This window comes from Paraburkholderia tagetis, assembly GCF_022213065.1.
GTDB lineage: Bacteria > Pseudomonadota > Gammaproteobacteria > Burkholderiales > Burkholderiaceae > Paraburkholderia > Paraburkholderia tagetis.
Genome location: NZ_JAKLJA010000026.1, coordinates 1 through 114,567, shown reverse-complemented (window position 1 = coordinate 114,567; position 114,567 = coordinate 1). Strand labels below are relative to the sequence as shown.

The window sequence follows — 114,567 nt, the reverse complement described above, 5'->3', positions numbered from 1 at the left end:
CAACCGCTACTTTGCCACGCTCGTCGAAGTGCTCGCGGCCGTCGAGGCTTGTTTCCGACATTGGATCAGGCCAAACGAGGTTCTACGCAGATTATGCTGCATTATTTAAGACGCTGTGTTTAGCTAGGGTAGCTACGACTGTGAACGATTACATAAACGCTCGATGACGTATTCCCATCACGCTGAGACGCTGCTCGACTTCCGGTAGAAGGTACTTTACGAATGCGCGTCGCAACGCTGTTCTGGAATGGTCGGAAATTGAGGGCTGTTGACACGCGGAGACCACGTGTCCTGCAGATGCATTGAGAGTATCCGCCAGGGGATTCGATACGGACGCGCTACGCACCTTTCCGTGCGCGCCGCCCCCCGCCGGATTGTTGCGTGAAAGCGAGCACTGAGCGATTGAGCAGAAGGCGCGTTGCGCGCAGTCCGTGTCTTCCGTCCAACCGGGTGGGGCTCCAGGACGTTTGTGTGACTTGCGCGCCACCGGTGCCCTGATACGATGCGGTCGCGCGCTCACGCCGTCCGGCAATCTTGTTGGCATGCTCCCTTGCGAGCAGACGCTGCGCCTGTTGGTCTCCCTTGCTGGCTTCCCGCGCCGTCTGGACCGACGTCTCTGTGGCCTCAGCGAGCGCGGCACGAGCGGCGCTACTGATCTTGACAGTGTGCGAAGCCGACGATGCCGATTGCTGTGCCGCCGTACCGTTCTGGGATTGGGGCGCGTTGCTTGCGTTGCCCGCTTCAGTTGCCTTCTGGGATTGGCCGCCTGTGTGTGTGGCTGCGCTGGTGGGCTGGGTGGAAACCGATTGAATTGCCATGAGAAAACTCCCGGAAATATTTGCCGAAACACGGCGGATAGCCTAACGGCATCGACGTTGCGATCCTTGAGTATTATCTTTTCGTTAAATCCGGCGGGCTTAAAGATTGCATAAGGTTGAGCATGAATCTCGTTTCCCTCACATCCTTCTATCCCGTATTCGAACGTCGAGCTCGATTCGCGCAATTGCCAACGTCGGCTCACTGACTGGCGAGAGGCGGAAATTGGAACCGAGGTGACTTCTGTTCAATGTCGAGACGGTTGGTCAATCAGACGTTGCGCTTGCCATGCGCGCTTTCGCCGGCGGCGGCACAGCCGGTCTGGTTTGCTTGCTCAGCTTGAGGGTGGAGTCCTAACGACTGAAGATGGTGTATTAAGCGGGAGGCTACTCGCCCCCCAAAAAAAGCGGCCCCGACCTGCTGGCCGGGGCTCCTGAAAGGTGATGTCAGCCGCAGCACCGGATTCCGGCACATGATGGCTCAATGAATCACCTGCGTGAAGCGGGAAAATCTGGCGTCAAGGTGGCGTTCGTCATCAACTTCGCGCTAACTGTAGGATGGCAATACTTAAGGTAGCCTTAATTCGCTCCGGCATTCGTGCGCCCGTTTTCGACGACGCGTCTCAGCAAGAATACCGGAGGCGCCGGTTGCGCCGCAGGTGAGCGCACAGGAAGTTTGCCCCGGGCACGAACCTGGTGTCGGTAGAGGACCTTGTCGACTGGCCGTGATGGTCCTGTCTCCAACAGCACCAGGTTGAGGTCAAACGTGCTCATGAAAAAGCCGAGGAAGGCTAGAGACCGGGCGCTATGCGGAATTTCGTTGCGTCTGGATGTTCTGGTGCCAATGGGCATGCCTTGCGATGGGCGAGTAATGGCCCGCTCCCAGCGCGAAAAGATGGGGCCTCTGCCTGTTGGACTAGACGGTTGCCGTGCCACTGGTTTTATCCTCGTCCACGTTAACAACATGGGGTCTGCCACGCGGAAACCGCAAGGTTACCGTCAAACCGCGATTGTCTTCACCGCCACCGAGCGAGATGCGAGCGTGATGCTGTTCGGCGATGCGCCTGACAATCGACAGCCCCAGCCCGCTGCCCGACGAAGTGTGCCCATCGCCACGGTAAAAGCGTTCCCACACCCGTGCCCGGTCCTCCTCCGGAATCCCTGGGCCGGTGTCGCGGACCTCGAGCATGGCGCAGCTGTCCTCGCGACTCACGATGACGTCAACGCGCGCGTGGGCTCCGGCATAGCGGATCGCATTGTCGACCAGATTGTTGAGCAGGATGCGAAGGCCGTCGGCGTTGCCGCTTGTTGTGACGACGCCTGTGGCTACCAGCCCCAGATCGATTTCATTTGCTTCTGCGTAGCGTACCCGGTCGCCGACAACGCCACGGGCCAGCGCGGTCAGATCCACCGTGCTGAAGACCGGAGCGGGCGATTCCGGGCCGAGTCTCGCCAGTGTCAGCAACTGTTCGGCGAGGTGGGCAAGGCGCGCCGTGCCAGCCCGAATCTGCGCTGTGATAGCGTCGCGTTCATGTGACCCGGTCGCCTTGGGCAGCAGCTCGGCCTGAAGCCCGAGCCCCATAATCGGCGTGCGCAGCTCGTGCGCGGCATCGGCGATGAACTGGCGCTGGGCGGTGAACGCGTGGTCAAGTCGCGACAACAGATCGTTGATTGCATCGACCAGGGGTTTGACCTCCACCGGCATGGCCGCAGTGTCGATCGCCTGCATGTTGTTCGCATCACGTCGTTTCAGGTTGGCCGCGATCTGGCGCAGCGGCCTCAAACCGTAGCCGATGCCAAACCAGACGAAGAGGGCAAGCACCGGCAGCAGCGACAGCACAGGCCAGAAAAGGGCCGTGGCAATCTCCGCCACCGCTTCCCAGCGCGCGCGGCGCGCCTGGGCGATACGGACGAGTAGTTCGCCGTTGCGCTCGACGTACGTATGCCAGAGCTGTCCGTTGACTTCGATGTCCGAGAACCCCGCGGCTTGAGGCGGCGGCATTGACGAATCCCGGTCGGTGCTGAACACACGCGTTGTGCCGCGCCAGACCTGAAGCAGCACCGTGTGGGACTGTTCGCCCGAGAGCCGGTCCTCGTTTGCGCCCTGCATGCCCCTAAGTGACAGATGACCATCGGGTTCGACCACGACGTGCTGTGCGATGCCCTTGAGCTGGTCGTTGAGCACCTCGTTCAGTTCCGAGAGCGCGCCCCAGTAGGTCGCCGCGCTCGCAAGCAGCCCGGTGAGCAACGCGGCGGGCAGCAGCCAGATTAGCAAACGCCGGCGCAGGGACCTCAAACAATCTCTCCGATCTGGTAGCCCACGCCGCGAACATTGCGAATCGCCTTTGTGCCCAGCTTGCGGCGCAAGTTGTGGATATGCACCTGGATGGTGTTGCTCTCGACCTCTTCATTCCAGCCGTAGATACGCTCTTCAAGCTGTTCCCGGGAAACGGTTGTGTCCGGTTTGTGCATCAACTCGTGAAGCAGCGCGAACTCACGCGTGGTGAGCGGTATCTCTTCATCGTGCAGCCAGACCCGATGCTGGGCGGGGTCGAGCCGTAGCGGGCCAGCTCGCAGCGCCGTGCCTGCGCGACCGGCCTGCCGACGATGCACGACACGCATTCTCGCGAGCAGCTCATCGAGTGCAAATGGCTTGACGATATAGTCGTCGGCGCCGCCGTCGAGTCCTGCCACCCGATCCGGAACGGCATCGCGGGCCGTGACGATAATGACGGACGTGTCGTCGTCGCGCTCGCGTAACCGTTTGAGCAAGGTCAGCCCGTCCTGCTTTGGCAGGCCGAGGTCAAGCAGGACGAGCCCGTATGACGTCGTGCGCAAGGCGAGTGAGGCCGCGTTGCCATCGCGGGCCCAGTCCACCGCGAACCCCTCGCCCTGCAGCCCCAGCTGCAAGCCGCTACCGATCAGTTCATCGTCTTCTACCAGAAGTATCCGCATGCTGTCGTTCTGTTCTGCCTGTCGTCAGTGGTGACCGTATTCCTCATTCCACCTGTGATGCGAGATGGTATTGCCGGATTGCGAAGTGCCGGTCGCCGTGCCACCATAACCAGTGCCTGATTGTGCCGCCACGCGAGCCTCGGCCGCTTGAATGTCCTCAGGATACTTCGTCTTGCTTGGCTTGTAACCCGCATGTTCGAGCTGGATCAGTTGACCCTCGACCTGCGCGCGGGTCAATGAATCGTTTGATGCCTGTGCAAACGACACTGCCGGTGTGGCAACGGCAAGCGACAGGGCAAGCGCCTTGATGAGGGTGTTCATGGCAAGTACCTCCGTGATTAGCCCGTCGGGGCGTGCTGGTGCTTTGTATTCCAGCAATTGCAGTTTGCAACGCCAGACTTAAGACACGGTTAACATGGTGCCAGTCGTGAAGCATGCCCGTGAGACCACGCGGGCTCTGAAGTAAGTGTGCCTTGTCACGAAATGGGTGATGGGTATGCGCCGGTCCCGAATACAGAAGAAGGCCTGCGAGATCGTGCGTGCAGTCTTAAGTTGATCTTAAGGCAGCGAGCAGTACAGTCCATATCGAATCCCCGGCGAGGCTGCCGCACCTTTCATATGAAAAGGAATTTGCGTCCCACCGGTGGGTAATCGCATGGATGATTGCTGTCGCACGGGAGGGTAGTCATGAAGAGGAACGCATTACAGGCGGCGATGACTGCAGGTCTCCTCGCGGTCTCGACGGGCGCTTTACCCGCTGAGCCGTCGACAGTGACGGTTCACCTTTCAGACGGGGGAAGCAAAGGGATGTCATTGACTCTGGTGCCATCGACAATCCCGGCTGGTCCGGTCGAGTTTACGATCACGAATGAGTCTCACACGTTGAAGCACGAATTCATGGTCTTGCCATGGTCCGGCGCTGGCACCGCGCTTCCTTATGATCAGAAAACACAGCAGGTAAAGGAGGCGCGCCTGGGCGATCTGCAAGGCGTGGAGGATCTCAATCCCCGGGAGACTGTCACGGCCCGGTTCGTACTCAAACCAGGTCGTTATATCGCATTCTGTAACGAGCCAGGGCACTATCGTGACGCCATGCGAGCCACGCTGGTAGTCGACGCGGCGAAATGATGGTGTCCAGAACAGTGACCTGACGGTCGAGTTACCGGTTTGCACTTCTGACCGGAAACCCAACGCATTTTCGTATCGCCAGGGCAAGCCGCTGATCTTCGCGGGGCAGTATCAATTCGGCCCAGCGATTCGGCGAGTCGTTGATTGAGCCAGCCGGGTCCGGCCTGCGTAATAGCGTCAGGACTTTGGGCATGATCGTTGTCTCGAATGCGATGAGGGGCAACTTGCTGTTCTCTTGAAGTGCTCGCAGCCAATTGATGACTGGACTGTCGTGGATAGTGGCCTCGATGTGGTGAAACTCGTCGATCATGTCGAGGAGTTATTGCGTGTCGTCGGTCGCATGCTTGGGCGAATTCTTTCGTACCGCTTCCTGCTGGGCTCGAAAATCGCAGCGGGCCGAATACTCGACAGGTGTCAAGGTCCTTGGTCTTAAAGCAACAGTCGCCTTGTTCACGCTTTTGACCTGTACGATGCAGTCTTATAAAGATTCAGTCCTTGGTTAGCGATGGCATACAAAAAATAACTCAATGATGCCGGCTTGATACCTTAGGTACTCCAAAAAGAAGATAGTGAGACGAAACGCACGAATTCCATGTTCGATTCGGCACAGATGCAGTCCGGCGGTCTGCACTTTGGAACGCCCGAATCAAATCCGGGACGTACACATGTCACCCCCTCCGGACTCTTCGGCGTGCCATCTCCAAATTGCTGAAGGCGAGCGAGGTGCAACTTTTCTTGAGCATGTAGCACCCCGCACATGGTTGAGTGCTGGTGGTCTTCAGAAAATATTATGGATAACGAAATGTATCGGCTGCACAATGCGTTGCATCTCATCCAGCAACGCGTGCGTGTATCGATTGCTCGGTGAAAGGTTAGAGTCAGTTTGTTTTATATAGCTGTTGAACACGGCAGCCGATTGGCTTTTTACCCGAAGATGTTCGAGTTTTGGAATACCAACCTTAGGAGATCAGCAATGAAAAAGACGATTCTGGCCGTGACTGCCATGGGTGCAATGGGATTCACGTTGACGAGCCACGCCCAGAGTTCTGTGACGCTGTATGGCCTGATAGACGAGGGTTTCAATTTCACGACGAATGCCGCGGGTAACAGGGGCTATCAGATGGTGAGCGGCGATACCGCCGGCAGTCGCTGGGGCTTGAAGGGGGCGGAGGATCTCGGCGGCGGGATGAAGGCGATCTTCCGGCTCGAGAACGGTTTCGACACGAACACCGGCAGGCTGGGGCAGGGGTCGCGCATGTTCGGCCGGCAGGCCTACGTGGGTCTCGCTTCCGATTATTACGGCACGCTGACGATGGGACGGCAGTATGATCCCACGATCGACATGTGGAGCGGATTCACGGCGGCGGGGAACTGGGAAGGCGATCTGGGTGCTCACCCGTACGATACCGACAACGCGGATTACGACTTCCGGATCCAGAACAGCGTCAAATATGTGACGCCGACCTATGCGGGCCTGACCGGCGAACTGTTGTACGGCTTCAGCAATCAGGCTGGAGGCTTCGCGCAGAATCGCGTCTATAGCGCGGCCGTTCAGTACCAGATGGGGCCGCTCGCGGCAGCGGTCGCCTACATGAAGACGAACAACGGCGGCTCGACCTTTGGCGGTGCGATGTCGAGCAACGAAGCCGTGTTCACGGGCACCTCGCAGCAGAACATCGATGCCGGCGTCTCGTACAAGTTCGGTGACAAGGCGACGGTCGCCTTTGCTTACTCGCACGTTGACGTGTACAACCCGACGTCGAATGCCTATTTCGTCAACCAGCCGGCGGCGGGAACCCAGAATTCCTGGAAGTTCGACAACTTCGAAGTCAACGGCCAGTACTTCTTCCAGTCGAACTTCTGGCTCGGTGCCGCGTACACATTCACGCACGCCCATATCTCGACGACGACTGGCAGTGCGTCGCCGAACTGGCACCAGGTCTCGTTGATGCTTGACTATGACCTGAGCAAGCGGACATCCCTCTATGTACAGGGATCGTACCAGCACGCGACCGGGAAGACCGGGACCGACTTCGACAACGCGTACATCTTTGGTTCGGCAGCGCCATCGTCAAGTTGCAACCAGATGGTCTATCGCGTCGCGATGATGCATCGCTTCTGACGCGCGCTTTATGATCGAGAACGGGCGCGAAGGACGGCCGGCGCGCGGTGCCCGCGCCCTTCGCGCACCGTTGGGGCCGCTCGTCAAGCCAGGGCGGGGCGGTGGCGTGTCGTATTGCAGGGACAGCGGCGGATTTCCACCTTTTGCCCTGCGATGAGCACGACCATCTCAACAAGACGTGCATCTGAGCCTTGACATACAGATTCGGAATAAGGCGTCTCGCACCTCTCGCGCAAAAGGTGACGGCTCCGGAAAAGGGTCGGTAGTTCAATGCCTCGATGAGCCGCCGGTTTTACGAAACCGGCGATTCCTTGCTGCATATCTCGTACCCGTCAGGGCCGTAGCCATCCCTGGCTGAGGCAAGCAGGACAGGGACGAACCAGATCGCATTGTTCGCGATGAGCGCGCCCGCGGCGACAAGCGAATGTGGCGCAGACGGCATCGCATTGAGTGCCAGGAAGATGGCTCGATTGACGGATCCGGTTGCGTCTATATAAACGTTCGTTGTAAAGGTGAAACGAGTCATCTGCTGCGCTTTGCGATGCGTGGCGCGAAGCGGCACATCGCCAGCGGGATGAGAGCCAGCGCAGCACCGGCAAAGAACATCGTCGAGGCGCCATGGCGATCCCAGAGCCAACCCGCGACGACGCTCGCGAGCAGCATGCAAACTCCACTCGCGAGATTGAAGACGCCGAACGCGCTGCCGCGCAACGTCTGCGGCGCGGTTTCCGCGACCATAGCGGCGAGGATGCCCTGGGTGAAACCCATGTGAAGACCCCACAGGGCGACGCCAGGAAGCACGGTGATGACCGACGCGCTCGCGCCCAGAACCAGATCCGCGGCGATCAGGAGAACAAGCCCACAGGCAAGCAGAATTCGCCGGTCGAGCCAATCCGACAGTGCACCCGCGGGATACGCGGAGACCGAATAGGTGAGGTTCATGACGACCATGACACCGGGGATCCATGCGATGTTCATCCCTGTTTGCCGGGCGCGCAGGACAAGGAATGCCTCGCTAAAGCGCGTGAGGGTGAATGCGGCGCCGATCGCGACCACGAACCAGTAATGGCGGGAAAATTCACGCAAATCTCGCCAGTGCAGCGGTGACCGGAAACGGCGGGACACGCTGGCGTTGGCTGGCTCCTTGACGCCGGACAGAATCAATGCCACCGCGATAACCGCCGGGACGACTGCGAACCAGAGGACGGTACGGATGTGATCGGAGAACCAGAACATCAGGATGATTGCGGCAAGAGGTCCAGCGAATGCCCCGACTGTATCCATGGACTGGCGCAGTCCGAAGCACGCACCTTGAATCTCCGGTGGCGCGATATCGGCGATGAGGGCGTCACGCGGTGCACCCCGAATACCTTTGCCGACGCGGTCGATGAGGCGTGCGGACGCGACGGTCGCGGGTGTGCTGGCGAGCGGGAAAAGCGGCTTGGAAAGTGCGGCCAGTCCATAGCCGAGCACCAACAGCGGTTTGCGCTTGCCTAGCCAGTCACTCACGGGGCCCGAAAAGATCTTGACAATCATCGCAGTCGCTTCGGCGGCACCCTCGAGCCAACCAGGCGCCGCAACGCTCATGCCCATCGTGGTGACGAGATAGATGGGCAACAAAGCGTGGATCAGCTCGGACGAAAGGTCCATGAAGAGGCTGATGAATCCAAGCGTCAGAACCGCACGGGGAATGGGTGCCCGGCGGCTGGCCAGTCTGTCTGGTAACACGGTTCGCTATCCGAAGTAAAAGGGAATCGCGCAGCACATCGAGCTCGATGCTGAAAGGCCAGGGTTAGTAGCAGGTACATGCGATGGCAGACACGATTATGAATGATACAGGGCTGCTTTGCGCTCGTTCCTGAGATAGTGATATTCGTGCCACGTGAGGGCAAGAATCGCGACGTCCAGTGCGGTGACGAGCAGCAACCAGAATGAGTGAGTAAACGAAAACCGGTAGAGCTGGTAGATAACGAACAGGCCAAAGACGGCCATCGATACTGGGTAGTAACAGAGCCTCTCGCGCAGCAGGCCAGCAATCAGCCATAGTTTGATCACGCCGTGGGCGAGCAGATAGATGGCTGCGAACTTCTGGGCGCCGATCGAAAGATGCTGAACCGAGTGGAGGAGAAACGTGGCTACCAGATCGTGGGGATCTTCGGCGAACTCATCGCGCGTAACCCAGATGACGAGCGTCAGGAGAAATCGTTGCGGAACGAAGTATGTGGCGACACCGGCAACAATTTCTGAAAGCGCGAAAACGGCCTTGAACCACAGGCTCACTTCGAACATGAGGTGGAGCCTTTTTTCGTCGAGCATGCGGTTCAAACCCATCACGCGGACCTCTCCAGTCGTTTTCATCGCAGTTCGCAGTCGTTTTGTGCAATCTCCGGCATGTCTGCATTGGCAGCGGCAACCGCGTCCGGCAGGACCAGCACCGCGTTTCGAATCCAGCCCATGTCGTTTATCGAGCGGACCACACACTGGCCTTGTAGTCCAAGCAGCCTTACGATGATGCCTGTGTCTTCGACGTCTTGCGTGGACGGCAGTGCGATCAGTCCTGCGGGCCGGGAGCGCGTCTCATGGTAAATCGCACCATACCAGAGCGGGTTCGCGCCGTGACCGCCTTCAACCACGTAATGCGATTTCCAGAGGCGGAGCACGAATCTTGTCCCGGTCGTCCCCGGTTCGGGGCGTATGAACGTGAGCTGCGCGTCCTTCCCTTGCTCGTATCTGGGCAAGACGGGCAACTGGTTCGACGGAGTCTGCGGCAGCACCCATCCGGACGTCGAGTGTAACGACCACCCGGGGGCAACCTGCCAGCCCATGCGATTCAGACTTTGTTCAATGAGCCTGCTGCGCGCGGGCCATTGCAGCAATAGCGGCTCTTCCTCTTCACCGCTGATGTCAGTGCGTCGTGGCGGGAGGCGTTGCCAGCCCGTATCGCGCCATTCGCGAGCCGTCAGGGTATGAACAGACTGGGCAGACGTGGCCGGGGACATCACGGTTTCCCGGAGGGCCGCCGGAATTACCCACGATCCCGCGATCAGGAGCGTGCCGGTCGCGACGACGGCCAGGCCTTTCGGATGGACAGGTTCACTGACGTGCCACAACGCATAAGCCCCTCCGAGGATTGCGAGCCATGCCATGCCAAGCGCCCAGCCGCCGAGGAGGCCGCTCAGCCAGGCGTGGCCCAGGAAGAGATCCGCAAGCCCTCCGACGACGATCCAGAGCGCCATGACAATCGCGACGGCGACGCGCCAGGCTGCCTTCTGTCCGCGCGTGCTTACCCAGGCCAGAAATCCATAAAGAAGGAGATTAAACGCTGCCAGCCCGTCTGGCAGGGGCGTATGCGGGCCACCGGCCTGCCAGTCAATGGGCGGTACGCCGCCGGATTCTGGCCAGTGAGCAGGGGACAACACCACGGCGACGCCCAGCGCGGCTATCCACCATGCGGCCGTTTTCCAGCTTTGCTGCAACATGAGCCAACCGAACACCGCAATGGCCATTGCGCAGCCAGCGATGCGCCCGTTCATAGCGGCGACACCCTGCGCCACGGTGCTGACCGGTGTCGGCTGAAGCGATTGCAGGAACGTGTAGAGCGCCGTGTCGACCCGCATCAGCGGATCGTTGGCAATGACGTCCTGCAGGACCCCACCGAAGAGCCAGACGCTGGCGATCAGGAGCAGCGCGAACGCGCAGACGGTCGGAAATTCGGGGTCGTCGATTTTGATGATCCTTTGCACGTGGTTTTCGAACCAGGGAAAGCGGCGTATCAACCCCAGCATCGCCTGTCGCGCGACACGCCTTGCAAGTGGTATGCCGTTGACGACCATCAGGCTCGCCACGCGGGCGACGATGTAAAGCAGTAGCAGAAGAAGAATCAATGCGACCGCCAGACGAGTGCTGACGGCGTCTGCCACGGTGACCGATGCACCGACTACCATTCCGGGCGCAAGACTGACCGGAGCCCAGACCAGCGCAGAGGCAAGGTTGAGCCGATAGAATTGCGGTCGCCCCATGCGCGCGGCACCAAACTGTAGCGGAACGGTCGAACGTACCGGCGCGAAAATGCGGGCGCGCAGGAGGCTCCAGGCCCCGTGTTGCCCAATGAACTGTTCGCCGCGAGCCCAGACGACGTCTTGTCCCGTCGAGTGAGCCCACGACCGGATATCGGCGTGATAGCGCCGGCCCAGTTCGTAGATCAGTGCGTCGCCCACGATCGCACCGAGCACTGCGGACGCAAGCGCCAGCCACATGTTGAGCACTCCCGCGCCAACGAGCATGCCCACGACAAACATGACGGCGCCCGCCGCGACGGTCGCGATGGCACTCGATGCCGGGATCGCCTCCGCACATGTGATGGCCACCACCACGCCGGATACGAGGTAAGGGTGATGGCCGGGCAAAACGAGCCAGGTGTGCATGAACCTTTCTCCCTACCGGCACGTGGTGTGCGTCAGGACTGATTGTGGTGGATCGTTCGCAACGTCGCGGGTAGCGTCGGTGCATAACAGCCAGACACGCCGGTCCCAGGACCGGAAAGCACTACTCCCTGGATCATCCCGGTTCACCCCCTGTGCATCCGGGAACTGGATGGCGAGCACGGCCGCTGGCGCTGTGAAATCCGTATCGGTCGACTGGGTCGAGAACGTCCACGCGAGCGGCGCCTCCGGGTATTCGCGCGTCACCGTGCCGACCCAGAGAGGAATGGTGTCATGCCCTGACCCAGACAGCAGTCGTGCGGAGGCTGGCCAGAGTCGCAGCACGAGCAGCCTGCCCGGCGCTGCGCCGGGATTTCTGGCGAACACCATCGCTGGCGCGGCACCCTGGTGGAACTTCAGCGCGATCACGGGTGTATCCCCTGCGTTGCCGGATTCCTGCGCCACCAGCCAGTCCGGGATACTGCGGACTGCTTTCCAGCCGAGTGCCCGCATTACGTGGTCGACGGTCGTAGCGGTTGTCGCCCACTGGATGCTGAAGGGTTCATCGATTCTGCCGACCACGGCCACGCGTCCATCGGGCAGGGTGCGCCAGCCGCCTGCGCGCCAGCGGGCAACCGGCATCTGTTCGACGACCTCGGCCGGACGGTAAAGCACGACATCCGTCGGCTGCCATCGCTCAACGTGCGACGCGGCGCCCACAAGCAGCGTCAACACAACGAGACCTGTCAGCCTCTTCGCGCCGACAGGCTGGACCGGCTGAAGCGAATATCCGGCGGCGAGCACGATAGCCCAGGCGAGCCCGAAACTCAGGCCCGCGACGACATCGGAAACCCGGTGTACCCCGAGATAAAGGCGAGACGCCGCGATGAGCGAGACGGCAACCGCGGTGACGAGCACGATGGCTGTACGCGCGCGACGCCGTTGCCCCTCGCACAGGACAGGAATGACGTCGGGCGCGCCGAGCACCCAGGTGCCATGCCCGGCGAACGTTGCGCTCGCCCATTTCCTCGCCGAGGAAAACGGCACGACATGGACGGCATGCCATTGTGGCGGGGGCACAGCGCGGTTTGCCGCAATGGCCCGTAACGTTGCGTTCGGCGCTGGGTCGTTCAGCACCAGCGCGGCGAGCGCATCGTCGACATCAGGATCAGCGCCGAGTCGTTCCAGGCGCTCCATGATGGGCGCCCCTTCCGTCAGCGTGCCGGTCTTGTCGAGACAGACCACGTCCACGCGCGCCAGAGTCTCGATGGCAGGCAGTTCCTGCATCAGGGCGCCGCGTTGTGCGAGGCGCATAGCGCCGATGGCGAGCGCCACGCTCATCAGCAGCACAAGCCCTTCGGGCACCATACACGCGACCCCGCCGGCTGAAAATAGCAGCGCCTCACCGAACCGCACGCCCCGCAGGTGCTGGGTCGCCACCATCAGCGCGGCCAGCGGCGCGATCGCCCAGCTGATGTAGCGCAGGATGCGATCGATGCCTGCGCTGAGTTCGGAGAGCGGCGGCGCGAAGCGCCGCACCTGCGTCGCGAGATTTTGAGCCCAGGCTTCGCGGCCGACGTGCGTGGCCCGGTACCATCCCTGTCCGGCAACGACGAAGCTGCCCGACAGCAATCCGGATCCCGGCGCCCTGGCCTGCGGTTCGGATTCGCCCGTCAACAGCGATTCATCGATCTCGGGTCCGTTCGCCGCGCAGACGACGCCATCGACGACAATCTGGTCGCCCCGTTCAACCGCGATCAGATCGTCCTTCACGATGGCGCCTGGGTGAATCTTGATTGTCTGCCCCGCGCGGCGCACGCGCGCGGCTGGTGCAGCAGCGCGAGCCGGTCGAGCTGGTGCTTCGCCCGCCATTCCTGGACGATGCCGATGAGCGAATTCGTGATCAGCACGCCGCCGAAAAGCGCATCCTGCCAGGGGCCCACTGCGAGCACCATGGCGCACAGCGAGCCCAGCAGGGCGCTGAAGCGCGTGAACACATTGGCGCGCACGATCGCGCCGAAGCTGCGGCTCGTGTGCGCCCGGACGTCACCGCGCGCCTGGCGTTCGGCCACCTCGGCCGTGCTCAGGCCGTCGGGAAGGTCCTCCATCGCTGGCTGCCCGGTCACAAACCGGCTCCCGTTTCGCCCTGTGCCGCTGCCGGGCCGGTTTCGGCCAGCTCGTCGCGCGCGAAACGCCCGTAGCGCAGCGCCAGCGTCGGCAGCACGATCAGGTTCAGTGCGGTCGACGTGAGCAGGCCGCCCAGAATGACGATCGCCATCGGCCCCTCGATCTCGTCGCCCGGTGCACCGCTCGTCACGGCGAGCGGCAGCAGGGCGAGCGCGGTCACCAGTGCGGTCATCAGGATCGGTACCAGCCGTTCCGACGCACCGCGCACCGCCGTGTCCATGTTCCAGTCCAGCCGGTCGACGTACACCAGATGCTCGTAGTGGCTGATCAGCATGATCGAATTGCGCAGCGATATGCCAAGCAGTGTGACGAAACCGACCATGCTGCCCAGCGACAGGTTCGCGCCGGTCAGCGCCACGCTCAGGACCCCGCCGACGAGCGCGCAGGGCAGGTTGATCATGACCAGCAGCACCGCGCGCCGGTTCTTCATCGCCAGGAACAGCAGCAGGGCAATGCCGACGAGCGAAATCCCTCCATACGCGATCAGGTCGCGCTGCGATTGTGCGCGTGCTTCGCTCTCTCCGCTGAAAACGGCATACGTGCCGGGCGGCATCCTGATGTCACGGTTCACACGCGCCCGCCCTTCCTTCACGAAGTCGCTGACCGGCCGGCTGCCGAGATTGACCGATACCGTTTGCACCCGCTGGCCACCGTCGTGCGTGATCTGGTAGCGGCCGGCAACCTGACGGATCGTCGCGAGCGTGGAGAGCGGCACGGCAAGGCCGTCGGCATTGCGCACCATGAGCTTGCCAATGTCTCCGACCGTCTGACGCTGGGCCGGATCGAGCACGACCGCGACGTCCCAGGTGCGGCCGCCCTCGTGAATCTGTGATACGGTCACGCCCGCATACGAGGCCTGGATCGCATCGAGCACCTCGACGGGACGGAAGCCCCAGCGGCTCAGGGCGTCGGGATTGAGCCTCACGTCCAGTTCCGGTATCCCGGGCGGCGAATCCACCTTCACGCTGGCAACGCCGTGGATCGTGCCGATCAGCTGCGCGATCTGCTGCGCCGTGCGATCGATGACGTCGAGATTGTTGCCGAACACATTCACGACCACGGGGGCCGTGGTGCCCGAAATGGTTTCGTCGATACGCTCCTCGAGAAACGTGTTGACCGAGGTGGAGAGGCCCGGAAAGCGCGCCAGCGCCTGGCGAATCCGGTAGAGCGCCCAGCTCTGGCCCGATGCGCCCATCGGCTTGAGGTCCACTTCGAACTCGGAGAGCTGCACGCCAGTCGGGTCGACCACGCCGTTGGCGCGGCCGGCACGCTGCGCCACGAGACGCACGCCCGGCACTTGCAGCAGCGCCTTCGAGACCTGCGTGCCGATGCGCATCGATTCGGCGAGCGAGGTGCCCGGTGTGAGCCCCATGTGAACGGTGTAATGCCCTTCTCGCAGTTGCGGAATGAAACTCCCCCTCATGAAGGGCAGCGAGGCGAGCGCCACGGTGCACATCACCGCGACGATTACCACGACCGCCTTCACATGCTGTTCGACTTTCGTCAGCATCGCGATGTAACGCGCCTTGAGGCGCCCGATCAGGCGCGGCTCCCGCTCGGGCAACGAGCCCTTCGCGAGCAGTGCAAGCGCCATCGCGGGCGTGAGCGTCAGGGCGACGCCGAGCGACGCGAGCACGGCGAGAATGTAGGCAATGCCCAGCGGCGCAAAGAGCCGCCCACCGATGCCGGTGAGCGTGAGCACGGGCAGGAAGATCAGCATCACGATGAAGGTGGCGAACACCACGGCGCTGCGGACTTCGAGCGACGCGCGCAGCACGACGCGAAAGGCGGGTAGCGGCTCGCACCGCGTGCGGTTTTCGCGCAGGCGGCGGTAGATGTTCTCGACGTCAATGATGGCGTCATCCACCACCTCGCCCAGCGCGATGGCGAGACCACCCAGGGTCATCGTGTTCAGGCTCACACCGAACGCGCTCAACACGATGATCGCGACCAGTAGCGACAGCGGGATCGCGACCGCGGAGATCACTGCGGTGCGCACATTGAGCAGGAACAGGAACAGCACGGCGATGACGAGCAGGGCGCCGACGATGAGCGCCGTGCGCAGGTGACCGACGGCGGCCTCGATGAAGTTGGCGGGCCTGAAGACGTCGGCGTTCACGTCCAAGCCTTGCCGGACGAGCGCCGGCCCGAGTCCGGCGAGCGTCTTTTCGATGTCGCGCGTCACGGCCATCGTGTTGGTCCCGTACTGGCTTTCCATCACGACCATGACGCCGGGCTCGCCCATGATCGACGCTGCGCCAACAGCCGGTGCATTGCCCCAGGCCACGTTGGCGACGTCGCCGAGCCGCACTGCCGCGCCGTTGCTCGAACGCAGCACGACGCCCGCGAGTTTTTGCGGTGTTGCGATCTGGCCATCGGCGTTGATGGCGATACGCTGATTACTGTTCTCGATGAACCCCGCGCCGCGCACACCGGTGGCCTGACACGCCGCGGCAATCACGTCCTGAATCGACAGACCATGTTGCATCAACTTCGCGGGGTCGACCTGGATCTGCATCTGACGCGTCTGACCGCCGAACACGATCACGTCGGCCACGCCGGGGGTGCTAAGCAATTGAGGCTTGACGGTCCATTGGGCGATATCGTAGAGGTCCGCGAGCGAGCGCGTCTTCGACGTGAGGCCGATGGTGCGCACGACGCTCGTCGTCGTGGTGAGCGGCAGGAGCTGGGGTGTCTTGACGCCCGCCGGTAGCGTGCCCGCGAGAGCGCTGATGCGCTCGGTGACGAGTTGGCGGACCTGCATCACGTTGGCGCGATCATCGAAGACGAGCGTGACCGTGGAGAGGCCCTGCATGGACCGCGAGCGAATCGACTGCAGTCCGGTCATGCCGCCGAGGGAATTTTCGACCGGCTGGGTGACAAGGGACTCCACCTGTTCGCTGGTCATGCCAGGCGCGGCCGTCTGTACGATGCTCATCGGCGGCGCGAACTCGGGAAAGACGTCGAGCTTTGCGCGCGTCAGCGTAAAGAGTCCATAGCCGGCCGCCATGACGGCCAGCGAGAAGATGACGCCACGAAAGCGCAGCGAAAAGCGGATGATCGCGTCAAGCATGGGACGTGAAGTGGCGTTGTTCCGGGCGGGGCATATGGGGCGAAGTCGGCAGCGGATCAGTCGCGGATCAGTCGTCGCACTCGGGCGGGTCCTTGCAGGCCGTGGCAATACCCTGGGGCTTGAGTTCCTCGGAGAGCAGCAGTTGTGCGCCCTGCGTAACGATCTGGTCGCCGGCGTGAAAGCCCGCGCTCACCATGAAGCCGTGGTCGCCCTCGCGGATGCCCTCACTGCCGGCCGGCACGAAGCGCCGCGTAAAGCGGTCCTGCGCCGTGCGCACGTAAGCCCACGTCTGACCGCCGTACCACACCACCGCCCGCGCCGGGATCAGCAGCCCGGATGCGGCCTGGCTTGACGTCGGCACGCGCGCGCTCGTGCGCAGATTGGCTGGCAGCGCGGCGTCGGCGACGTAAAGCCAGGGGCTCCCCTGCACGGTGGGATCGGCGAGCGCTGACGCGGAAAGCTTTTGGGCCGGCACTGCGCAGCCGTCAGCCGTATCGACTGCGATGCGCTCGGGCGGCACCATACCGAAGCTTGCAGGCAACGTGACGCGCAGCACGACCGCCTCGCCCGACAGGAGGCGCTGGAACAGCTTCGAGGCCGGTGCCGCTGCGGCATTCGCGAGTGCGTCGCCGAACTGCTGCCGCATTGCGCCATCAAGCCCGTTGAGCGTGACCCTGGCAGATTGCAGTTTTGCGTCGTCGGCCTGCATCGCCGACTGGGCATCCTGCAGGCTCTTCTGCGAAATATTGCGGTCGTCGGCGTACAGTGCGCGGCTGCGCTGGTACTGCGCACGCGAACTGGCCGCCTGTGCGGTGAATGTGCCCACGTCCGCGTGTGCACTGGCGAGGCGGTTGCGCAGATCGAAGAGCGGCTGCAGGTCGATGACCGTGGCATAGGCGCTGATGCCGGACTGGCTCGTGACCGCTGCGAGCGGCGCCACCTCGATGTGGCTGGCGCGCTGCGCTTCGGGGCCCACGACCACGACCGTTTCGCCGCTGACCGTCTGCACCGCGGGCGGCGGGGACGACGGCGCGTCCGCGGTCGTCGAGGCTCCGGCGTCGTGAACGGCCTGATAGATGTACCAGCCTGCGTCTGAGGCGAGGGTCAGTGAAATGACGGAGAGAAGAATCAGCCGGAGTTTCATCTTATTGTCCCTTCGCTGAGGGTATGGCTCACGGCCTCATGGTCGACGGGAGCGAGCGGTTGCTGCATCGCATCTTCGAGTGCGCCGGCGGCCTGCTGGACCGCGACCTCGGCGTCGAGCCGGGCGGTCTCGCTGGTCTGATAGTCGGCGTTCGCCTGCGTGAAAGTCAGCCGGTCTGTATTGCCGCTGGCGAAGGCCGCCGCCTGGCTGTCGAGTTGCCGGCGGGCACTCGCCAGATGCGCATCGGACAGCTGCAGCGCTTCGAGGCTCGCCTGGTAGCGCGCCAGCGCGTGCGCGAGGTCGCCGAGAATCCTGTCCTGCAGCGCACTGGTACGGATCGCCGCTTCCTTACGCTTCGCCTCGGCTTCCTTGATGCCGCCCTGGTTCTGGTCGAAGATCGGCAACGTGATGCCCGCGAGTCCGAACCCAATCTTGTTGGTGCCCGCGTCGTACGCGTAGCCGGGTCCGAGGTGAATGTCCGGATACTGTTTCGCGACCTCGAGTTGTAGCGCGGATTCGGCCGCGGCGTAATCGGCAAGCGAGGCGAGCAGGTCGGCGCGATGGAAGATCGCCGTGCGCTGCGCGTCCGCACCCGGCGGCGCGGGCGGAACCGTGCCCAACGCGGAGAGGTCGAGCGTCACGCTGTCGAGCGCGGTGACTGGCACGCCGATCGCGGCAGCCAGTTGCGCGCGCGCGTCCTGTTCGGCGCTGCGCGCGGCGGCCAGATCACTCTGAGCCTGGGTGTCGGCAAGGACGGCCGCGTCGACGTCGGGCCGCGAATACTGGCCGACTGCGAGACGGTGCCGGCTCATCACGGCGATCTGCCGCCGGGCTTCGGCCCTGGCGGACAGGAAGGCCATGCGTTCACGGGCGGCATAGACAGCGAGCATCGCAGCCCGCACTTGGGCACGGACCGTCCACGCAGCGTCGAGGAGGTTCAGCCGGGCGGCTTCCGACAGGTGGGTGGCCTGATCGACGCGATATCCACGTTTGTGAGCGGTCTCGATCGGGATATCGAGCGAAGGGCCCCAGGTGAAGGGCGCGCCCGGTCCCGGGTCAGGCGTGTTGTACTGGAACGGCAACTGAAGGACCGGGTTGGGAATCGAGTCAGCCACGTCGATGCCGGCTTTGGCGGTGACCCATTGCGCACGGGCAAGGTCGAGGGCGGGGCAGTAGTAGAAGGCCGCCAGGGTGAGCATCTCGCGGTTCCACACTGCAGGCGGCCACGGCGTGACATCGTGGCCTGTTTCGCGCACAACGTAGGCATGCAGTTCCCCGCTCGCAAGCGAGCGCTGCTCGAACTGTTGCGCAAGTTGTGCCGGGGCGATCGGCTGGGGATGGTACGTGGTACAACCGGCCACCCCGGTGAAGGCAATCAAGGTAATCAGTAGCGGCGCGCGGCGCATGCTGGCATCCCGTCGGACATTCTGCCGCCCACGCAGGCAGCTTCCGGGGCGGATGCTACGCCAGGGGTTGTGAAGTTTTCGTCAAGAAGGCACAGCCCGGCCGACGGCCGGGGCGGGCATACGGCATCGACGCCCGCCCTGTCGACGCCGCATGCCGGGTTGCTATTAATGGTGTCTGAACAGCGTCGAGTTCGCCGGCTGCCACATGGGCGCGCCGGCCTGCGCGCTTCCGTTCATGGCTGCCCCGGAGCCGGACGTCTCGCAGCCCATTCCAGAGTGCTTGTCCGAAGACGTGTAGCTGTTTTGAGCTTGACGCATCTGTCCCTGTTGCCCCGCACAAGCCGTCTGGGCTTGTGTCGGTCCGGATGTTGGCTGGGCAAATGAAAGCGAGGGAACGATCGCGGAGGATGCGACGAAGAGTGCGGCGACTAGCGATTTCATGAGTGACTCCTTCGCAAGGCGGACAGAATCTGTTCCGCAGACTCACGGAACAGCCCATGAGCCCATGCTACGCAGGGGTTTGTGAAGTTTTCGTCAAGAAGCCATCACGTTCCTGGGAGGTCGGTTCAGGCCCGGTTCGTCGCCGGCAGGCGAAGCGAGACGCAGGTCCCTTTGCCGGGTTCGCTGCCGATCTCGATCGCCCACCCGTAGCGGTCGCAGAGCTTCTTGACGATCGACAGGCCGATCCCGACGCCAGGCGTCGGTGTGCGTGGCGATCCCCCCTGGTAGAAGCGGTCAAAGACATACGGGAGGGCATGCGCCGGAATACCCGGCCCCGTGTCCTCGATGTACAGCCAGCCGCTGGCGTAGCGGAACTGAAGACATCCGTGCCCGGTATGCTGGACGGCGTTATCAATGAGATTGGATAGCACGATCGCAAGCGCCGGCCGGTTTGCCACGACCCGAAGCTCGCGGTCGACGTCAATGACAGTATCGAGTCCCTTCTGCGCAAGCCGGTCAGCGAAAGGCATCAGCGAAGTTTCGATCATGTTCGCGAGTGCCACCGGCTCGGCATCGCGTGCCGAGTCCTCCCGGGCGAGCGTCAGCAGCGCGTTGGCGAGTTCGCCCATGTTGTCAGCCGCCCGCTCGATCTGATGGAGCCGTGCGCGCGACTTGCCGCTGATTGCTGCATCCTGCTCGAGCAGTTCGCAGCTTGTCTTGATCGTCGTGAGTGGCGTGCGCAACTCGTGGCTGACATTGCCCGTGAACTCCTTCTCACGCGCAATCATCTCGGCCATACGCCGGTGATAGTCGTTGAAGGCCTCCACCAGTACGACGAGTTCGGTCTCGTCGTACTTGCCAGGGTGGATCGGTGCCGTCCCTCCGAGCCGGAGTTCCTTGACCTGCCGCGCGAGACCCGCCACCTGCCGCACCAGCAGACCCGACAGGCCGAAGGACAGCCAGATCGTGAGGAGAGCAAAGACACCCGTGCCCGCCATCAGGGCATTGACGACTTCCTTGAAATGCTTTTCGTAGATATTGAAGTTGTAAACACGGTACAGGCGCGCCGTGTCGAGCGGCGCAATCGCGACATGGATCTCCCGTCCGTCGATGATGATTTCGTGCGCGCCGGCAGGCAGGTTTCTGACCATCGCGGGCAAGGCAATCGCCTGGTGGTCCGCGCCCGACACATAGCCATTCATTCGGAGATCGAATGGTGGCAGCAAGGACGGATTGGCTCGGTAGCTCCTGAGCACACTCGCCATGTCATCACGGATAAGTGCCGTAATCAGTCGCTCTTCCTGTGCCTCGGCCAGTGTTCTTACGCCCAGCGCCTGGGCGAGCAGTAGCGCGATGGTCAAGACCGAGAACAACAGGGCGACCTTGAAGCGCAGGCTACTTCGTATCATGACCGGTCGCCATAAGGCGGTAGCCGACGCCATGAAGCGTTTCGATGACGTCGGCCTCGCCGGGCTCGCAGAGTGCCCGGCGCAGGGTATAAACGTGCGTGCGCAGCGTGTCGCTCTCGGGCAACTCCTCGCCCCAGACTTCGGATTCGAGTTCCGCCCGGCTGAACGTTCGGCCGGGTGACTGCATCAGGATACGCAGCAACTGAAGACATTTGGGGGGAAGTTTGACCGGGCGGCCGGCGCGTTCGACGGCCATCGTCGACAGGTCCAGTCGCACGTCTGCAAACCGGAGATCCATGGCGGCGACCTGGCCGCGATAGCGCCGGATCAGGGCGCCAAGTCTTGCGCCAACTTCCTTCAGGGAGAACGGTTTGACGAGATAGTCGTCGGCACCGTGCACGAAGCCCTCCAGCTTGTCGTCAAGCGCGTCCCTCGCGGTCAGCATCAGCACCGGTGTGTCCCGGCCCGCCTCTTCCCGCAGCCTGCGACAGAGCGTGAGTCCGTCCATACCCGGTAGCGACAGGTCAAGGAGGATGGCGTCCCACGAGTCGGCGAGCGCCATCTGCAGTCCCGCGTTGCCAGTGGACGCCACATCGACCTCATAACCGCCTGCCTCAAGATAGTCGTAGAGGTTCGCGGCAATCGAGGTATCGTCTTCGACAATGAGCACTTTCATGGACATCCGTTCGTCACACACGTGCGGCAGGAGAACTGATGCTATCGCATAATATTAGACACTGCGGTTCAGGGGTGATCGAGAAAGGGCATTCCGGCTCATGGCAACGGGACTCGAGGCCGGGCATCAAGCATCCTTTCGTCACGCAAAAGGTGCGGCGCACTAGCCAACACCCAAGCCGCGAGGCACGTGAGTCACACACCTCGCCCGCAGGGCTGACCTCGCAAGAAAACGGGATCCGTTGCATCAGGCATCTGTCAAGACTGCCCTGAATTGCCGCAAGGACGATGATGCCGACAGGGTCGGCCGGACAGCCAAAGCACGACCGTTGCGTCCATTCAAGAACCCGCGCATTTGTGTCACCCAGGCCGACACGGAAATCGATCGACCGGGCCGGTTGGACCGCGCGCTATGCGCAATGAAGAACGGATGTTGTCGGAGAAACAATTGTGGAACTCCCTCGCATGATTTGACGCGGGCAATCCGGGGCAACGGCGAATGAATCGAGATGTTGATAGCGGCGATGGCTTCGTGGTTAGAGCGATCCAGGAAGCCGTCCGCCCATCTGCAACGAACCGAACTTGAGGATCCAGAATGCACCTTCCCATGCTGCGAACGTTTGCCGTCGCCATTGCGCTTGCCGCCGCCCAGGCCGCCATGGCGCAACCCCCAAAAACGGTACAACTCGAAGACCTTACATGGACCGAGTTGCGCGACGAGATCCATGCAGGAAAAACCACAATTCTCATTCCAATTGGCGGAACCGAGCAAAGCGGGCCGTACGTGGCGCTGGGCAAGCACAACGCACGCGTCAAGGCACTTGCCCAACGCATCGCGGAGGGTCTCGGCAACGCCATCGTCGCTCCGGTCATCGCCTATGTGCCTGAGGGCGGTTACGCGCCACCCACCTCGCACATGCGCTTTCCGGGCACGATCACCGTGCCTGATGACGTATTTGAAAAGACACTGGAGTCCACCGCAAACAGCTTCAAGGTTCACGGATTTACGAACATCGTCTTTCTGGGCGATCACGGCGGCTATCAAAACGACGTCCGGCGTGCGGCGGCGCAGCTCAACAAGGCGTGGACCGGTTCCGGCGCACGCGCGTTCGTGCCGCCCGAGTACTATGGCACCAGCTCCGACGGCTACGTGCAGATCCTGCGCCAGCACGGCGTGCCCGATAGCGAAATCGGCACTCACGCGGGACTTGCCGACACGTCGCTGCTGCTCGCGGTCGCGCCGCAGATGGTGAGGCTCGACAAGCTGAAGAGCGCCCCCAGACCTGGTGCTGCCGACGGCGTCTACGGAGGTGACCCGCGCCACGCGAGTGCCGAGCTTGGCCAACTGGGTATCGATGCGATTGTGTCGCGTACGATCGAAGCTATCAGGAAAGACACAGCCGGCCGCTGATGCCTTCCGAAAGATCGCGCCGCGCATCCTGTTCCATCCAATCGACTGGGGACTTTGTCATGCAACTGCAATTTCGGCGTCGCCTCCACCAAACACAGTTCTCGCGCCTCGCAACGACGGTTGCCGTCGCACTCGCCGGCTACGGCGCCAGCCATGCTCTGGCTGCGACCTCCGTGACCACCGTGCCCGGCATGCCCCCCGTGGTGAACCCGGATAATCTGTACAGCGAGGCGAGATCCGGCCATATGAGCCCTGCCGTGGCGGGCGCACTGTCGCGCGTCTACGTGCCCAACCTGCGCTCCAACGACGTCTACGTGATCGACCCGGCCACGTACAGGGTTGTCGACAAATTCCCCGTTGGCCGCAGTCCCCAGCACGTCGTGCCGTCATGGGATCTGCAGACGCTATGGGTCGCCAACAATGCCGAAGGCCGCACCGACGGTAGCCTCACGCCGATCGATCCGAAAACGGGCAAGCCCGGTAAGGCAGTGATGGTCGATGACCCGTACAACATGTACTTCACGCCCGACGGCAAGGAAGCGATCGTGGTAGCCGAAGCGCATGCGCGGCTGGACTTCCGCGATCCGCACACGATGGCGCTGAAGTCGAGCCTCGACGTGCCGGAATGCAAGGGCATCAACCACGCTGACTTTTCTATCGACGGCAGGTATGCCGTCTTCACGTGCGAATTCGACGGCAAGCTTGCCAGGATCGATCTCGCGAACCGCAAGGTGGTGGGCTACCTGCAGCTCGCAAAGAAAGGCATGCCGCAGGACATCCGCGTTTCGCCCGACGGCAAGGTGTTCTACGTCGCCGACATGATGGCCGACGGCGTGTACGTAGTAGACGGCGACAGCTTTACGAAGGCCGGCTTCATCAAGACCGGCGTCGGCACGCACGGGCTGTATCCGAGCCGCGATGGCACGAAGCTGTATGTCGCCAATCGCGGTTCGAATCTCGTCCATGCCCCGCGCCATGGCAAGGGCAGCGTGTCGGTGATCGACTTTGCCACGCGCAAGGTGCTCGCCAGCTGGCCAATTCCGGGCGGCGGCAGCCCCGACATGGGCAATGTGAGTCCGGACGGCAAGACGTTGTGGCTGTCCGGCCGTTTCGACGACGTCGTTTATGCAATCGACACAACGAACGGTACCGTCAAATCCATTCCTGTCGGCATGGAGCCGCACGGTTTGACGGTCTGGCCGCAGCCCGGCCGTTATTCACTCGGTCATACGGGAAACATGCGTTGATCTGATGAGAGGCAGTACCTGGTTTTGATAGCCGCAGATGCCGGCCGCCCTGGCACTGGCCGGTATGAGATAGCGGTTAGCCGGCCGGATTGTCGCTGTCCTCGTGCACCGGCGCGCCGGCTGCCGGTTCGCCGAGAATGCTGATCTGGAAAATCGGCGTTGCCGCGAGCGATTCGAGGTTCGGGTCATCGGGATAGCGCAGCAGGAGAGGCAGGATCACCGAGCCGCCGATCACCGCGCGGCGGCTATCGTCGACCGGCTGCAACCCCCATATGTCCTGATAGACGACCGGCACTGCTTGACCATCGCGTTCGGTGTTACCCAGATAGAGCATCACGTGTCCGCCGATATAGATCAACGTGCGCATCGGCTTCCCATGTCGCGCAAGATAATCGAGTCGCCCGGCCGGTGTCGAAGCCGAGAGGTCGATCGTCTCCCCGGCGCTCATCTGGGTCGACGAATGACGCGGCAGCCACACGCCGAACGCTGCGAAGATGCTTTGCAGCTCGGCCGAGCAATCGTTGTCGAAGTTCGTGTTGCCCCAACCGTATGGCCGGCCAACAAGGGCTTTAAGCAACAATGCGAGATGTCGTGGCGTAGCGCTGAGGGGGGCGGTCACGATCTCGGTGGTCGCGAGCGTTGCCGCACGGATCGCCGCGTGGCCGTCAACATCGCGCACCGGAACGAGAATGTCATGCGTGCCCCCGGGCGTCGTTGGTTGCAGCGGCAGCAACGTGCCGGCTGGCGCGTCGAAGCGGAACACGCCGCTGTTGTCGCGCACCGGAGCGGACGCTGCAATCACGACGCCGAGCATCTTGCGGGATGCCGCGCGCCAGGTCGCAACGAACACGTCGTCGACACCCGCGACACCATCGCTCCTTACCCAACCCTGCACGTCTGGAGTCTGGACATAGCGCCAGCCGCCGTCCGCGCTTGTGCCGAGCACATAGAGCGGCGTACCAGGCCGCACGGCACTCACCTGCAGGTTGTCGAACGGATAGCCTTCGCCTGCAATCCGATGGTCGTAGAACGACGGGTCGATAGTCGGCAACTCGCGCACGAGAAGTGCCGTTGTCGCGATTGCCCGCCGGGCCGGATCGTAGCTGGCCGCGCTTTCGAACTGTCCGGGATCGTCGTTGCGCGCGATCGCGTCGATCCACGCCTTCGTATGCGGTCTGAAGTTCATCCCGTATCCGATCCAGCGGTGAGGCTTGTCCGTGTTGTCGAACTGTTTGAGCCGGCGCTCCTGCAGCGCCGCGATCTTGCCGCTACCCTCGCCATAGACGCGCGTGTCGATGTATGCGCGGTTCCACGGCGATGGGTCGTCCGGACCGGAACCAAAGAACCGTGCATAGAGCGCGGCGAACTGCGCGCGCTGTGCGTCGGGCGCGAGGAAGGGCGTGTCGTAGTCCGGTGCGGCCGGGTCGATCCAGTGATCGACATCCTGAACGTAGGTGCCAAGCGAGAACAGGGTAATCGTGTCGCGCGCCGGTGCGCGGGCAATGTGTGCCAGCGTAGCGGTGCCATTCGCGCAGCCGGTCAGCACGTTGACGGCAGCGAGCATTGCGACGAGCATGAACGCCAACGCACGAGCCCACCTCAAAGCGTCGCCTGCTGCGATGTGCTTCAACGAGCGGAAGACAGAGAACATGATTGGCGATGCAGGTCGGCGACAGGTTGATCATACCGGACCGACGCATACGAAGAGCCTGAACGCGACTCGCGCAATTCATAGCATGTGCGGTTGCCTTGAATCCGTGTCGCAGGGGCGGATACCGGGACGCAGATATGGCCCACCGGTTGCCTGCGCGCAACTTCCCCGCGCATGCACGGCGCACGGTCACTGCCGCCGGATGCGCGCGGCTGTCGAGTCGCGGTCCAATCGCGCGCGCCGTCTCCAGCGCGTCGCCGGTGTCCATGCATACGCGAACGCCGAGCCGGCCGAGTTTCACTATGAAGTCTGACGCGTCGTCCACGGGCAGATCGGCGACGGCGATCCGCTCGACAAGCTGGATCGCGCCAGCCGGACTTGCCGCGACCGCCAGCAGGCGCGCACCTTCGGCGGCAAGGATCCGCTTGGCGTCCTGCGCCGCGTCGCGCTGCGCCCACCGGTTCCCCAGTGCTCGTGCGCACGAGCTCCGCAGTCCGGCCGAAGTACGTTCGCGAGCCGCTCGCGGTGACTTTGCCGCTGGCTTCGCCCTGACGCACGACTGGCCCGTGAAGGTTCTTTCCCACGCTACGCAGGCAGGGCCGTGATTGCGATAGATCAACTGATTTTCTGGCTGGATCCGATATCTTGAAAATGGTAAGGCCTGTGGCGTGCCGCATGCACCAGGGGCGCGTTGAACCGATCCTGCGGGAGGTCAAAATGGAAACGAGTAAGCAAGCTTACGGAAGCCGCGTGAGCGAGATTGCTGGCGCAATGCAGCGGATGCGGCAAACACAGCCCGACCTGATGTCCGCTTTCGCCGAACTGGCGAGCGCAGGGACTGCTAACGGAGCGCTGTCCCGGAAAACGCGTGAGCTGATCGCATTGGGGATCGCGATTGCGGATCGCTGTGATGACTGCATCGGATTTCACGTCAGGACACTCGTCAAGCTGGGCGCGACGCAGCGAGAGATCGAGGAGGTCGCGGGCACGGCCGTCTACATGGGCGGCGGTCCATCGATGATGTACGCGATGCACGCGCTGATTGCTTACTGGGAGTTTTCAGGCTGACCTGCACATGGGTTGATCAGCACAACCGATCCCGCAAAGGCTCACCATGTTGGCCGAACGGGCGCGGTTGTTGTCTCGCCGCCGGCCCAGACTCGTTGTGTCGTGTACCTGTGAAGAGCGCGTGCGGGGCCAATCAGCAGGTGGAGAGGGACGAATGACCACGACGTTCAAGAGCAACGCGAATTGGGGCCTGACTGGGGTTGAGGTGGACCGTCCGCTGGCAGAGCACGGCAGAAACGAGTTCGTTGAACCACGCGTACCGTTGGTGCGACGGCTCGCCATGAGGTTCTGGGCGCCAGTGCCGTGGATGCTCGAGGCGGCGATTGCGCTTCAACTGGTCACCGGGGAACGGCTCGAGGCCGGCATCGTCGCTGCCCTCCTGATATTCAATGTCGTGCTTGGCCAGTTTCAGGAGGAGCGGGCCAACGCCGTTCTCGATGCCCTCAAAAAAAAGCTCGCCCCGGTGTCATCGGTCAGGCGCGATGGCAAATGGCTTGTGCTGCCTTCAGCACTGATCGTTCCCGGCGACCTTGTGGAGCCGTCCCTGGGAGGTGTCGTGCCGGCCGACGTATCGATTGTTGCGGGTGCGGTGCAGCTTGACCAGTCCATGCTGACCGGTGAATCGGCGCCGGTCGACGCGCGCGAAGGTTCGTCGGCTTATGCTGGCGCACTCGTGCGACGCGGTAATGCACTGGCGCAGGTGACGGCGACGGGCGCACACACTTACTTCGGACGCACCGCGGAGCTTGTCAAGATTGCCCGCAGCGAGAGCAGCGAACAGCGGGCCATTGTCGCAAGCGTACGCAATCTCGCCGTCTTCAATGGGTTCGTGGTGGTGACCCTGCTGATCTACACGCGACTCGCCGGCATGCCGGTGAATCATGTGCTGGCCCTTTTTCTGACTGCCGTGCTGGCTTCGATTCCCGTTGCACTGCCAGCCACGTTCACGCTCGCTGCGGCGCTGGGCGCGAAAACGCTTGCCCGTGAGGGTGTGCTGGTCACGCGGCTGTCCGCATTGCACGAGGCGGCCGCTGTTGACCTTCTGTGCGTGGACAAGACTGGCACGCTTACCGCCAACACCGTCAGCGTCGCGGCCGTACTGCCCCTGTCCGGCGAAGCCGGGGAAGAGGATGTGCTGGCCTGTGCAGCGCTCGCGAGCGCGGACGGCTCTCTCGACCCCGTCGACGTGGCCATACGCGACGCAAGCGCAAGCCATTCGTCGTCAGCCTTCAAAACTACCACCGTTCGGTCATTCACTCCCTTCGACCCTGATCGCAAGCTCGCCGAGGCCCTGGTCGAAACCGGAGACGGCGAGTTGCTGCGCGTCATCAAAGGCGCACCGGCCTCCGTTGCTGCGCAGGCGGCCGCCAATATCGTGCCGAATGTGCGGGTCGAGGCGCTCACCGGCCAGGGGCTTCGCGTCCTGGCCGTCGCAACGGCAAAAGGCGATGCAGAGCCCAGGATCATCGGCCTCATTGGCCTTGGCGATCCCCCACGTTCTGACTCGGCCGCCCTGATCGCCCGCCTGCGCACGCTGGGTGTGAGCACCGTCATGGTCACGGGCGACTCGGCTCCTACTGCGAAAGCGATCGCCGCCCAGGTGGGTCTCGGAACCCGTATCTCAACGCCTGAACGCTTGCGCGTGCATCCGTCAGTCGAGGCGTTCGATATATACGCCGAAGTCCTCCCGGATGACAAATACAACCTGGTAAAGGCCTTTCAGGAAAGTGGCCACGTTGTGGCCATGTGCGGAGACGGCGTGAACGATGCGCCGGCGCTGCGTCACGCGCACGCCGGCATCGCGGTGTCGACGGCGACCGATGTCGCACGCAAAGCCGCGGCCATGGTGCTGACAAAACCCGGACTCAACGGCATTGTGAGCGCGATTTCGGAAGGCAGGTGCGCATTCGAGCGGTTGACTACGTACGCCCTTAACGCGCTTGCCAAGAAGTTCCAGCTGGTGCTATTCCTGGCGGCGGGCGTGCTGATGACCGGTCACGCACTGCTTACGCCGATGCTGATGGCGCTCCTGCTCACGACAGGCGATTTCATCACCATGGCGCTGACGACGGACCGGGTGCAGCCGTCGAACACACCCGACCGCTGGGACATGCGGCGTATCACATGGTCTGCAGCACTCGTAGCGGGCGCGCAGCTGACATTTGGAATCAGCATCATTGCCATTGCCCGTTTTCGCTTTGGGATGCCTGTCGACCAGCTGCGCAGTCTCGCATTCGCAGCGCTCGTATTCAGTAGCCAGGCAGTCGTCTACGCGATACGCGAACGAACGTCCTTCTGGCGTGTACCTCCGGGCCAGTGGCTGATCGTTTCGTCTTTACTCGACATCGCGTTGGCGTTCGCGCTGACCACCGGGGGCATTCTCATGGCGCGGCTGCCAGTATCCAGCGTCGTCGCGCTCCTGGGCGCGACGATCGTGTTCTCGCTGTTGCTGTCCGGCGTTAAATTGCTTGTGTTTCCGCGAACTGGCGCTGGAGCAGGCCCGCAGGGAAATGCTGTGCCATCGCCAACGGTATCTGAAGCGCACTACGTTCCTCGCGGGCGCATATGAGAGCGGTGTGCGCTGGTGGATGAAGGGGGGGCAATGTTTACGCGTATCTTGACAGGAATAGACGCCACACCGGACTCGGTTGCGGTTCTTGCTCATGCGATCCGCCTCGCGCGTCACCAAAAGGCGACCCTGCTGGCTGTCAGCGTCCTGATGCACGTACCCGACACGCTGGGACTGGGTCCCGGATTTGGCGACCCGGTACGCATCGCCCAGACGTTGAAGGACCGGGCCCAGGTGGCTCTTGCCCGCGCACAGGACCTCTTCATACTGGCTGGCGTCGACGGCCACACGCTGATCGTCGAAGCCGGCGACCGTGACGTCGCGTCAGTTCTGCTCGAGGAGGGCCACAGATGGCGCGCGGATCTTATGGTCCTTGGCAATCACCCACGGCATGGAATTGAGCGGGCCCTGCTCGGCAGCACTACCGAATCGTGCCTGCGTGCTGCGGACATTCCCATCCTGGTAGTGCCACCAGATCATCCCGCATCAGGCTGAGCAAGCGCGATGCGAAATGTCGTTATTGCGCGTACTTGCGGTATTTACTCGGCGTGGTGCATTTCGTGCCCATGCGCTGCGTGGTCGGAGCGCTGCGCGGCAAACCACTCGTGTTTCGCGTCGACTGTTTTGCCGGAAGAACTGGAGAAAGTCAGGCTTGCACCTGCCTGGACAGTTTTGCACGAACGCAGCTCCCGAACCTAGACTCACAGCGAATTTGCCAAGGTGGCACTTCATGGGAGCGGATCGGCATGTCGCCGCTGCAGCATGAAATGGACGCCACGCGCACCGTTCTTCATGTTTTCCGAGCTGGATGGCGGTTGGCACTGGGGTATCGCGGTTCCGCGCGAGAGTAGCTACGACGTGCGGGTTATCGCCTTCAATGAAAGGAGCTTCGCGTACCAGACTGATGCCGAGTCGGACGGCAGCCGGGTCCTGGAGCAGATTACCCGTGGGTCCGGTGCCGAGCCTGTGACTACGCGCGAACTGGCTTCAGCAGCAATTGCGGAGGGTCGCAGGTGCTCCATGCGTGAACGCCTTCGGTGTGCGGTGAGGCGATTGATGAGTTGTGGTGCTTCACATGCATCAATGGCCGCACGCCCGGTCAATTCGTGGGGCGCCGTGATTGGCGAGCAGCACTTCGATCGGACGCTACGGCAACGTCGTCGGTGCCTGACCCATGGAAAGTAAGCGTTTGCCGGCGGCCGGCGAGACCGGATGGCGGGTTATGACGATTGGACCGCGCCGTATGTGGGCGCAACTTACCTCCACCCGCTTCGCAGAAGAGCAGCGGAGGCACGCAGTCGCCGCTTTCGTTCCTTTCGACGCCATTTCAACGTGCTCTCGGGATCGCCCACGGCAGTGAGCAACGGCGTGTTGCCGTGCAGCAGTGCCTCGCTTGCGACCACGTCGTTCAATTCACCGAACCGTTTCTGGATTTTCTTGAGACGATCCAGCGTTTTCTGATGGCGTCCGGACAGCACCGGCCCGAACAACTCCAGAAGGTACCGGACTTTCTTCCCGGCTTTACGCACGTCATGAAAAGCCGCAACGTTTGGTTTTCTTGCCTTTGCGGCGCGCCTCATCCGCTTGCGTAACTCCAGTTGATCAGCCGTTGCGGGGCAGCGGGCGTGTACGGCTTAACGACGGTGGAGGCGGAAACAGCAGCGCTTCAAGCGCCGCCCTCGTCCAACGCAATCGCCTTATCGAAGTCCAGTTGCGCGCGCCGGGCACGATCCAGGTAGTCCCAGACGGTCGCGCTCGACAAGCCGATCGTCGTCGCGATCTCGCGCTGGCTGCGTTCGCACTCAAAGCGCAGGCGCAGCACTTCCTTGATTTGACGCAAGGATAACCTTTTATTCGACATTCGCACGCCCGACAAAATCGTCGAGCGTGCCATGGTTATCCCGCATCACCGTCCCTCCAGCTTACTGCTCGGTTACGCGCGGAATTCGCGCTCGGGCAGTCGTGGAATCAGCGTTCGGTTTGGCGTGGAATACGCATGCGGCCATCTTCGTGGTCGGGCGCTATCGACGCGAACATCGGCGGGCGCAGATGTTCCGGCACATGGCCTGCACCGTCACTGATGGCACACGTGGCGCAAAGATGGTCGATGCAGAATGAGGCGCCACGGAGCATTTCGTCCTTCGACGAACTTTTGCCGAACTCACGGCCATGAACGGTGCGGACAGGGCGTGCAGAGAGAGCAAACAGGACAGGATGAGCAAAGGGCATATGGGTTCTGACGGCAATGCCCGGGAGCTGCCGCACATCCGCACACACATGATTCTGCAAGTCGAACGCCTGATTCACGACGATGATTCCGGGGTGAGGGGGCTAACAGACCAGAAAATCCGGACAGGGGCGGCGACGGACGTCGAATCGGCGGAGGCCATGAGCGAGCCAACCGTGGCCACTGTCCTGATTGAAGATGACAGGCATATTCGCCGGTACGGCCGAATCGCGCGGGAGAGCGATGCGATGCGCGTCTTCGACGCCGATACAGGGAAGGATGGGGCCGCCATGATCGCGAGTGCCAGGCCCGATCTGCTGATCGTCGAACTCGGTTTGCCGGATATTGATGGTCGGATGTGAGCCGGCAACTGCGCGGCTGGTCCCCTGCGCTGATCGTCATGTCGTCGGCTCGCACACGGGAAGACGAAAAGGTGAAGACGCTTGACGCGGGCGCGGACGACCATGCGGCCAAACCGTTCAGCATCGCCGAATTGCTCGCGCGAATCCCGGCCCAGCTGTGCGGGCAGGATCGCTCCATGACCGTGGCCTCGGCGGGAGTATCGTTCGGCGCGTGACAGTCGACCGGGAAACCAGGTCGGTCTGGCGCAACGGAGAGACTTTCCACCTGACAGCAATCGAAAATCGCCTGGCCGATACATCATGCTGGCTGCGCGCTGAACCATCGGCAGCTTCTGCAAGCGGTTTGGGGACCGGCTCATGCGAAAAACGCAAACTATCTGGGGATCTACATGGGCCACCTATGCACGAGCCTGAAGGGGATCCGTCCCCCGAGCACACTATGAATGAGGCCGGGGTTGGATACTGTCTGCTCGGTGTCAGTCAATCCGCGATGCTCAGCGAGATCAGATGTTCTATTCTGCCCGGAGGAGCGCGCTGCAACCTGGTATCGGCAACGCCCGATGGTCAGCCGTCATCGCTTGAAACTTGTACAGACCTCGCCGGGGATAACGATGGTGTTTCGATATTGATGACATTTTTACACGTCGATGCTGTATTTTTACTTCATGTGGGCGATGTGCGTGCTTCAATCAAGCTAAGAACAGACAGATGTAGTGGACTGGAGGTTTGCTGTGCTGAAACTGCTGATTCCGGTGCTGGGTGCAAAAGGAGCAACTGAAGCAGCGCGCCATGGAGCGTTCCTGTTTGCCGAGAAATGTGTATCTGAGATCGAGGTCATCGAAGTGCTCGACGATTTGGCGCAGGGGCGTGCCGTAGCGTTTCATTCACCGGCGGCGCTGCACCGACACGAAAAGCATGCAGCGCTGGATGCGCTCGTGCAGACGTGCGGGATTCTCGATGATGCTGGAGTCCCGTACACATGGAAACGCGTGTTTGGACGAGCGGAACAGACCATTGCGCAGTATGCCGCGAAGGATCATGTCGACATCGTGGTGCTTGACGCAGGCCACCTTGGCTTTCTTCACCGATGGACTGTCCTCGCCAGGCTATGGCGCCTGTCTTCAACACCTGTCATAGTGCTTCACTGACTTCCGCCGCCATTCCTTTGGACGATGCGTAATCGCCGCAGTAGTGCTGTCATCGTTGTGCCCTGAATAAAGATTGAAAAGGCAACTACGGCAAAGCAGACCGTCACAATTTCTTCGCGACGGGGTACACCGGGCGGCAATCCCATCGCGAGAGCCAAAGCCAGCGCGCCGCGCAGCCCACCCCAGAACAGTACATGTTGATGGCGCACGTCTATTCGCAGCGATGAGCGCGAGAATAGCATACAGCACGGATACACAGCCACAGCGCGGGCTAACATCACGACCACCACAGCGATGCCGATCGACGCCCACACCGTGTCGTACTCCCGCCGGGCCTGCTGAATTCCAATGAAGAGGAAGATGAACGAATTCGCGGCAAATACCGTGTACTCAAGCACTGCTTCAACGGCCTCCCGACCCCTCTTCGTCATCGGATTGATCGCGTTGAGCCTGCCCATCACAAGACCCGCAACAAGAGTCGCCAGCACGCCGGACAGTTGAAGGTTGTCGGCGAGCAGAAACGAGCCATAGGCCGCGATCATCGCAAACGCAATCTCGACCAGGTGGTCGTCTGTGCGGTGTAGCAGCGACAGCACTACGTTGCCGATCAGCCAACCGCAAAAGACCGAACCGAGAAGCACTGTACCGGAGATCCTGAGCACGTCGATAAGGCCAACGTGTGTGCCGACAACGAATGCGAGCACAATCCGGAAGCCTGCCGCTGCCGTCCCGTCATTGAACAGGCTTTCTGCTTCCACCAAATGCCTGAAGCGGCCCACCACACCGGCTTCCCTGAAAGTTGCGAGGATAGAGACCGGATCCGTGGCGGCGATCAGCGTACCGAAAAGCAGCCCGCTAATCCATTCCCAATGCAACAGAAAATGCATACCTGCCGCCGTTATGCCCGTGGATAGCAGGACGCCGACGATAGCTAACGTCTGAACCACGACGAAATCTTTGCGTACCTCGGTCCATCGCATGTGAAACGCCGCCTCAAAAATGAGCGGGGGCAACAGTACGTTGTAGATGAAATCCTGGTTGAGGGGAATAACGGGAAATCTGGAAGATGCCATGTAGGAGAGGCTGATTCCCGCAATGACCAGGCCAACGCTGTACGGCATATGCAAACGCCGTACGAGCATGGCCACCAATGCCGAAACGAGCAAGAGCAGTTCGAAGAGGGCGACATTAAAATCCATTCGGACAGGTCCAGTCGAGGGAATGCAGGGGGGCTTCGGCAATCCCGGTCTGGCCGTCGCGTGGCGCAGCCATGGGGATCCCCGGAGTATATTGGAAACGCTACTGTTCAGATCAGACGCAGGTGCAGGGCGACGCTTCCTCCTGCCACAGGCTGCGTCGACACAAGCATCGGAGATGGCTTTCGTTCGATATGCGGGTATGACGATAGCCCCTGGCGGCAATTTCCCCATGATCATTTGACGGAGATTGAAACTGACCGCAATGGGACTGCGTCGTGACGGGTGATCTGGCCTGTAACCTGCATATCAATCTACATCGCTAACTGAATCGCCGTTTCGTCTCGCAGAGCCGCCGCGCGATCGTCTGGTGAAGAGGCGGCATGGCCATGGTGCGACCACTGATGGGCCTACTCGTGATGTCACAGTTCCTTTCCACGAAGTCGCGACATTGACAGAAGCATTGCGGATTCCCCGGAGCAGGGCAGGATTGGTCTAGACTGCGTAAGCCGGCAGTTGCCGCAACGCCTACGGAAAGTCGGAGGAGGTAACGCTTGGCACCAGCGAATCGCCACATTCTAATCTCCGGCGCCGGGATTGCCGGATCGGCTCTGGCACACCAGCTTTTGCGGTTCGGCTTTGAACCCACGATAGTCGAACACGCCGCTGTGTTCCGTAACGGCGGCTACATGATTGATGTTGTGGGGCACGGGATACGATATCGTTGAACGTTATGATCTTCTAAAGATGGTCATGGAGAGCGCCTATCTGTTCGACAGTCTGAGGTTTGTCGACGAGCGGGGGGCGAAAAATTTCAGGTATGGGCGGGACCGTATTTCGTACGGCATTGGACGGAAAGTTTTTCAGCATTCCGCGTGGCGTTCTCGCGCAAACTATCTTCGACACAATCAACGATCGGGTTGAAGTGTTGTACGGAACTTCCATCCAGTCACTTGTGCAGAACCCACGAGACGTTGTCGTCGAACTTTCGACAGGACAGCGGCGCCACTTCGACCTGTTGATCGGAGCGGATGGACTGCATTCACAGGTGCGGGAACTGGTCTTCGGCGGGGAGGCACAATTCGAAAAATATCTCGGCTACGTCGCTGCCTCGTTCGTCGCCAATGGTTATCCGCATCGGGATGAAGCAACGTACGTGAGTTTCGCGAGGCCAGGGCGGCAGATCAGTCGATATGCGATGCGCGAAGGCCTTAGCGCGTTTCTGCTTGTGTTTGCCGAGACCGGCAAACCTGCGATCGCTGTTCACGATGTCGCGGCGCAAAAAGCGCGTCTTCGCACCAGGTTTGCACACGACGGCTGGGAAACGCCCGAGATTCTTGCGAGGCTCGACACGGCGCACGAGCTCTATTTCGATACTGTCAGCCAGATTCGCATGCCGGGCTGGACAAGAGGCCGTACCGCGCTGGTAGGGGATGCCGCATATAGCCCGTCGTTACTTGCCGGCGCGGGCGCCGCATTTGCGATGCTGGGCGCCTATACCTTGGCGCGCGAATTGCACGCGGCCGATGGTGATTTCGCGCGCGCCTTCCCGGCTTACGAAGATCGCCTGCGTGCCTTTATCTTGCGTCAGCAGGATGCGGCCGTGCGTTTCGCCGGTTCGTTCACTCCCCGCAGCCCGATGGGGCTACTTTTGCGACATGGCGTGGTCAATCTGATGAACGTCACGCAGATCGGCGCGTGGCTCGCGCGCCGGATGCTGGGAGACACCTTTCCGTTTCCGGACGATCATCTTCGGTGAGCCTCCGAAATGCTGGCCTCGGGCCTCGCCCGCCTGCATGGGTCCGGGCTGCGTCGCACACCCGCAACTGCGGGGCGCCTCGGCCGCCATACGCTTGCCCTGCTGTCTCTGACATGCGAGGTGTCCGGGCTGACCTTCCGGCTGAGTTCATGCGGATAATCATCACACGCAGTCCACGGTCCATGGCCGAAATTCCGGCATGAACTGAAGGCACGCAAACGGCAATCGGGCGAGCGTGGCACGCGGGCTGCCTTGTGCACGCGACGGCACCTACATCAAACCTCCCGTTCGATACGCAGGTGGCGCGTATTGCGCTCGATCGACATCAGGACCAGCAGCAGTGTGAGGAACCCCGCCACTCCAAGGAGCGTCCCCAGCGATGTCCTGAATTGTCCGATCCTGTTGCGCGCCGCTTCGATGACCGTTTCGGCCGACGCAATACGCTCAATTTTCAAATGGGCGTATTGATTCATCGCTGCTGCAACGTAGCGTTCGCGATCGTCCCATTCCCACGCCGCCGCGTGCTGGTCGGCACGCGCAACGACACCGGAAAGCTCATCGATGAATTGCTGCCGATCTGAAAGTGGCACGCTGCCGAGCCACGCGTCGAACAGTGGCTGGCTTGCGTTATCGCCGCTCAGGACCTGACGCAGGGGAGCAGGGATGACCAGTCCGGCTGCGGCCTGAATGTGCATCCCGGACGCGCCGTCGTTCGCACTCTCCGTCGATATGGCGTCGTTGGCCGCCTCCGAGCCGGGGATCGAAGCGAGTACGTCGGTCGCAGTCACGGGCGGATCGGCGGCCACACCCGCCTTTTCCGGAGCCGCGAGCGCAAACATGAGGGCCGTCATCGCCACCACGGCGGCGACGAGGGCGACGAGACACAGCATGTGTGCCATGCCCAGCAGGTGACGTTCGAGTCTGTCCGCAATCTTCATTTCAACCCCGTCGATATCTGTACTGGTATGCCGTCGAGTGCCCCCTCACGGCTCGCGCAGATAGCGTTCCGATAGCGCCTCATACAGCGGTGGCGCAAAAAGGCGCGAGACACGGCTCGCGATGAGCGCGGTGGCCATCAGCGAGATGACGAGCGCGTGGCCGTTGATCATCTCGATGACGATGACGAACGCCGTGATCGGGCTTTGCGTGACCGCTGCGAGATAGCCGACCATGCCGAGCGCGATCAGCATCGGTAGCTGCATCTCCGGGAACATCATGTGCACGGTGTTGCCGATGCCGGCACCGATTGCCAGCGATGGCGCGAACAGGCCACCGGGTGCACCCGGAAGATACGACCCCACCATCGAGATGAGCTTGAAGACTGGATACGCCGCGCTGACATGCGCGGTGCCCTCCAGCATGCCGCGCGCTTCGGCATAGCCGCTACCGAACGTGTGGCCGTGCGCGAGTACGCCCACAATCGCGATGATCAGGCCGCAGAGCGCCCCGAACAGCACCGGCCATCGCGCACGCATGTCGAGCAGCGCACGAGGCATCCAGCGCCGCGTATTGAGCAGTAGCCAGCAGAAGGCGCCGCCCAGCACGCCCGCGATCACCCCGATCAATACAACGGCAAGGCTGAGCCACCTGGGCAGTCCGTCGCCAATATCGATCGTGCCGAAATAAACATAGTTACCCTGAATGCCCAGCGAGACGACGCCAGCGAATATGATGGCCGTGATCAGGACGCCACTCGTGCGCTGCTCGAAGCTGCGCATGAGTTCTTCGATAGCGAACACCACGCCCGCGAGCGGCGCATTGAACGCCGCGGATAACCCGGCGGCCGCGCCGGCGAGCGCGAGCCGGCGCTCCAGTACGCCGGGCCGGATTGTGAGAAAGCGCTGCGGGTAGAAGCGCCGAAGGCTGAACATCAGTGCAGCGCCGACATGGATGGTCGGACCTTCACGGCCGATCGTGAATCCGCCAAGAATGGCCAGGAACGAGATGAAAATCTTCCCGACGAGAATTCGAAGCGTGAGCAACCGCGGCCCGAGCTCGTTGGGCCCATGCAGCATCGCGATAACCTGCGGGATACCGCTGCCTTCCGAGCCATTGAAAAAGCGCCGCGTGAGCCAGACGGTCACGGCACCCGTTGTGGGCGCGACGAGGAGCGGCAGCCAGAACCGCTCGGCGGCGTAGTGCAGGAACAGCCCGTAGCCGAAATCGATCAGCTTCGCGTAGAGCACGGCGACGAGGCCGACTGCGATCGCGCCGAGCCAGAATACGCCGTAGTGGAGCCATAGCCGGTTCGCGCGCTGCAACGCCCGTCTGTCTATCAGCCCGAAAATGCGCACGATCTGTCTCCCCCGTCTATCGATTGTCGTTGTGTGGATGGTACAGCCGTTTCCTTCAGTTTATGCCAGGGCCCGGAAAGGTCATGCATTGCGCGGCGCCGGCGCCTTCATGTTGAACGCGATCAGGAGCCAGCAGAGAACAAGTCCCGAGCACGCGTAGAAGACCGCGCTCGCGCTCTCGTGCTTGAGCAGCCACCCGCCCACCACGCCGCCGAGCGCAAGCCCGATCGACTGGGTGGTGTTGTAGACGCCCGTAGCCGCGCCCTTGCGGTTGCCCGGCGCGAGCTTGGACACCAGCGAGGGCTGCGAGGCCTCCAGGATATTGAACCCGAGGAAGTACACGAACAGCACCGCCGCCACGATTGCAATGGTATGCGCAAGCGAGCCAAGCAGAAGCTGACCGGCCAGGACAAGTCCAATGGCCGAGACGAGCACGGCCTTCATCTTGCCGCGCTTTTCCGCGGCGATGATGGCGGGCACCATCAGGACAAACGAAAGACCCATCACTGGCAGGTAGATCTTCCAGTGCGACGCGACCGGCAGGCCCGCGTCCACGAGCAGGCGCGGTACGACGAGAAAGAGCGCGGTCTGGGTGGCGTGCAGCACGAGCACGCCGAAATTCAGACGCAGCAGCTCCACGTTGTGCAGGACTTCGGCGAACGGTGCGCGCACATGCACGGGCTTGGGCGCATCGGGCACGATCCACACCACGACGCCCACGGCCAGGATCGAGAGCACGCCGACGAGTGCGAACAGGCCGCTCATGCCTACCCAGTGGAACACGATGGGCGCGCCCACGATCGCCACCGCGAAGGACATGCCGATCGAGCCGCCCACCATCGCCATGGCCTTGGTGCGGTGCGCTTCGGAGGTGAGGTCGGCAATGAACGCAAGCACGGCGGAGGACACCGCGCCCATGCCCTGAATCACCCGGCCGACGATGATCCAGGTGATGTCGTGCGCGCCCGCCGCCACGAAGCTGCCGAGGGCAAAGATCACAAGGCCGATGACGATCACAGGCTTGCGGCCCATCTTGGGCGATGTCCCACAGACAGTTGAAGGTTGGGACGGCGGGTGCGGCATAGGTTAGGCGACCTTTCGATCCTGGTCAATGTTCGTCGAGGGCGGACGCTTCAGCGCCGCTGCGAGTATCCACAGCTCGCTCACGCCAAGGATCTTGCGGAAGTTCTTCTCGGCCTCCAGGAACCCCGCTGCCGCCCAGCGCACCGCCATGTCGGCATCGCGATAGCGCTTCACACGGCCCGCGACACGGCGCACCGCACCGTTCGGATTCTCGATGATGTTGGTCGTGGACAGCCCGCGCATGAGCGCCGGCGTCAGGCCCAGCTCGTTCACCGTGAACGTCTCCTCCAGCCCCTCAAGTAGCGATGCCGAGGCATCCGGGTAGTCGGACTGCAGCCACGCCGCGTGCGTCTTGAGTTTGGCCATGCCGTCCCTGGCCGGCAGCTTGTACGCCGCCTTCATGATCGCTGCGGTTTGCGAGATGCATTCTTTGGGCAGGCGCTCAAGGACGTTGCGCAGCTTGTGCGTGCGGCAGCGCTGCACGTGGGCGCGCTCGCCAAAGAGCTCCTCGATCGCAGAGCGCAGCGCCTTGGAGCCGTCGATCACGAACAGGTATTCCTGTTCCGTGGACAAGCCGCGATCGATCAACCCGCGCAACAGATCCTTGACGACCTGGGCGTTCTCGCTCGATCCGCTCACGAGTCCCATGAGGTGTTTCTCGCCGGTGCTGTCCACACCGATGGCCGCGATGACATGCCGCGTGCCGACGATGATGCCGTCCATGTAGATCGCCAGGAACTCGCGCTCATCGAAGCGCCGTGCCATCAGCTCGGTGAGCGCTGTCTGGCTGGCCTGGATGAACTCGCGCGAGACGCTGCTCTTCGAAATACCGACGGTGCCGGCCATCTCGGGCAACACCTCGGCATATTTGCGCGTGGACACGCCTGTGACCATGATGTCGTGCACGCGCTCGGCCAGGCGCGGATTCTCGTTCAATTGCTCGTAGGCGGGAACCGGCACTTCGCCGCCGTCACGACGCCGCAGGCGCGGGCGTTTGACACTCAATTTGCGCTCGTCCATCACCATCTGGCCTCGCTGCGAGCCGTGCCAGCGGATCTCGCCGCCCTTGCGACCCGGATGCTTCTCGCCGGCGACTTCGGTGGCGGAAATCACCAGCAACTGCTCGACCAGGCTGCGACCGGCTTCGTACATCAGCTCGTCGATGCTCGTGCGAGTGTTCTGGATCAGGTCGAGCATCGGCAGCAGGAGCTGACTGTTCTCGGCGAAACAGGCCCGCAGCCGGTCTTCGTTCTGCTTGGCGACGATGTTCAACGGCGCGCTGGCCTTGGGGGCCTTCTTCTTGGTAGGCTTCATGTGGCGGTTCTCCTTGGTTCCCTGTCCGAATTAGGGAGTTGGTCGTGGAAACCCGATTCTCTCGGATTCCCAACGGGGAACCGCCGCCTTCAACCTTCAACTACGCCTGGGACATTGCCATCTTGTCGGAGAGCCAGCCGTAGAAGATGTAGAGGAGCGACTGCGTGACACCGTAGGCGCCGAGTGCGATGCCGACGAGCAGCACGTTCTCGCCGCCGGGGATGGTTTTCGCGTAGACCGAAAACACCGGCATGATCATGAAGAGGCCCAGCATGCGCAGCGCGAAGATCGCGGCGAGCGACACGGTCGCGCGTAACTCAGGCGCGCTCATGCGTGAGGAAGGAGTCGACTTCGTTGAGGAGGCGTGCATGTGGGTCAACTGAAAAAAAACCCAGCGGTCAGGCTGGGTCAGGGGAGTCGCCGCCGGTGCGACCGATGGCAACTGGACGTTTTCAGTCCGGCAAGCTGAGGATACAACGGTGTCACGAGATCGCACCACGCGCTGAAAGCGCGTTGCAATAAATGGTCACGGCATGACATTTTTGCTAACTTAAGCCTTAATACTGGACTTTAGACAATCGAACGCCGTCGCCGACCGTTGCTGAGTGGCAGTGGCGAGGCAGCGAACGAGACTGAGATCGCGATGAAGCAAACATGCGGAACCGCAGAAGCGGCATCGACTGGTAACTCAAGGGGCGTGACGCGCTTCGGGCCTCTGGAATTTTCGGGACTTCCCGTGCGCGGGAGTGAGGGAGGCAAGTCCGGTAAATTCGCGACGCAGCCATTGGGCGACCAGGCCAGCGGTGACGGGCTGACCGATTCTCCACGGAGCAATTTTGTGCATCGGGAAGTCGTCGGCAATCGCCAGGCTGAGCAACTGCGTGAGTGTCCAGGCGCACGAACGAATCTGCATCCAGAGTTCGAGTACGGTGCGCTTCTGCTGCCAGAGATTGTTGAATCCCCACCAGCGCTTGAGATTGTGAAACAGCGGTTCTATGCCCCAGCGGCGCGCGTAAAGCTGAACGATAGTCTGTGGCTCCAGATCGACTTCGGATGCCAGGATCAGGCGTCGCTTTGTCCATTCCTGCCGCTTGTCGTTGTAGAACTGGCACCAGACGGCGCGCACCGTCGTGCCCTTGAGGAAGCGAGCCACGGCGACGATCGAACGCAGGCGCACGCGCTGTTCCTTGCCATAAAGCCTCATCGTCAATTCGGTCGCGGGCAGCGCTTCGATGGCCTCGGCGCACAGACGCTTGCCATAGATGCGCGGCCTTCCACGCCGGGGCGCACCCGATCGTACGGGCGGCAGAAACAGCGCGGTATCGATACGCGCCTGGCCGATGACGTGCATGTTCCGACGCAGCAACGGCAGCACCAGACGCGCGCGCATGAACCAGGAGTCGAACAGCACACGTATGGGCCGCTGCGTCACACCCGAGACCGCACGCACAAGCGCCAGCGCAATCTTGAGCTTGTTGGTGTTGCCCGTGTCCGGAACCAGTCGCGAGAGGATCGGCAGCACCATGCCGACGCCCCCGTTGCCCAGCACGCTCACACCCAGGGTCACGATGCATTGCGCCCAGACGTGTTTGGGCCGGTTGGTCTTGCCGCTGTGCTCGCGTCGCCAGGCCACGCCCGGTGCCTTCTTCGAGCACCGCATGATCAGCGTATCGTCCAGGACCATGGTGAGCGTGCCGCTGGGCAAGACGGCAAGCACCAGTCTGAGCAGCGCTCGTGCGAGTGGCACCGTACGCCAGGTGCCACGCTCCAGAAGCTTGAAATACGCCGTCCAGTGGCGCGTACACCCAATGGCCGAGATCGCGCGGCTCACCCATCCTTCGGGCGAAACCATGCACCCGCAGAGCAGCTCGAGGAAGCTGGTTTGCGAGCGAATCGGCACGGCGGTAAGTAGAACGTTGATCCATTCGCTCAGGTAAAACTCGGTGCGTTTCGACAGTGACATGGCTATCGCAAGAGAACCGAAAACGATTCTCATTGGCCGCCGCGCTGCTTGCGCTAAAACCTCGCGCAAGCAGCGCGGCGGCCTCGCAATTACCTGTCCATGTCAAGTTTTTTTTCGAATTCCGAACCATTTTCTAGCGCCCCTCATCGGGGTGCTGGATGTCTAAAGTCGAGTCTTTTGAAACACCGCCGCGAAATTTCCATTGCCGGCGGCCGGTCTGTCGTGGCCGCGATGCCGCACGAATTGATTGGGACGTTTCCTGCGTAGGGACGAGTTGGGATGCCGTGTCGTCGTAGTCGACTTCGCTTCCCGCTCGTCCATCCTCTCCTCGACGCTGGGTACGCTCCCGGTCAGTTGTTTGCGACGCGCCGGTATAGGGGGCGTGCGCCGGAGTCGTCCGCCTGCCGGTTGGCGCGTAGCGGGCGAGAGTCGTTCTTCTCCAGCGACTCGATGAACAGCATCAGATCGCGCGCGGCATACCAGGTGTCCATCAGGACCAGACGGAACGGCAAGCGCTGACAATGAGCCAGGTTGGTCAGTCTGACGCGCATGTGATCCCGTTTGTCGTACCCTCGATATTACGAACCTTGGCTCCGTTTCGGGTTTACGCCACTTCGTAACAATTCCTCTCCGCGCTCAGGCATGGCGGTTTGCACGGGCCTCACAGTTAATGTCGACATAAAAAATAAGTGGTGCTATCCTGAAGTCAGTGTCTGTCGTCCGGCGCTTTGTGGCCGCAAGGGAGACTTTGGCGCAATACTTCGATTGGAGCTTCTCCAGGCGGGGTGCGACACAACAATTTCAGGGCCATGAAGATCGCCCGCATTTGTCTCATAAACAGACCCGGGGTGTTCGTTCCGCAATTGTGCGCTGCGCCGATGCAGGGCGAAATCAGGACGCGGAGCCACGGTGCGGCAACTGACATCGTTGGGCACGGCCTCTCATACGGAGTTGTTCATGCTGGCGAGCGCCTTCGTTCTGTGTATGCGGTCAATCGTCGAAATCTCCCGCGCGATGCATGTGACTCGCCTAGTCGATGTACGACGCCTTCTCCGGCCCGGCAGCAGCAAACATTGGCTTTCCGGTGAACCCCCGATTCCGATCGGGGAGCAAAACGAGCGAACTTCAACGTCATCACACCAGTCATCAGGACGCTTGAGACAAGCGTCGAAATCCAAAGCGCGCACGGCAACACAAAGAAAGCGTCCGGCGATGCTGACGGCCAGCAGAAACGAGTGCCGGTCCCGGCGTAGAGGCCTTGCTTCACACGGACCAGGCGGCACGATTCAATATGAATCTAGTGAATCATTGGAGGAGACAGAATTGAACCTGAATACGAGTAACGCAATGCCGGCCGAGCCGACGGCGGCTACCAGTGGCGCCCGTGTCTACGCGTGGGTTGTATTTGTATTGATGTTTTTCCTCTTGCTGTCCGACTACATGTCGCGGCAGGCGCTCAATGCCCTGTTTCCGATCCTGAAAGTGCAGTGGCAGCTTACTGATACAAAGCTCGGTTCGATTAGCGGCGTGGTGCCGTTGGCGGTCGGCGTGCTGACCCTGCCATTTTCCATAATCGCGGACCGTTGGGGACGTGTCAAAAGCATTGCACTGATGGCTGCGCTGTGGAGCGTTGCCACGCTCGGGTGCGCGATTGCCAGCAGCTACAACGAGATGTTCCTCGCGCGCATCTTCGTGGGTGTCGGCGAGGCTGCTTACGGAAGTGTCGGACTCGCGATGCTCATGAGCATCTTTCCAAAGCGTCTGCGCTCTACCATTGCCGGCGGCTTTACGTCTGCCGCTGCCTTTGGGTCCGTGCTCGGTGTTTCGCTTTCCGGCGTCGTTGCGACCCACTTTGGCTGGCGCTGGTCGATGGGTCTGATGGCGATCTTTGGTTTTGTGCTGGTGATCATTTACTTCTTCGTCGTCACGGAAAAAAGGCTCGCGCGTGCGCATGCGGACAATGCGAGCGGAACGCCGGTGGCCGAGCGTCTGAAACTGACGCCCCGAGCGCTTCTCTCTGGCCTGTTTCCGTCCCGTTCCGTCTTTTGCGCGTACCTCGGCAGCGCCCTGCAGATCTTCATTCAGGGCACGCTTTTCGTGTGGCTGCCCAGCTACCTGAATCGCTACTGGGACATGCCTGTCAGCAAGGCTGCCGTAGTGGCGGCCGGCCTTGTCCTTGTCAGCGGCATGGGCCAACTCCTGTGCGGTGTGATCACAGACCGGATCAGCCGGGACTCGTCGCTTAAGCGGTGGAACATGGCCATTGGCTATTGCCTCGTGCTAGGCATCCTGCTGGCGGTCGCGTTCCGCTTGCCACCGGGCAATCTGCAACTCGCGCTCCTTGCACCCGCAGTGTTTTTCCTTGCCAGTTCGTTCGGCACATGTAGCGCGATTATTGCTGGGGCCACACCGCCAGCTATCCATGGCTCGGCATTTGCCACATTGACGCTGTTCAACAATATATTAGGCCTCGCCGCGGGTCCCTTTTTCACCGGTGTGATCGCGGACTCGGTGGGTCTTCAAGGCGCGTTGCGCCTGCTTCCGCTCGCGGCAGTTTTGCCCTTCACGGTGTACCTCATTGGCCGGTGGTGTCACATCGCGGAAGCGCGACGCGGCTGAGCGTGCTGCCGGCGTGGCGAACCTCATCGACTGAACGTTTTCTGATGTCGATGTTCCGGGTGGTCTGCCTTGACGGGTCACCGAAGGCTTCAGCCACTTCGTTGCCTCCATGGCTGCTCCGTTGCTTCCGGCTGGAACATTTGCCGGGCGGGGCTTGCACCCGCTGGAAAGCGCCACATTTTCACGGCGCACACCCATGCCGGCCGTTCGACTCGAACAGAGGGAGGCTGGCGATATGATTATCAAGACAGTCATGGCTGCACTGGATTATCAAACCGCCTTTCACCTCGCGCCAATCGGTCTCGTGCTGTCGCGCGAGCGCTTCATTGAGGACTGCAACGACCAGCTGGCAGCGATTTTCGGCTGCCCACGGGAGTCGCTGCTCGGGCAATCGTTTCAGGTGCTGTATCCGTCAGAGGACGAATTCGAGCGAATCGGCACGCGCATCCCGCCGATCATGACCGCACAAGGCATTTACGCAGACGACCGCATCATGAAGCGGGCCAACGGGGAATTGTTCTGGTGTCACGTGACGGGCCGCTCGCTTGAGCGCGTCGCCCCGCATGCGGTGGGCGTGTGGACCTTCGAGGACCTGAGCGCGACGCGCCGCGTTGCGATCGAACTGACGCCGCGCGAGCGGGAAATCGCCGCGCAACTCGTGACCGGGAAAACCAGCAAGCAGATCGGCCGGGTGCTGGACCTCAGCCCGCGCACGGTCGACGTCTACCGCGGGCGGCTGATGCGCAAGTACGGTGCCGGCAATGCGACCGAGCTGCTGCAAAGGCTGCTCGGGCACTGACGCGTTGACTGCGGCTATAGATTGGGCGTTGCAGACCATTGATTCACGATATGGGAAGCGCCCCGGGTTTTCCGGAGACTCCAACTGTTGGCAGTGATTCATCGGGCCTCCCAGGGGGTGGAGCAAGCTGAGCGCGCATTTCTATCATAGGTCTCGCAGTCATAACGCCCATCGTTTTCGTAAATGAACTGGGCAGTTCCCGGATGGCGTTCAGTCGCATCAAGTTGCAAATGTCGGCGTCGGATACCGTTTCTGGGGCCCGTCGTCGCAACGTCAGGACTGTTCCGATATCCAGGCAATGTCCCAATGACAGTTGAAGGTTGGGACGGCGGGTGCGGCATAGGTTAGGCGACCTTTCGATCATGGTCAATGTTCGTTGTCGAGGGCGGACGCTTCAGTGCCGCTGCGAGTACCCATAGCTCGCTCACACCGAGGATTTTGCGGAAGTTCTTCTCGGCTTCCAGGAATCCGACCGCCGCCCAGCGCACCGCCATGTCGGCATCGCGATAGCGCTTCACACGGCCTGCAACACGGCGTACCGCACCGTTCGGATTCTCGATGATGTTGGTCGTAGACAGGCCGCGCACGAGCGCCGGCGTCAGGCCCAACTCGTTCACCGTGAACGTCTCCTCCAGTCCTTCGAGCAGCGAGGCCGAGGCATCCGGGTGGTCGGACTGGAGCCACGCCGCGTGCGTCTTGAGCTTGGCCATGCCGTCCTTGGCTGGCAGCTTGTAGGCCGCTTTCATGATCGCTGCGGTATGCGAGATGCATTCTTTCGGCAGGCGCTCGAGAATGTTGCGCAACTTGTGCGTGCGGCAGCGCTGGACGTGGGCGCGCTCGCCGAAGAGCTCTTCGATCGCCGAACGCAGCGCCTTGGAACCGTCGATCACGAACCGGTATTCCTGGTCCGTGGACAAGCCGCGTTCGATGGATCTGGTGCAAATAGACGATCCAAAAAGGATTGTTGATAAAGAGAGGATTTCTTATCAAACAGACAGGGCAGCATTCCAGGCGGCGGGCGCGATGGCATCCGTGAGGCCGCGCGTCGCGAGATTGAATTGGCCTTTGCGGATGCGATGAATCAACTCGATGCCTGAAAGAGTGATCGCTGCACTCCTGAAACGTTTGAAGCCGAGCATGACATTGGTTCGGGACTTGATGTTTCCTGCTCGATCAGGTTGTTGAGATATTTCGAGGATCGGACCTTTGTCTGCTGTGGCAGCAGGCCGGCGGCCTTCATCTCCCGCACGGCACGGTGCGAGGCGGCGCACGCTTCCATGCCGATTACGCACGGTTGCAGCGTGGCGAAATACCGAAGTACGTCCGCGCGTCTGAGCTGTTTGCGTACAACGATTTGGCCTTGCGAATCCACTGCGTGAATCTGCAGCACGCTCTTGGCCAGGTCCAGTCCAACAGTCGCTATGTTCATGATGAACGCTCCTTTGCCGTGGAGGTCACGACTTCTCCACTTTGGCATAAACCCCTCGCTGGATTGCGGGAGTCGTCCATCACATCAGATCCGTCAATCCTACGCCGCGATCCGGATCCGTGAAAGCAGCCGGCTCGCAAGGACAAAGACCCACACCACGAGCACGAAAGGGAACGTCAGCGCCGGTACCCCCAACGGCTCCAGAGCCGCGGATATCGCCGCGAAGACGACGGCCGTGGCGACGGTCGCGATCACCCCATAGGCTAGCGAGGCCGCATCGAGCACGAAAAACACGTCCCCAAGTGCGATCGCGGTCAGGACGCTGTTGAACCCGAAGGCGCCAGCGCGGATCGCCGGTTCGGCGGCGCCCATGCCCCAAGCGACGACAAGCCCGGTCAACGATCCAAGCAGCGCCGCGGCGCAGGCCACCCGCGAGCTGATCAGTAGCCCGACTACGAAGATGACGCCCGTGACAACGTTCCCTTGAAAGAAGACCTGCGCGATCCCGTTGAAGACGCCTTCCACGACCGTCGATGCAGTTACGACACCCTCGACCGCCACAGAGGTCGGAAGCCCCGCTGTCGGCAGGAGGTGGGTCGAATGCAACCGACCAAAGCGCGCGATCGCCAGAAAAAAGCACAAGGCCGTGAAAACGAACGGTGCCGTGAGCACGGGAATTTCCCAGACTTTCAAGAGGTTGAGCATGGCGGCCATGACAACGCTCGCGCAGATGCCGGCGAAGACGACACAAGCCCAAGTCAGGATGTCCGGCCGGAGGAAATAGAGCAGCGCGACAGCGACAAGCGCCCCATTGAAGCCAAACAGGCCGGCGCGCACTAACGATCGATCGGCACCCAGCGCCATGGCGGTCACCGTGCTCACGGCCGCGCCGACAACAACCGCCAGTCCGAACAGCGTCGAGTTGTAAAAGATACCGACCAGGAACAGCAGGCCAGCGTAGCTGTTGCTTTGCAGCATCACCTGTCCGATCCCGCGCAGGACCGTGTCCAGGAATTCCAGAAACATCTCTGAACGCGCTCCGTCATCTATGACGAGACCAGTGGGAGATAATTTTATTGACATGGCCTTGAGCCCAGCAGGTGACAGTCGCATTGTCGCACGCTAGCAGTAGCGGCTTGCATTTAAAAATGGCGGTGCTTGCAATCGACGCGTCTGGTGATGACCGCCGACAAGCTGTTCCGCGCTGCGTCCATGTGCTTGGTGATAGGCGTCTTTTGGGGCATTGTCAAATTGGTGGAGAAAGACTGGGTTTCGTGCAAATGCATCGTTAAGCTTATTAATTTGCGTTGCCTGCCGCTTCGACGGTGGTCCGGCGTTGCCACACCTTGAACTGCGCCTTGAGTTGGGCGCGATGGCGTGAGGCCGTCCACAGGCTCTCCGATGCGAGTTGCTCTCGAAGTCGAGTTCGCGACGGGGGGTATCGCCGCGCCGCAGGCGGCTGGCGCGGAGTCCCTGCCGCCGCAGGCAAAATGATGGGCTCGCGGGACGCGTTCGAGAGATCAGCGAGCACGGCGTGACGTTGCTGCTCGTCGAGTGGAGCATCCGTGACCAATTTTCGATTATGCAACTTAGGATCTCTAAGCGGGTCGGTTGAGCGTTACATCCCAACTCTAGACCCTGCCCCCCTCGTTGGGGCGGCCAGGAGGCCTTTCAATGTGTCAAAGAGAGCGCGCAAAATCTGGCGTTTTGATCCTGAAAATCCCGCATGACCGCGAGATTGGCTTGCATCGCGAGCGTCACGTCAGATGCAAAACCGAATCCATTCACCTGCATCTCATCCAGGCGCTTAACCCTCTCACCTTGCATTTGCCCACCAGTATGGCGTGAGAATAAATTCTCAATCGCGAGGATCTGGGCCGTACGACACTGCACCAGTTGGATCCGCTTGCGAGAGAGGTCACGCACCGGACGTTCTTCTGCTGGATAAATGTAGCCTTCAGGCAATAGTCCCAGACGCAGTAGTTGTGCGAGATGGGCGGCATCGGTAAAGTCCCCACTGTATTTCAGTCCCTCGTACTGCCTGATTGCCGCGGGGTTGGCCAGATGCACCCGGTAGCCATCATTCATCAACTGATCCACAAGCCAGTACCAGTTATACGTTGCTTCGACGACTACGCCCACCAGATCTTCGCGGTGCGGCGCCAGCGCCGCCAGGATCTGCACCGGATCGTTCGGCAACCGTCGCTGGTACATAACTCGGTCAGCCTCATCGCTGACGACGACCACACTGTTGTTCGAGTGCAGGTCGATTCCACTAAACTTATTCATGCCGGCCTCCTGTGCGTCACGTCGGTGTTCGAACCCTGACTGTACGCCGACCGTTCGATTCGAACGGAAGGAGGTCGGCTATATGATTATCAAAACCTGGCGCGGCTGCTGGGAGTCTCCACAAGCGGCTACTACGCATGGCTGGTGCGTGAGCCATCGAAACGGTCTTATAGTGATGCCCAATTGCTTGCGCGTATTCGTACGCTGCATGCGAGTTCGCGCGCTACTTACGGCACGCAACGTATCCACGCGCAGCGCGCGGGTGTCCTGCCTGGCAGGGCGGGTTCAGATCTCCAGCACGATCTTGCCGATGTGCTGCTGTGCGGCCTGATACCTGAAGGCGTCGGCAATCTCCTGAAGCGGATAATGCCGGTCGATGACCGGGCGTATGCCGATGGTATTCAGTGCGTGAACCATGTCGATCTGGTGACGGCGGCTTCCCACCAGCAGGCCAGTGAGCCGTAGGTGCTTGCGAAAGAGCTGCCTGACATTGAACGGAATGTCCGCTCCCGACACTGCGCCAATGGCGGCCACGTGCCCGCCCGTGCGGGCCGCGTTCATCGACTGCGCCAGTGTGCTCGCGCCGCCGGTCTCGATCACGTGGTCAACACCGGTTCCACCCGTAAGATCGAGTACCATACTGCCCCACTGCGGGTCGTCTCGGTAGTTGATCACGTGATCCGCACCGAGGTCACGTAGCCGGGCACATTTGCCGGCCGACGATGAGGTGGCAATCACTCTGGCACCGCAGGCCTTGGCAAACTGGAGCGAGAAGATGGAGACACCTCCCGTGCCGAGTACCAGCACCGTCTGTCCGGGTCTCAGGTTGCCATTGACGATCAGCGCCCGCCAGGCCGTTAGCCCAGCGGTGGTCAGCGTGGCGGCCTCCGCATGGCTGTATCCGCTGGGTGCATGAGTGAAGGCCGTCGCCGGAAATGTCACGGTCTCCCGCGCGAAACCATCGATACCGTCGCCGGGAACCGTCGCGAAGTCGGACAAGGCTGGTTCGCCGTCCAGCCACGTCGGGAAGAACGTACTGACGACGTGATCACCTTGCGCGAATTCCGTCACACCGGCGCCTACTGCCGTGACGACACCAGCGCCGTCCGACATCGGGATGCGGCGTGCGTCGCCTGTCGTGCGGCTCACGACACCATAGTCATGGTAATTCAGCGAGCTCGCGTGAATCCGCACGGTGATCTCGCCGGGACCAGGCGCCCTGGTTTCGGCCTGGCCGGGGACGAGCCGCTCCAGGCCGCCCGGTGGTTCCAGGTAAATTGCGTTTGTCTGGGTCATCTATTCTTGCCCTTATTGCACGCCAAACGCTGTCGCACAGGTTCGGCTACGAGAGTTTGCCGCCCGCGGCTTGCGAGAGCCGCGGGCGAGTGCGGGGTCGTTGTTTCCTGGGAGCCGTACGCCACCGTGGTGCCGCGGATACTCAGTATAAACAATAATGTCGACAGTAACAATTCTGGCTGATCATTGAGGACTCACGAGCGCCACGACGGCTCCGACGGCAATCGACTGCAGGTGAAACTTTTGAGGAGCCTACATTGATCCTTTATACGGGTTGCGTCGTGCCAGCGGGGTCAGCGGCGGCCGCCCGCGACAGCCGAGCCTACGCGTGGCTGGTATTCGCGTTGATGTTTTGCCTCTTGTAACAAGCTGCCCGCGCTATCCGCGCTGTGCCTGGTCACAGCGGTGATCTTCGTGGTGGAATTTGGCGGCACTTGCACGGTGGATACACAGTTCAAGCTGATCGTTCTTGGCGGTTTTTTCATAAACTGCACCGTGGGTATGGTTGCCGGCGTGGCCATGGACGTCGTTCACCCAGGTGTGCGGTCTCCCGGCGCGGCGGTACTTTCCCTGTTTCAAAACGTGTTTGGCCTCGCCGTGGGGGCGGTCCTGGCGGGTGTTCTATCAGGCCAATTGGGGTTTGCCGCACGCGCTTACATTCATTCCCTTGTGCAGTGTTTTGGCCGCGGTGTTTTTTGTCATCGCAATGCGCAGTTACGACGCGGATGCGGCTACGCTATCCGATGTGCCGCTGGATGTGGCGCCAGCCCTTTGCGGCAACCTGAGCACCGGTACTGCGGTCTGAGTTGGGGGTATTGGGTCAAGGGGACACTTCGAACAAACGTCTGATCCGCTCGTCGAAAGAGTCATCCCGTCGACGACGCGACGAAATCAGCGTGGCCATGGTTCCTGGATCCCATGTCTTCGGCCGCGGCAGCTCCTTTTTCACGGCTGGCGGGTAGAGTGTCAGGCGCTGTCCGAAATGATCCATGAAGCGAACTTTTTGGGTCGGGCTGCGGGTCAACTTTTTTCACTTAATCATAAGGAGAGCAATCGTGAGTAAGCGCGATGTCGTGGTACTGGGTGCGGCACGGTCGGCGATCGGAACTTTCGGCGGATCTCTCGCCGACATTGAACCGGCGGAACTGGCGGGCACCGTCATGAAGGAGGCAGTCACCCGCTCGGGCGTCGACCCGGCGACGATCAATTACGTGACGGTTGGCAACACGATTCCCACCGAGGCCCGCTTCCCTTACGTCGCACGGGTGGCCGCCATCCAGGCCGGGCTTCCCATGGATTCGGTGGCGATGTCGGTGAATCGTCTTTGTTCGTCAGGCCTGCAGGCCATCGTGACGACTGCGCAGAACATCCTGCTTGGTGATTGCGACTATGGCATCGGCGGAGGGGTCGAGGTGATGAGCCGCGGCGGCTATCTATCCACCGCAATGCGCAGCGGCGCACGCATGGGCGACAGCAGAATGATCGACACCATGGTCGCCACGTTGACCGACCCGTTCGGTGTGGGCCACATGGGTATCACGGCTGAGAACCTGGCGGTCAAATGGGATATCACGCGCGAGCAACAGGATGCGCTGGCGGTGGAGTCGCACCGTCGCGCGGCGCAGGCGATTGCCGAAGGGCGCTTCAAATCGCAGATCGTCCCCATCGTCAAACAGTCGAAGAAGGGTGAAGTGATATTCGACACCGACGAGCACGTGAAGCCCGGTACAACGATGGAGACGCTGGCCAGGATGAAGCCGGCGTTCAAGAAAGACGGCTCGGTGACGGCGGGCAACGCATCGGGTATCAATGATGGCGCAGCCTTTTTCGTGCTGGCCGACGCGGCAGTGGCCGACGCCGCCGGCCACAAGCCGATCGCGCGACTGGTGTCCTACGCGGTGGCCGGAGTGCCCAACGAGATCATGGGCGAAGGCCCGATCCCTGCCACGAAGCTGGCGCTCAGGAAAGGCGGCGTTACGCTCGATCAAATCGACGTGATCGAGAGTAACGAAGCGTTCGCGGCGCAGGCCATTGCGGTGGCGCGTGCGCTTGAATTCGACATGGATAAGACCAACCCGAACGGCGGTGCGATCGCACTGGGTCATCCGATCGGCTGCTCGGGCGCTTTCCTCGCCACCAAAGCAGTTTACGAACTGCAACGCATCGGGGGACGCTACGCGCTCGTGACGATGTGCGTTGGCGGTGGCCAGGGTATCGCCGCGGTGTTCGAGCGCCTGTGAGGCTCAAGACCAGATGAAGGTCAGGCCGCCCAGTGAGCCTGCCGCCATCTAACATCGCAGATCAGGCGAGCCATTGCGTAGCCGGGTTCGCGGGTTACCCGGGTGTCGTGCCCCGGGTAACCGCTCATTCTGCAGGGACGGCCCCCGCTTTGGCATGGGCCGTCTTTGACGCACGCGCACGTCGACTGTCAGTGGACGTTACGGCAATCGCACGAATGGCCGCATCCCTTGCCGCGTCCAGCCGCGAAGCTGCAAGACCAAGCAGTAGCTCGGCGTCCCGTTTGATTGCGGCCTTCTGCAGTGCTCGCCAGACTTTCAAGGATGCGCGAATCGATTGGGGTGCCGCCACCAGCCCCAACCGGACATAACGGAACGTCCGCAACGAGATGGAGTGCAGGATATCGACCAGCAACCGGTTGCGGCACAGACTGATGGTGGCGAAATTCAGCTGGAAGCTTTCCACGGCATAGGCGTCTACCGATTCGTCGGCCGCCTTGGTGAGCCTCGGTATATATTCGGTCAGTAACGCCTCGAGCTCCGATGGATTTTCGCGTGCCACCTGCTCCAGCATCGTGACGTAAAGTACGCTGCGCACCCGGAAAATGTCCCGAAGCTCATTCTCGTCAGGTGCGGTGACGATCGCCCCGCGGCGTGCCTGAAACTCAACCAGGCGATCCCGCTCGAGTATGCGCAGCGCTTCGCGCACTGGAGCGCGGCTCACGTGCAACACTTCGCTGATATCCGCCTCCAGCAGACGTTGCCCGGATTTCACCAGGTCGAGCGTAATGACCCCGGCCAGCCGGGCGGCGATCTGTTCGGCAATCGGCACCGAAGCGGCCGCCCAGTCCTGCCCGCGCAGCACCGCCCGCTCGACTGCCAGCATCAGTGAATTCTTCGGCGTAAGGAGCGCGGAAAGATCGGGTAGGTTTTGCGTTTTATTTCGGGCCATGGCGCAGAGCGGAAACAATATTCGTCGGATTTACCTCTTTGGGATTATAGTCCGCAACATTCTAGTGTCGACAAGAATTTGGAGTCGCTCTGTCCGGGCGCGCCCCTGGTCCTGACGGCTAGCCGGTGCGATTCATCTGGGGCCGCCGGCTGGGGCCGATACGCGACCAGATGAATGGAATCCTCGTCGCGTACTTCAGCCGGCGGCCCAGCGTTTCCTGAACCATCGCCAGACCGCCCAGGGAGAGCAGACCGCAGCCGATTATGTAAAACGCCGGAGCGTTGGCATTGCCCGTCATATGAATCAGCAGCGTCGAAAAAAACCGCGCGAAGCTGCCGAAGATGACAGTGGCAACGTAATAGCTCACCGAGACTCCCGTCGCGCGAAGGCGTTGCGACAGCACGTCGCTGACGAGTACGAGCGTGGCGGGTGAGGTCATCGCCATCGGTACGGCGAGCACGGCGGCAACGGTCAGCACAGTGGAAAGCGAAGGGTAGCTGTTCAACGCAAGGAACGCTGGGTAGATATTCCCGTGCCGGAGGGCGGGGCAGGTGCTGGTCAGGGTACGCGCCGCTGGGCTGAACCGCGGCGAGATCAAGCAGGCGGGCGAACTGCGCGCGGGCAAGGCCATTACCGCCGGTGTCGAATTCGTCGGGGAGGTGGCTCAGGTCGGAGAGGGCGTGACGGGGTGGCGCGGGGGCGACCGGGTGATGGGCCACGGGCGCAACTGCCAGGCGGAGTACGTGATCGCACACCCGCTTGCATTGATGCCTGTGCCACAAAACCTGTCCTGGATCGACGCGGCCGCTATTCATTACCGCGCACGACGCGGTCGTGACCAACGGTCAGCTCCACGAGGGTGAATCGATCCGGGTCAACGGGGCGTCGGCTGGGGTCGCGATGGCGGCGATCCAGATTGCGTCTGCGCTCGGGGCGAAGCCGGTGATCGCGATGTCGCGCTCTGCTGCGAAGCTCGACAGGCTGAGCCAGTTCGGCGTCGATGCCGGCATCGACTCTTCGCGCGAATCGCAGGTGGACGCGGTCATGGCCGCTACCGGCAAGCGCGGTGTGGACCTCATCATCGACACCGTGGGTGGCCCGGCATTTGAGGCGAACATGGACAGCCGCGCGGTCAAAGGGCGACTGGTCAATATTGCGCGTGTGGGTTCTACGACAGCGCAGATCGACCTGGAAAAGCTCTGGCTCAAGCGTCTGAAGCTGATTGGCGTGACGTTTCGCACGCGCACCGAACAGGAGCGGCTCGAATGCATCCAGGCCTGCGCGCGGGACCTGCTGCCAGCTCTTGAAGCGGGCCGCCTCCGGCTACCGATCATCGCGGCTTGAGCGAGTTTTGACCACAATCCCCTTGTGTGCCATGGTCACGACTAGTCCCTTGATGGCAGCGATCTCGCGCTCGATGGCCTTGACGCGGCCGGTGCAAGTGTGATCCTTCGCCCCATCGGCGGAACAGCGTGGATATTCGGCAGGAGCGCAACCAGCTGGATCTGCAAGTGTTTCACCAATCGAGCTTCCCTTGGATTTGCAGTCGCCCGCAACACCCTTGCCTCCGGCTTGTATTTCCCCTTGCCGGGCGCGTAGAGGACGTTCATCGCTCGGAGCGTACGCCTTGCCAGGCAGACGAAGAATGCCCTCCAGTCCTTAGCTGCACAGCATGACACGTTCGAAAGCCGATTCCGTCCGGCACGCAACTCGCACGAATCAACCCATCACGAAGCGCTGCCCGTCATCCACCGAAAGCGTCGCGCCCGTCATAAAATCGTTTCCCGGCGAGGCAAGCAGCAACAACGCACCGTCGAGCGCGGCGGGCGTGCCCAGCCGTCGGCGCGGCAATCCTTCGACAATCTTCTTGCCGGCCGGTGTCTGAAACAGTGCACGATTGATGTCGGTCTCGATGAAGCCAGGATTGATCGCGTTGACATTGATGCCGTAACTCGCCCATTCATGAGCCATCGATCGAGTCAGATGTTCGAGCGCCGCTTTGCTCGCGCTATAGATCGACAGATTCGGCGAGTGCGTTTGCGCAGCGAGCGAGCAGATGTTGATAATGCGGCCCGGCAGCGCGCTGGCGACCAGCCGACGCGCGAACGCCGTTGCTGTGAGAAGCGCAGCCTTCGTATTGACGCCAAACACACGGTCGAACGATTGCGCGTCGACATCGATCAACGCGGCGCGACCGCCCGCTCCGGCATTGTTGACGAGCGCCCAGAGCGGCGCCATCGCCCGCTGGATTTCGTCAAACGCGAGACCCACCGCCTTCTGGTCAGTGACATCGACCGCAAAGTGGCGTGCAACGCCGCCATCGCGCACGATCATGTCTTCCGTCTCTCGCAACGGATCGGACCGCCTGCCGAGCAGCGCGACCTGCGCGCCAGCTGCGGCTAGCGTGCGCGCCGCCTGCCGGCCGAGGCCCGACCCTGCACCCGTGACGACAACCGTCAGACCTGACAGGTCGAAGTATTTGGCGACAACACTCTTATTCATCGAACTCATGGTTATCCTCAATCTGGCTTTATGTGCCGTGTCGCGTGCGAGCGCAAGGTCTCGCCACCCGTGCACCTCCACTGACTCACTGCGAGAAGCTAGAAAGATCCTTCGGTTCGATACCGTTCTTGTGGCAATGATCAAGGTAGCGGCGCATCGCGGTGCGCCAGTTTTCCGTCGCCGCCACTTTGCCGTTTTCGTCGAGATAGAGCAGCTCACCGGCGACGATATTGAACGTGACGACTTCACTGTCCGACACGGCAGTGGGCGTATGGATCGTGGCAGCAGTCTCGTAGACCACGCTCCCTTCCCCTGCGACCCAATCGTGCTCCAGATACTTCCAGCTCCCCCGAACCGTATAGACGATCACGGTGCTGGTGTGGTGATGCGTGGCTAGTTTCGCGCCGGGCGGTATCCTTAACAGGCTGATCGTTTCGCCGCGGACTGGGTCGATCTTGAAGTACTTGATTTGCACATCGTCCGAATACGGCGCGTAGGGCATCCAGGGAAGGTCTTCATCATTGAGGCAACCCGTGTCGATGGTTTCAAACAACATGTCGCGCATTCCTCATAGTAAATCCCACGCCTTTAATGCGTTGCTCGGGCACTGCGGTCTTCAAATCCCGCACGCTCGATCTCTTTCCCCCGCCAGTGGCGCTTGGCCATCGTTCGGTCATGAGAGTTCGCGAATGAATTCTTCGGCCCGCGGCCACTCGCCATGGCCTGAGGCCGGATTCAGATGCCCGACCTCGCCGAGTTCGACGAAGCGACTGCCCCACGCGTGTGCGAACTCGCGGGCGCGATCGAGACGCGTCAGAGGATCGTTGCTGCCTGCCGCAACGATGCTCGGAAAAGGCAATGTGCCACGCGGGATCGGCAACCAGCCGTGGGTTTTCAGTGTGTCGGTCGTCGGGTAGCCTGGTGGCATGGGCGTCTCGAGATCCGCGGGCGCCGCAAGCAGTGCGCCGCGTATCTCGCGTGTCGCGCCCCGGGCCGCCCAATGGGCGACCATCATCGCGCCTGCGCTGTGGGCCACGATGATCACCGGCCCCTCGATGGTGCCCAGAGCGCGGTCGATCGCGTCGACGCGGGCCCCGCAACTTAGCTTGTCGTGCTCAAGCGGAGCGACGCTGTATACATTGGGCAGCTTCGCTGCCAGCAGGGTCTGCCAATGGTCCGGCACATGGTCGCGCAGGCCGGGGACAATGAGAATGGTTTGTGTCATAGCGTCTATATCGATTTTTCGGTACGGCATGTCACCGACGATGGCGGCGCGCTCCGTCCTGCGGTCGCACGGCGATCAATTCAGTACTGCATAGTGGTGGATTGGAGGGTTGTCCCGGAACGCGACAGCGTTTTTCTCCAAGTATAAACATTAATGTCGACACAAACAATGGTGTGTGATGGTGAATTCTGTAGGCATTAGGTAATACAAGCGTTTGCATTTTGTTAAAAATTAGGCCGTCGCAGGAAGGTCCCGGAATCGTCGGGTGGTCGTCATCCGCATCCGGTCCAAATCAGTTGACAGGCGTGACAAGGAGACACCACGAAGCGAGGAATCATCGGCATTGGGGTATTGTGATTATTGACCCGCGGCGCGTATGGGCGGTCGTCGGTCACGTTGTATGGCCCGATCGATTCGGGTCTTCAGTGTGCGGCAGCATTCCCTGGTTCATCGTGCTCTTTGTCATCGCTTCCGGGGGACAACGAATGGCTGCCGTACAGCGTGACGCGCGTGATTCGTCAAGTTGCCCCAACGCTAATCATTGGAGCACTGACTGCCATCGGACGCCCGGAAATTCTCCTCACTATCTGTATAAGCAATCCTGATTATATTGCTATCTTTTGCTTGGATTGCCTTACCGCGGCCGAACCCGCGAGAGCGCGTTGACGGGCTGGCGTGGCACTCACCAGCGCACCCGCCGTCCTGACGTTCACGATGGTGTCAAACCCGTGAGACGACTTCAGCCTTGATACTGCGGCGTCTTCTCACTCACGTCGGTGGGCTCCTGAAACCAGTGTACGTGTTTCGCCGATGGGTGCTTCGACGCGGCGCTCAGGGATCCCGCACGTAGCCGTGTCGTGCCCGGACACCCCGTTCGCGAACCCGCTACAGTGGGCATTGCCCCGCCTTCGGGCAGGTTGCCGCCCCGCTGCACAACTCGAAAACCAGTTCCCGGTTCGCAACCGTACCACTGCCCGTGAGACGTTGCTGGCCATAGATGCGGTTCACGACGACAACACGCTGCATGGGCTTGCAGGGATAAAGCTGCTGGATTGTCTCCACGATGGTGTTCTCTCCAATGGATGCGTTTCGTGCGCCGTCCAGGTGGCGGGGCGCAATACTGGTCCACGCCGGCAGGTGACCTGTCGGGCGCACGAACGGTTCAGTGCATGTGCTGGCCGCCGTTGATGGCGATGTTCGCGCCGGTCACGAAGGCCGCGTCGTCGGAGCACAGGTACGCGACGAGTGCCGCGACTTCCTCCGGTCGGCCCAACCGTCCCACCGGAATCTGCGGCAGGATCTTTGTGCCGAGAATCTCCGGCGGGATCGCGGTCACCATCCTGGTAGCCAGGTAACCCGGCGAAACCGTGTTCACAGTGACACCCCTGCGCGCCACTTCGAGCGCCAGTGACTTGGTGAAACCGTGGATGCCGGCCTTGGCAGCCGCATAGTTGGTCTGGCCGATGGCGCCCTTCGAACCGTTGACCGACGCAATGTTGATGATGCGCCCCCAGCCACGTTCGATCATGCCTTCGCACAGCGGGCGGGTCATGTTGAAGACCGAATCCAGGTTGGTGCGGATCACTGCATCCCAGTTGACCTTGTCGAGCTTCCTGAGCGTCATGTCCCGGGTGATGCCGGCGTTGTTCACGAGAATGTCGACCGCGCCGACGTCCTGGTGGATTTTCGCCACGCACCGGTGGCAGGAGTCGTAGTCGGCCACATCCACGGCGTACGCACGAAAACTGCGACCCTGTGTTTGCATACTCGCGAGCCACGCCGTTACGCCGGCATTGGCTGGCGAGTGGGTGACGAGCACGGCATACCCGGCGTCATGCAGTTTCGTGCTGATGGATTCTCCCAGGCCGCCCATGCCGCCCGTAACGACCGCAATGCGTTTTGTCATGCTGTCCGTCCTCAATCATCAATTCGTTGGTCAAATCCCGCTGGCCGGGCGCATGCGACTGGCCATGCGCCAGTTCCTGCGCGGCCTGGTCGTATGCGCTCATGTGCCGGCGACCCGGTTCGGGTTGTGGCTGTGCGCCTGTCCGGTTCATGCTCGCCGGTGTTCACGCCGGTAGTGGCCGGCCACGAAAATGGCCGCCATCAGCAGTACGGTCGAGCCCATCACCATGGTGACCCAGCTTTCGTCCATCATCGCCTCCTTCGGGCAGAAAAAGACCAGCGCTCATGCCAGCTGCACGCCACTTCACCGAGCCCGCCGCCCGGCCTGGGTAGCCTGCGTGTGCGACTGGCATGTGCGCGCAGGTGCCCGTATGAAAAGGAATCCTGCATAAGTGGTCATCCATTGGCCGGTGGTCAAGGCCGGCCGCGAGAGCTAGCGCTTTGCGGTTCGGTCATGCTGCCCGGTCGCGCGCTTCGTGGCATTCGATGCCAGCGCAGCGGCCGCTTCGAAGTTGCTGCGCGTGAATGCGATCGACTGCTCGCCACTTTTCTGAAACGTTTCAACCAGCGCACTGGTGGCGTTGATGGCCTGATCCACTGCCGCAGTCGCGGCCCCATTGCCGGAAGGCGCGTCTTTTGCGACGTCCCCGGCCAGTGTCCTTGCCTGGCTGACCTGCGCGTCCCACCCGGCGCGCGCGTACCGTCCCAGTTCGGCCTGGGTAGCAGCGACGACGTCGAACACCTGCTGGCTCCAGGCCTGCATCTTCTCTGTCGCGGACGCAATGAGACTGCCATGCAGTGCGAACCATTCCTGCGACTCCCTGACGGCAATCGCCTGCAGTGTCACGTTGCGGAGATCGGCGAGTCCCGATCGCCCAACCTGTATGTTCAAGGCAGCCAGCTTGTCGACGCCCTCGACGATTCCGCTGGTCATGCGGAACAGGTTGTCGAGATTCGCTCTATGGATGGCAGCAATTTGCTGTTGGGTCAGCATCATGTATCTCCTTTAGGGGTAGTCCGGCGTTCGCGCCGCGCGAGTCGGCTTTGGTCTGTACGGGATGCGATGAAGGTGCCGATGGGGCGCGCAGCATGGGCCATCGTCGTCATCGGTCTACAGGTGTTCGATCCGGCAGGATTCCTCCGCACACGCAGTTCACCATCGAACGTCTGGTAGAGGTCCTGGCAGTGCCGCTCCTGCATTCAGCCGCATGATTCCGGGATAGTGGGGCGGCGGTGGATCCCGCTCAATGGTGCCGCGCCACGGCTCGAAGCACGGAACGGACCTGGCGGGTAAGACGGGGACGCTGGCGCCCGGACGCGAGCTGTTCGAGTGCAATCAGTTGATGTTCCAGCAAGACATCAAGCTCTTCACGGTTCAGGTCGATCTGGTCGGGTGCGGCATTGACGAGCATCAGGGTGGCAAATTCATGGGGACTCAATATGTCTGTCTCTCCGGATATCTGGATCATCTTCGTCGGGCCGCGGTCACACGACGCAGGGGGTCTCTCAGTCCCGAGGTGCGGCATCGGAATGGGCTTGCGACGCCCCCGTCACGGCCTGGCTTCCGGGCCGCAACAGGAATGCGCTGTTCACATGCTGGATCGCCACGCCGCGTGGCGGCCGGCATACTACCGTCTGGCCACACCGCGAAACGCGTAACACCATGCCCACGGGCGACTGCACGGCGCCCTCGCTCGTTGTCTGCTTCGTCCGGATGGACCCGCGTCCACCGATGTGCGTCAGCATCATCAAGCGTTGTGCACGCAACAGTCGTGTTCATCATGACGACGCCCGGCTGGATGTCGGCAGGGGCAACCGCCATGGGTGTGGATTCAGGTGCTGCCACCCACGCGCGCCGCTGGACCGGCACGGTTGGCAGGAGTGCACATGCCCTGATTCGGTCCATGGCGGATTCCGGGAGGACCGGCGGAACTTCGGGATGCGGTTCCACCGTCATGAATAAAGCGGTGCTGGCAGATGACATGTGTGTCTCGGACAGGCATACAGGTTACAGATGTCCTCGCAATGGCTGTCATTCCACACGTCAAGCCACGAACCATCGAGAAACACAAGGCGGTCAATCACACCGGACGGGACGACTTCGCGTATGACCTCGCGATTGACGAACGCGCCGGGACGCTCATCCGCGAAAACGACCTGCATCAGGGCGTTGAAACGCCGGGTGACTTCACTGAAACTCGGCTCCCGTGACGGTTCAGGCAATCCCGTCCAGTACAGGAGCGCTGCCGTCGGCACGGCTGGGTCGCGCATCACGAAGCGCAACGTTCCTTCACCCGGGCGTCTTGATATCGTCTGCATGACAAGGTTCCTCTGTTCGGGCGCAGCATCAGGAAAGTGGCTCACGATCGTCCAGCCGACCGGCGTTGCCGGCGTGTTTCTTCACCTGATGGTCGATCCAGATCCTTCCCCATCGGGTCGCATAACCCAGGGCCTGCCTGGGATCGTAGAAGTAGTCCAGGGCCCGAAAGCGCCGTGACGGGAATCCTGGCCGTCCGATCACCAGATCGGCCGCATACAGTTCGTTACGCGACGGTCTGGCACAGGCCTCCAGGCGATAGCCTTTGTGTTCAGCACAACAGTCCAGCGCGCCGGTGCGTGTGTTCTGCCAAATGACGGACTGCATATCAGCGGACCAACCCGCAACTGAAATAGCGGGTTCCGCGCAACGTTGCAGCGCCGAATTTGAATGATTCGTTTGCGTTCTCATGGCTTTTTCCTGGTTGCTCGCACAAGCCCCGTCAGACGTGTGACAAACGGCCGCACATCCGTAGCGCAACGGGGATCCAGTGAAATGTGTCACACGCCCACGCAGGTGCATGCAGCACGTCCGCTCGCGGCATCCCCAAGGCAGGGCGCGACCGTCGACGGTCATGGGCGACTAGTGAAGGTAGGGAGCCCGGCCTTCGCTCTACTGTGTTGTGTTATGCGAAGAGCCGGGCAAAAGGAAGTGCTGACCTGTCCGCAGGACCACTGCGGCTCCGGGTACGTCTCACGATCCCCGCCTTCGTGCGCGAACGGCTGCCTCTTCCGCTCTGATGCGGAATGGGGAAAGTCGCCAGGAAAGGAGTCGGGGTGAAGGACATGGCTATCGTTTCAACAGGGATTGGGTGTCTGAACAATCAGGAATGCAAACAGGTTCATTAAAGCGCATATGTCAGGTAAATGCAAGAATAATGAAAGATTAGACAAAATCCGGAGGGCGAATCATCGTTTCCTGAACGGGGGGCTCATGCAGTGCCGGCCGAATGGGGGCTCAACAAGGGCTCAACAAGGTACGCTGGCGCGCGGGAGAACAGTGAACCTGCTGTGATGGTTGTCGTGTTACAAGTCATGGGGCGCCGGGCATTACGGGCCTCGCCAACGTACAGTCGCTGTCCGTGGGCACCAGCGGACGCCCGTTCCATGTACACCGTGTTCCACAGCGTCAGCGCGGCCGCCATCAGATGATGGCGGCTGGTGCGATAGCGCTGGTGTTCATATGAGCGATCCCGGAACTCCCACAGGCGGTGGTAATAGGGCCCGGGCAAGCGAGTTGCGGACGTTTCCCTTTGTTCAGTGGGATCGAGACGTCGTCGGCGCGACGCCGGGGTCGGCAACCACTTGAGCGTAAACGGCGTGTGATCGATCCGGCAATTCACGCAATCCGGCGGCCACGGGGAGGAACTGGCCAGGGGCATAAGGACACATGGCAATGGACGCCTGGCTGCGCCAGGGCCGAACGGTACGCAGCCGTCTCATAAAAGTTCAGCGCAGGCTTTGCCCATCGGGTAAAAGCGGCGCGCCGCAAGCCTGGTAGCACGTGGCACCTCGACGAGATGTTCGTCACCCTGTGTGGGGAACCGTACCTGCTGTGGCGTGCAGTCGACGAGCACGGTGTCGAATTCGACATCTTGCTGCAAAAGCGACGCGACACGGCCGCCGCCCAACGCTTCTTCAAGCGTGTGCTGCGCTCGAACCCGGTGCCACGCAAGATCGTCACCGATCAATTGCGCAGCTATCCGGCGGCGAAAGCCGACATTCCGGAGTTGGTCAACGTGACGCATGTGTTCGTCAAGGCTGCGGCCTGTGTCAGCAACCGGGCAGAGAACAGCCATCAGCCCACACGCAAGCGCGAGCGGCGCATGCGAGGCTTTCGCGATCCGAAGCGTACGCAGGCCTTTCTGTCTAGCTTCGGTCCGATCCGGCACCACTCCGCACTGAAACGACATCTGCTGCGCGCTTCGCTCTATCGCAAACACCTCGCGGCCCGGTTTGACGCCTGGCGCGAATTAACCAACGTCACCCAAACTCCGTCAAATGCTTTCTGAGCCGCAGTGCCTTATGCATCATCATCGACGAAGTCCCGCAAGTTGACAGTGCCTGACGAACTCCCATATCAAGAAATATCCGGAATCCTCTTGATGGGGATGCAACGTCATCTCGAATCCGTCCAGGAAATGCTGGGCGGTTCATACAGCATATGATGTCAATCCCCCCAGAGGCTTTACTCCGGCTTGCGCAAGAAGCCTTGGTTGCCACCGTTCCGATTAGGCGCGAAGCCATTGGCCTGAAGCGTCTCTTCCACGGTGTCGTAGAACACGCCGATCTTGCAGATTTCTCGTGCCTGTTTCGCGGTCGCTATGGGGCGACCGAATTCGCCAGCAATACGCACCAGTTGCTTGATCTGCTCCACGGAACTCATCTTGCCCGTGCGGGTCTGGTTCCACAGCACATCCTCGATGCCGCACCGCACATGCAGGCCCAGGGCCATACCAATCATATTTATGGGCAGCACATTGAGCACCGAACTCTCCACGGTGAGCACCGCACCGTCGGGCACAGCACGCAGCATGTTGGCCAGGTTGTAGATGTTCGCCTGATCCATGCCGCCGCTGATCGCCACCCAGTTCATCACCAGCGGCCCCTTGTAGACGCCGCGGCGAATCATCCGCTCAATCGTTTCAAAGCTGTTGATGTTGTAGACCTGGAACTCGCTTTGGATGCCGGCGGCAGTCAGGCGTCGGATGTGCTCCTCGGCCCAACTGGGATTCGACGGCACAATCATGTCCTTGTACGTCCCATAGAGGTGCGGGAATCCGCGCGACACGCCCTTGAAGTCATCGATGCCAGCGTGCTCCGTCACGTTCATCTGCGTGGTGTTGACCGTCACCGTCACCTGGTCGGGCTTCGGATCGAGTTCAGCCAGCATATGCCGCGTGTCATCGCTAAGCCATTTGGCGGCTTCGCCCTCAGATTCAGGCGCGAAGCTGATGGAGCCGCCTACTTGAATGATCATTTCCGGCACCGCCTTGCGCACGCCGGCAATCAGTTCATTGAACATGGACAGCCGCTTGCTGCCCTTGCCATCGGGTTCGCGCACATGCAGATGCAGCACGGTGGCACCGGCTTCGTAGCAATCCACTGCCTTCTGGATCTGCTCCTCCATCGTGATAGGGATATCTTCCGGGAAGTCTGAGGGAATCCAGCCCGGCGCATAGGGAGCGGCTGTGATGATCAGGGGCTGCTGATTCTCGGGATACAGGTGGCCGTCAAGGAAGTTCATGATGCTGGACCTCTAAGTGAAATGTAGAGATTGAGAATGTCGAACAGGACTGGGACGCTGCGGAAGAGCCTGGGGAAGCGCCACGACCGGTTCGAACCGGTCGCTGCAATGTACGCTGTTGAGCCAGGAATTCTTGCCAGACCGTCAGTCGCGTGATGCTTCCGCAATGCCGTACCGCCTGCCGATAAGAAACACCGTGAACGGCAGAATCGCCAGTACGGGAAGCCAGTGCAAGGCGGCTTGAAGGCCCATCACATCCGCTGCCGCCCCGGTCAAAAAGGGGCCTGCCGCAAGGCCCAGAATATTGTTGAACAGCGTCAGTGTCGCAAACGCCGAGCCATGGATAGCGGGCGATGTCGCGCCGGCGATGATCGGGCTACAAGTACCAAACGAGCTGGCAAGAAAGAACACGGCGGACGCAAGCACCGCGAGTTGCAACGTGCCCTGAGGCAAGCGGAAGGCAATCGCCAGCAGGATGCCGAGCGCGAAGCAATACACGATCGCCATGTTCCATCGCTTGAGGGACGACCCTCCGCTGAACCGGTCGGTGATCACGCCGCAGAGGAACTGTCCCACACCACTGACCAGCACGAGGCCTGCTGCCGTCAAAGCCGCCTTGCTAACGGACATACCCCAGTAGCGGTTCAAATAGCTAGGCAGCCACACGAAGAGCGTGCCCTGAATGAACACCTGCAGGGCGCTGCCGAGGTACGCGCAGAAGACCGATCGGCTCGGAAAGATTCCGGCCAGAAGCGCGCGCGGCGTCAGCTTCGCATATCCGTGTGCGACAGGCCCGGCGTCGACCGGATGTGCGCGTTCGAGCTTTTTATCCGTCACCACGCAACAGTAGATGATGAACAGCACAAATCCGAAGATTGCCATGACGCCCATCGACCAACGCCAGCCAAAGTGAGTCGCGACGAGGCCGGAAAGTGAGACGCCGAGTACGGACCCGAATGCGGCGGCGGAGGTGAAGCCACCGGCAATGCTAGAGCGCATGTGCTTCGGGAAGATGTTGAGGAGTATGGCAATGCCAACACTTCCGTAGGCAGCCTCGCCGATGCCCACAAACAAGCGCGCGACGAACATCTCGTGATAATTGCTCGCAATCGCACATCCCAGTGTGGCCACGCTCCATAGCGCGACCATGAGCCCAATGCTTTTGGCACGTCCCCAGCGGTCCGCAATGATGGAGAAGGGGAGCGTCAGCACGCCGACGGTAAAGGGCACGACGCTGCTGATCGAGCCCAGGTGAGTGTCGGACATCTGCCACTGGACCTTCAGGATCGGAAACAGCGCATTGAGCGCCTGCCGCGACATGTAGTCGGACAACATGAGGCAGAACATCAATGCAAACACAACCCACGCGTAGGCGCTGGCCTGAGCGCGGGTCGTGGCGACCGACTTTGGCGGCATATCGCCAGTCGTGTCCAGGTTCATTCGTGTCTCCTCCGGTTAATAACGAACTTGCTTCATCTATGACAGACCTGTCTGCCGGTCGTTGTGCCATGCCGCGACGATACCGATTGCGGCACGCGCTTTTCCGAAATGCAAGTGCAGGATAGCACCCAAATTTATTTTTGACGACATTAATTATTTAAGGGTTTGGCCTGATACGTCCGGCACGACATGAACATGACCGGGTCTCGCGGACGCACGGCCTCCAAAGGCGGAGGGCCACAGTTTGAAACGAAGTAGACGAGTATGGAAGCGTAGAGGTCGGGACGTGGGTCGACCTTCCGATTGACGGTCGGCCCTTGGAAACGAGACGGGTTCTGGCTGCGTGACGAGCGTTGTGCTCGCGCGCGGAGAGGATAGGGAGCTGGATCGGGATGCCGGGTACCCCGGCGGCTCAGTCCGCCGAGAGTCCCGATGCTTCAGGTCGCGTCGTCTTTTCGGCGCGTGGGTTTCGACGCGTCGACGGCTTGACTGCAATCGCCTGAACGGCGGCGTCTCTTGCCTCGTCGAGGCGCAACGCCGCCAGGGATAGCAGTTGTTCATGATCCCGATTGACCACCGCCGTCTGCAGCTCGTGCCAACGTTTGAGGGATGTGCGAATCGAATGAGGGGTGGCCACCAGACTCAGTCGAAGATAACGCAGCGTCCTCAACGAAATGGATTGAAGGATATCCACCAGAAGCCAATTGCCACAGAGGTCGACCATGGCGAAATTGAGGAGGAAGCTCTCTACGGCATAGGCGTCCGGCGATTCGGCCGCTGCCTTGGCGAGCCTGGGCAGGCGCTCCGAGAACAGCGCCTCGAGCTCAGTCGGGCTTTCGCTCGCTACCTGCTCCAGCATCGTCAGGTAAAGCACGCTGCGCACGCGGAATATGTCGCGAAGCTCATGCTCGTCAGGCGCCGTCACGATTGCCCCTCGTCTCGCCTGAAATTCGACCAAGTGGTCTCGCTCCAGGATGCGTAGCGCCTCGCGCACCGGGGCGCGGCTGACGTGGAGCACCTCGCTGATGTCTTTCTCGAGGAGTCGCTGCCCTGATTTGAGCAGGTCGAGGGTAATGACCCCGGCCAGCCGGGCCGCGATCTGATCGGCCATCGGCGTCGACGCGTAAGCCGAGTCTTGCCCACGGAGTACCGCCCGCTCGACGGCCAGCATCAATGGATTTTTCGGCGTCAGGAGCGCGGAAAGATCGGGGAGATTTTGGGTCTTGAGTCGGGCCATGACGAAGGTGGAATCAATTTACGTTGACGTTAACCAATTGGATTCTAGGGCTCGTGTCGTGTAATGTCGACAGGAATTTGACAGTTTCTGTGGTCTGTGGACATGCTGCTGACGGATTGTTGGGCGGGGCGCGGATCGGCTCGATGCATCTCGGGGCGCCACCCGGTGCTATTTGTCAGATGAACTGCGATTCAACCGCCGGGTCGGATACCAAAACGGCTCGGCGACTGCCGGAAACGCCTCGAGCATCAATGATTGCGCGGCCTTTTTCGTTGATGTCGCGATCAGCTGAGCCGATTCGGATGATCGAACGACCAGGGTTGTGGCGTTCTGGCCCATGCTTGTTTTCCCTGGGTATTTCCCGATATCATCGCCGAGCTATTATTGTCGACTGTAATATATTTGAATGGTAGACTGCGTCCACGGTGATGACTGTGAACTGCTGGCGCTGGAAGTAGCGCAAAAAAACTAGCAATATTGGTTCGGTATGCTTCATAAATAGCGTAGGTGTGTCTACATCAATCGCCTCATTCGTGCCAGTGCCCCTGATGCACCGGTTTGAAGGCCCACTATAAGAGCTGTATTCAATGCAAGCGGAGACAAGATGAAGAAAGCAGGACTTGCAATTTCACTGTTAGCCCCTTTGGTTTCCGCGCCGGCATTTGCGCAAAGTTCGGTTACCTTATACGGCATCGTCGATACCGGTGTCGAATACCTCACGCACGCAACGCCAACCGGTGGTTCGGTCGCCCGAATGCCGGTCATCGGGGGCGGCGATGTGCCATCACGTTGGGGTTTGAAGGGTTCGGAAGATCTGGGCGGTGGCCTTAAAGCGATCTTTACTTTGGAAAGCGGCTTTTCCCTTTCGAACGGAGCACTGCAGCAAGCCAATCGCCTTTTTGGGCGGCAGGCATATGTCGGCCTGAAAAATAACTGGGGGCAGCTCACGTTTGGACGCCAGTACAGCATGCAAACGTGGGCGATGGTCGATGCGAACATCATTGGCGCCGCTGGAATCGGTAGTTTGGGGTCGCTTGACAGTGCCCTGTTGGCGGATCGCTTCGATAACGCCGTGGCCTATATGGGCACGTTCTCAGGCGTCACCATTGGCGCGAGCTATTCATTCGGTCGGGATGCATCGACGGCCGGAAATTGCGGCGGTCAGGTTGCAGGCGACTTCGTCGCTTGTCGTGGGCTGTCTGCCATGGTCAAGTATGACGCGCGCAACTGGGGCATCGCGACGTCTTATGAAGAACTGCGGGGGGGGAAAGGATCCGCCCCGATCGCAACCGTCCCCGGTGCGCCGGGCGTCGCGTTTACAAACTCCGGCGATACAGACCGTCGTTATCAGGTCAATGGTCATCTCGATGTCGGGCCCGTGCGTTTCGGTTTGGGCTGGATACATCGGCTCCTTCACGGCGATGTCCGATCGGTCAAGACGGATGTCGAATACCTCGGCGCGTCTGTGCTTTACGGCGCGTGGCAGTTCGATGCCCAGCTCTCGCATATCGGCAATGCCGCGGATCAGGCAGACGGCACCCTTGGCGTGCTCAGGGCAAACTATCTCCTCAGCAAACGCACCGCGGTGTATGGAGTCGCTGGCTACATGAAGAATCATGGCAAGGGAGCCATTTATTCGGTGTCGGCAGGTACCGCTGTGCCGGCCGCCCCGTTTGGTGGCTCGAATCAGATGGGCTTTGAGCTCGGCATCCGTCAGTTTTTCTGATTATCAGGGCCATGCCGCCTGGTCTCTGGATATCGATCGACAGCGCATGGACGTTCGCGATTTGATCGATATCAGCGGCTGTCAGGACTTGCGAGCTGCTGTTGCTCGGAAAGAGCGGCGAGACGTTTCTTCCACTAGCGAAAAGGGCGCGTTACACGCTCGTGTGCGCTGCGCGGAACCTGCTGGCTTGGCTCATGACGCGGTCTGGTGCCGCGCGGCGCGGCGTTTGGATCACGCAATTCCGGCATCACGACGCCACGCCCAGATAGTTCGCCATCACGATGCCGGCCATGCACTCGTAACAAAGCAATTCAGAAGGCAGCGCAGCGGTATCACCGGTATTCTTGCCAGGAACCAAGCATACAACGATCCGCGTGGCAATCCACCGCCTGACATAGCAATCTCGTGCAAAGGCTTTTACGCGGGAGGGTGTCATCAGCATTCTCTTCGCTCCGTACCTGGATTTCAGATCGGCCCGCCACGGCATCGCCACAGCTGCCTTGATTGGGAATGTATCATCATAAACAAATAATGTCGACATGAATTGAATTGACGTGTATCGTATTGTGAGAGGCCACCGATCGTAGCCGACCATTCGTGCGGTCGCCCGGAAAGAAGCGGTGTGCCTCCGGCGAACGAAGCCGGCGAGATGTCATGCACGGCGAAGCGTGCAATCCGCGCCAAAGTTGACGTCGAAAGATATGGGTGTGTCACGGATCACCAAAAGTGGAAATGCGCGGCCCCATAGAATCAGCTTTCCCCTCCCTGCACGAGAGCAGTTCTGGCTGGCTGGTCATCCAGACGTGCATCGCAGCAATATGAGAGATGAAGGAGACTGAATGAGAATGCAGGAAGCTGGCGGCGGGCATGGAGCCGCCATCACGCTCAGGGACAAGGTGTCGGTGTATCCGTGGGTCGTACTCGCGCTGACCCTTGGGCTGGTAAGTCTGACTATGTGTCCCGGCAGGTAAGAGGAAGTGGGACGCGGCTTTCCTCTATCGTATGCTGGTTTTCACCTCGCGCGCGGTGACCTTTCAACTCGACCCGGGCGCAGTGCAACTGGCGCTGATCGGCGTGGCGATGTTTCTCACATCCGGAACGAATGGTCCTGGCGGCGCGATGTCGCCAATCTCACGCCGCGGTCCGTTCATGCATCGGCGTTCGCGTTGCTCACGATCACCTACAACCTGTTGGGTACCGCGCCAGGCCCATTTTTTACCGGCTTCGTCGCGGACCGCGTCGGCTTGCTCGGTGCATTGCAGGTCGTGCCGCTCGTCAGTCTCCTTGCGGCTGCCGCATTCGTTTCCGGAAAGCGTCGTTAAGTGCTCGACCTGACGCGCACTGAGGTTTCACGGAATCGCGTCGACGCTGCCGCGCGTCGAACAGGGGCGCCGAACGGCGCGAGCACGGGACGTGCGGCCTGACGGCCGCGCGATAGTTTATTTTTCACCAAGGAATATTCAAAATGGCAAGAGCGATCCGATTTGATCAAACGGGCGGACCTGAAGTCCTTCGACTCGAAACCGTCGAGGTTGGCGAGCCCGGCCCGGGCGAGGCCCGTGTGCGGCACACGTATGTAGCCGTCAACTTCATCGACATCTACTTTCGCACCGGACAATATCCGCTCGCCCTGCCCAATGGCCTGGGATCCGATGCGGTGGGCGTGGTCGAGGCCGTTGGCGAGGGCGTCACCGACATCAAGGCGGGCGACAGGGTAGGCTACCTGCTGGGACCGCAGGGCGCCTATTCGGATGTGCGTGTGATGCCTGCCGATGTGCTGATCCCCTTGCCCGACGGCATCAGCGACAAAACCGCATCGACACTGATCATGAAGGGCATGACCGCACAGTACCTGTTCCGGCAGGTTTATCCGCTCAAAGGCGGAGAAACCATCCTGTACCACGCCGCGGCGGGCGGGGTGGGCTCGATTGCGAGCCAGTGGGCGCGGGCGATCGGCGTCACCATGATCGGCACGGTCAGCACCGACGAAAAGGCTGAAATAGCGAAACGCAACGGCTGCACGCACACCATCGTGACTTCGCGCGAAAACATTGCCGAGCGCGTGCGCGAGCTGACCGATGGCAAGGGCGTGGAAGTCGTCTTCGACTCGGTCGGCAAGGATACGCTGGATGCGTCGCTCGATAGCCTGCAGGTTCGCGGCACGTTAGTGAGCAACGGCACGTCCTCCGGCCCTGTGGTGATCGACACCCGCGTGTTGGCTCGCAAAGGGTCGATCTGGGTGACGCGGCCGGCGATGGTGCATTATGCGACGCCGCGATCGCACATGTTGTCGATGGCACGCGAGCTTTTCGATCTCGTGCTGGCCGGCAAAATCAAAAGCGAACCCGGACAAACATTCGCGCTCGCCGAGGCTGCCGACGCGCATCGCGCGCTCGAATCGCGCAGGACGGTCGGTTCGACGGTGCTTGTGCCCTAAAGCCGATGCCGCTTCATTCGAGCGGGGCAGGCTCTGACGCGCTTTCAATTTGAATGGAGCGAAAGGTGTCGCGTTTCTGGCCGATGGGGCGGAGCACACAGATGTCACGAGACCGGCAATGCCGGTCTCGTGTGTGTACTGACCTTCGCTTCATCGGATGGCGCGAAGATGGGATGGACTCAAGCTCCGCGCGACGGTCTCAGGGCAGATGAGTGTTTCTCGTCGTTTGTGGGCGAATGGCGTTGCGCCCTGTCCGACTTTCGTTGGCACTGCATCCGAATTGCGCGTGATACCCGCGCGAAAAAGCGCCTGGCGCGGAAAAGCGAGGAAGGGTCGCCACCTCGGTCAACGGACGATCGCCTTCAATGACGTGCCGTGTCGTGCGTTCCGTGCGGACATCGTTCAACACTGACGAAAAGCTTTGCCCCTGTTCCGCGAGTCGACTCTGGATGGTGCGACACACCGTGCCGAGATGTACAGCCACTTGCTCGATACTGCAGCGGCCACTGGACAAGAGCGGCAAGATCGTTCGCCGTACGGCCTCAAGCACCGTCGCGTGCGACACCGTGGAGGCGTCGAGCAATTGCTGCGCATAGCGAGCCATCGCGGGATCGGCTGACGGATTGCGGGCATCGAGATCGACTTACGCGCAGATGATGGCGTTGAAGTTCTGGTCGAACTCGACACAAGGGCCAAAGAAACGCAGATGCATGCTGAGCTCACGCGGCGCCGGGTGCTCGAAGCATACGCGCTGTGGCCGCCAGTCGGGCTTGAGCAACTGACGTATCAATCGCACCATGACGCGGTGGGCGAGTTCGATCCTTTGGCGTGTGGGCTGATGCTCGTTGCCCACCATCACTGCCTCGCGAATGATGGCGAGCCTGCCGCATTCCTCGATCGCCAACGATAGCGTATCGTTGAGCACTGGCTGGTAGCGGATCAGCATGTCGAGCGAGTCGCGCAGCGTCGATTGATCACGGATGAGCAGTCCCACTGCCCCAGAATTGGCAGGAGTACAGGCAAACCCTGCTCGCAGCAAAGTTGCCTCGCGCGAAATTCGCGGCGCCTTGCTCGCGGCACCGGCGGACTTCGAAACGCCAATGCCGCACGGCTATCCGACGACTGACGCATTGAACGATCATGGATCGTTGCCGATTCCACGCGCTGAGCTGCCGTCTCCGAGTATCGCCGCGGCAAGCAGCAATGATCCTTTGACGTAGTTGGATCGCGCCCGCGAATTCGCACAGGCGTGGGACAGTCGCTTTGTAGAACTCGGCGCGCTCGGACATCTGAATCCGGCTTCGGGCTATGGCGAATGGCCCCGGGCCGAAGCGTTCATCCGCGAGCTTTGTCAATCGAACGATCGCCACGTGCTGCCGATGCGTTGAACGATGGTCGAGCCTCACAAGTAGCTATTGCCCTTGGAGCATCATCATGAACTTTCTCGACGGCCATCTCTTCCCGGAGAACCAGCCACCCCTCATCATCAAGCCTGGATCGTCCGGCCGGCTGGGAGCGCGCTGCGCTATCGCTTCGAACTTCTTCCAGCACGCGAGACAGCCGCCGCCCTCCAGGCTGGTCGAGACGTCTGCTGATGTTCACACAGGTGCTGGAGCAGAGTGACATGATCGCGCTGTTTGCGGAAGATGTCGCACGCTACGCTACGCTACGATGCGGTGCACGGCATCGTAGCGATCCTGCCGTTTCCGATCGATTGCCAGACGGATGACCTCGGCATCATCGCGCGCGCCGACCGGCTGCACCCGGTTGCAACGGGTGTGACGATCGATGCACGGCACACGGCAGCCCGTGCGCTATGTGGCGCGAACGTCCGATGCGTGTCGATGGCCGGGCACCCGGTCGCGGCGCTACTTGCCCTGGACCGCCCGCCTGGGGCTCCCGATGAAGAGCTGCCGGGGACGGCCGATCTTCTGCTCCGGATCCGCAATCATCTCGTTCCACTGCGCGATCCAGCCCACCGTACGCGCCATCGCGAAGATGCAGGTGAACATCGAGGTCGGGATGCCCAGCGCGCGCTGCACGATCCCCGAGTAGAAGTCGACGTTCGGGTACAGCTTGCGTGACACGAAGTATTCGTCTTCCAGCGCGATCTTTTCCAGTTCCATCGCGAGCTTGAAGAGCGGGTCGTCGTGCAGGCCGAGCTCGTTCAGCACTTCGTGGCACGTCTCGCGCATCAGCTTGGCGCGCGGGTCGTAGTTCTTGTACACGCGGTGACCGAAGCCCATCAGCTTCACGCCCGAGTTCTTGTCCTTCACCTGCTTGATGAACTCGGGAATGTTGTCGACCGAGCCGATTTCTTCGAGCATGTTCAGCGCGGCTTCGTTCGCGCCGCCGTGCGCCGGACCCCACAGACACGCGATACCGGCCGCGATACACGCAAACGGATTCGCACCCGACGATCCGGCGAGACGCACCGTCGAGGTCGACGCGTTCTGCTCGTGGTCGGCGTGCAGGATCAGGATGCGGTCGAGCGCGCGCACGAGCACGTCATTGACCATGTACTCTTCGCACGGGTTAGAGAACATCATGTGCATGAAGTTCGCGCTGTACGAGAGTTCGTTCTTCGGATAAACGAACGGCTGGCCGATCGAATACTTGTATGCCATCGCCACCAGCGTCGGCAGCTTGGCGATCATGCGGATCGCCGACACGTCGCGGTGTTGCGGATCGTTGATGTCGAGCGAGTCGTGATAGAACGCGGACAACGCGCCGACTGCAGCCGTCAGCACGGCCATCGGGTGCGCGTCGCGGCGGAAGCCGCGGAAGAAGAAGTGCATCTGCTCGTGCACCATCGTGTGACGCGTGACCCTGTTCACGAACGCCTTTTTTTCTTCAGCGCTCGGCAGCTCGCCCTTGAGCAGGAGGAAGCAGGTTTCGAGGAAGTCCGCGCGCACCGCGAGGTCCTGGATCGGGTAGCCGCGGTAAAGCAGCTCACCCTCGTCGCCATCGATGTACGTGATGGCGGAATTGCACGCCGCCGTCGACATGAAGCCCGGGTCATAGGTGAACTTGCCGGTCTGGCCGTACAGCTTGCGGATGTCGATCACGTCCGGGCCCATCGAGCCCTTGTAGACCGGCAGGTCGACACTCGGTGAGTTGTCGCTGAACGAAAGCGTTGCCTTGATCGTTGACTGTTGCATATCGGTCGGTTCCTTCGGGATGGGGGATGGCGTCGTCCGCTGCGCAAGACCGGAAGCCTCGCGCGCGGCCTTGCGCGCGTTCACATGCTGAATTCGGCTTGCGTGATGACAACCGGGCCGATCGACGATTCCCCGGCCCGGCGAGCCACGACTTCCTTGATTGCCGGTTGTCCCAGGGCGAACGCTTCTCGTCGCGAAATCACGTGATCGACCGCGGCGGCCGCACACAGCGCGGGCTCGGTCAGCACGCAATTGACGAGGACGCCGTCAACGAGCGCATCGAAACATATCGGCCCTTCGCCGATGCAAATGTTGTCGAAGGGGGGCAACACAATGTTCATATGAACCTCTGGATAAAGGCCTGGCGTCCTGTCAGAAGTTCGATCCGTCGCCGCCAGGCGTGCAAGTCAGATCGGACGCCCGTGTGGTGGTGAGCATCAGATGGTGCACCTCGCGTATCACGGGCGCCGCGTGGTGCGAGCCCGCGTCGCGGGAAAGAGATGACCGTGATCCACGACATGAAGCGTCGACTGCCGGATGCGCGCTGCCAAAGCTCCGGCGACCCGACAGGACCGCCCATCAATAGGGCTTGTCGCCGATGATGCCCGCACGCTCCATCTTGCGCGGAGCCGGCCAATAATCCATCACCGCATAGTGTTGGGTTGCACGATTGTCCCAGACTGCGACACTGTTCGGCTTCCACCTGAAGCGAACTTGATATTCGGGAATCAGTGCCTGGCTTTGCAGGTAGTTGAGCAGCAGGCTGGCGCCTGGCGTTTTGTCCAGACCATAACGTACGTTTTCTGGTGTATGGAAATTGATGAAGTGAGTCGTGAAACTTCCGACGTACAGCACTTTTTCCCCAGTCTCCGGATGTGTGCGCACGACAGGATGCTCCACGTCCGGATTCTGCGCCGCGAGCTTTCTTCGTTCCTCGGGCTCCATCGCGGCACCAAATGAGTGTTCGATGCTGCTTTTCGCTCGGAGGCCGGCAATGCGTTTCTTGATATCCTCGGGAAGCTGCTTATAGGCTTCGACCATATTCACCCAGATGGTGTCGCCCCCGACCTCCGGGCACTCGATGCAGCGAAGCACGGCTCCCATGGACGGTTCGGGCCGCCATAGCCCGTCGGTGTGATAGTTGTTTTCGTAAGGGTTCTTCGCCTCTGACCGGTAAATCTGCACGAGGCCCGGATAGTCCGGATCACTTCCTGCCACTGGATGAGCCTCCAGGTCGCCGAATCGGCGCGCGAAGGCGACATGCTCTGCCCGGGAAATGTCCTGGTCGCGAAAGAAGAGGACCCGGTGCTCGAGCAACAGCGCCTTGATCTCCGCAAACAGGGACGCGTCTCGCGAGGCATCGCCCAAACTTACTCCAGACAATTCGGCGCCAATGCAGGCGGTGAGTTTTTCTACCTTGATCATTAGAATGCCTCCTTTCGTTCACAAACCATCGCGATGGCCTTGGCTTTCAAACATCCAATATATGGCATCATAGCCGCGCTATTTATTTATGTCGACATAAATTATTGTAACCGGGGGCGCGGTCGACAGTCGTGCGACATGGGCTGGTACGGCGCTGGTTCGATGGAGGTTCTGTCACATCATCCAGAGGGTCGGTTCAGCAAAACCAATGTGCTGCCACCATCGAGACCTTCAAAGAAATACCACAAGCGGTTCGCGCAATCTGCCGGCGACATCCCTTGAAGAACAGCCTTACGTAAGCTTTCATATGTGATGCTATTCGCACACCGATCGGCCGTTACCGCGGTTCGCTGTCCTCCGTGCGCGCCGACGATCTGGGCGCCGTTCCACTGCGCGTGATGGTTGAGCGCAATAAGGAAGTGGACTGGGAAGCCATCGACGAAGTACCAACGCGGCGCTGGAACGCTCGGGCGCGCGCGAAGAACGAGTGGAAGTCGGCGCGGCTACTGCGATGCCCGCGTCGGCGACGCCTTTTTTGTGGTTACGACGCAGGTCTCAGGAAATCTCGGGCCTGCCGATCAGACAACCATTCCGTCAAGGCGGGAGGGCCAGACCCTCGTCGCGAGCAGTGCTGCAACTCCCTTGCACGCCACCCGAGAGTGGCAGGCTTCGTGAAGGTGCGACGAAGGTTGCGCGCGGTGCCACGCGCGTCGTTGGCCCACTTCCGACAATCGTCAAGCGACCAGAACGAAAATCGCCCCACGGGTGGAATTGCTCCGGTCCTGGCCTGCTTGGTGGGTGTCGCCAGAATTGAGGTGATGAGCGCGTCAAGGAACGCTACGCACCTGCCATCGCGATGAGAACCGACAGGCCGAGCTGCAGCAGCGAGAACCGGTTTCGCTTCAGGTCTTGTGGGAAGTACTGGGACTGACGCTGGAGTGAGGTTTCTCATGCTGCGCAAAGGTCCCGTCGACGAACGCACGCAACTGCGGGAGATCAGTTTTCGCGTACGCCGCGGTCGTCTACGCCGACACGCGGCCCAGCAGGGCTCGTGCGGCGGGCATGTTTGTAGTGCAGCGCGCAAAGCCCATCAAAATCACCGCGATACCAACAGAACCACCTGACGCAAGCCCCTTCACTCAAGTCCCATCGGTGTCCGATATTGCTGCGCCTGTGCGGTGATCCAGTCGCGAAACGCCTTCAACGCCGCATTGTCGGCCTTGGGCTCCGGATAGATGAGGTAGTAGGCCTGATTGCTCAGATGCTCGTGGGCCGCCGCCTGGATTAACACGCCACGCTGCAGCTCATCCTCGATAAGAAGGCGAGGGATGAGGGCGATGCCAATACCATGGATCGCCGCTTCAGCGAGCATCGAAAACAGTTCGAACCTCGGACCCGCCATATCCCCTTCGACCTGCATGTTGCGCGACGCAAACCAGTCACGCCATGCATACGGACGCGTGCTCTGTTGCAAGAGCGGGTAACGCCGCCAGTCCGCCGTTACGAGCCTCAGGCGTGGTGCGATCAGCTTTGGGCTGCATACAGCGATCAGCCTTTCACGCATCAGGAAGGTGCCTTCCGTGCCAGGCCATATCGCAGTTCCCGCATGAATTGCCGCATCGAACTCCGTGTCGTCGAACAGGAATGGGCGCGTGCGGCCCGTGAGATTGACAGTCATGTTCGGATATTTTTCGATGAAGTCGGGTATTCGGGGTAACAGCCATTTTGTCGCGAACGTCGGGACGACCGCCAGCTCGAGCGATCCGCCATGGCCGCCCTTGGCCATGAGTTCCAGTGTGTCCCTCTCCACTTCATCCAGGTGCGACGCAACCTTGCGGCTATAGATCACTCCGGCCTCGGTGAGGCTGACTCCGCGCCGGTCGCGTCGAAATAGTTTTATGCCGAGGAATTCCTCCAGCGTGCCGATCTGACGGCATACTGCGCTCTGTGTCACCGCCAGTTCATCTGCCGCTTTGGTGAAACTCTGATGGCGAGCGGCTGCTTCGAATGCGGATAGCGCTGCTGTCGAAGGAATTTTTCTGCGCATGCTCATTGACTCACATCGTGGTGGACTGACCTGTGCGATTCTCGCATAGGTCAGTGCGAACAAATCGTTTGAGATGCTGGAAATCCGCCTGTAAATTCGCACCATTGCCGATTTTCTTTTGGACGTGACATGATCGAACAACACAAATCGCCGTCGTTTCAGTGGGATGACCCATTGCTGCTGGACCAGCAATTGTTGGAGGAGGAGCGCCTCGTGCGCGAATCGGCCCATGCGTATTGTCAGGAACGCCTCTCACCGCGTGTGCTCGAGGCCTTCCGTCGTGAACATACCGACACCGACATCTTCCGGGAGATGGGCGAGCTTGGATTGCTGGGCGCGACGATACCTGAAACCTACGGCGGAGCTGGTCTCAGCTATGTTTGCTACGGGCTCGTCGCGCGAGAGGTGGAGCGGGTCGATTCCGGATACCGCTCGATGATGAGCGTGCAGTCGTCGCTCGTCATGGTGCCTATCAACGAGTTCGGCAATGAAGCCACCCGGCAGAAGTATCTACCCAGGCTGGCGAGAGGCGAATGGATCGGCTGCTTCGGCTTGACCGAGCCGAATCACGGTTCCGATCCGGGCGGCATGATCACCCGTGCGAAGAAGGTCGACGGCGGATATCTGCTGACGGGCAACAAGATGTGGATTACGAACAGTCCCATCGCCGATGTGTTCGTCGTCTGGGCCAAGGACGATGAGGGTGCGATCCGGGGTTTCGTGCTCGAGAAGGGATGGAAGGGACTATCGGCACCTGCGATCCACGGCAAGGTCGGCTTGCGCGCGTCGATTACGGGTGAGATCGTGATGGACGAGGTGTTCTGTCCGGAAGAGAACGCGTTTCCGGACATCCGTGGTTTGAAGGGCCCATTCACCTGCCTGAACAGTGCACGCTATGGGATCGCCTGGGGCGCGTTGGGCGCGGCGGAAGACTGCTGGCATCGCGCGCGCCAGTACGTTCTCGATCGAAAGCAGTTCGGCAAGCCGCTCGCGGCGAACCAGCTGATCCAGAAAAAGCTGGCGGACATGCAGACGGAAATCACACTTGGCCTGCAAGGATGTCTGCGCCTCGGACGCATGAAGGATGAAGGCACGGCCGCTGTCGAGATTACGTCGATCATGAAACGCAACTCATGTGGAAAGGCACTCGATATCGCCCGCGTTGCGCGAGACATGCTCGGCGGCAACGGGATCAGTGACGAATTTGGCATCGCACGGCACCTGGTTAACCTGGAGGTGGTCAACACGTACGAGGGTACGCATGACGTCCACGCGCTCATTCTTGGCCGCGCCATCACCGGTATTCCAGCGTTCTGATCCGCCATGAACGGGACATCGCATCAAGGGGCGCTCGACGGTCTGCGCGTGCTCGATCTTTCTCGCGTGCTGGCCGGTCCGTGGGCGAGCCAGTTGCTGGCGGATCTCGGCGCTGATGTGGTCAAGGTCGAACGACCGGGCACAGGTGACGATACGCGTGCCTGGGGGCCGCCCTGGCTGAATGATGCCGATGGCGAGTCGACTGGCGAGTCCGCCTACTATCTTTGCGCGAATCGCAACAAGCGGTCGGTGACAATCGATCTGAGTCAACCGGATGGACAGCGGCTTGTGAAGGAACTGGCCCGCAAGGCCGACGTCCTGGTTGAGAATTTCAAGGTCGATGGACTCAGCCGGTACGGTCTGGATTACGCGAGCCTCAAGGAACTGAATCCGCGCCTCGTGTACTGCTCGATAACGGGATTTGGCCAGACGGGACCCTATGCCGCACGTGCCGGTTACGACTTCCTGATCCAGGGCATGGGCGGGCTGATGAGCCTCACAGGTCGTGCGTATGATACGGAAGGGGCGGGTCCGTTGAAGGCGGGCGTCGCACTGACGGACATCACAACGGGACTATATGCAACGGTAGCAATTCTTGCAGCGCTTGCGCGTCGCGAACGGTCCGGCATCGGGCAGCACATCGATCTCGCTTTGCTAGACGTCCAGATTGCCTGCCTTGCCAATCAGGCGACGAATTATCTCGTGGGTGGCGTGGTGCCTCGCCGGATCGGGAACGCGCATCCGAACATCGTGCCGTACCAGGATTTCCCAACCGCTGATGGGCACATGATCATCGCGGTCGGCAACGACAATCAGTTCGCCAGTCTCTGCACGGCGCTGGGCGAAGCGCATTGGAGCAGGGACGAACGCTTCGCCAGCAATCCGCAGCGCGTGAAGCACAGGAACGAACTGATCGCGATGATTCGCAGTATCACGGTTTCCCGTGCGACGGGGGACTGGATAACCGTGATGGAAGCCGCAGGCGTGCCGTGTGGTCCGATCAACAATGTCGACCAGGTGTTCGAGGATCCGCAGGTGCAGTCGCGCGACGTGCGCATCGAGATGTCGCACCCGTTGGCGAAAACCGTGGCGTTGGTTGCGAATCCGATCCGTATGTCAGAGTCGCCGGTGCAATACTGCCAGCCGCCGCCGACGTTGGGGCAGCACACGAGGAGGTCCTTCAGGACTGGCTCGATATGGCCTCAGCCGATATCGATGTACTCCGCCGCACGGAGCTTGTGTAGATACCGCGGCACGCTGACGGTCGGCAGCACGCAATAGATGCCGAGTGGCAACGTGCCGTGGACGCTGCACCATCAGCACGGGGAGCACGAAATGCTAAAGCCGGGGTCGCAATACAAGCCGATCGAGTATCCGAAACCTGGCGAAATCAACATCTGCTCGCTCGCTCGCTCGCTCGCTGCGCAATCGCACTCGCCGAATCGGTCGATCGATGGTGCGAGCAAGGCAGCGGTCGAACATCTGACTCGATCGATGGCACACGAATGGGCGTCTTACGGCATCAACGTCAACGCGATCAATCCGGGCTACATCGAGACCGACATCAAGCGTGCGCGGTTTAGCACTACCGCCTCAGTTGGTGCATGCAGACATGGACGAATTCACGGACCGCATTGATAGGCGAACACGGATCGGCGTCAGAATGAAGGCGCGGCGCTTTTGACGTCCCTTGTTCGAAATCCCGATCAGTTGGCTTGAAGATCTCAGACTGAAGGAATCACGCATGAAGATTCACGAGTACCAGGGTAAGGAAATCCTGCGGAAATTCGGCGTCGCGGTACCGCGCGGCAAGCCGGTGTTTTCGGTGGATGACGCGGTCAAGGCCGCTGAAGAGCTGGGCGGTCCGGTTTGGGTCGTCAAGGCACAGATCCACGCGGGCGGTCGCGGCAAGGGCGGCGGCGTGAAGGTGGCGAAGACGCTGGATCAAGTGCGCGAATATGCGAACCAGATTCTCGGCATGCAGCTCGTCACGCACCAGACCGGTCCGGAAGGCCAGAAGGTCAACCGTCTGCTGATCGAAGAAGGCGCCGACATCAAGCAGGAACTGTATGTCAGCCTCGTCGTGGATCGCGTGACCCAGAAGATCGTGCTGATGGGTTCGAGCGAAGGCGGCATGGACATCGAAGAAGTCGCCGAAAAGCATCCGGAACTGATCCACCACATCGTCGTGGATCCGAACACCGGCCTGCTGGATGCCCAGGCTGACGACCTCGCCGCGAAGATCGGCGTGCCGGCAGCTTCGATTCCGCAAGCGCGTGACATCCTGAAGGGCCTGTACAAGGCATTCTGGGAAACCGACGCGTCGCTGGCCGAAATCAACCCGCTGAACGTGACGGGCGACGGCAAGGTCATCGCACTCGACGCGAAGTTCAACTTCGACGCGAACGCGCTGTTCCGCCACCCGGAAATCGTCGCATACCGCGATCTGGACGAAGAAGATCCGGCTGAAGTCGAAGCGTCGAAGTTCGACCTCGCGTACATCTCGCTCGACGGCAACATCGGCTGTCTGGTGAACGGCGCGGGCCTCGCCATGGCGACGATGGACACCATCAAGCTGTTCGGCGGCGAACCGGCGAACTTCCTGGACGTTGGCGGCGGCGCCACGACCGAGAAGGTCACGGAAGCGTTCAAGCTCATGCTGAAGAACCCGGAACTGAAGGCGATCCTCGTGAACATCTTCGGCGGCATCATGCGCTGCGACGTGATCGCGGAAGGCGTGATCGCGGCGTCGAAGGCCGTTGACCTCAAGGTGCCGCTCGTCGTGCGCATGAAGGGCACGAACGAGGACCTCGGCAAGAAGATGCTGGCCGACTCGGGCCTGCCGATCATCTCGGCGGACAGCATGGAAGAGGCTGCGCAGAAGGTTGTCGCGGCTGCCGAAGGCAAGTAACTTTCAGCGGATACGAATGACGCGGTGCCGGCGCGAAGCCCGCTACACGTGGCAACACGGGCGGACGACGCGACGCGCGGCGTCAAGCGAACAGAGGTCAATACATGTCGATTCTGATCAACAAAGACACCAAGGTCATCACGCAGGGCATTACCGGCAAGACCGGTCAGTTCCACACCCGTGCCTGCCGTGAGTACGCCAACGGCCGCGAAGCATTCGTCGCGGGCGTGAACCCGAAGAAGGCCGGCGAGGACTTCGAAGGCATCCCCATTTACGCCAACGTGCGTGAAGCGAAGGACGCTACCGGCGCGACCGTTTCGGTCATCTACGTGCCGCCCGCAGGCGCTGCTGCTGCGATCTGGGAAGCCGTCGAGGCCGACCTCGATCTGGCGATCTGCATCACGGAAGGCATTCCGGTGCGCGACATGATCGAAGTGAAGGACCGTATGCGCCGCGAAGGCCGCAAGACGCTGCTCCTCGGCCCGAACTGCCCCGGCACGATCACGCCGGACGAGCTGAAGATCGGCATCATGCCGGGTCACATCCACCGCAAGGGCCGCATCGGCGTCGTGTCGCGCTCGGGCACGCTGACGTATGAAGCGGTTGCCCAGCTGACCGCGATCGGCCTCGGCCAGTCGTCGGCAGTCGGTATCGGCGGCGACCCGATCAACGGTCTGAAGCACATCGACGTCATGAAGATGTTCAACGACGATCCGGATACGGACGCCGTGATCATGATCGGCGAAATCGGCGGTCCGGACGAAGCCAATGCTGCCGAGTGGATCAAGGACAACATGAAGAAGCCGGTCGTCGGCTTCATCGCGGGCGTCACGGCGCCTCCGGGCAAGCGCATGGGCCACGCCGGCGCGCTGATCTCGGGCGGCGCGGATACGGCCGACGCGAAGCTGGAAATCATGGACGGCTGCGGCATCAAGGTTACGAAGAATCCGTCGGAGATGGCGAGGCTGCTGAAGTCGGTGATTTGACCACACTCAATTCAACTGCCGCCAAGCCGTTCAGCCGTAGCGACGGAAAACCGACATTGGATTCTCGAAAGCCTCAGCGCAGGTCTTCATGACTGTTCTGCGCAAGCGCAAGTCGATCGCCGTACTGGCATTGGGGGTTCGCAATTCGAGCCCAACGACATTGACCGGGCTTCCGCTGTAGAACGCCGGAACGTTGTTGATCTGAAAGAACCTGTGTTTCGTGGCGACGCCACGTTATTGGCGCCCCACGGAGACATTGAGACGGGTGAACTCGACCTGCATTTGGAAGAATCATGAATGAACTAAACGGATACGACTTCGAAGACCTGCAGCCGGGCATGGCCGCGACGTTCGCCAAGACCATTACCGAAGCCGACATCCTGTTGTTCGCCGGAGCGTCCGGAGACATCAATGCGGTGCACATCAATGAGCAGTTTGCACGAACGACGCCCTTTAAAGGCCGCATTGCGCACGGCATGCTGACCGCGAGCATCATCTCGGCGACAATTGCCGGTCGCTTGCCGGGCCCCGGCACGGTCTACCTTGGGCAGAATCTGCGTTTCAAGGCACCCGTTCGCCCCGGCGATACCGTTCAGGCCGAGGTGGTCATCAAGGAGCTGATTCCCGGGAAACGCCGTGTGGTGCTGTCCACGGTGTGCACGGTGGACGGCAAAGTTGTGATTGACGGGGAAGCAGTCGTCATACCCACTTCGCGGGGTGATCAGGTCAACCAGCGCACCTGTAGCGCTGGCGTGTAACGGCTGATCGTGGAGGGCAAGGTGAAATTGCCATTTAGCATGCCGGACGAATTCGCCGCCGGATGGTTCAAGGCTGGGCTCAATTTATGGACCGGGCTGTCGGCGGCAGACGCCCACGGCGGCGCCACGCACAATGCCGACGCCAACGAGTGGCGTTTTGCCGCGTCCGGCGCGCGAATGTTCGCCCTGCAGGCGAGCGCCAGGTACTGGCAAAAGCAAAGCGAGCTATGGGCCAGCTTTTTTCCGGCATGCTTGGCGCGACATCGAACGCACCGGCCGTCGTCGTGCCCGAGCACGGTGACCGGCGTTTTCATGCGGAAGACTGGTCGAGCAATAGCTGGTATAGCCTTCTGAAGCAGAGTTACCTGCTCAATGCACGGATGCTCGAAGACTTGGTCGAGCGTATGCTGGCGCGTCTGACGGGGCGCGTAGTTTAGCTGAGCAGTTTTTGGGGAGTGTTGCACGCTTACGCAGTCACCCGTCATCATTTTGAGAGAACAGTATGAAGATTCTGGTACCAGTCAAGAGAGTGGTCGATTACAACGTGAAAGTCCGGGTGAAATCGGACGGCACGGGCGTCGACATCGCGAACGTGAAGATGTCGATGAATCCGTTCGACGAGATCGCGGTTGAAGAAGCAGTTCGTCTGAGGGAAGCGGGCGTAGCGACCGAGGTGATTGCCGTGTCGGCGGGTGTCGCGCAGTCGCAGGAAACGCTGCGCACGGCGCTGGCCATTGGCGCGGACCGCGCGATCCTGATCGAGTCGGGCGAAGATCTGCAGCCGCTGGCGGTCGCCAAGCTGCTCAAGGCTCTGGTCGACAAGGAGCAGCCGCAACTGGTGATCCTTGGCAAGCAGGCCATCGACGACGATTCGAACCAGACCGGCCAGATGCTGGCTGCGCTGGCGAACCTGCCGCAGGCAACGTTCGCCTCGAAGGTCGTCGTGGCCGACGGCAAGGCTAACGTTTCGCGCGAAGTGGATGGCGGCGCGGAAACGCTGTCGCTGTCCTTGCCGGCTGTGATCACGACCGATCTGCGCCTGAACGAGCCGCGCTATGTGACGCTGCCGAACATCATGAAGGCGAAGAAGAAGCCGTTGGAAGTCATCAAGCCGGAAGACCTCGGCGTTGATGTGACGCCGCGCCTGAAGACGCTGAAAGTCGTCGAGCCGCCGAAGCGATCTGCCGGTGTGAAGGTGCCGGATGTGAAGGCGCTGGTCGAGAAGCTGAAGACCGAAGCCAAGGTGCTGTAAGGAGACCGACGAAATGACAAATCTGGTAATTGCAGAACACGATAACGCGTCGATCAGAACCGCGACGCAGAACACGATTGCAGCCGCGCAGAAGATCGGTGGCGATATTCACGTACTGGTCGCAGGTCACAACGCGCAGGCTGCGGCGGATGCGGCAGCGAAGATTGCAGGTGTGAGCAAGGTGTTGCTGGCTGACGCTGCTCAACTCGAAGCGGGCCTGGCAGAAAACATCCAGGCAACCGTGATGAACATCGCGAAGGACTATTCGCATATCCTGGCGCCGGCCACCGCCTACGGCAAGAACATCGCACCGCGTATCGCCGCGAAGCTCGATGTCGCGCAGATCAGCGACATCACGGCAGTGGATTCGGCCGACACGTTCGAGCGCCCGATCTACGCGGGTAACGCAATCGCGACGGTGCAATCTCAAGATCCGATCAAGGTCATCACGGTCCGCACGACCGGATTCGACGCGGTTGCAGCCGAAGGCGGCAGCGCAACGGTCGAGAAGATCGAAGCGGCATCTGACAGCGGCCTGTTGCAGTTCGTGAGCCGCGAAGTGACGAAGCTGGACCGTCCGGAACTGACGTCGGCGAAGATCATCGTCTCGGGTGGCCGGGGTCTGGGCAACGGCGAGAACTACACCAAGGTTCTGGAACCGCTGGCAGACAAGCTGAACGCAGCACTGGGCGCCTCGCGCGCAGCGGTCGATGCGGGCTTCGTGCCGAACGACTATCAGGTCGGCCAGACCGGCAAGATCGTCGCGCCACAACTGTATGTGGCGGTTGGCATCTCCGGCGCAATCCAGCATCTGGCAGGCATGAAAGACTCGAAGGTGATCGTGGCGATCAACAAGGACCCGGAAGCGCCGATTTTCAGCGTCGCCGACTATGGCCTCGTGGGCGATCTGTTTACCGTGGTGCCGGAACTTGTAAGCGAGCTTGGCTGACCTTGACTAACGCAAGATTTCCTCATGAGACTCCATAGCTAATTCCGCGGGCCAGCATCGTAACGGGTGCGCATTGCGCCCGGCCCGAAGGGTCTGCCGTACAGGTAGATTCGAGTGCAACTGATAGTTAAAGTGACGGAGCCAGGCAATTTGGTGTTCTTCCCATGCTTGCACGCAGCCGCTTCGACTGGCATCGCGGCGTCGGTCGAAGGCGGACGGACTGCAAGTCGAACGGAACGAGGGAAAATATGAATTTTCTTCCATTTTTACCTGCCCCCCGTCAGGGAGCGCAAAAAAGCAAGATTGTGTCTGCAGCGGAAGCCGTGCGATTGATCCGCGATGGCGATACGATCGCGACCTCCGGTTTCGTGGGAATCGGGGTGCCGGAAGGCATTCTGGTCGCTCTCGAAGAACTGTTTCTCACCGCCGGAGATGAGCTCCCTCAGTCACTCGGCAAGCCGCGCAATCTAACCCTTGTCTACGCAGCCGGACAGGGCGATGGTAAGAACCGTGGACTCAATCACCTCGGCCACGCGGGTCTCGTGCGGCGGGTGATCGGCGGCCATTGGGGGCTGGTGCCCAAGCTCGGCAAACTCGCGATCGCCGGTCAGATTGAGGCGTACAACCTGCCCCAGGGCGTGATCTCCTGCATGTTCCGCGATATCGCCGCCGGCCGGCCGGGCCATCTGAGCCGGGTCGGACTCGGCACATTTGTCGATCCGCGCTATGGCGGCGGGAAAATGAATGAGCGGACGACCGAGGACATGGTCGATCTGATAACCCTGCACGGCGAAGAGTGCCTGTACTACCGTACCTTCCCGATCCAGGTCGGGATCATACGGGGCACAACCGCAGACCCGGACGGCAACCTGAGCATGGAGAAGGAGGCCCTGACTCTGGAGGCTCTGTCGATCGCCATGGCCGTGCACAATTCGGGTGGCATGGTCATCGCGCAGGTGGAGCGGATCGCCGATCTGGGCACCTTGAATCCGCGCAATGTGAAAGTCCCCGGCGTACTCGTCGACTGTGTGGTGGTCGCGCAGCCCGAGCACCACTGGCAGACGTTCGGGCAGCAGTACAACCCGGCATTCAGCGGCGAGATCCGGGTGCCCGCAGGCGGCATTGCAGCGATGGAAATGAGCGAACGCAAGATCATTGCGCGCCGCGCGGCGATGGAACTGAAGCCGAACAGCGTGGTGAATCTCGGCATCGGCATGCCGGAAGGAATCGCGAATGTCGCCAACGAAGAGAGCATCGTTGACCTGATGACACTCACCACCGAGCCTGGCGTGTTCGGCGGTATCGCGGCGGGCGGACTGAATTTTGGGGCGGCGTCGAATACGCAGGCGCTTGTCGATCAGCCATACCAGTTCGATTTCTACGATGGCGGCGGGCTGGATGTCGCTTTTCTGGGCCTGGCTCAAGCCGATCGCGAAGGCAACCTGAATGTGAGCAGGTTCGGGTCCAAGCTCGCCGGCGCGGGCGGCTTCATCAACATCTCGCAGGCTGCGAAGAAGGTTGTGTTTGTCGGAACCTTCACTGCTGGCCGGTTGCGGCTCAGCGTCGACAACGGCACGCTCAGGATCGTCGAGGAGGGCGCCGCGCGCAAGTTCGTGAACGAAGTGGAGCACCGGACCTACAGTGGCCGTTATGCGCTGAGCCGGAAGCAGGTGGCGCTCTACGTGACCGAGCGGTGCGTTTTCCGGCTCGGCGAGGACGGACTCGAACTCATTGAGATCGCGCCCGGGGTGGATCTGGAAAAGGACATTCTCGCCCTGATGGATTTCCGGCCGATCATGCGCGAAGCGCCGCGACTCATGGACGCGCGCATCTTCCATGTGGAGCCGATGGGTTTGCGCGACGAAATGTTGTGTCTGCCACTGGAAGAACGCTTTACCTACGATCAGCAGCAAAACCTGTTCTTTGTGAATTTCGAAGGCTATACGGTCAAGTCGCTCGCCGACGTGGAGCGTATCCGCAGTCTCGTCGAAGCGAAACTTGCTCTGCTCGACCACAAGGTGTGTGCGATTGTCGATTACGACAACTTCACCATCCTGCCCGACGTGATCGACCCCTATTCCGTGATGGTGAGAGGACTGATTGAGCGTTTCTATTCGCGAGTCACCCGCTACACCACCAGCACTTTCCTTCGTGCCAAGCTGGGTCATGCCTTGCGGAACCGCGACGTCGCCCCGTACATCTTCGAAAGCGCGGAGGAGGCGCAGGCGCATCTGCGCGAGATCGGACAGGGGGACCCATCCTGACGTATGGGGGGCGATGTTGAACGGTGCACCATCGCTCACAGTGATATTCGGTCAGGGCGAAGCAATATGGAGCGCACCTGTGCACGCCGTGCGCCATGCGTATTACATTGGGTCGCGGCGTATGGAGCCGGGACAGGAATCTGAGACGTCATCAGATCAATTCAAAAACCCGTCAGTCAGGACTCTCGCCGTCAGGAGGGAGTCAAGAGATGCTGACGACGGAACTCAGGAGATAGCATGGCTTCCCCGTTCAATATGCCGGACGAGTTCGTTCAGGGTTTCTTCAAATCCGGTCAGAGCCTGCTGCACGCCTTCACCGGCATGAGCGGTGGTGCACCCGCGAGCGCAGGAACCACGCCGGTGCCGGCATTGGCATTGGCCCAGGCGCAAGCCCATTACTGGCAGCAGCAGATGGCCTTGTACATGGGCATGGTCGCGAGCGCTACCGGGATCCCCGCCGAGCCGACCGTCCGGCCCGAGCGCGGTGACCGGCGGTTCAACGCGCAAGCCTGGGACGACAATGCCTGGTACAGCTTTCTGAAGCAGACGTACCTGCTTAACTCGCGCCTGCTCAACGACATGGTCGACGCGGCGGGCCTCAGTGAGAAGGAAAAGCACAAGCTGCGTTTCTACGCGCGCCAGTTTATCGACTCGATGAGCCCGGCCAACTTCGCCGCCACCAACCCCGAGGCGATGAAAACCGCGCTTCAGACGCGGGGCGAGAGCGTGCGTGCTGGTTTTGCCAATCTGCTCGAAGACCTGAAGCGCGGCCGGATCTCGATCACCGATGAATCTGCGTTCGAGGTAGGCCGCAACGTGGCAGTGTCAAAAGGCGCGGTGGTGTTTGAGAATGAACTGTTCCAGCTGATCCAGTACGCACCACTCACCGACGAGGTCGCCGAGCGGCCGCTCGTGATCGTGCCGCCGTGCATCAACAAGTTCTACATCCTCGACCTCCAGCCGGAGAACTCGTTCGTGCGTTTCGCGTGCGAACAGGGGCAGACGGTGTTCCTTGTGTCGTGGCGCAACCCTGACGCGGACCTGGGCCACATCACCTGGGACGACTACCTCGAGAAGGGTGCGATCAAGGCGATCGAGGTTGGACGCGCGATCAGCGGCGCTGACAAGGTCAACGCGGTCGGCTGGTGCGTCGGCGGCACGATCCTGTCGTCGGCGCTCGCGGTGTTGCGCGCGCGCGGCGACGAGCCGGTGGCAAGCCTCACGCTGCTCACGACCATGCTCGATTTCAGCGACCCGGGCGATCTCGGTGTGTTCATTGACGAACAGGGCGTGTCGCAGCGCGAGCAGACCATCGGACGCGGCGGCATCTATTCGGGTGGCGAACTCGGCTTCGTCTTCCAGACTCTGCGCGCCAACGATCTCATCTGGCCGTATGTCGTCAACAATTACCTGAAGGGCGGTGCGCCGCAGGCCTTCGACCTGTTGTACTGGAATGCCGACGATACCAACCTCCCCGGCCCGATGTACGCCTGGTATCTGCGTAACATGTATCTCGAGAACAACCTGTGCAAGGCAGGGCGACTCTCAATGTGCGGCACGCCCGTGGACCTCGGACGGATCGACATGCCGAGCTATATCTTCGGCACGCAGGAAGATCACATCGTTCCGTGGCAGGGCGCGTATCGCTCGACGCAACTGGTGGGCGGCGAGACGCAATTCGTGCTTGGCGCGAGCGGACACATCGCTGGCGTAATCAATCCGGCATCGAAGAACAAGCGCAGCTTCTGGGCCGACGGCACGCCGGGCGATGACCCGCAGGCATGGCTTGCGACGGCGAAGTCGCAGCCGGGAAGCTGGTGGACGCACTGGATGAACTGGCTGAAACCGCATGCGGGCAAACAGATCAGAGCGCCCAAGCGGGCGGGCAATGCGAAATACAAGCCGATCGAGCCAGCGCCGGGGCGCTACGTCGCGAGGAACCCGCCGGAAGTGATGGGCGCGTGATCGCCAAAGGCCTTCCGGCCCAGCCCTTTCAGGGTCTCGATCATGGCGCCATGTTGCGGGCGAGGTTGGGCAGCTGGGCGGTACTGTCCGGCCAGTAAGAATTCACCCGGCTCGCCCGGCATCCTGAACCAGGCCCGTATCTCGTATGAGAGCGCGCCTGTGCTATTGCAGTTAATACCTCCGTCTCGTGACAAGACTGCGAGGGCAATCTGATACCCATCAGATGTAGTGGGAATCGAGGGAATCGTTCGAATCGTGCGAAATCTGGCCGGTGGCCAAGCGTGGAGCCTCGCCCAGCAAGGCACTGGAGGCTCGCTGTTCACTTTTCTCAGTGAGGGAGGCAACTCATTGATAGATAAAGATTTCCCGGGTCGAGCCGCCAGAAATCGCACAAAAAGTGCGATAACCCCATGATGCTCGACCACTATCAGCAGACGAAGAACCTGCTCGTCAGCTATAGCGATAAGCCGCTCGGTTTCTTCCAAGCGTAACGATCCTGTTCGAGCGGACCGCATTGCGCGCCCGCTTTTTTTTCCGTACGAATCACCCGGCGTTTTCTACAGGTTGCGGGTGCCAGGCTACGTCGCGCCACGGACGATATGAGCGTGGCACGACGTAGCCTTTACCGTTGTGTGCAGGTGCGGCAGGTGAACGGGATTTCGCTCAGCGCATCACGAAAGGGTCGTTGATCGGATCGTCCGATGTGCGAAGCCACACTGACTTCGTCGTCGTATACTCGAGCGCGGCGCTGAAGCCGCCTTCGCGGCCGTGCCCGGAAAGCCCGAAGCCACCGAACGGCACGAGCGGGGAAACCGCCCGGTAGGTGTTGATCCAGACGATGCCGGAGCGCACGCGCTTCGAAACGCGGTGAGCCCGCGTGAGGTTCGTGGTGAAAATGCCCGCCGCGAGACCATAGGCCGTGCTGTTGGCTTTGTCGATCGCTTCCTGTTCGGTGGTGAACGTGTCCACTGAGAGCACCGGGCCGAACAGTTCCGTCGTAATGCTGTCCGCGTTCTCAATGCCGGTGCAATCCAGAATCGTGGGCGCGTAGTAGTAGCCGTCACGCTCCAGCTTCTTCGCACCTGCGAGCACCTTCGCACCTTGACGCACGGAGCTCGCGACGACCGCCTCGATGTTGCGAAGCTGCCGCTCCGTGCACAGCGGCCCGTATTCCGTCTCCATCTCGTTGGGCGAGCCCACACGAATGCGCGAAACGCGTTCGACCAGCAATGCCAGGAACTGCTCCTTCACGGAAGCCTCGATCAGCAGGCGGGAACCCGCGACGCAGCTTTGGCCGCTCGCGGCGAAGATGGCAGCGACCTGCGCATTCACCGCGCTCTGGATATCGGCATCGGCGAAGACAATGAACGGCGATTTGCCGCCGAGCTCCAGCGAGACCCTGGCGAGGTTGTTGGCCGTGTTCCTGACGATGTGGCGCGCGGTCTCGGGGCCGCCGGTGAAGGCGACCTTGTCCACGCCGGGGTGGCTGCTGAGCACCGCGCCGCATTCCGGGCCGAAGCCGGTGATGACGTTGACCACGCCCGCGGGAAATCCCGCTTCGTGCACGAGGCGCGCGAACTCGAGCAGGGGGCCGGGCGCTTCTTCGGACGCCTTGAGCACCACGGTGCAGCCGGCGGCCAGCGCCGGCCCGACCTTGACCGCAGAAAGAAACAACTGGCTGTTCCAGGGAACGATTGCGGCGACCACGCCTACGGGCTGCCGCTCGAGCCAGACCTGCATGTCCGGCTTGTCGACGGGGATGTTGCTCCCTTCGAGCTTGTCCGCAATGCCTGCGTAATACCGGTAGTACTCCGCAACGTAAGCGATCTGGCTCGACGTTTCCCGGATGATCTTGCCGGTGTCGTTCGTTTCAATTTCAGCCAGTCGCGGCGCAGCTTTTTCGACGAGATCGGCGAGCTTGTACAGCAGCTTTCCCCGTGCCGATGCGCAAAGGCCCGCCCATTGGGGATCGGTCAGTGCGCGGCCGGCGGCCGCCACGGCCCGGTTGACCTCGTCGGTGCGCGCTTCCGGCATCTGTGCCCACACCTTGCCGGTAGCGGGATTGACGCTGCCGAATGTGGCGGCGCCGGGCTCGAACTGGCCGTCGATATAGAGCTGAAAATGAACATTCATGGCATCAAGACCTCATTGGAACGCAGGCATCACGTCGTGGATCATCCGCTCGAGCGACGCCTTCTTGCGCTCGAAGCTCATGCCGGTGTCGATCCAGAACGAATATTCGTCGAAGCCGAGCGATTCGTAGGCCTTAAGACGTGCAATCACCTCTGCGGGCGTGCCGATCACGTTGTTCTTGCGCATGGCGTCCGGCGTGTAGAACGGGTGCGCGGCCATTTCTTCCTGGCTCAGCGGCTTGATCATGCCGCGGCTGACCGGACGCTCGTTCTTGAACCACGCGCCGAAGTAGTTGTAGAACACGTTCACTTCCTCGGCGGCCACTTGCGCGTCGTCCTCGCTGCTCGCCACATAAGTGTGACGCAGCAACATGATCTGCGGGCGAGGCATGTGGCTGTTCTTCTCGCACGCGGCATTGAAGTGGCCCACGAGCTTCTCGACCTCTTCGTCGCCCAGGTGCAACGGCGTGACCTGGACGTTGCAGCCATTGGACACGGCGAATTCGTGGCTGTTCGGGTCGCGCGCCGCCACCCAGATCGGCGGATGCGGCTGTTGCAGCGGCAGCGGCGAGGAGGTCGTCGAGGGGAATTTCCAGAACTCGCCTTCGTGCGCGTAATCGCCTTCCCAGAGTTTTTTCAGTGCGGGAATGAGCTCGCGCATCCGCTGTCCGGCACCCCACGCGTCGAGCCCCGGCATCAGGCGCTCGTACTCGAACGAGTAGGCGCCTCGCGCAATGCCCAGTTCCAGACGGCCGTCCGTGATGATGTCGGTCATCGCAGCTTCACCGGCGAGCTTGATCGGGTGCCAGAACGGTGCGATCACCGTGCCCGTGCCGAGCCTGACGTGTTTGGTCTTGTTGGCGAGATCGACGAGGTTGATGAACGGATTGGGCGCGATCGTGAAATCCATGCCGTGGTGCTCGCCGGTCCAGACGGCGTGCATGCCGCCGCGATCGGCGATCTGGCACAGCTCGACCATCTCCTCGTAGAGCTGCTTCTGGCTGGCCTGGTCGGAGACGCGCTCCATGTGAACGAAAAGCGAAAAACGCATGATGTGACCTTTCAGGAAAGAAGCGGGCGGACGGTGCCGGTGCTATGGTCGCCGACGTACAAGCCGTAGCTCTTCAACTGGCTCTCCTTGCGGTAGCGTTCGAGCATGCTGGCGAGTGCGCTGTCCTGGAACGCTTCGGTCTCGATATCATCGAGGCTCACGAATTCGCCCGCGACGGCAAGCTCGTCCGGTGCGCTGCAGAGGAACGAGATGTACTGGTAATACGTTTCGGTATTGTTGTAGACCGAATAAATGAAGTTTGCCGATGCGTCCGGCTGGTATTGCCTGAAGAGTTCGGCGAGCGCTTTGTCGGCGCCTTCCTTGCCGATTTCCTTCGAAGGCAGTCCCCATTTGTTGTCGGCCGTTTTGACCATGAGCACCTTGTCGTCGCGCGTGATAATCGCGCTCACGATGACCTTCGGGCCGGCGATGACCTCGGCGGAGAGCTTGGCCGGCGTGAAATAGCCGCCGCGATAGTAGCCCAACCCTGCGTACCCTGCGCAATGGAACGCCTCGACCTTGCCGATGATGAGCGCGTGGTCGCCCGCATCGATCACCGCGTGCGTCGTGCAGTCGAACCATGCGCTGACGCCCTCGATGAGCGGGTTGCGGTTGGCGCTCAGGTGCCAGTCCACCTTGGCGAAGCGATCGTCGCTGGGCCGGGCGAAGGTGTTGGACAGCTCTTTTTGCCCCTCAGCGAGAATGTTGATCGCGAAATGCCCCGTGGTGGAAAACGTCTGGTAATTGCTCGACGTCTTCGCGATGCTCACGAGCAGCAACGCAGGGTCCAATGAAACGGACGAGAACGAATTCGCGGTGAAGCCGAGCGGCTGGCCATCCTCGCGAGCGGTGGTAACGATCGTCACGCCGGTCATGAACGCGCCGAACGCATCGCGCAACTCCCGGGTGTTGATCGTGGCGGCTTGCTGGCTTGTTGCTTGGCTCATTTCACACTTCCGACTTCAGGGTTTGCGCCTGCGGCTCGGTCTGCAACCAGGCACGCAGGGCGCGATTGACTTCTTCGGGCGCGGTCAGGTTCACCATGTGGCGCTCGTTTTCGATCACGACGGCCTTACCGGCATGGGCTGCCTGTGCCATTTGTCTCGCCATCTCCGGCGTCGAATTCGGGTCATCCGAGCCGGTGAGCACGAGAGCAGGGCAGGCAATTCTGTGCCAGCCATCGGCATACACTTCGTCGCCCTTGGCGAACGCCGTGTACGCTGTGGCGTAGCCCGCGAGGTCGACGGACTGCAGCCAGGCTTCGACCTTTTGCGCAGCGACTTGTTGCGCTTCCTCGGCGTTGAACCAGCGCCGCAGCGGCGTTTCCACGTCGATGGTTCCCGAGCGCAGCTCGGCGGCGCGTTGCAGGACAGCTTCGCGCGCCACTTCCGTGCGACGGTACACACCGTTCAGGACTGCCACGCGCTTCACCAGATCGGGCCGGGTGACGGCAACGCCAGCGGCAATCAGCGAACCCATCGAGTGGCCGGCCAGATTGACGGGGCCGGCGTGAAGCGCCTCGATGAACTCGATCGCCCACTGCACGAACTGTTGCAGGTCGGCGTTCGCGTCGAGCGCATCGCTCGTGCCATGACCCGGCATGTCGACCGAGATCACGCGGAATTCGCGCGACAGGTCGTCGATTTGCGGATACCACGCGCTCGCCTGCATGCCCACGCCGTGAATCAGGACCAACGGTTCGCCGGTGCCCTGCTCGAGCCAGTGGGCAACGCGGTTATTGGACAGCTGCAGGGTTCTTGACGTCATTTCCGAGCTCTGCGAGGTCTTTGTAGCGATCGCCAATGCGGTGATGCGGGCGGCCGGCGGTGGAGGCGCCAATGGCGATGACCAGTTCGTCGGCTGCCGGCGCGTCGGGAATCGCAAACTGGAGCGTCAGGTAGTGCGAGCGGCGGCCCTCGTCGTTCTTGTCCATCATCGGAATGAGCAGGGGCGCATTGGCCGGGCCGCGCGTGTTGTTGAAGGCGAGGTACGACTTGGCGCCCACCGCCGAGCGATAGATGTTGCCGAAGTGCAGGGTGTGGATCAGCGCGGACGCATGCTCGATCTCGCCGTCGAGCCCGACGATCGCGCTCTTGCCAAACGCCTCGACCGCTTCGCCCGAGCCGGCTTCGTCGAGGATCAGCTTGGTCAGGTGCTCGCTGAGTTGCGGCCCGAGTGCGCGAATCTCCGGCGACAGGTCCTCGACATAACCGCGGCCTGCCCAGGGGTTCTTGATCACAGCAGCCGCCCCGATCATTTTCAGCGGCTTTGCGGCGGCCTTGTCGCCATCGACATAGACGGTCTCGACATGGAGGATGGTTTTGCGAATCAGGCTCATGGCACCTTCCTTTCGTGCGTTGAATGTGAGGTGCATTTTGGTATACCATGTTACGGGATGCCATGAGTGTTAACCCTTGCCCGAAAATTCTTGAAAAGGAAGGTGGAAAAATGACTGCGTTCTGGATTGCCCATGTGAAGGTCCTCGATCCTGCGAAGTACAAGGACTACACGGATATCGCGCCGCAAGCGTTCAAGAAGTTCGGCGCCGTTTTCCTGGCGCGCGGAGGCGCGTCGCAGGTGCTGGAGGGGGAGTCGTTCGAGCGCCACGTGGTGATCGAGTTCAGCGATATGCAAACGGCGCTTGCCTGCTACCACTCGCCCGAATATCAGGCTGCCAAGTCGAAGCGCGATGGACATTGCATCGCGCACGTGTCGATCGTCGAGGGTTTGGGCGACTGATTGCGCTAGAGCCTCATCGGCATGGAAAGCTGGGCGTCAGTTAGGTCATAATATGGCATTCCATGCCTGTGCCCGGCCTGTGCCCGAGTGCAGGCCATCGTCCGTTTCCAGAGTGCCGCCTATGCAAGACCTCAAAATCGACCGCAATGCCAAAACCCTGCGTGAACTGACGCTCGACAAACTGCGCGGTGCAATCGTCCAGGGGTATTTTCGACCGGGCGCGCGGCTCGTCGAACGCACATTGTGCGATGAGCTCGGCGTGAGCCGCACGGTGGTGCGCGAGGTGCTGCGGCATCTGGAGACCGAAGGGCTGGTCGAGACCGTTTCGCGGCAAGGGCCGATCGTGGCGCGGCTCGACCCGGCGCAAGTGGGCGAGATCTACGAGCTGCGTGGCCTCCTCGAAGCCAATGCCGCGCGCGCCTGCGCCGAGGATGCGACACCCGAAGTCGTGCAGCAATTGCGCGACATCCGGGGAATCATCGAAGAGGCGTTCGAGAAGCGAGAACTGCCGCGCGTGCTCGAGTACACCGAGCGCTTCTACGAAACCTTGTTCGAAGCCGCCGGAAAGCATGTGTCGCTGGCGGTCGTCAAGACGCTCAATGCGCGCATCAACCGGTTGCGCGCGTTGACCATCGCAACACCGGGGCGCGGTGACGACTCGAACCGTGAGATGAACCTGCTGCTCGACGCTATCGGACGGCGCGACGGCGACGCGGCATCTGCGGCATCGTTCGCGCATATCAAGCGGACTTCCGAACTGGTGTTGTCAGCCCTGGCGCAGCAGAACGAGGGATTGGACGACAACTAAAGCGTTTCCCAACCAGGCTTCAAAACAAAAGGGCCGCACTTCGGGTGCGGCCCTTTTGTTTTGTCTGCTGATTCGCACGGGCCGAAGTGCTCGCGTGCTCGAGCCTCCCTGAAAGTCCAATGCACGCCAGACCGGCCGCCTGCTAACTAATGGTATTCCATAATACATCATCCATTGTTGTGGACCATAAGATGGAATACCATAATATAATGTGCAACGCAGCAATCACTGGAGAGCGCCATGGCTGAGGCCACTACCGGACAAACCACGCAACAGGCCTTCGACATCGCTGATTTTCGTCGCGCGCTCGGTGCGTTCGTCACGGGCGTGACCGTCGTCACGACGATCCAGCCCGACGGCTCGCCGCGCGGCTTCACAGCCAACTCGTTCACCTCGGTGTCCCTCGACCCGCCGCTGATTCTCGTGTGCATCTCGAAGGCGGCGTCGAGCTATGCGGTGTTCTCCGAAACGCGCCGCTTCGCCGTGAGCGTGCTCGCCGAAGAGCAGAAGCCTGTCTCCGGGGTTTTCGCCTCGAAGGCAGCCGACAAGTTCGCGCAGGTGCCCTGGAGCACGCGCAAAACGGGCGCACCCGTGATGGACGGCGCGGCGGCGAGCTTCGACTGCCTGACGCATGAGGTCGTGGACGCGGGAGACCACATCATCCTGATCGGACGCGTGGTCGACTTCGTTCAGACGAGTGCCTCGCCGCTGGGCTACTGCCGTGGCGCGTACGTGAATTTCAGTCTTTCGCAGGATGCCCTGGGCGCTGCCGGAGCGCGCGCGCACGTGGGCGCGATTCTGGAACACCGCGACGGGCTCGTGCTCGTCGACACGGCGAAAGGCGTGCAGTTGCCGACCGGCCTCAAGCTCGAACCGGCCAGCGACCCAGCGAGCCTGCGCGGCGTACTCGCGAAGCTCGGCCTGCAGGCGCATCTCGACTTCCTCTTCGCCGTGTTCGAGGCGGACCGCGAGCGGGAGTCGGGCGTGCATATTTATTACCGCGGCCGCGTGATTCACAACGGTTCGCCCTGGCTCGACAGCAGCATTCGCATCGTGCCGCTCTCACAGATTCCCTGGGACGAAGTGAGCGACGACGCCGTGCGCTCGATGCTCGAACGCTACGTGCGCGAACGCAGGCAGGACGCATTCGGCATCTATGTCGGTGATGCGGGAGCCGGGACCGTGCAGGCGCTCGTCGACGGGGATGCGGGCGATGTGCGCCTCTTTGCTCAAGCTTGACGACGACCGCCATGAGTAACGCACGTCCATCGCTGAAGGTCCAACGCCCCACGGTCACCCTGCGGGAACTCGCGCTCGAGAAGATGCGCACGGCCATCCTGGAGGCGCATTTTCATCCGGGTGAGCGGCTGGTCGAGCGTTCTCTGTGCGAGACGCTCGGCGTGAGCCGTACGGTCGTGCGCGAGGTCTTGCGGCATCTGGAAACGGAAGGGCTGGTCGACTCGCTACCGAACCAGGGGCCGATAGTTGCCGTTCTCGACGTCGAGACGGCGGCGCAGATCTACGAAATACGCGCGTTACTGGAGGGAGAGGCCGCCATGGCCTGCGCGCAGCATGCCGACGAGCGTATCGTTGCGGATCTCGCGGACCATATCGACAAGATCGGGCACGCTTTCGAAGAAGAGGATTATCAGGCCGTGAGGGCGCTCACCTCCGCCTTCTATGAGCGCATGTTCATCGGCGGGAAAAAGCATGTGGCGTGGGAGATCGTGCAGTCATTGATCGCGCGCATCAACCGCTTGAGAGCGCTGACGATCGCTTCCGATGACCGCGGGCGCCAGGCGGTCAACGAAATGCGCCGGATTCTCTCTGACATTGAGGCGGGAAATGGGGCAGGTGCGCGCGAGGCTGCAATCGCGCATGTCGACAGGGTGGCCGAGATCGCATGGAAGCTATTGGCCCACGGGCACGAGAACGCTTTGTGGCGTCAGGCAGGGTAACGCGCTGCGCTTCATGACGCTCAAAGCCTGAGCGTCGCGTCGAAGTTGGAGATTGACGTAGGCGATGTCATTAGTCATGCGAATTAGAAACTACATCAAGCATAAGCTGGAGAGGAAAGCGTGAGGAGCAGGTACTTCAAGAGAAAACTGGTTTGCGCGCTTTTGCGGAGTTCGCTCACTGCTGCGAATGCCTGCGCACGGTCCTCGGTCACCCATTACGCGGTGATCGATCAGCGTTGAATGGACTTTCGTCTGACGCCTTACGGCCCTGCTCCGGCCGGGCGATGCATTTTCCCCCTCAAGGAACAATCGTGGAATTGAAAACCCTATTGAAGGACGTGGCGCTCCTGCGCCATCAGGCATATATCGATGGGCAATGGTGCCCGGCCGACTCGGGCGCGAGTTTCGACGTGTTCGACCCGGCAACGGGCGCAACGCTTGGCAGCGTTCCTTTGATGGGAGAGGCCGAAACATCGCGAGCGATCGACGCAGCGAATTCCGCGTGGCCCGAGTGGCGGGCCCGGACGGCGAAGGAGCGTGCGCTCGTCCTGCGCCGCTGGTATGAACTCATGATGGAAAACGCCGACGACCTTGCGCTGATCCTCACTGCCGAACAGGGCAAGCCGCTTGCCGAAGCAAAAGGCGAGATCGCTTATGGTGCGTCGTTCATCGAATGGTTTGCCGAAGAGGGCAAGCGCGTGGCGGGCGATACGCTCGCCACGCCGGCATCGGACAAGCGCCTCGTGGTGATCAAGGAACCCGTGGGCGTTTGCGCCGCGATCACGCCCTGGAATTTCCCCAACGCGATGATTACACGCAAGGTCGGGCCGGCGCTCGCGGCAGGCTGTCCAATCGTCGTGAAGCCGGCCGAAGCCACGCCGTTTTCCGCACTCGCACTGGCGGTTCTTGCCGAGCGCGCGGGTGTGCCAAGCGGCGTGCTCAACATCGTCACCGGCGAGCCGAAGGCGATCGGGTATGCCATGACGAGCAGCCCCGTGGTCCGCAAGCTTTCGTTCACCGGATCGACAGCGGTGGGCAGGTTGCTGATGGCGCAAAGCGCGCCCACGGTGAAGAAAGTGACGCTCGAACTCGGCGGTAACGCGCCCTTCATCGTGTTCGACGATGCCGATCTCGACGCGGCAGTGGAAGGTGCGATCGCTTCGAAGTATCGCAATAACGGGCAGACGTGTGTCTGCACCAATCGTTTCTATGTTCATGACCGCGTTTATGACGCGTTCGCCGCGAAGCTGGCAACGGCTGTGAAGGGGCTGAAGGTTGGTCACGGAACAGAAGCTGGCGTGACACTGGGTCCGCTCATCAATGATGCGGCAGTCAGCAAGGTCGAAGCACACATTTCGGACGCGCTGGAGAAAGGCGCGACGCTCACCGCCGGTGGAAAGCGGCACGCGCTCGGGCATGGCTTTTTCGAACCCACGGTGCTCACGAATACCACTGCGCAAATGGATGTCGCGAGAGAAGAGACGTTCGGACCTCTCGCACCGCTGTTTCGCTTCTCGAGCGACGACGAGGTGGTGAAGCTCGCCAACGACACAGAGTTCGGACTGGCCGCCTACTTTTACAGCCGCGATATTGGGCGCGTCTGGCGGGTGGCCGAGCAGCTTGAATACGGCATGGTTGGCATCAATACCGGCCTCATTTCGAACGAGGTCGCGCCGTTCGGTGGCGTGAAACAGTCAGGCCTTGGCCGCGAAGGTTCGCACTACGGCATTGACGACTACCTGGTCATCAAATACCTGTGCATGGCGGTTTGATGGACAGTTCAAGGCCCTTCGGTAAACTCCGCGGTCCGACACGGGTGGCAAATCCGATGGCCAAACGCGGTGCCGAGCTGGACCATTTGACGGCGCGCCGCTGGACGATCGAGCTTGTGTCGCTGTCCGAAAGGGCGTTTCGCCGGCACAAGCGTCCGGTGGGACGTAACGCGTTTCGCCTCGATGGCGACTCATTGCAGCGTTAGGCGGAAACCCCCATTGACGCTCCAGGGACGCGACACTAACATTTGATAATATGGCGTCCCGTACTATGGTATACCAAACAGAAGCGAACACCAGGTGATGCGCGGGTGATTCACTCGGCAACCTGACTAAACTGCAGGAGGCGTTATGAAGAGATCGGATAAGGCATTTCTGCTTATCGACATGCAACAGGAAGATGGTTTCGTGCTCGACGGCTTCGATGAAACCTTGCGCAATGCTGGCGCTTTCCTTGAGTTCATCCGTGGCGAGGGAATTCCTGTTATCTACACAAAGCACATCAATAGGGCCGACGGTGTAGGGCTGGCCAATGGTGAGCCCCTTGACTCCGATGGCATCCCTCAAACTTACTGCTCCTCGACGGCGAAAGTGGAGATTTGTGACCTGATTTCGCCAAAGCAGGGCGACGTAGTCATCGAGAAGTACAGGTATAGCGGCTTCTTTGAATCCAACCTTGATTTGATCCTGCGCAGCATGGGCGTCAAGTCGCTGATTGTCGGCGGTGTTTTGACTGACGTTTGCGTGATGACGACCGTATTCGATGCGTATTTCAGAGATTATCAGGTCACCCTGATTGAAGATGTCTGTGGTGCGACTACCTCCGCGGCGCATCACTCGTCATTAATGATTATGGCTAACTGGGTGTACGATCTGCAAATATTCAAGTCAACCGAATATATGCGATATCTGCGGAATGAGGAATATAAGGCATTCAAGCATGAATTTCCGGATGAATTCGCGCATGCGCCTGAGCAGATTGTCGATGCCATTTCAAAACTTAAAAGCAAGATAAATCACTGATTCATTCAAAAGGGATGGAGGGGAAAGATGTCAATTGAAGCGAGAAGTGTAGATTTCATACCGGAGAACGAACGGTATGGCAAGCCGAGTTCCCTGTTCTATATCTGGTTCGGCGCGAACATGAACATCACGACGATTGCCTCAGGCGTGCTGCCCGTCGTGCTGGGACTCAATCTGTTCTGGAGCTCCGTGTCGATCATCGTTGGCTCGCTGATCGGCGCGATCTTCATGGCCTCTCACTCGGCTCAGGGGCCCAAGCTCGGGATTCCCCAGATGATTCAAAGCCGTGCGCAGTTTGGAGTGATTGGCGCTGTTTTGCCGTTGCTGTTTGTCATGCTGATTTATCTTGGGTTCTTCGTCAGCAACACCCTCCTGGCTGCTCAGGCTATCGACAAAGTCAGTCCTCTGGGTCAACGGGGCAATATCTACGTCATCAGTGCGCTGTGCTTCTTGATCGCGCTTTATGGATATAAATTGATTCACCGGGTGCAGAAGGCGCTTTCGATCATGTCGATCCTGGTGTTCCTTATCGCGACGGTCCTGGCGATTATCTTGCCTGTTCCTCCGGGGCAATGGGCGGCAACCGGGTTTTCACTGCAAAAATTTCTTGCGGCAGTCAGTATTTCGGTCACGTGGCAGCTTTCTTATGCGCCTTATGTCGCGGATTATTCGAGATATCTTCCTGGCAAGACCTCCACATCGAAAGTCTTCTGGCATAGCTACACCGGGACGGTTTTGGGCGGTGCGTGGATGATGATTCTGGGTGCGGTCCTGAGTGTGGCGATTCCACACTTTGCAGACAATGTCGGGCTGAATGTCGCTGAGCTCTTTGGGTGGGGCGCCGTGCTGCTCTATGTGTTTGTGGTTTTTGGCCAGGTGTCGATCAACGTGTTCAATCTTTATGGCGCGTTCATGTCGACAGTCACCGTTATCGAACCATTCGCAAAGATGAAGGTGACGGCCAAAGTCCGTGGATATTTCATGCTGGCAATCACCGCGATTGCAACTGTGCTCTGCACCGTCAGTCAGGATAATTTCATTACGTTCTTCCTCAATTTTATATTCTTCATGAGTTATTTCCTCATTCCGTGGACGGCCATCAATCTGGTGGACTTCTATTTCGTGAGGCACGGTGTTTATAGCGTGGAGGATATTTTTGACCTTGACGGGCGCTATGGGCGAGTCAACTGGTTCTCGTGCGTGACCTTTGTGCTGGCAATCCTGCTGGAAATTCCGTTCATGAATACCAGCCTGTACGTCGGTGCCGTCGCTGAGCGGTTGAATGGCGTCGATCTGGCGTGGCTGGTGGGCCTCGCCTTTCCCGCTGCGGCGTACTACCTGTACATGAAGTCGGGCAAACGCAATGTCCTCGAGACGCCCGTCGCGAATAGTTAGGAAGTTCGCGGGCGATCATCCCGTGAGCCGATTCGGAGGTCGATTGCGAGGGCAGTTGTTCGTTGCGATCACCTCGACCAGACCTTAAAAAAATAGCTTCACCCGAATTGGCCCGAAGAACATCGCTTTCAAATGAGACGCGATGCCGAGATCTGTGTAACGCCGCCGCCCCGGTCCCGGCGGGCCGTTATAAGGCGATTTCATTTTTCGTCGCAGCATGATTATTGAAAAATATAAATCAAGAGGAGATGTGGATTGAACACGTTTATTCGTACTGCTATATTTTCGGCGGTTTGCCTCGGCAGCAATGCGCATGCCCAAAGCTCTGTCACGCTCTATGGCGTGCTCGATGACGGCTTGAATTTTACAAGTAACGCCGGGGGGCATCGAGGTTATGCGATGGTAAGCGGCGACACGGCGGAAACCAGCTTCGGCCTGAAAGGCGCTGAAGATTTGGGCGGTGGACTGAGCGCGATTTTCACCCTCGAAAGTGGCGTTAATCAGAACAGTGGACAACTCAACGAAGGTGGGCGGTTGTTCGGCCGGCAGGCCTTTGTTGGATTGTCGTCGGCGACAGCGGGTACGCTGACGCTAGGCCGACAGTACGATGCAACGATCGACACGTGGAGTCCGTTCACGGCCGCGGGAAATTCGATTGGTGATCTGGCGGCCCATCCGTTCGATAACGACAACGCGGATTACGATTTCAGGCTCGGCAACGCGATCAAGTACGCCTCACCAACGTTCTATGGATTTCAAGTCGAAGGGGTGTACGGCTTCAGCAACACGACGAATTTTTCGGAGAATCGCGCATACAGTGCAGGGCTGACTTACAGCGCAGGTCCCCTGGCGCTTGCTGCCGCATATATGCGCCTGAACGGAAGCGGTACCACAACAGCCGGTGCGGTGACCTCCGACTCTGTTTTCGAGTCGCCGAAGCAGCAAAACATCGATGCCGGCGTGAAATGGACTTTCTCGGAGAACGCGAACGTTGCGCTGGCATATTCACACGTTGACGTCAGTTCGCCGACAGCGAATGGTTACGCTCCGAATATCGGTACTCAAGCATGGGCGTCGTGGAAGTTCGATAATATCGAAATTAATGGGCAGTACTACCTCACACCAGCGCTGTCCCTTACCGGAGCGTATACGTTCACGCACGGCCGACTCGAATCCGAGGCCGGAAGCGATAGCCCGAACTGGCATCAGGTTGCGCTCATGCTGAACTACAGTATCAGCAAACGTACGTCCGTCTATCTTCAGGGCGCATGGCAGCACACGAACGCGAAGACGGGAACCGACCTCGATGGCGCACAGATCATCGGTTCGAGTGGCATTTCTTCGTCGGGAAACCAGTTTGTGGCTCGCGTCGCGATGTCGCAAAAGTTCTGAAATCGTAAGCGATTGCCCGGTTCACGGCGTCGATCGGCGAGGCGTCATAGTTGTGCGCAGAAAGCTCCGCCGCCGTGCGGAGATTCTGCGTCTTCGCTGCTCTCGGACCCGGTCTGATTGGCATTGAGGCCTGTCACCGTTCCCGCGACTGGGCGCGAAAGTGGCGGCCATCTGCCGCGATTAAAAACGTATCAGGGATACAAGCGGGTCATGGATATTGGCACAGGCGATGTCTGGTTCTTCGAGAAAACGCAATGCAGATTAAAAATTCGTCTATTGGGAAAAAGCTCACGTTCGCATTTTGCTGCGTGATCGTGGTTTTTTTATTGGACTCGATCGTCTGTTTCTATGCTTTGCATGCCATTGCGAGCAAAACTCAGGAGACGAGGCGCTCGGAAAGCAATCTCCTGGCCTTGCGCGACGCTAACACCGACTACCTGAATATCATTTGGGCGATGTTGGCTTATAACCTCAACGGGGAGCCTGGACATCTCGAATGGAAGAACGACCATATCGATGACTTCAAGAGGAGTCTCGCGAAGGTGGAGCTTTCGAACGTGATTGCGGAAACCGAGAAAAAGGAGGTTGGCGATGCGTTGCAGCAATATTCCATGTGGGTGAAAAATGTAGTGGAGCCGATGTTCGCACTACGTTCGAAAGTTACTTCGCATGACGCTTCACTCGATGAATTGCAGAAGATGCAGGAAGATCTCGGCGATTATCTTGGTACGGATAACCTGGTTGCCGCAATGGATAAGCTCGACGCCACGGAGAAGAAGCTGGTGGCCGAGCAAGTGAAAGAGGAGGAGGTATTGCAGGACGTCATCAGCGGGAGCCTGGTGATCGCAACATTGCTTGCGATCACCGTGGCAGGCTTGCTGGGGCGTTGGCTGACCAGATCAATTCGTGTCCCGCTGGCGGAGGCCGTCGGCGCCGCGGAGGCAATTGCGCAAGGCAAGCTTAACCGCGTGATCAAGCCATCGTACAACGACGAGACTGGCGCGTTGCTGCGTTCGCTCGAGACGATGCAGGCATCGCTCGTGAGCATTGTCAGTTCGGTCGTTTCAGGCGTTCGTGCCATCAATTTGAGTTCGGCCGAGCTTGCGATGGGCAACATTGATTTGTCGGCTCGTACTGAGCAGCAAGCCGCGTCTCTCGAAGAAACCGCGGCTAGTATGACGCAGCTGACCCAGACCGTGAAGCAGAACGCGGACAACGCGTATCAGGCAAATGAGCTGGCCACGATCGCCACCGCCATGGCCGACACCGGCAACGATGCGGTTCAAATGATGGTAGCGACGATCGACAACATCAGTCACAGCTCGATGAGGATTTCCGAAATTACCGGCCTGATAGAAGGTATTGCGTTTCAGACCAATATTCTTGCGCTCAATGCCGCGGTGGAAGCTGCGCGTGCAGGCGGACAAGGGCGCGGCTTCGCCGTCGTTGCCAGTGAAGTTCGCAGTCTGGCTCAACGCTCCGCCGCCGCCGCAAAGGAAATCAAAGGCCTGATTGGTTCGTCCGTGGCGATGATTCAGGAGGGCTCGAAGCAAGCCGTGGAAGTCGGAGCCACGATGGAACAGGTCAAGCAAGCGATCAAACAGGTTTCGGATATTGTGGCCGAAATCGCCGCGGCGTCCGTGGAGCAAAGCCGGGGTATTGAACAAGTCAATCAGGCCGTCAACCAGATGGACAAAGTGACGCAGCAGAACGCCGCCCTGGTGGAGCAGGCCGCTGCCGCGGCTCAGTCGCTTGAGAGTCAGGCGACAAAGTTGGAGAGTGCGGTATCGGTATTCAATGTTGGAGACGCGGGATAAACCGCGTCCAGCGAGGTTATCTTGCCGCCTTCGTCGCCTGAGCCGGCACTACTGGCTGCGTGCTGGCCGGGAATGAGCAGCGCGCAGTTCATAGAACTCGCGCGCCGTCTTGCGCTATGTGCGCGCACCAAATCCGCGCCCAACAGCGTGTGACTGTATGCGCCGGTGCTGGTGGTCGCCACCATACAAAACGGGGACATTTGGTGATGGCTGTGAGGACGTTCCAACCAGCAATGCGCAAGTGACTGTGAAATCATTTACCTGTAGCCCCCTCACGGATGCGCGTCTTTGCGGGATCGGTCTGCGCGCGGGCACTAATATTCCCCTGCACGCCCTGGTCCGCATCATCCGGCTCGTCGATAACCATCTTCGATTGATCGAAGTCCGCGAGCGTAAGATTTCCGTCGACCGTTAGATCGAGCAGCGTTTCGTCAAAGGTGACGGCCCAACGAAGACTAAGTTCACAACGCGCTCGCGCAAGTTGTGCTTGCGGCGCGAGACCTTGATCTGGCCGTGCGAGCCGTGCACTGCTGCGTCCGTATAGAACAACACGCGCAGATCGCCGATTTGGGTCTTGGTTTTGCGATTGAGGAACATGAGGATACCCTTGTTAGTCAGTGTATAGGAATACGTATGAAAATGCGCGTGCAAACACATACCAGGGCCGCGGGGGCGGAACCGATGTGCGAATACACGCGCGAGGGCGGTTACTGCAAAAGACGCGTCAGCCGTGCGCTGAGCACATTAATGGAGTAGGACGGAGTTTTCATCCGGCGGCGTGCGAGCCGACTGGCGTCAGATGTGACGTTGACGAACACTTATCAACGAAAGGCCTTCAGGACGGACGACGTAGATGCCGTTATCCCTCGTGAGGTCGAGGACCAGCGCGTTTTCACGGGCCGCAGTCTGGTTGAAGAAGCTCGGGTCATTCAAAATTTCAGACCCGTTAAACACGCGAAGGCGATTGCCCGGGACATTTACTTCGACCTCAAGCACGCATGCATTTGACTCGTGGTCGCCCTCAGCGAATTCACGCGCTTTGTCGAGGTCACGATAGAAGTACACACCGTCTCCGAACGACAGAGCCCGGTGCTGGCGCTTGATGAAGTTGAAGCCCGTTGCTTCGATGGTGTCGGCCCGCGCGTGGCTGGTGCCGTGGTAGAGGATGAGAGATTCGCTCATGTGGAAAGTGGGTTGGAGTTATAAGCCGACTTTCCGCACAATGCGGGGTCAGTCGGGTGGGTACTGCTCGCGAGCGTGCAAAACGCTCACGACTTCAATCGCGGCAATCTCGACTCGATAGACAACGATGTAGTTTGGGTGGGAGACGATTTCGCGGGTGCCAGGGACTCGGCCTTCGCGAAAGAGGAACGGGTGCTCAGCGGCCGGGATGACGGAAGCCTGGATGCACCGACGCATATCGCGAGCAGCCTGGGGGCTGAATTCGGCGATGTACCGAATGATCTCGAGGAATTCCGTGCGGGCTTCGAGCTTCCAGATAATCGGAAGCATCACGCGGTCTTGGCGCGCTGGCGCTGTTCCGCTTCAGCAATGATGGCCTCAGCCTCTGCCATCACCTGGTCGTGTGGCACCCCTGGTCGCGGGTCGTCCAGCGAGGTCTGCACCCGGGCGCGAAACCAACGGTCATGCGCCGCAGCAGCTTCCTCGGTCTGGAACTCAGAAACGATGGGGTCAAGAGGCTTGCTCATGGAAGAAAGTATAGGGTGTTTCACGACATCATGCTCCTCTGGCCTAGTTTAGAGTGGGAGTTTATCTGCATTGATCTTACCCCATTTGTTTTTGGTCCGTTCGACTGCACCGCCGCGCCGACAGGCCTTGCGCTCGCTCAGCTCGAATCCGCGCAGATCCTCGTCGCCCGATGTCCGGCATAATGGTCAGACCGAACGCGAGGGTCGCCACCATGCCACTGCTGAGCGATACAGCCATTGAGAAATTCCGCGTGCTCTGCAACGTGCAGTTAGCAGAAGGGCGCAGGTTGCTGGACGTGAACATCGGGCGGATTAATGCAGACTGCGCCAAGCGGGGATTGGTTCACTCGGGCGCGCGGCTACTAATGCTCGACGAGGCCTTCGCGGTCGCAGTCGCGGATCGCGCAATCCAGATCTGGCGAGATATCGTGCGCGTGCATCGGACTTATGGCAATGAAAATGCCGGAGGCGCGGCAGCCGAGTTCAAAAGCCTTTTCGAGGACACGCTGCAACAGACATTTGCTGAGCTCGACGCCAAGCTACGCGAGGCTCAGACGCTAGGCGGGCACAATAGGTTTGCCATGGATGCCTTTCAGAGGGCACTCCCTCATCAACTCGAAAAGCATTTCGTGGAAATCGACCTCTACTGCGAAGACTCGGCACGGTCAGCGATGGCGACGGACAAACAGGCACCTCAAAGCTATAACTTTTACGGCACGGTCGGCGCGGTGCAGACGGGCGCGAACGCCGTCTCAAACATCGCCCAGTCAATCGGCGCTGATGAGAAAGAACGACTGAAGCAGGCGCTGCGCGAAGTGCAAGCCGAATTGACGGCGGCTGGCACGCCAGCCGCGGCCCGCGAGGACCTCGACCAGGTGATTGAAGATTCGGTTACCGAGCTGGATCAGCCTAGTACCACTGTGTCATAAAATCAGTTGCGTGCTCTATTGTCGTACAGGAAGAGTGCCATCGTTGCATGAGCCTTTGTCCAAGTAGGATGCGCAACGTAGTCATGGAATCAGGAACGTGGCGCTGAGCGCGCTGGACTGCCCCGGGGGATGTAATCCGAGGGAAGGGCAGGCAGCGCGCGTTCAAGGAAGTTTTTTTTACCACGTCCATCTGATTGCATTCTGAGTCGCTGAGCCATCAGAAACCCGTACGCAGCGATACTCAGTGTGGCGTGATGGTGAAAGCCACGCCAGCCTCGCCCCTCATAATGACCGAGCCCGAACTCCTGCTTCAGGTCCTGATAGTCGCGCTCGATGCGCCAGCGCATTTTGGTCACGAAGACAAGCTGCTCGAGGGTCGCCTCCTCGGGTGCAGTAGTGAGAAAGTATTTGAGCGGCTCCGTATCGCCATCAGGCCATTCAATAAGCAACCATTCTTCGTCGCGAACGGTACTTCGCCAATAGTCGTGATGTGCGGGACGAACCCGTACGGCGGCAAAGCGTGAGGAAAGTGCTGCGTTGCTGCCTTCCCGCCAGGTTACGGTTTGCCAGGCGTTCGTGGGTAATTGCATGGCCAGTTCCTTCACCACGAGCGGTTTATGGCCGGGCGCACGGCGCAACAATTTCGGTGGCTGACCGAGGCCACTCCAGGGTTTGGGCGGCTGTAACGTCCCGGGATATTTAAGAAGTGACGTCCCGCGCTATTCGGGGTGAAACGAATCGAGTCGTCTCGCGCTTTGATGGAAATGCACACGATCACGCAGAGCGCGAAACGGGGTTCAGAGGGAACGGGGAAACGGCGGGAAGCGTCGCGCGTACGCGCCAAAGTGAAGCGGCCCCGACGCGATGAACGCCGGGGCCGAAGTCTAGAATGGATCGTCCAGTGGGTCCTCATCGAGCGGCGGGACGTCGGGCGGACGATAACGACGTGCCTGCGTGCCGTACTCCCAGTCGAACCATTGGTAGAGGTCGGCAAGCATGAGCCGGATCAGCCAGGCCGCTTCATCAGTAAGCTCAGGTCGGCAGGATTTGGCGTTGCGGGTAAAGATGAACATGGTGCACCTCGCGATTGAAGTACGACGGTTTGAAGATCATGCTCACCGCACCTCCTCGATGGCGCGCTGCAGGAGTTCGTCGGGGATGTGGTTCAGCCCTTTCGGTACGGCCAGGCGCATGGCGTTACGCAGGATGCGCCCGGCCTGACGGGGCACCCCGCGCGAGGCCTCGCGCAGTTGCTCGAGGGCGGAATCGGAGAGCAGCGTGTGGGTGCAGCCAGCGGCGTTGAGCGCGTGAGCGATGAGCTGGGAGAAGCGTTCGCGCTCCAGAACCGGCGCAAAGTGCACGCGTACCTGGATGCGGCTGTGGAGCGCGTTGAACTGCGCCCGTTCGAGCATGCTGGCCAGCGACGGGTGACCAACGAGCCAGACGGTGATGAGATCCCTGGCGTCCTGTGAAAAGTTCAGGAACGACGGCAGATCGCGGAAAAACTCGGCGGCGAGGTGCTGGGATTCGTCAATGATCCATACGGGCACGATCTGGCGGCTCTGGGCGAGTTCGACGATGCGCTGCTTGATGTCGCGCCAAAGGTCGGCACGCCGGTAGCTGGGCTCGAGCCCGAGTCCGCGCGCGAGCGCGCGATACAGGTCGACGCGGCCGAAGTCGGTCTCGGCCGTGTAGATGACCTGATAGCGGTGCGGATTGAGTTTGCTGGTGATGTGACGCAAGGTGGAGGTCTTGCCCACGCCGGGCTCGCCGGTGAGCAGGCCGACGCCTGGGCTATCGAGCAGCCACTGGAAGCGATCACGCAGATGCGTAATGGCGCCGTCGTCCCACAGTTCGATCGAGTCCTTGTCCAGCGGCGCGCAGCGCAGGCCGAAATGCTGACGGTACATGTCATTGCTCCGTGTGCGGGTAGTGCTGCTGATGGGCGAGCTCGATGAGGTTCGGGCCCGTGGAGACGTGGGCGCTCGCCGCATCGCTGCCGGGGCGCTGCCGCCGGCGCGTGCTGTTGGCGAGCGCATCGAGCCGGGTGGCCGCACCAATGGCCTGCCCCGCCTCGTTCTCGACATGCATGACGGTGCCGCTGTGCGGATCGACGACGAGGCTCACGTGCTGTCCGGTGAGCTCATAAGGGACTTCAAAGCGTGTGCCTTCGTAGGAGACCGTACCGTCGCGGCGCACCAGGCGTTTGACGCGATGCCAGAACAGTTCGTCGAGCTGCGCGGCCAGTGGCCCGAGCAGGCGGATGCGCGGCAGGTCCTGCTGATAGCGCGAGAGTGGCGTATGCTCACCGAGTGCGCTGTGCTTGCTGCGGTTATAGATCTGGTCGATCCAGGCCCAAAGGCGGGCGTTCAGATCGCCCAGATCGCGGACATGGGTCGTATCAAGTTCGGCGAGGAACTGGGAGCGTAGCGTCCTGTGCCAGCGTTCGATCTTGCCCTTCGACGCGGGCTGATAGGGGCGGCAATAGATGAGCCGGATGGACAGGCGGGCGCAGATGCCCTGCAGTGTCGCGCTGCGATAGGCCGAACCGTTGTCGACAACCAGGCGGCCTGGCAGACCTCTTCTCATTAACGCCTGCTTGAGCACCCCTTCGATATCGAGCGCCGTCTCGGACAGGCAGAACGCGCTATGGGCGATCAGGCGCGAAGCGTCATCCATCAAGGAGACGAGGTAGCACTTGCGGCGTTTGCCACCCAGCAACAACGTGGGGCCGTGCAGGACGTCGCCGTACCAGATGGAGCCGGCGTGCTCGGCCACGAAGCTGCGCTTCTCGTCGGGCACGACGCAGGGGCCGCTGATGCGCGAGAGGCCGTGGATCTTGAGCAGGCGGTGCACGGCGCTCTTCGAGAGCGAGTCTCGCGGCACGACGCCGGCGCCTTCGAGCAGCAGACGGATCTGGCGGATTGAGCGCCGGGGGTTCTCGCGTTTGGCCGCGAGCACGGCGTCCTGGACAGCTTCACTGAGCTTCGAGGCGCCGCGATCGGTGCGCGGCTTGCTGGCCAGCCCCGTGATGCCGTCGCGACGCCAGAGGTCGTACCATGCGCGTAGCGTCTTCTCGCTGATATGGCGGCGTTGGGAGCCGGGGATCGCGTACTCCTGCTGTGCGATCTGGCGGATCAGGCGAGCGAGTTCACCGCGGGCGAGTTCGCCGCGGCTGGTGAGCGGACCCAGTACGCCCAGACGGAACAGTGCCATCTCGTCGATGTGATTCATGTCGATAGATTCCTTCGTTCAATTGAGGAATCGACATGAAATCGCCGTTGCGAAAGCAACGGAAGTGGCCAGACTGTGTGGGCACCCTGAAAAAACGTGAAACTGGCCGTCTCGCGGCGCGCCAGGCTCAGCGGATCACGGGACGCTCAGGTCGTCCAGGTCGAGCCAGGCCATCGCCATGCACAAGGGCATGCAGGCAAGGCATGCCTGCCAGAACGACATCGTGTCGGTTGTGCGGCCGAGCTCGGGGAAGCGGCTGCGCAGGAGGAAGGCGAAAACGGGGGTGCGCTCGCGCAGCCAGCGCCACCAGCGACGCACGGTATTGCGGCTGAGACCGGTCACCTTCGCGGTGCTGCGCAGGGACAGGCCAAAGAGCATCAGCGAGAGAACCAGTTGCTGCAGGGCCCATGCGTACCACCGCCGTGGGCAGATGCATAGCGGCAGACGCGAGCAGGTGCGACCACACGACTGGCAACAGAAGCGCGCCACGGGCACCGGGTTGAGTCTGGCGCCGCTGCTGCGGTCAGCCTTGCGGCCATAGAAGCCGTGGGCCCAGAGTCCGCCGAAGCCGCAATGTGGGCAATGACTGGGGCGGTAGGACTGCGGGGTGGAGACGATAGAGCGAAGATGCTGTTCGAGAGAGAGGAATGCGCGTACGATTCGTCGCATAGGCTGGTCTGTTGTTGATTCGAGAGTTGGCTTGGAACCCGTCTCACGATATCACGGCAGCACCGGCCTTCTTTACGCCCCTCGTGTCCCGCGCTTCGCGCGGTGAAGTTCAAAAAATCGTTCCCGACGTTCGCGAGATAAACGCCTCCCGCTAAAACTCAAATAGTTCGGGACGTAACA

General features: G+C 61.0%; 98 protein-coding genes and 13 pseudogenes. 44 read left to right on the top strand and 67 right to left on the bottom strand.

Translation table 11 applies throughout. The features are described from left to right. Positions 1–1,731 precede the first annotated feature (1,731 nt). Genes L5014_RS25780 through L5014_RS25770 form a run of 3 tightly spaced genes read right to left on the bottom strand, consistent with a single transcriptional unit; the run spans position 1,732 to position 4,091 of the window. A complete protein-coding gene (locus tag L5014_RS25780) occupies positions 1,732–3,111 on the bottom strand; it encodes an ATP-binding protein (RefSeq protein ID WP_238466625.1) in 1,380 nt (459 codons plus the stop codon). Continuing rightward, entirely contained in the window at positions 3,108–3,770 is a 663-nt protein-coding gene (locus L5014_RS25775; protein WP_238466624.1) for a response regulator, read from the bottom strand. The genes L5014_RS25780 and L5014_RS25775 overlap by 4 nt, the downstream gene beginning before the upstream one ends. 24 nt (positions 3,771–3,794) lie before the next feature. After that, a complete protein-coding gene (locus L5014_RS25770) occupies positions 3,795–4,091 on the bottom strand; it encodes a DUF4148 domain-containing protein (RefSeq protein ID WP_238466623.1) in 297 nt (98 codons plus the stop codon). Positions 4,092–4,457: 366 nt separating this feature from the next. Here L5014_RS25770 and L5014_RS25765 point away from each other — a divergent pair, with 366 nt between their 5' ends. After that, entirely contained in the window at positions 4,458–4,898 is a 441-nt protein-coding gene (locus tag L5014_RS25765; RefSeq protein ID WP_238466622.1) for a hypothetical protein, read from the top strand. A 973-nt stretch (positions 4,899–5,871) separates the two neighbouring features. After that, the gene (locus L5014_RS25760) at positions 5,872–7,020 is read left to right on the top strand and encodes a porin (RefSeq protein ID WP_238466621.1); all 1,149 of its coding nucleotides are present in this window, start codon (positions 5,872–5,874) and stop codon (positions 7,018–7,020) included. A gap of 522 nt (positions 7,021–7,542) precedes the next feature. Here the strand turns inward: L5014_RS25760 and L5014_RS25755 are convergent. From L5014_RS25755 to L5014_RS25705, 11 genes are all read right to left on the bottom strand, one after another. Beyond that, a complete protein-coding gene (locus L5014_RS25755; protein ID WP_238466620.1) occupies positions 7,543–8,670 on the bottom strand; it encodes an MFS transporter in 1,128 nt (375 codons plus the stop codon). A 174-nt stretch (positions 8,671–8,844) separates the two neighbouring features. Continuing rightward, positions 8,845–9,378 (bottom strand): DUF2127 domain-containing protein, encoded by a 534-nt coding sequence (locus L5014_RS25750; RefSeq protein ID WP_238466619.1) that lies wholly within the window; start codon positions 9,376–9,378, stop codon positions 8,845–8,847. Then, positions 9,375–11,444: an LssY C-terminal domain-containing protein gene (locus L5014_RS25745; protein ID WP_238466618.1), complete on the bottom strand. Its 2,070-nt coding sequence runs from the start codon at positions 11,442–11,444 to the stop codon at positions 9,375–9,377. Before L5014_RS25745 ends, L5014_RS25750 begins: the two co-directional genes overlap by 4 nt. Before the next feature lie 12 nt (positions 11,445–11,456). Next, positions 11,457–13,214: an HAD-IC family P-type ATPase gene (locus L5014_RS25740; protein WP_338019328.1), complete on the bottom strand. Its 1,758-nt coding sequence runs from the start codon at positions 13,212–13,214 to the stop codon at positions 11,457–11,459. Beyond that, on the bottom strand, positions 13,211–13,549 hold the full coding sequence (locus L5014_RS25735; protein WP_238466616.1) for a hypothetical protein: 339 nt from the start codon (positions 13,547–13,549) through the stop codon (positions 13,211–13,213). The genes L5014_RS25740 and L5014_RS25735 overlap by 4 nt, the downstream gene beginning before the upstream one ends. 14 nt (positions 13,550–13,563) lie before the next feature. Next, on the bottom strand, positions 13,564–16,701 hold the full coding sequence (locus tag L5014_RS25730; protein WP_238466615.1) for an efflux RND transporter permease subunit: 3,138 nt from the start codon (positions 16,699–16,701) through the stop codon (positions 13,564–13,566). A 67-nt stretch (positions 16,702–16,768) separates the two neighbouring features. Next, complete coding sequence (locus L5014_RS25725; RefSeq protein WP_238466614.1) at positions 16,769–17,845, bottom strand: efflux RND transporter periplasmic adaptor subunit; 1,077 nt, start codon at positions 17,843–17,845, stop codon at positions 16,769–16,771. Beyond that, complete coding sequence (locus tag L5014_RS25720) at positions 17,842–19,251, bottom strand: TolC family protein (protein WP_238466613.1); 1,410 nt, start codon at positions 19,249–19,251, stop codon at positions 17,842–17,844. Before L5014_RS25720 ends, L5014_RS25725 begins: the two co-directional genes overlap by 4 nt. A gap of 165 nt (positions 19,252–19,416) precedes the next feature. Next, entirely contained in the window at positions 19,417–19,692 is a 276-nt protein-coding gene (locus tag L5014_RS25715) for a DUF4148 domain-containing protein (RefSeq protein WP_238466612.1), read from the bottom strand. Between the two features lie 125 nt (positions 19,693–19,817). Beyond that, a complete protein-coding gene (locus tag L5014_RS25710) occupies positions 19,818–21,098 on the bottom strand; it encodes a sensor histidine kinase (protein WP_238466634.1) in 1,281 nt (426 codons plus the stop codon). Further along, a complete protein-coding gene (locus L5014_RS25705) occupies positions 21,088–21,777 on the bottom strand; it encodes a response regulator transcription factor (RefSeq protein WP_238466611.1) in 690 nt (229 codons plus the stop codon). The genes L5014_RS25710 and L5014_RS25705 overlap by 11 nt, the downstream gene beginning before the upstream one ends. Positions 21,778–22,371: 594 nt before the next feature. Here L5014_RS25705 and L5014_RS25700 point away from each other — a divergent pair. Further along, positions 22,372–23,187, top strand: coding sequence for a creatininase family protein (locus L5014_RS25700; RefSeq protein ID WP_238466610.1), 816 nt, complete (start codon positions 22,372–22,374; stop codon positions 23,185–23,187). Positions 23,188–23,246: 59 nt separating this feature from the next. Then, a complete protein-coding gene (locus tag L5014_RS25695; RefSeq protein WP_238466609.1) occupies positions 23,247–24,434 on the top strand; it encodes a YncE family protein in 1,188 nt (395 codons plus the stop codon). Between the two features lie 76 nt (positions 24,435–24,510). Here the strand turns inward: L5014_RS25695 and L5014_RS25690 are convergent, their stop codons facing one another. After that, positions 24,511–26,010: an SH3 domain-containing C40 family peptidase gene (locus tag L5014_RS25690; RefSeq protein WP_238466608.1), complete on the bottom strand. Its 1,500-nt coding sequence runs from the start codon at positions 26,008–26,010 to the stop codon at positions 24,511–24,513. Positions 26,011–26,856: 846 nt separating this feature from the next. On the opposite strand from L5014_RS25690, the gene L5014_RS25685 reads away from it, so the two are divergent. The 3 genes from L5014_RS25685 (at position 26,857) to L5014_RS25675 (ending at position 30,217) form a co-directional block, all read left to right on the top strand. Beyond that, complete coding sequence (locus tag L5014_RS25685; RefSeq protein ID WP_420800134.1) at positions 26,857–27,153, top strand: carboxymuconolactone decarboxylase family protein; 297 nt, start codon at positions 26,857–26,859, stop codon at positions 27,151–27,153. Between the two features lie 154 nt (positions 27,154–27,307). Continuing rightward, positions 27,308–29,722 (top strand): HAD-IC family P-type ATPase, encoded by a 2,415-nt coding sequence (locus tag L5014_RS25680; protein WP_238466606.1) that lies wholly within the window; start codon positions 27,308–27,310, stop codon positions 29,720–29,722. Between the two features lie 33 nt (positions 29,723–29,755). Further along, positions 29,756–30,217 (top strand): universal stress protein, encoded by a 462-nt coding sequence (locus tag L5014_RS25675; protein WP_238466605.1) that lies wholly within the window; start codon positions 29,756–29,758, stop codon positions 30,215–30,217. 761 nt (positions 30,218–30,978) lie between these two features. Here L5014_RS25675 and L5014_RS25670 read toward each other — a convergent pair. The 3 genes from L5014_RS25670 to L5014_RS25660 form a co-directional block, all read right to left on the bottom strand. Then, positions 30,979–31,302 carry a CHAD domain-containing protein gene (locus L5014_RS25670; protein ID WP_238466604.1) on the bottom strand — a complete coding sequence of 108 codons (324 nt, stop codon included), beginning with the start codon at positions 31,300–31,302 and terminating at the stop codon, positions 30,979–30,981. A gap of 86 nt (positions 31,303–31,388) precedes the next feature. Beyond that, positions 31,389–31,616: a sigma factor-like helix-turn-helix DNA-binding protein gene (locus L5014_RS25665; protein ID WP_238466603.1), complete on the bottom strand. Its 228-nt coding sequence runs from the start codon at positions 31,614–31,616 to the stop codon at positions 31,389–31,391. A gap of 74 nt (positions 31,617–31,690) precedes the next feature. After that, positions 31,691–32,029, bottom strand: coding sequence for a hypothetical protein (locus tag L5014_RS25660; protein WP_238466602.1), 339 nt, complete (start codon positions 32,027–32,029; stop codon positions 31,691–31,693). An 81-nt stretch (positions 32,030–32,110) separates the two neighbouring features. Here L5014_RS25660 and L5014_RS25655 point away from each other — a divergent pair. Both L5014_RS25655 and L5014_RS25650 read left to right on the top strand, forming a co-directional pair. After that, positions 32,111–32,759 (top strand): annotated as a pseudogene (locus L5014_RS25655) (response regulator); the annotation flags it as partial. Positions 32,760–33,042: 283 nt separating this feature from the next. After that, positions 33,043–33,459 carry a universal stress protein gene (locus L5014_RS25650; RefSeq protein WP_238466601.1) on the top strand — a complete coding sequence of 139 codons (417 nt, stop codon included), beginning with the start codon at positions 33,043–33,045 and terminating at the stop codon, positions 33,457–33,459. Here the strand turns inward: L5014_RS25650 and L5014_RS25645 are convergent. Further along, a complete protein-coding gene (locus L5014_RS25645; protein WP_238466600.1) occupies positions 33,453–34,658 on the bottom strand; it encodes a cation:proton antiporter in 1,206 nt (401 codons plus the stop codon). The two genes, L5014_RS25650 and L5014_RS25645, sit on opposite strands and share 7 nt — an antisense overlap. A 551-nt stretch (positions 34,659–35,209) precedes the next feature. Here L5014_RS25645 and L5014_RS39055 point away from each other — a divergent pair. Both L5014_RS39055 and L5014_RS25640 read left to right on the top strand, forming a co-directional pair. Beyond that, positions 35,210–35,383: an NAD(P)-binding protein gene (locus tag L5014_RS39055; RefSeq protein WP_420800131.1), complete on the top strand. Its 174-nt coding sequence runs from the start codon at positions 35,210–35,212 to the stop codon at positions 35,381–35,383. A 92-nt stretch (positions 35,384–35,475) separates the two neighbouring features. Further along, positions 35,476–36,414, top strand: a complete 939-nt coding sequence (locus L5014_RS25640) for an FAD-dependent monooxygenase (protein WP_238466599.1) — start codon at positions 35,476–35,478, stop codon at positions 36,412–36,414. Between the two features lie 275 nt (positions 36,415–36,689). Here L5014_RS25640 and L5014_RS25635 read toward each other — a convergent pair whose 3' ends face one another. The 7 genes and pseudogenes from L5014_RS25635 to L5014_RS25605 all read right to left on the bottom strand — a co-directional run bounded on the left by L5014_RS25635 (position 36,690) and on the right by L5014_RS25605 (position 43,619). Continuing rightward, the gene (locus tag L5014_RS25635; RefSeq protein WP_238466598.1) at positions 36,690–37,253 is read right to left on the bottom strand and encodes a hypothetical protein; all 564 of its coding nucleotides are present in this window, start codon (positions 37,251–37,253) and stop codon (positions 36,690–36,692) included. Between the two features lie 144 nt (positions 37,254–37,397). After that, complete coding sequence (locus tag L5014_RS25630; protein ID WP_238466597.1) at positions 37,398–38,708, bottom strand: chloride channel protein; 1,311 nt, start codon at positions 38,706–38,708, stop codon at positions 37,398–37,400. Between the two features lie 81 nt (positions 38,709–38,789). Further along, positions 38,790–39,749 (bottom strand): annotated as a pseudogene (locus tag L5014_RS25625) (MFS transporter); the annotation flags it as partial. A gap of 45 nt (positions 39,750–39,794) precedes the next feature. Next, the gene (locus L5014_RS25620; RefSeq protein WP_238466596.1) at positions 39,795–41,105 is read right to left on the bottom strand and encodes an IS256 family transposase; all 1,311 of its coding nucleotides are present in this window, start codon (positions 41,103–41,105) and stop codon (positions 39,795–39,797) included. Positions 41,106–41,226: 121 nt separating this feature from the next. Further along, positions 41,227–41,475, bottom strand: a pseudogene (locus tag L5014_RS25615) (MFS transporter); the annotation flags it as partial. A gap of 318 nt (positions 41,476–41,793) precedes the next feature. Then, on the bottom strand, positions 41,794–43,068 hold the full coding sequence (locus tag L5014_RS25610; RefSeq protein WP_238466595.1) for an IS701 family transposase: 1,275 nt from the start codon (positions 43,066–43,068) through the stop codon (positions 41,794–41,796). A gap of 350 nt (positions 43,069–43,418) precedes the next feature. Next, the gene (locus tag L5014_RS25605) at positions 43,419–43,619 is read right to left on the bottom strand and encodes a hypothetical protein (protein WP_238466594.1); all 201 of its coding nucleotides are present in this window, start codon (positions 43,617–43,619) and stop codon (positions 43,419–43,421) included. 796 nt (positions 43,620–44,415) lie between these two features. On the opposite strand from L5014_RS25605, the gene L5014_RS25600 reads away from it, so the two are divergent. Together L5014_RS25600 and L5014_RS25595 are read left to right on the top strand one after the other, a co-directional pair. Then, the gene (locus L5014_RS25600) at positions 44,416–45,687 is read left to right on the top strand and encodes an MFS transporter (protein WP_420800133.1); all 1,272 of its coding nucleotides are present in this window, start codon (positions 44,416–44,418) and stop codon (positions 45,685–45,687) included. A gap of 253 nt (positions 45,688–45,940) precedes the next feature. After that, positions 45,941–46,486, top strand: coding sequence for a LuxR C-terminal-related transcriptional regulator (locus L5014_RS25595; protein WP_238466633.1), 546 nt, complete (start codon positions 45,941–45,943; stop codon positions 46,484–46,486). A 344-nt stretch (positions 46,487–46,830) separates the two neighbouring features. Here L5014_RS25595 and L5014_RS25590 read toward each other — a convergent pair. From L5014_RS25590 to L5014_RS25570, 5 genes and pseudogenes are all read right to left on the bottom strand, one after another. Next, positions 46,831–47,415: pseudogene (locus tag L5014_RS25590) on the bottom strand (transposase); the annotation flags it as partial. A gap of 57 nt (positions 47,416–47,472) precedes the next feature. Continuing rightward, positions 47,473–47,690: pseudogene (locus tag L5014_RS25585) on the bottom strand (DDE-type integrase/transposase/recombinase); the annotation flags it as partial. Between the two features lie 324 nt (positions 47,691–48,014). After that, entirely contained in the window at positions 48,015–48,941 is a 927-nt protein-coding gene (locus tag L5014_RS25580) for an urea transporter (RefSeq protein ID WP_238466592.1), read from the bottom strand. A 645-nt stretch (positions 48,942–49,586) separates the two neighbouring features. Further along, positions 49,587–50,204 carry an IS110 family transposase gene (locus L5014_RS25575; RefSeq protein ID WP_238466591.1) on the bottom strand — a complete coding sequence of 206 codons (618 nt, stop codon included), beginning with the start codon at positions 50,202–50,204 and terminating at the stop codon, positions 49,587–49,589. Positions 50,205–50,489: 285 nt separating this feature from the next. Further along, positions 50,490–51,500: a zinc-dependent alcohol dehydrogenase family protein gene (locus L5014_RS25570; RefSeq protein ID WP_238466590.1), complete on the bottom strand. Its 1,011-nt coding sequence runs from the start codon at positions 51,498–51,500 to the stop codon at positions 50,490–50,492. 1,055 nt (positions 51,501–52,555) lie between these two features. On the opposite strand from L5014_RS25570, the gene L5014_RS25565 reads away from it, so the two are divergent. Continuing rightward, on the top strand, positions 52,556–53,740 hold the full coding sequence (locus tag L5014_RS25565; protein WP_238466589.1) for an acetyl-CoA C-acyltransferase family protein: 1,185 nt from the start codon (positions 52,556–52,558) through the stop codon (positions 53,738–53,740). Between the two features lie 124 nt (positions 53,741–53,864). Here L5014_RS25565 and L5014_RS25560 read toward each other — a convergent pair whose 3' ends face one another. Together L5014_RS25560 and L5014_RS25555 are read right to left on the bottom strand one after the other, a co-directional pair. After that, positions 53,865–54,689, bottom strand: a complete 825-nt coding sequence (locus tag L5014_RS25560) for a GntR family transcriptional regulator (RefSeq protein ID WP_238466588.1) — start codon at positions 54,687–54,689, stop codon at positions 53,865–53,867. Positions 54,690–54,807: 118 nt separating this feature from the next. Next, a complete protein-coding gene (locus L5014_RS25555; RefSeq protein WP_420800135.1) occupies positions 54,808–55,167 on the bottom strand; it encodes an MFS transporter in 360 nt (119 codons plus the stop codon). 52 nt (positions 55,168–55,219) lie between these two features. On the opposite strand from L5014_RS25555, the pseudogene L5014_RS39050 reads away from it, so the two are divergent. Continuing rightward, positions 55,220–56,021: pseudogene (locus L5014_RS39050) on the top strand (zinc-binding dehydrogenase); the annotation flags it as partial. 387 nt (positions 56,022–56,408) lie between these two features. On the opposite strand, the gene L5014_RS25540 reads toward L5014_RS39050, so the two are convergent. The 10 genes from L5014_RS25540 to L5014_RS39045 all read right to left on the bottom strand — a co-directional run bounded on the left by L5014_RS25540 (position 56,409) and on the right by L5014_RS39045 (position 64,019). Then, positions 56,409–57,335 (bottom strand): SDR family NAD(P)-dependent oxidoreductase, encoded by a 927-nt coding sequence (locus L5014_RS25540; protein ID WP_238466585.1) that lies wholly within the window; start codon positions 57,333–57,335, stop codon positions 56,409–56,411. Beyond that, entirely contained in the window at positions 57,277–57,747 is a 471-nt protein-coding gene (locus L5014_RS25535) for a 2,4'-dihydroxyacetophenone dioxygenase family protein (RefSeq protein WP_238466584.1), read from the bottom strand. Before L5014_RS25535 ends, L5014_RS25540 begins: the two co-directional genes overlap by 59 nt. 117 nt (positions 57,748–57,864) lie before the next feature. Continuing rightward, complete coding sequence (locus L5014_RS25530; RefSeq protein ID WP_238466632.1) at positions 57,865–58,425, bottom strand: RBBP9/YdeN family alpha/beta hydrolase; 561 nt, start codon at positions 58,423–58,425, stop codon at positions 57,865–57,867. 876 nt (positions 58,426–59,301) lie between these two features. Beyond that, the gene (locus L5014_RS25525) at positions 59,302–59,478 is read right to left on the bottom strand and encodes a hypothetical protein (RefSeq protein ID WP_238466583.1); all 177 of its coding nucleotides are present in this window, start codon (positions 59,476–59,478) and stop codon (positions 59,302–59,304) included. Between the two features lie 100 nt (positions 59,479–59,578). After that, entirely contained in the window at positions 59,579–60,322 is a 744-nt protein-coding gene (gene phbB / locus L5014_RS25520; protein WP_238466582.1) for an acetoacetyl-CoA reductase, read from the bottom strand. A 432-nt stretch (positions 60,323–60,754) separates the two neighbouring features. Beyond that, positions 60,755–61,318 carry a phasin family protein gene (locus tag L5014_RS25515; RefSeq protein WP_238466581.1) on the bottom strand — a complete coding sequence of 188 codons (564 nt, stop codon included), beginning with the start codon at positions 61,316–61,318 and terminating at the stop codon, positions 60,755–60,757. A gap of 247 nt (positions 61,319–61,565) precedes the next feature. Further along, on the bottom strand, positions 61,566–61,763 hold the full coding sequence (locus tag L5014_RS25510) for a hypothetical protein (protein ID WP_238466631.1): 198 nt from the start codon (positions 61,761–61,763) through the stop codon (positions 61,566–61,568). A 511-nt stretch (positions 61,764–62,274) separates the two neighbouring features. Next, positions 62,275–62,640: a hypothetical protein gene (locus L5014_RS25505; RefSeq protein ID WP_238466580.1), complete on the bottom strand. Its 366-nt coding sequence runs from the start codon at positions 62,638–62,640 to the stop codon at positions 62,275–62,277. 28 nt (positions 62,641–62,668) lie between these two features. Next, complete coding sequence (locus tag L5014_RS25500) at positions 62,669–63,049, bottom strand: hypothetical protein (RefSeq protein ID WP_238466579.1); 381 nt, start codon at positions 63,047–63,049, stop codon at positions 62,669–62,671. A 520-nt stretch (positions 63,050–63,569) separates the two neighbouring features. Further along, entirely contained in the window at positions 63,570–64,019 is a 450-nt protein-coding gene (locus L5014_RS39045; protein ID WP_420800130.1) for a Tn3 family transposase, read from the bottom strand. Positions 64,020–64,082: 63 nt separating this feature from the next. On the opposite strand from L5014_RS39045, the pseudogene L5014_RS25495 reads away from it, so the two are divergent. Then, a pseudogene (locus L5014_RS25495) lies at positions 64,083–64,649 on the top strand (IS6 family transposase); the annotation flags it as partial. A 176-nt stretch (positions 64,650–64,825) separates the two neighbouring features. Here the strand turns inward: L5014_RS25495 and L5014_RS25490 are convergent. The 4 genes from L5014_RS25490 to L5014_RS25475 all read right to left on the bottom strand — a co-directional run bounded on the left by L5014_RS25490 (position 64,826) and on the right by L5014_RS25475 (position 68,900). Then, positions 64,826–65,884 (bottom strand): beta-keto acid cleavage family enzyme, encoded by a 1,059-nt coding sequence (locus L5014_RS25490; protein WP_238466578.1) that lies wholly within the window; start codon positions 65,882–65,884, stop codon positions 64,826–64,828. A gap of 144 nt (positions 65,885–66,028) precedes the next feature. After that, complete coding sequence (locus L5014_RS25485) at positions 66,029–67,324, bottom strand: MFS transporter (RefSeq protein ID WP_238466577.1); 1,296 nt, start codon at positions 67,322–67,324, stop codon at positions 66,029–66,031. A gap of 412 nt (positions 67,325–67,736) precedes the next feature. After that, entirely contained in the window at positions 67,737–68,561 is an 825-nt protein-coding gene (locus L5014_RS25480; protein WP_238466576.1) for a GntR family transcriptional regulator, read from the bottom strand. A gap of 168 nt (positions 68,562–68,729) precedes the next feature. Continuing rightward, on the bottom strand, positions 68,730–68,900 hold the full coding sequence (locus tag L5014_RS25475; protein ID WP_238466575.1) for a hypothetical protein: 171 nt from the start codon (positions 68,898–68,900) through the stop codon (positions 68,730–68,732). 265 nt (positions 68,901–69,165) lie between these two features. On the opposite strand from L5014_RS25475, the gene L5014_RS25470 reads away from it, so the two are divergent. Beyond that, complete coding sequence (locus tag L5014_RS25470; protein ID WP_238466574.1) at positions 69,166–70,287, top strand: porin; 1,122 nt, start codon at positions 69,166–69,168, stop codon at positions 70,285–70,287. Between the two features lie 247 nt (positions 70,288–70,534). On the opposite strand, the gene L5014_RS25465 is transcribed toward L5014_RS25470, so the two are convergent. Next, positions 70,535–70,828: a hypothetical protein gene (locus L5014_RS25465; protein WP_238466573.1), complete on the bottom strand. Its 294-nt coding sequence runs from the start codon at positions 70,826–70,828 to the stop codon at positions 70,535–70,537. 625 nt (positions 70,829–71,453) lie between these two features. Here L5014_RS25465 and L5014_RS25460 point away from each other — a divergent pair. Next, on the top strand, positions 71,454–71,609 hold the full coding sequence (locus L5014_RS25460; RefSeq protein WP_238466572.1) for a hypothetical protein: 156 nt from the start codon (positions 71,454–71,456) through the stop codon (positions 71,607–71,609). 143 nt (positions 71,610–71,752) lie between these two features. Continuing rightward, a complete protein-coding gene (locus L5014_RS25455) occupies positions 71,753–72,724 on the top strand; it encodes a quinone oxidoreductase family protein (protein WP_238466571.1) in 972 nt (323 codons plus the stop codon). 199 nt (positions 72,725–72,923) lie between these two features. Here L5014_RS25455 and L5014_RS25450 read toward each other — a convergent pair. Then, positions 72,924–73,733: pseudogene (locus L5014_RS25450) on the bottom strand (AraC family transcriptional regulator ligand-binding domain-containing protein); the annotation flags it as partial. Between L5014_RS25450 and L5014_RS25445 the strand changes: the two are divergent. Together L5014_RS25445 and L5014_RS38835 are read left to right on the top strand one after the other, a co-directional pair. After that, positions 73,732–74,112: pseudogene (locus L5014_RS25445) on the top strand (RBBP9/YdeN family alpha/beta hydrolase); the annotation flags it as partial. The pseudogenes L5014_RS25450 and L5014_RS25445 overlap by 2 nt on opposite strands. 46 nt (positions 74,113–74,158) lie before the next feature. Then, on the top strand, positions 74,159–74,347 hold the full coding sequence (locus L5014_RS38835) for a hypothetical protein (RefSeq protein ID WP_338019327.1): 189 nt from the start codon (positions 74,159–74,161) through the stop codon (positions 74,345–74,347). 245 nt (positions 74,348–74,592) lie between these two features. Here the strand turns inward: L5014_RS38835 and gltA are convergent, their stop codons facing one another. From gltA to L5014_RS25425, 3 genes are all read right to left on the bottom strand, one after another. Further along, positions 74,593–75,885, bottom strand: coding sequence for a citrate synthase (gltA, locus tag L5014_RS25435; protein WP_238466570.1), 1,293 nt, complete (start codon positions 75,883–75,885; stop codon positions 74,593–74,595). Positions 75,886–75,965: 80 nt separating this feature from the next. After that, positions 75,966–76,226, bottom strand: coding sequence for a hypothetical protein (locus L5014_RS25430; RefSeq protein ID WP_238466569.1), 261 nt, complete (start codon positions 76,224–76,226; stop codon positions 75,966–75,968). A gap of 238 nt (positions 76,227–76,464) precedes the next feature. Next, complete coding sequence (locus tag L5014_RS25425) at positions 76,465–77,310, bottom strand: TauD/TfdA dioxygenase family protein (protein WP_274389506.1); 846 nt, start codon at positions 77,308–77,310, stop codon at positions 76,465–76,467. Between the two features lie 305 nt (positions 77,311–77,615). Between L5014_RS25425 and L5014_RS25420 the strand changes: the two are divergent. Beyond that, positions 77,616–77,756, top strand: a pseudogene (locus L5014_RS25420) (thiolase family protein); the annotation flags it as partial. Between the two features lie 689 nt (positions 77,757–78,445). Here the strand turns inward: L5014_RS25420 and L5014_RS25415 are convergent. After that, the gene (locus tag L5014_RS25415; protein WP_238466629.1) at positions 78,446–79,357 is read right to left on the bottom strand and encodes a LysR family transcriptional regulator; all 912 of its coding nucleotides are present in this window, start codon (positions 79,355–79,357) and stop codon (positions 78,446–78,448) included. 129 nt (positions 79,358–79,486) lie between these two features. Between L5014_RS25415 and L5014_RS25410 the strand changes: the two genes are divergently transcribed. From L5014_RS25410 to phaC, 11 genes and pseudogenes are all read left to right on the top strand, one after another. After that, complete coding sequence (locus tag L5014_RS25410) at positions 79,487–80,674, top strand: acyl-CoA dehydrogenase (RefSeq protein WP_238466568.1); 1,188 nt, start codon at positions 79,487–79,489, stop codon at positions 80,672–80,674. Between the two features lie 6 nt (positions 80,675–80,680). After that, positions 80,681–81,918 (top strand): annotated as a pseudogene (locus L5014_RS25405) (CaiB/BaiF CoA transferase family protein). A 121-nt stretch (positions 81,919–82,039) separates the two neighbouring features. Continuing rightward, positions 82,040–82,312 carry an SDR family NAD(P)-dependent oxidoreductase gene (locus L5014_RS38675; protein ID WP_420800132.1) on the top strand — a complete coding sequence of 91 codons (273 nt, stop codon included), beginning with the start codon at positions 82,040–82,042 and terminating at the stop codon, positions 82,310–82,312. 91 nt (positions 82,313–82,403) lie between these two features. Continuing rightward, entirely contained in the window at positions 82,404–83,585 is a 1,182-nt protein-coding gene (gene sucC / locus L5014_RS25395) for an ADP-forming succinate--CoA ligase subunit beta (protein ID WP_338019330.1), read from the top strand. A 104-nt stretch (positions 83,586–83,689) separates the two neighbouring features. After that, positions 83,690–84,571: a succinate--CoA ligase subunit alpha gene (gene sucD, locus L5014_RS25390; protein ID WP_238466566.1), complete on the top strand. Its 882-nt coding sequence runs from the start codon at positions 83,690–83,692 to the stop codon at positions 84,569–84,571. Between the two features lie 293 nt (positions 84,572–84,864). Beyond that, positions 84,865–85,329: a MaoC family dehydratase gene (locus L5014_RS25385; protein ID WP_238466565.1), complete on the top strand. Its 465-nt coding sequence runs from the start codon at positions 84,865–84,867 to the stop codon at positions 85,327–85,329. A gap of 227 nt (positions 85,330–85,556) precedes the next feature. Beyond that, positions 85,557–85,766, top strand: a complete 210-nt coding sequence (locus tag L5014_RS25380; protein WP_238466564.1) for a hypothetical protein — start codon at positions 85,557–85,559, stop codon at positions 85,764–85,766. Between the two features lie 65 nt (positions 85,767–85,831). Then, a complete protein-coding gene (locus L5014_RS25375; RefSeq protein ID WP_238466563.1) occupies positions 85,832–86,581 on the top strand; it encodes an electron transfer flavoprotein subunit beta/FixA family protein in 750 nt (249 codons plus the stop codon). A 13-nt stretch (positions 86,582–86,594) separates the two neighbouring features. Continuing rightward, positions 86,595–87,530, top strand: coding sequence for an electron transfer flavoprotein subunit alpha/FixB family protein (locus tag L5014_RS25370; RefSeq protein WP_238466562.1), 936 nt, complete (start codon positions 86,595–86,597; stop codon positions 87,528–87,530). A gap of 248 nt (positions 87,531–87,778) precedes the next feature. Beyond that, on the top strand, positions 87,779–89,794 hold the full coding sequence (locus L5014_RS25365) for an acyl CoA:acetate/3-ketoacid CoA transferase (RefSeq protein ID WP_238466561.1): 2,016 nt from the start codon (positions 87,779–87,781) through the stop codon (positions 89,792–89,794). A 237-nt stretch (positions 89,795–90,031) separates the two neighbouring features. Next, the gene (gene phaC / locus L5014_RS25360) at positions 90,032–91,759 is read left to right on the top strand and encodes a class I poly(R)-hydroxyalkanoic acid synthase (protein ID WP_238466560.1); all 1,728 of its coding nucleotides are present in this window, start codon (positions 90,032–90,034) and stop codon (positions 91,757–91,759) included. A 663-nt stretch (positions 91,760–92,422) separates the two neighbouring features. On the opposite strand, the gene L5014_RS25355 is transcribed toward phaC, so the two are convergent. Genes L5014_RS25355 through L5014_RS25335 form a run of 5 tightly spaced genes read right to left on the bottom strand, consistent with a single transcriptional unit; the run spans position 92,423 to position 97,280 of the window. Continuing rightward, entirely contained in the window at positions 92,423–93,892 is a 1,470-nt protein-coding gene (locus L5014_RS25355; protein WP_133197586.1) for an aldehyde dehydrogenase, read from the bottom strand. Positions 93,893–93,904: 12 nt separating this feature from the next. After that, positions 93,905–94,942: an LLM class flavin-dependent oxidoreductase gene (locus L5014_RS25350; protein ID WP_238466559.1), complete on the bottom strand. Its 1,038-nt coding sequence runs from the start codon at positions 94,940–94,942 to the stop codon at positions 93,905–93,907. 11 nt (positions 94,943–94,953) lie between these two features. Further along, positions 94,954–95,889, bottom strand: coding sequence for a flavin reductase (locus tag L5014_RS25345; protein ID WP_238466558.1), 936 nt, complete (start codon positions 95,887–95,889; stop codon positions 94,954–94,956). A 1-nt stretch (position 95,890) separates the two neighbouring features. Continuing rightward, positions 95,891–96,709 (bottom strand): alpha/beta fold hydrolase, encoded by an 819-nt coding sequence (locus L5014_RS25340; protein ID WP_238466557.1) that lies wholly within the window; start codon positions 96,707–96,709, stop codon positions 95,891–95,893. Then, positions 96,678–97,280 (bottom strand): amino acid synthesis family protein, encoded by a 603-nt coding sequence (locus L5014_RS25335; RefSeq protein WP_133197590.1) that lies wholly within the window; start codon positions 97,278–97,280, stop codon positions 96,678–96,680. The genes L5014_RS25340 and L5014_RS25335 overlap by 32 nt, the downstream gene beginning before the upstream one ends. A 110-nt stretch (positions 97,281–97,390) precedes the next feature. On the opposite strand from L5014_RS25335, the gene L5014_RS25330 reads away from it, so the two are divergent. The 10 genes and pseudogenes from L5014_RS25330 (at position 97,391) to L5014_RS25290 (ending at position 107,846) form a co-directional block, all read left to right on the top strand. Further along, positions 97,391–97,681: a DUF1330 domain-containing protein gene (locus L5014_RS25330; RefSeq protein WP_238466556.1), complete on the top strand. Its 291-nt coding sequence runs from the start codon at positions 97,391–97,393 to the stop codon at positions 97,679–97,681. 121 nt (positions 97,682–97,802) lie between these two features. Next, on the top strand, positions 97,803–98,489 hold the full coding sequence (locus L5014_RS25325) for a GntR family transcriptional regulator (protein WP_238466628.1): 687 nt from the start codon (positions 97,803–97,805) through the stop codon (positions 98,487–98,489). 240 nt (positions 98,490–98,729) lie between these two features. Further along, positions 98,730–99,728: a flavin reductase gene (locus L5014_RS25320; protein ID WP_238466555.1), complete on the top strand. Its 999-nt coding sequence runs from the start codon at positions 98,730–98,732 to the stop codon at positions 99,726–99,728. 11 nt (positions 99,729–99,739) lie between these two features. Further along, positions 99,740–100,447, top strand: coding sequence for a GntR family transcriptional regulator (locus L5014_RS25315; RefSeq protein WP_238466627.1), 708 nt, complete (start codon positions 99,740–99,742; stop codon positions 100,445–100,447). A 311-nt stretch (positions 100,448–100,758) separates the two neighbouring features. Continuing rightward, the gene (locus L5014_RS25310) at positions 100,759–102,219 is read left to right on the top strand and encodes an NAD-dependent succinate-semialdehyde dehydrogenase (RefSeq protein WP_238466554.1); all 1,461 of its coding nucleotides are present in this window, start codon (positions 100,759–100,761) and stop codon (positions 102,217–102,219) included. Positions 102,220–102,275: 56 nt separating this feature from the next. Then, a pseudogene (locus tag L5014_RS39040) lies at positions 102,276–102,383 on the top strand (IS6 family transposase); the annotation flags it as partial. 187 nt (positions 102,384–102,570) lie between these two features. Next, a complete protein-coding gene (locus L5014_RS25305; RefSeq protein ID WP_133197595.1) occupies positions 102,571–103,242 on the top strand; it encodes a cysteine hydrolase family protein in 672 nt (223 codons plus the stop codon). Positions 103,243–103,269: 27 nt separating this feature from the next. Further along, positions 103,270–104,637 (top strand): purine-cytosine permease family protein, encoded by a 1,368-nt coding sequence (locus L5014_RS25300; protein WP_238466553.1) that lies wholly within the window; start codon positions 103,270–103,272, stop codon positions 104,635–104,637. Positions 104,638–104,892: 255 nt separating this feature from the next. Then, entirely contained in the window at positions 104,893–106,029 is a 1,137-nt protein-coding gene (locus L5014_RS25295) for a porin (RefSeq protein WP_238466552.1), read from the top strand. Between the two features lie 254 nt (positions 106,030–106,283). Next, on the top strand, positions 106,284–107,846 hold the full coding sequence (locus L5014_RS25290; RefSeq protein ID WP_238466551.1) for a methyl-accepting chemotaxis protein: 1,563 nt from the start codon (positions 106,284–106,286) through the stop codon (positions 107,844–107,846). A gap of 411 nt (positions 107,847–108,257) precedes the next feature. Here the strand turns inward: L5014_RS25290 and L5014_RS25285 are convergent, their stop codons facing one another. The 4 genes from L5014_RS25285 to relB form a co-directional block, all read right to left on the bottom strand. Next, the gene (locus tag L5014_RS25285) at positions 108,258–108,443 is read right to left on the bottom strand and encodes a hypothetical protein (protein ID WP_238466550.1); all 186 of its coding nucleotides are present in this window, start codon (positions 108,441–108,443) and stop codon (positions 108,258–108,260) included. Positions 108,444–108,641: 198 nt separating this feature from the next. Continuing rightward, positions 108,642–109,028 carry a poly(ADP-ribose) polymerase family protein gene (locus L5014_RS25280; RefSeq protein ID WP_238466549.1) on the bottom strand — a complete coding sequence of 129 codons (387 nt, stop codon included), beginning with the start codon at positions 109,026–109,028 and terminating at the stop codon, positions 108,642–108,644. A 48-nt stretch (positions 109,029–109,076) separates the two neighbouring features. Next, the gene (locus tag L5014_RS25275; RefSeq protein WP_238466548.1) at positions 109,077–109,358 is read right to left on the bottom strand and encodes a type II toxin-antitoxin system RelE/ParE family toxin; all 282 of its coding nucleotides are present in this window, start codon (positions 109,356–109,358) and stop codon (positions 109,077–109,079) included. Further along, complete coding sequence (gene relB / locus L5014_RS25270) at positions 109,358–109,579, bottom strand: type II toxin-antitoxin system RelB family antitoxin (protein WP_338019326.1); 222 nt, start codon at positions 109,577–109,579, stop codon at positions 109,358–109,360. The genes L5014_RS25275 and relB overlap by 1 nt, the downstream gene beginning before the upstream one ends. Positions 109,580–109,767: 188 nt before the next feature. Between relB and L5014_RS25265 the strand changes: the two genes are divergently transcribed. After that, positions 109,768–110,484 carry a hypothetical protein gene (locus tag L5014_RS25265; RefSeq protein WP_238466547.1) on the top strand — a complete coding sequence of 239 codons (717 nt, stop codon included), beginning with the start codon at positions 109,768–109,770 and terminating at the stop codon, positions 110,482–110,484. Between the two features lie 89 nt (positions 110,485–110,573). Here L5014_RS25265 and L5014_RS25260 read toward each other — a convergent pair. The 5 genes and pseudogenes from L5014_RS25260 to L5014_RS25240 form a co-directional block, all read right to left on the bottom strand. Beyond that, positions 110,574–111,164 (bottom strand): annotated as a pseudogene (locus L5014_RS25260) (IS701 family transposase); the annotation flags it as partial. Between the two features lie 204 nt (positions 111,165–111,368). Next, positions 111,369–111,557 carry a hypothetical protein gene (locus L5014_RS25255; protein ID WP_238466546.1) on the bottom strand — a complete coding sequence of 63 codons (189 nt, stop codon included), beginning with the start codon at positions 111,555–111,557 and terminating at the stop codon, positions 111,369–111,371. 42 nt (positions 111,558–111,599) lie between these two features. Further along, positions 111,600–112,394: an ExeA family protein gene (locus L5014_RS25250; RefSeq protein WP_238466545.1), complete on the bottom strand. Its 795-nt coding sequence runs from the start codon at positions 112,392–112,394 to the stop codon at positions 111,600–111,602. A gap of 1 nt (position 112,395) precedes the next feature. Next, complete coding sequence (locus tag L5014_RS25245) at positions 112,396–113,718, bottom strand: DDE-type integrase/transposase/recombinase (RefSeq protein ID WP_238466544.1); 1,323 nt, start codon at positions 113,716–113,718, stop codon at positions 112,396–112,398. Between the two features lie 135 nt (positions 113,719–113,853). After that, on the bottom strand, positions 113,854–114,387 hold the full coding sequence (locus L5014_RS25240; protein ID WP_238466543.1) for a DUF6431 domain-containing protein: 534 nt from the start codon (positions 114,385–114,387) through the stop codon (positions 113,854–113,856). Positions 114,388–114,567 lie beyond the last annotated feature (180 nt).

Coding starts and splice junctions, on each gene's coding strand:
- L5014_RS25775 (WP_238466624.1), bottom strand. CDS start 3,770: ATGCGGATACTTCTGGTAGAAGACGATGAACTGATCGGTAGCGGCTTG.
- L5014_RS25770 (WP_238466623.1), bottom strand. CDS start 4,091: ATGAACACCCTCATCAAGGCGCTTGCCCTGTCGCTTGCCGTTGCCACA.
- L5014_RS25765 (WP_238466622.1), top strand. CDS start 4,458: ATGAAGAGGAACGCATTACAGGCGGCGATGACTGCAGGTCTCCTCGCG.
- L5014_RS25760 (WP_238466621.1), top strand. CDS start 5,872: ATGAAAAAGACGATTCTGGCCGTGACTGCCATGGGTGCAATGGGATTC.
- L5014_RS25755 (WP_238466620.1), bottom strand. CDS start 8,670: ATGGACCTTTCGTCCGAGCTGATCCACGCTTTGTTGCCCATCTATCTC.
- L5014_RS25750 (WP_238466619.1), bottom strand. CDS start 9,378: ATGAAAACGACTGGAGAGGTCCGCGTGATGGGTTTGAACCGCATGCTC.
- L5014_RS25745 (WP_238466618.1), bottom strand. CDS start 11,444: ATGCACACCTGGCTCGTTTTGCCCGGCCATCACCCTTACCTCGTATCC.
- L5014_RS25735 (WP_238466616.1), bottom strand. CDS start 13,549: ATGGAGGACCTTCCCGACGGCCTGAGCACGGCCGAGGTGGCCGAACGC.
- L5014_RS25730 (WP_238466615.1), bottom strand. CDS start 16,701: ATGCTTGACGCGATCATCCGCTTTTCGCTGCGCTTTCGTGGCGTCATC.
- L5014_RS25725 (WP_238466614.1), bottom strand. CDS start 17,845: ATGAAACTCCGGCTGATTCTTCTCTCCGTCATTTCACTGACCCTCGCC.
- L5014_RS25720 (WP_238466613.1), bottom strand. CDS start 19,251: ATGCGCCGCGCGCCGCTACTGATTACCTTGATTGCCTTCACCGGGGTG.
- L5014_RS25715 (WP_238466612.1), bottom strand. CDS start 19,692: ATGAAATCGCTAGTCGCCGCACTCTTCGTCGCATCCTCCGCGATCGTT.
- L5014_RS25705 (WP_238466611.1), bottom strand. CDS start 21,777: ATGAAAGTGCTCATTGTCGAAGACGATACCTCGATTGCCGCGAACCTC.
- L5014_RS25700 (WP_238466610.1), top strand. CDS start 22,372: ATGCACCTTCCCATGCTGCGAACGTTTGCCGTCGCCATTGCGCTTGCC.
- L5014_RS25695 (WP_238466609.1), top strand. CDS start 23,247: ATGCAACTGCAATTTCGGCGTCGCCTCCACCAAACACAGTTCTCGCGC.
- L5014_RS25690 (WP_238466608.1), bottom strand. CDS start 26,010: ATGCTCGTCGCAATGCTCGCTGCCGTCAACGTGCTGACCGGCTGCGCG.
- L5014_RS25685 (WP_420800134.1), top strand. CDS start 26,857: ATGCAGCGGATGCGGCAAACACAGCCCGACCTGATGTCCGCTTTCGCC.
- L5014_RS25680 (WP_238466606.1), top strand. CDS start 27,308: ATGACCACGACGTTCAAGAGCAACGCGAATTGGGGCCTGACTGGGGTT.
- L5014_RS25675 (WP_238466605.1), top strand. CDS start 29,756: ATGTTTACGCGTATCTTGACAGGAATAGACGCCACACCGGACTCGGTT.
- L5014_RS25670 (WP_238466604.1), bottom strand. CDS start 31,302: ATGAGGCGCGCCGCAAAGGCAAGAAAACCAAACGTTGCGGCTTTTCAT.
- L5014_RS25665 (WP_238466603.1), bottom strand. CDS start 31,616: ATGGCACGCTCGACGATTTTGTCGGGCGTGCGAATGTCGAATAAAAGG.
- L5014_RS25645 (WP_238466600.1), bottom strand. CDS start 34,658: ATGGATTTTAATGTCGCCCTCTTCGAACTGCTCTTGCTCGTTTCGGCA.
- L5014_RS25640 (WP_238466599.1), top strand. CDS start 35,476: ATGGGCGGGACCGTATTTCGTACGGCATTGGACGGAAAGTTTTTCAGC.
- L5014_RS25635 (WP_238466598.1), bottom strand. CDS start 37,253: ATGTTTGCGCTCGCGGCTCCGGAAAAGGCGGGTGTGGCCGCCGATCCG.
- L5014_RS25620 (WP_238466596.1), bottom strand. CDS start 41,105: ATGAAGCCTACCAAGAAGAAGGCCCCCAAGGCCAGCGCGCCGTTGAAC.
- L5014_RS25610 (WP_238466595.1), bottom strand. CDS start 43,068: ATGTCACTGTCGAAACGCACCGAGTTTTACCTGAGCGAATGGATCAAC.
- L5014_RS25605 (WP_238466594.1), bottom strand. CDS start 43,619: ATGCGCGTCAGACTGACCAACCTGGCTCATTGTCAGCGCTTGCCGTTC.
- L5014_RS25600 (WP_420800133.1), top strand. CDS start 44,416: ATGCCGGCCGAGCCGACGGCGGCTACCAGTGGCGCCCGTGTCTACGCG.
- L5014_RS25595 (WP_238466633.1), top strand. CDS start 45,941: ATGGCTGCACTGGATTATCAAACCGCCTTTCACCTCGCGCCAATCGGT.
- L5014_RS25580 (WP_238466592.1), bottom strand. CDS start 48,941: ATGTTTCTGGAATTCCTGGACACGGTCCTGCGCGGGATCGGACAGGTG.
- L5014_RS25575 (WP_238466591.1), bottom strand. CDS start 50,204: ATGAATAAGTTTAGTGGAATCGACCTGCACTCGAACAACAGTGTGGTC.
- L5014_RS25570 (WP_238466590.1), bottom strand. CDS start 51,500: ATGACCCAGACAAACGCAATTTACCTGGAACCACCGGGCGGCCTGGAG.
- L5014_RS25560 (WP_238466588.1), bottom strand. CDS start 54,689: ATGGCCCGAAATAAAACGCAAAACCTACCCGATCTTTCCGCGCTCCTT.
- L5014_RS25535 (WP_238466584.1), bottom strand. CDS start 57,747: ATGTTGTTTGAAACCATCGACACGGGTTGCCTCAATGATGAAGACCTT.
- phbB (WP_238466582.1), bottom strand. CDS start 60,322: ATGACAAAACGCATTGCGGTCGTTACGGGCGGCATGGGCGGCCTGGGA.
- L5014_RS25515 (WP_238466581.1), bottom strand. CDS start 61,318: ATGATGCTGACCCAACAGCAAATTGCTGCCATCCATAGAGCGAATCTC.
- L5014_RS25505 (WP_238466580.1), bottom strand. CDS start 62,640: ATGCAGACGATATCAAGACGCCCGGGTGAAGGAACGTTGCGCTTCGTG.
- L5014_RS25500 (WP_238466579.1), bottom strand. CDS start 63,049: ATGAGAACGCAAACGAATCATTCAAATTCGGCGCTGCAACGTTGCGCG.
- L5014_RS39045 (WP_420800130.1), bottom strand. CDS start 64,019: ATGCCCCTGGCCAGTTCCTCCCCGTGGCCGCCGGATTGCGTGAATTGC.
- L5014_RS25490 (WP_238466578.1), bottom strand. CDS start 65,884: ATGAACTTCCTTGACGGCCACCTGTATCCCGAGAATCAGCAGCCCCTG.
- L5014_RS25485 (WP_238466577.1), bottom strand. CDS start 67,324: ATGAACCTGGACACGACTGGCGATATGCCGCCAAAGTCGGTCGCCACG.
- L5014_RS25480 (WP_238466576.1), bottom strand. CDS start 68,561: ATGGCCCGACTCAAGACCCAAAATCTCCCCGATCTTTCCGCGCTCCTG.
- L5014_RS25475 (WP_238466575.1), bottom strand. CDS start 68,900: ATGGGCCAGAACGCCACAACCCTGGTCGTTCGATCATCCGAATCGGCT.
- L5014_RS25470 (WP_238466574.1), top strand. CDS start 69,166: ATGAAGAAAGCAGGACTTGCAATTTCACTGTTAGCCCCTTTGGTTTCC.
- L5014_RS25465 (WP_238466573.1), bottom strand. CDS start 70,828: ATGTCGACATTATTTGTTTATGATGATACATTCCCAATCAAGGCAGCT.
- L5014_RS25455 (WP_238466571.1), top strand. CDS start 71,753: ATGGCAAGAGCGATCCGATTTGATCAAACGGGCGGACCTGAAGTCCTT.
- L5014_RS38835 (WP_338019327.1), top strand. CDS start 74,159: ATGAACTTTCTCGACGGCCATCTCTTCCCGGAGAACCAGCCACCCCTC.
- gltA (WP_238466570.1), bottom strand. CDS start 75,885: ATGCAACAGTCAACGATCAAGGCAACGCTTTCGTTCAGCGACAACTCA.
- L5014_RS25430 (WP_238466569.1), bottom strand. CDS start 76,226: ATGAACATTGTGTTGCCCCCCTTCGACAACATTTGCATCGGCGAAGGG.
- L5014_RS25425 (WP_274389506.1), bottom strand. CDS start 77,310: ATGATCAAGGTAGAAAAACTCACCGCCTGCATTGGCGCCGAATTGTCT.
- L5014_RS25415 (WP_238466629.1), bottom strand. CDS start 79,357: ATGCGCAGAAAAATTCCTTCGACAGCAGCGCTATCCGCATTCGAAGCA.
- L5014_RS25410 (WP_238466568.1), top strand. CDS start 79,487: ATGATCGAACAACACAAATCGCCGTCGTTTCAGTGGGATGACCCATTG.
- sucD (WP_238466566.1), top strand. CDS start 83,690: ATGTCGATTCTGATCAACAAAGACACCAAGGTCATCACGCAGGGCATT.
- L5014_RS25385 (WP_238466565.1), top strand. CDS start 84,865: ATGAATGAACTAAACGGATACGACTTCGAAGACCTGCAGCCGGGCATG.
- L5014_RS25380 (WP_238466564.1), top strand. CDS start 85,557: ATGGGCCAGCTTTTTTCCGGCATGCTTGGCGCGACATCGAACGCACCG.
- L5014_RS25375 (WP_238466563.1), top strand. CDS start 85,832: ATGAAGATTCTGGTACCAGTCAAGAGAGTGGTCGATTACAACGTGAAA.
- L5014_RS25370 (WP_238466562.1), top strand. CDS start 86,595: ATGACAAATCTGGTAATTGCAGAACACGATAACGCGTCGATCAGAACC.
- L5014_RS25365 (WP_238466561.1), top strand. CDS start 87,779: ATGAATTTTCTTCCATTTTTACCTGCCCCCCGTCAGGGAGCGCAAAAA.
- phaC (WP_238466560.1), top strand. CDS start 90,032: ATGGCTTCCCCGTTCAATATGCCGGACGAGTTCGTTCAGGGTTTCTTC.
- L5014_RS25355 (WP_133197586.1), bottom strand. CDS start 93,892: ATGAATGTTCATTTTCAGCTCTATATCGACGGCCAGTTCGAGCCCGGC.
- L5014_RS25350 (WP_238466559.1), bottom strand. CDS start 94,942: ATGCGTTTTTCGCTTTTCGTTCACATGGAGCGCGTCTCCGACCAGGCC.
- L5014_RS25345 (WP_238466558.1), bottom strand. CDS start 95,889: ATGAGCCAAGCAACAAGCCAGCAAGCCGCCACGATCAACACCCGGGAG.
- L5014_RS25340 (WP_238466557.1), bottom strand. CDS start 96,709: ATGACGTCAAGAACCCTGCAGCTGTCCAATAACCGCGTTGCCCACTGG.
- L5014_RS25335 (WP_133197590.1), bottom strand. CDS start 97,280: ATGAGCCTGATTCGCAAAACCATCCTCCATGTCGAGACCGTCTATGTC.
- L5014_RS25330 (WP_238466556.1), top strand. CDS start 97,391: ATGACTGCGTTCTGGATTGCCCATGTGAAGGTCCTCGATCCTGCGAAG.
- L5014_RS25325 (WP_238466628.1), top strand. CDS start 97,803: ATGCAAGACCTCAAAATCGACCGCAATGCCAAAACCCTGCGTGAACTG.
- L5014_RS25320 (WP_238466555.1), top strand. CDS start 98,730: ATGGCTGAGGCCACTACCGGACAAACCACGCAACAGGCCTTCGACATC.
- L5014_RS25315 (WP_238466627.1), top strand. CDS start 99,740: ATGAGTAACGCACGTCCATCGCTGAAGGTCCAACGCCCCACGGTCACC.
- L5014_RS25305 (WP_133197595.1), top strand. CDS start 102,571: ATGAAGAGATCGGATAAGGCATTTCTGCTTATCGACATGCAACAGGAA.
- L5014_RS25300 (WP_238466553.1), top strand. CDS start 103,270: ATGTCAATTGAAGCGAGAAGTGTAGATTTCATACCGGAGAACGAACGG.
- L5014_RS25290 (WP_238466551.1), top strand. CDS start 106,284: ATGCAGATTAAAAATTCGTCTATTGGGAAAAAGCTCACGTTCGCATTT.
- L5014_RS25285 (WP_238466550.1), bottom strand. CDS start 108,443: ATGTTCCTCAATCGCAAAACCAAGACCCAAATCGGCGATCTGCGCGTG.
- L5014_RS25280 (WP_238466549.1), bottom strand. CDS start 109,028: ATGAGCGAATCTCTCATCCTCTACCACGGCACCAGCCACGCGCGGGCC.
- L5014_RS25275 (WP_238466548.1), bottom strand. CDS start 109,358: ATGCTTCCGATTATCTGGAAGCTCGAAGCCCGCACGGAATTCCTCGAG.
- L5014_RS25265 (WP_238466547.1), top strand. CDS start 109,768: ATGCCACTGCTGAGCGATACAGCCATTGAGAAATTCCGCGTGCTCTGC.
- L5014_RS25255 (WP_238466546.1), bottom strand. CDS start 111,557: ATGTTCATCTTTACCCGCAACGCCAAATCCTGCCGACCTGAGCTTACT.
- L5014_RS25250 (WP_238466545.1), bottom strand. CDS start 112,394: ATGTACCGTCAGCATTTCGGCCTGCGCTGCGCGCCGCTGGACAAGGAC.
- L5014_RS25245 (WP_238466544.1), bottom strand. CDS start 113,718: ATGAATCACATCGACGAGATGGCACTGTTCCGTCTGGGCGTACTGGGT.
- L5014_RS25240 (WP_238466543.1), bottom strand. CDS start 114,387: ATGCGACGAATCGTACGCGCATTCCTCTCTCTCGAACAGCATCTTCGC.